The organism is Pseudomonas sp. P1.8, from assembly GCF_001269805.1.
GTDB lineage: Bacteria > Pseudomonadota > Gammaproteobacteria > Pseudomonadales > Pseudomonadaceae > Aquipseudomonas.
The window spans coordinates 517,962-633,304 of record NZ_LHVM01000013.1; the positions used below are offsets into that span (position 1 = coordinate 517,962).

98 protein-coding genes and 2 pseudogenes (2 of these 100 cut by a window edge) are annotated in these 115,343 nt (G+C 59.8%); 48 read left to right on the plus strand and 52 right to left on the minus strand.

The window, feature by feature from the left end; genetic code table 11:
- The 5 genes in view from AD668_RS13010 to AD668_RS13030 are tightly spaced (at most 49 nt apart) and all read right to left on the minus strand, a layout consistent with a single transcriptional unit that may run on beyond the window.
- Nucleotides 1–459: the start of an ABC transporter substrate-binding protein gene (locus AD668_RS13010; protein WP_053159291.1), read on the minus strand. Its footprint begins 690 nt before the window's first position; the window shows 459 of its 1,149 coding nt (coding positions 1–459); its start codon is at nt 457–459; its stop codon lies beyond the left edge, outside the window.
- 49 nt (nt 460–508) lie between these two features.
- On the minus strand, nt 509–1,072 hold the full coding sequence (locus tag AD668_RS13015; protein ID WP_053159293.1) for an NADPH-dependent FMN reductase: 564 nt from the start codon (nt 1,070–1,072) through the stop codon (nt 509–511).
- Between the two features lie 13 nt (nt 1,073–1,085).
- Nucleotides 1,086–2,279, minus strand: coding sequence for a CaiB/BaiF CoA-transferase family protein (locus tag AD668_RS13020; protein ID WP_053159295.1), 1,194 nt, complete (start codon nt 2,277–2,279; stop codon nt 1,086–1,088).
- A complete protein-coding gene (locus tag AD668_RS13025) occupies nt 2,276–3,445 on the minus strand; it encodes a S9 family peptidase (RefSeq protein ID WP_053159296.1) in 1,170 nt (389 codons plus the stop codon). Before AD668_RS13025 ends, AD668_RS13020 begins: the two co-directional genes overlap by 4 nt.
- Before the next feature lie 20 nt (nt 3,446–3,465).
- On the minus strand, nt 3,466–3,993 hold the full coding sequence (locus AD668_RS13030; RefSeq protein ID WP_053159299.1) for a VOC family protein: 528 nt from the start codon (nt 3,991–3,993) through the stop codon (nt 3,466–3,468).
- A gap of 118 nt (nt 3,994–4,111) precedes the next feature.
- Here AD668_RS13030 and AD668_RS13035 point away from each other — a divergent pair, with 118 nt between their 5' ends.
- Both AD668_RS13035 and AD668_RS13045 read left to right on the plus strand, forming a co-directional pair.
- On the plus strand, nt 4,112–4,915 hold the full coding sequence (locus tag AD668_RS13035) for an IclR family transcriptional regulator (protein ID WP_053159301.1): 804 nt from the start codon (nt 4,112–4,114) through the stop codon (nt 4,913–4,915).
- A 430-nt stretch (nt 4,916–5,345) separates the two neighbouring features.
- Entirely contained in the window at nt 5,346–6,251 is a 906-nt protein-coding gene (locus AD668_RS13045) for a LysR family transcriptional regulator (RefSeq protein WP_053159305.1), read from the plus strand.
- Here AD668_RS13045 and AD668_RS13050 read toward each other — a convergent pair.
- Nucleotides 6,241–7,017, minus strand: coding sequence for a substrate-binding domain-containing protein (locus tag AD668_RS13050; protein WP_053159308.1), 777 nt, complete (start codon nt 7,015–7,017; stop codon nt 6,241–6,243). The two genes, AD668_RS13045 and AD668_RS13050, sit on opposite strands and share 11 nt — an antisense overlap.
- 24 nt (nt 7,018–7,041) lie before the next feature.
- Nucleotides 7,042–8,334 (minus strand): MFS transporter, encoded by a 1,293-nt coding sequence (locus AD668_RS13055; protein ID WP_053159309.1) that lies wholly within the window; start codon nt 8,332–8,334, stop codon nt 7,042–7,044.
- 260 nt (nt 8,335–8,594) lie between these two features.
- On the opposite strand from AD668_RS13055, the gene AD668_RS13060 reads away from it, so the two are divergent.
- Nucleotides 8,595–9,311 (plus strand): class I SAM-dependent methyltransferase, encoded by a 717-nt coding sequence (locus tag AD668_RS13060; protein ID WP_053159311.1) that lies wholly within the window; start codon nt 8,595–8,597, stop codon nt 9,309–9,311.
- A 109-nt stretch (nt 9,312–9,420) separates the two neighbouring features.
- Here the strand turns inward: AD668_RS13060 and AD668_RS13065 are convergent, their stop codons facing one another.
- The 10 genes from AD668_RS13065 to AD668_RS13110 form a co-directional block, all read right to left on the minus strand.
- The gene (locus tag AD668_RS13065; RefSeq protein WP_053159313.1) at nt 9,421–10,038 is read right to left on the minus strand and encodes a recombinase family protein; all 618 of its coding nucleotides are present in this window, start codon (nt 10,036–10,038) and stop codon (nt 9,421–9,423) included.
- A 231-nt stretch (nt 10,039–10,269) separates the two neighbouring features.
- Nucleotides 10,270–11,673: a DUF1254 domain-containing protein gene (locus tag AD668_RS13070; protein WP_082344468.1), complete on the minus strand. Its 1,404-nt coding sequence runs from the start codon at nt 11,671–11,673 to the stop codon at nt 10,270–10,272.
- A gap of 101 nt (nt 11,674–11,774) precedes the next feature.
- On the minus strand, nt 11,775–13,142 hold the full coding sequence (locus AD668_RS13075) for a DUF1329 domain-containing protein (RefSeq protein ID WP_053159314.1): 1,368 nt from the start codon (nt 13,140–13,142) through the stop codon (nt 11,775–11,777).
- 24 nt (nt 13,143–13,166) lie between these two features.
- A complete protein-coding gene (locus AD668_RS13080; RefSeq protein WP_053159316.1) occupies nt 13,167–15,074 on the minus strand; it encodes a DUF1302 domain-containing protein in 1,908 nt (635 codons plus the stop codon).
- A 339-nt stretch (nt 15,075–15,413) separates the two neighbouring features.
- Nucleotides 15,414–16,514: a CaiB/BaiF CoA-transferase family protein gene (locus AD668_RS13085; RefSeq protein WP_053159318.1), complete on the minus strand. Its 1,101-nt coding sequence runs from the start codon at nt 16,512–16,514 to the stop codon at nt 15,414–15,416.
- Nucleotides 16,515–16,565: 51 nt separating this feature from the next.
- The gene (locus tag AD668_RS13090) at nt 16,566–17,708 is read right to left on the minus strand and encodes an acyl-CoA dehydrogenase family protein (RefSeq protein ID WP_053159320.1); all 1,143 of its coding nucleotides are present in this window, start codon (nt 17,706–17,708) and stop codon (nt 16,566–16,568) included.
- 14 nt (nt 17,709–17,722) lie between these two features.
- Complete coding sequence (locus AD668_RS13095; RefSeq protein ID WP_053159322.1) at nt 17,723–18,919, minus strand: acyl-CoA dehydrogenase family protein; 1,197 nt, start codon at nt 18,917–18,919, stop codon at nt 17,723–17,725.
- A gap of 73 nt (nt 18,920–18,992) precedes the next feature.
- Entirely contained in the window at nt 18,993–19,781 is a 789-nt protein-coding gene (locus tag AD668_RS13100) for an enoyl-CoA hydratase/isomerase family protein (RefSeq protein WP_053159324.1), read from the minus strand.
- 34 nt (nt 19,782–19,815) lie between these two features.
- The gene (locus tag AD668_RS13105) at nt 19,816–20,571 is read right to left on the minus strand and encodes an SDR family NAD(P)-dependent oxidoreductase (protein ID WP_053159326.1); all 756 of its coding nucleotides are present in this window, start codon (nt 20,569–20,571) and stop codon (nt 19,816–19,818) included.
- 59 nt (nt 20,572–20,630) lie between these two features.
- Nucleotides 20,631–21,386, minus strand: coding sequence for an SDR family NAD(P)-dependent oxidoreductase (locus AD668_RS13110; protein WP_053159328.1), 756 nt, complete (start codon nt 21,384–21,386; stop codon nt 20,631–20,633).
- A gap of 280 nt (nt 21,387–21,666) precedes the next feature.
- Here AD668_RS13110 and AD668_RS13115 point away from each other — a divergent pair, with 280 nt between their 5' ends.
- The 8 genes from AD668_RS13115 to AD668_RS13150 all read left to right on the plus strand — a co-directional run bounded on the left by AD668_RS13115 (nt 21,667) and on the right by AD668_RS13150 (nt 29,639).
- The gene (locus tag AD668_RS13115; RefSeq protein WP_053159330.1) at nt 21,667–22,854 is read left to right on the plus strand and encodes a lipid-transfer protein; all 1,188 of its coding nucleotides are present in this window, start codon (nt 21,667–21,669) and stop codon (nt 22,852–22,854) included.
- Nucleotides 22,855–22,912: 58 nt separating this feature from the next.
- Nucleotides 22,913–23,350 (plus strand): MaoC family dehydratase N-terminal domain-containing protein, encoded by a 438-nt coding sequence (locus tag AD668_RS13120; RefSeq protein ID WP_053159333.1) that lies wholly within the window; start codon nt 22,913–22,915, stop codon nt 23,348–23,350.
- A gap of 11 nt (nt 23,351–23,361) precedes the next feature.
- Nucleotides 23,362–23,778 carry a MaoC family dehydratase gene (locus tag AD668_RS13125; RefSeq protein ID WP_053159335.1) on the plus strand — a complete coding sequence of 139 codons (417 nt, stop codon included), beginning with the start codon at nt 23,362–23,364 and terminating at the stop codon, nt 23,776–23,778.
- Nucleotides 23,779–23,810: 32 nt separating this feature from the next.
- Nucleotides 23,811–24,641 carry an SDR family NAD(P)-dependent oxidoreductase gene (locus AD668_RS13130; protein ID WP_053159336.1) on the plus strand — a complete coding sequence of 277 codons (831 nt, stop codon included), beginning with the start codon at nt 23,811–23,813 and terminating at the stop codon, nt 24,639–24,641.
- A gap of 86 nt (nt 24,642–24,727) precedes the next feature.
- Nucleotides 24,728–25,873 carry an acyl-CoA dehydrogenase family protein gene (locus AD668_RS13135; RefSeq protein ID WP_053159338.1) on the plus strand — a complete coding sequence of 382 codons (1,146 nt, stop codon included), beginning with the start codon at nt 24,728–24,730 and terminating at the stop codon, nt 25,871–25,873.
- Between the two features lie 37 nt (nt 25,874–25,910).
- On the plus strand, nt 25,911–26,504 hold the full coding sequence (locus AD668_RS13140; RefSeq protein ID WP_053159340.1) for a DUF2889 domain-containing protein: 594 nt from the start codon (nt 25,911–25,913) through the stop codon (nt 26,502–26,504).
- 40 nt (nt 26,505–26,544) lie between these two features.
- Nucleotides 26,545–28,113, plus strand: a complete 1,569-nt coding sequence (locus AD668_RS13145; protein WP_053159341.1) for a long-chain fatty acid--CoA ligase — start codon at nt 26,545–26,547, stop codon at nt 28,111–28,113.
- A gap of 53 nt (nt 28,114–28,166) precedes the next feature.
- Nucleotides 28,167–29,639, plus strand: a complete 1,473-nt coding sequence (locus tag AD668_RS13150; RefSeq protein WP_053159343.1) for a DUF1254 domain-containing protein — start codon at nt 28,167–28,169, stop codon at nt 29,637–29,639.
- A 62-nt stretch (nt 29,640–29,701) separates the two neighbouring features.
- Here AD668_RS13150 and AD668_RS13155 read toward each other — a convergent pair whose 3' ends face one another.
- Nucleotides 29,702–30,790, minus strand: a complete 1,089-nt coding sequence (locus AD668_RS13155) for an acyl-CoA dehydrogenase family protein (RefSeq protein WP_053159345.1) — start codon at nt 30,788–30,790, stop codon at nt 29,702–29,704.
- Nucleotides 30,791–30,915: 125 nt separating this feature from the next.
- On the opposite strand from AD668_RS13155, the gene AD668_RS13160 reads away from it, so the two are divergent.
- Entirely contained in the window at nt 30,916–33,597 is a 2,682-nt protein-coding gene (locus AD668_RS13160; RefSeq protein ID WP_053159347.1) for a LuxR C-terminal-related transcriptional regulator, read from the plus strand.
- A 557-nt stretch (nt 33,598–34,154) separates the two neighbouring features.
- Here the strand turns inward: AD668_RS13160 and AD668_RS13165 are convergent.
- From AD668_RS13165 to tauA, 3 genes are read right to left on the minus strand one after another with little or no spacing between them, the layout of a single operon-like run.
- Complete coding sequence (locus AD668_RS13165) at nt 34,155–35,024, minus strand: ABC transporter permease subunit (protein ID WP_053159349.1); 870 nt, start codon at nt 35,022–35,024, stop codon at nt 34,155–34,157.
- Nucleotides 35,021–35,860 (minus strand): taurine ABC transporter ATP-binding protein, encoded by an 840-nt coding sequence (locus AD668_RS13170; RefSeq protein ID WP_082344471.1) that lies wholly within the window; start codon nt 35,858–35,860, stop codon nt 35,021–35,023. The genes AD668_RS13165 and AD668_RS13170 overlap by 4 nt, the downstream gene beginning before the upstream one ends.
- Nucleotides 35,861–35,906: 46 nt before the next feature.
- A complete protein-coding gene (gene tauA, locus AD668_RS13175; RefSeq protein WP_053159352.1) occupies nt 35,907–36,923 on the minus strand; it encodes a taurine ABC transporter substrate-binding protein in 1,017 nt (338 codons plus the stop codon).
- A 183-nt stretch (nt 36,924–37,106) separates the two neighbouring features.
- Between tauA and AD668_RS13180 the strand changes: the two genes are divergently transcribed.
- Nucleotides 37,107–38,600 carry a PLP-dependent aminotransferase family protein gene (locus AD668_RS13180; protein ID WP_053159354.1) on the plus strand — a complete coding sequence of 498 codons (1,494 nt, stop codon included), beginning with the start codon at nt 37,107–37,109 and terminating at the stop codon, nt 38,598–38,600.
- Here the strand turns inward: AD668_RS13180 and AD668_RS13185 are convergent.
- A complete protein-coding gene (locus tag AD668_RS13185) occupies nt 38,597–39,907 on the minus strand; it encodes an aminotransferase class III-fold pyridoxal phosphate-dependent enzyme (RefSeq protein ID WP_053159356.1) in 1,311 nt (436 codons plus the stop codon). The genes AD668_RS13180 and AD668_RS13185 overlap by 4 nt on opposite strands.
- A gap of 196 nt (nt 39,908–40,103) precedes the next feature.
- Here AD668_RS13185 and AD668_RS13190 point away from each other — a divergent pair, with 196 nt between their 5' ends.
- Both AD668_RS13190 and AD668_RS13195 read left to right on the plus strand, forming a co-directional pair.
- Nucleotides 40,104–40,841, plus strand: coding sequence for a sulfite exporter TauE/SafE family protein (locus AD668_RS13190; RefSeq protein ID WP_053159359.1), 738 nt, complete (start codon nt 40,104–40,106; stop codon nt 40,839–40,841).
- 16 nt (nt 40,842–40,857) lie between these two features.
- Nucleotides 40,858–41,625, plus strand: a complete 768-nt coding sequence (locus AD668_RS13195) for an SDR family oxidoreductase (protein WP_053159360.1) — start codon at nt 40,858–40,860, stop codon at nt 41,623–41,625.
- 414 nt (nt 41,626–42,039) lie between these two features.
- Here the strand turns inward: AD668_RS13195 and AD668_RS13200 are convergent, their stop codons facing one another.
- A complete protein-coding gene (locus AD668_RS13200) occupies nt 42,040–42,927 on the minus strand; it encodes a LysR substrate-binding domain-containing protein (RefSeq protein WP_053159362.1) in 888 nt (295 codons plus the stop codon).
- A 108-nt stretch (nt 42,928–43,035) separates the two neighbouring features.
- On the opposite strand from AD668_RS13200, the gene AD668_RS13205 reads away from it, so the two are divergent.
- Together AD668_RS13205 and AD668_RS13210 are read left to right on the plus strand one after the other, a co-directional pair.
- Entirely contained in the window at nt 43,036–43,371 is a 336-nt protein-coding gene (locus AD668_RS13205; protein ID WP_053159364.1) for a carboxymuconolactone decarboxylase family protein, read from the plus strand.
- A 6-nt stretch (nt 43,372–43,377) separates the two neighbouring features.
- A complete protein-coding gene (locus AD668_RS13210; RefSeq protein ID WP_053159367.1) occupies nt 43,378–43,752 on the plus strand; it encodes a tautomerase family protein in 375 nt (124 codons plus the stop codon).
- 141 nt (nt 43,753–43,893) lie between these two features.
- Here AD668_RS13210 and AD668_RS13215 read toward each other — a convergent pair whose 3' ends face one another.
- Entirely contained in the window at nt 43,894–45,027 is a 1,134-nt protein-coding gene (locus tag AD668_RS13215) for an aminotransferase class V-fold PLP-dependent enzyme (protein ID WP_053159369.1), read from the minus strand.
- Nucleotides 45,028–45,182: 155 nt separating this feature from the next.
- The gene (gene gabP, locus AD668_RS13220) at nt 45,183–46,583 is read right to left on the minus strand and encodes a GABA permease (RefSeq protein ID WP_053159371.1); all 1,401 of its coding nucleotides are present in this window, start codon (nt 46,581–46,583) and stop codon (nt 45,183–45,185) included.
- Nucleotides 46,584–47,050: 467 nt separating this feature from the next.
- On the opposite strand from gabP, the gene AD668_RS13225 reads away from it, so the two are divergent.
- Nucleotides 47,051–48,109, plus strand: a complete 1,059-nt coding sequence (locus AD668_RS13225) for an aromatic ring-hydroxylating dioxygenase subunit alpha (RefSeq protein ID WP_053159373.1) — start codon at nt 47,051–47,053, stop codon at nt 48,107–48,109.
- Nucleotides 48,110–48,196: 87 nt separating this feature from the next.
- Entirely contained in the window at nt 48,197–49,147 is a 951-nt protein-coding gene (locus AD668_RS13230) for a PDR/VanB family oxidoreductase (RefSeq protein WP_053159375.1), read from the plus strand.
- Nucleotides 49,148–49,155: 8 nt separating this feature from the next.
- Here the strand turns inward: AD668_RS13230 and AD668_RS13235 are convergent, their stop codons facing one another.
- From AD668_RS13235 to AD668_RS13305, 15 genes are all read right to left on the minus strand, one after another.
- Entirely contained in the window at nt 49,156–49,872 is a 717-nt protein-coding gene (locus tag AD668_RS13235) for a GntR family transcriptional regulator (protein WP_053159378.1), read from the minus strand.
- Nucleotides 49,873–49,958: 86 nt separating this feature from the next.
- The gene (locus AD668_RS13240) at nt 49,959–51,209 is read right to left on the minus strand and encodes an OprD family porin (RefSeq protein WP_053159380.1); all 1,251 of its coding nucleotides are present in this window, start codon (nt 51,207–51,209) and stop codon (nt 49,959–49,961) included.
- A 65-nt stretch (nt 51,210–51,274) separates the two neighbouring features.
- Nucleotides 51,275–52,609: an MFS transporter gene (locus tag AD668_RS13245; RefSeq protein ID WP_053159382.1), complete on the minus strand. Its 1,335-nt coding sequence runs from the start codon at nt 52,607–52,609 to the stop codon at nt 51,275–51,277.
- Between the two features lie 417 nt (nt 52,610–53,026).
- Complete coding sequence (locus AD668_RS13250) at nt 53,027–53,833, minus strand: lytic transglycosylase domain-containing protein (RefSeq protein WP_053159385.1); 807 nt, start codon at nt 53,831–53,833, stop codon at nt 53,027–53,029.
- A 179-nt stretch (nt 53,834–54,012) separates the two neighbouring features.
- Nucleotides 54,013–54,807: an ABC transporter ATP-binding protein gene (locus tag AD668_RS13255; protein WP_053159386.1), complete on the minus strand. Its 795-nt coding sequence runs from the start codon at nt 54,805–54,807 to the stop codon at nt 54,013–54,015.
- A gap of 11 nt (nt 54,808–54,818) precedes the next feature.
- The gene (locus AD668_RS13260; protein WP_053159388.1) at nt 54,819–55,580 is read right to left on the minus strand and encodes an ABC transporter permease; all 762 of its coding nucleotides are present in this window, start codon (nt 55,578–55,580) and stop codon (nt 54,819–54,821) included.
- A gap of 9 nt (nt 55,581–55,589) precedes the next feature.
- Nucleotides 55,590–56,351 (minus strand): ABC transporter permease, encoded by a 762-nt coding sequence (locus AD668_RS13265; RefSeq protein ID WP_053159390.1) that lies wholly within the window; start codon nt 56,349–56,351, stop codon nt 55,590–55,592.
- Nucleotides 56,352–56,608: 257 nt separating this feature from the next.
- Entirely contained in the window at nt 56,609–59,071 is a 2,463-nt protein-coding gene (locus tag AD668_RS13270) for a TonB-dependent siderophore receptor (protein ID WP_053159392.1), read from the minus strand.
- A gap of 396 nt (nt 59,072–59,467) precedes the next feature.
- Complete coding sequence (locus AD668_RS13275) at nt 59,468–61,738, minus strand: TonB-dependent receptor (protein ID WP_053159394.1); 2,271 nt, start codon at nt 61,736–61,738, stop codon at nt 59,468–59,470.
- A gap of 374 nt (nt 61,739–62,112) precedes the next feature.
- Entirely contained in the window at nt 62,113–63,171 is a 1,059-nt protein-coding gene (locus AD668_RS13280; protein WP_053159396.1) for an ABC transporter substrate-binding protein, read from the minus strand.
- A 36-nt stretch (nt 63,172–63,207) separates the two neighbouring features.
- Nucleotides 63,208–64,260, minus strand: a complete 1,053-nt coding sequence (locus tag AD668_RS13285) for an ABC transporter substrate-binding protein (protein ID WP_053159397.1) — start codon at nt 64,258–64,260, stop codon at nt 63,208–63,210.
- Nucleotides 64,261–64,280: 20 nt separating this feature from the next.
- Nucleotides 64,281–65,441 carry an LLM class flavin-dependent oxidoreductase gene (locus tag AD668_RS13290; RefSeq protein WP_053159399.1) on the minus strand — a complete coding sequence of 387 codons (1,161 nt, stop codon included), beginning with the start codon at nt 65,439–65,441 and terminating at the stop codon, nt 64,281–64,283.
- A 366-nt stretch (nt 65,442–65,807) separates the two neighbouring features.
- Nucleotides 65,808–67,676 (minus strand): ABC transporter ATP-binding protein, encoded by a 1,869-nt coding sequence (locus tag AD668_RS13295; RefSeq protein ID WP_053159401.1) that lies wholly within the window; start codon nt 67,674–67,676, stop codon nt 65,808–65,810.
- Nucleotides 67,669–69,450: an ABC transporter ATP-binding protein gene (locus tag AD668_RS13300; protein WP_053159403.1), complete on the minus strand. Its 1,782-nt coding sequence runs from the start codon at nt 69,448–69,450 to the stop codon at nt 67,669–67,671. The genes AD668_RS13295 and AD668_RS13300 overlap by 8 nt, the downstream gene beginning before the upstream one ends.
- Before the next feature lie 184 nt (nt 69,451–69,634).
- Nucleotides 69,635–70,903, minus strand: a complete 1,269-nt coding sequence (locus AD668_RS13305; RefSeq protein ID WP_053159405.1) for an acyl-CoA dehydrogenase family protein — start codon at nt 70,901–70,903, stop codon at nt 69,635–69,637.
- 503 nt (nt 70,904–71,406) lie between these two features.
- Between AD668_RS13305 and AD668_RS13310 the strand changes: the two genes are divergently transcribed.
- The 8 genes from AD668_RS13310 to AD668_RS13345 all read left to right on the plus strand — a co-directional run bounded on the left by AD668_RS13310 (nt 71,407) and on the right by AD668_RS13345 (nt 80,547).
- On the plus strand, nt 71,407–72,462 hold the full coding sequence (locus AD668_RS13310) for an ABC transporter substrate-binding protein (protein WP_053159407.1): 1,056 nt from the start codon (nt 71,407–71,409) through the stop codon (nt 72,460–72,462).
- A gap of 15 nt (nt 72,463–72,477) precedes the next feature.
- Nucleotides 72,478–73,209, plus strand: coding sequence for a class II aldolase/adducin family protein (locus tag AD668_RS13315; protein WP_053159409.1), 732 nt, complete (start codon nt 72,478–72,480; stop codon nt 73,207–73,209).
- Between the two features lie 211 nt (nt 73,210–73,420).
- Entirely contained in the window at nt 73,421–74,620 is a 1,200-nt protein-coding gene (locus AD668_RS13320) for an LLM class flavin-dependent oxidoreductase (protein WP_053159411.1), read from the plus strand.
- A 10-nt stretch (nt 74,621–74,630) separates the two neighbouring features.
- A complete protein-coding gene (locus AD668_RS13325) occupies nt 74,631–76,202 on the plus strand; it encodes an ABC transporter substrate-binding protein (RefSeq protein ID WP_053159413.1) in 1,572 nt (523 codons plus the stop codon).
- Entirely contained in the window at nt 76,195–77,256 is a 1,062-nt protein-coding gene (locus tag AD668_RS13330; RefSeq protein WP_053159415.1) for an ABC transporter permease, read from the plus strand. Before AD668_RS13325 ends, AD668_RS13330 begins: the two co-directional genes overlap by 8 nt.
- A 10-nt stretch (nt 77,257–77,266) precedes the next feature.
- Nucleotides 77,267–78,112: an ABC transporter permease gene (locus tag AD668_RS13335; RefSeq protein WP_053159417.1), complete on the plus strand. Its 846-nt coding sequence runs from the start codon at nt 77,267–77,269 to the stop codon at nt 78,110–78,112.
- Nucleotides 78,109–79,911 (plus strand): ABC transporter ATP-binding protein, encoded by a 1,803-nt coding sequence (locus AD668_RS13340; protein WP_053159419.1) that lies wholly within the window; start codon nt 78,109–78,111, stop codon nt 79,909–79,911. The genes AD668_RS13335 and AD668_RS13340 overlap by 4 nt, the downstream gene beginning before the upstream one ends.
- Nucleotides 79,912–80,088: 177 nt before the next feature.
- Nucleotides 80,089–80,547 (plus strand): transposase, encoded by a 459-nt coding sequence (locus AD668_RS13345; protein WP_053159421.1) that lies wholly within the window; start codon nt 80,089–80,091, stop codon nt 80,545–80,547.
- A gap of 172 nt (nt 80,548–80,719) precedes the next feature.
- Here AD668_RS13345 and AD668_RS13350 read toward each other — a convergent pair whose 3' ends face one another.
- The 6 genes from AD668_RS13350 to AD668_RS13375 form a co-directional block, all read right to left on the minus strand.
- The gene (locus tag AD668_RS13350; RefSeq protein ID WP_053159423.1) at nt 80,720–81,805 is read right to left on the minus strand and encodes an LLM class flavin-dependent oxidoreductase; all 1,086 of its coding nucleotides are present in this window, start codon (nt 81,803–81,805) and stop codon (nt 80,720–80,722) included.
- Between the two features lie 39 nt (nt 81,806–81,844).
- A complete protein-coding gene (locus AD668_RS13355; protein ID WP_053159424.1) occupies nt 81,845–84,427 on the minus strand; it encodes a TonB-dependent receptor plug domain-containing protein in 2,583 nt (860 codons plus the stop codon).
- 190 nt (nt 84,428–84,617) lie between these two features.
- Nucleotides 84,618–86,204, minus strand: coding sequence for an ABC transporter substrate-binding protein (locus AD668_RS13360; RefSeq protein WP_053159426.1), 1,587 nt, complete (start codon nt 86,202–86,204; stop codon nt 84,618–84,620).
- A gap of 4 nt (nt 86,205–86,208) precedes the next feature.
- Nucleotides 86,209–87,417 carry an LLM class flavin-dependent oxidoreductase gene (locus tag AD668_RS13365; RefSeq protein WP_053159428.1) on the minus strand — a complete coding sequence of 403 codons (1,209 nt, stop codon included), beginning with the start codon at nt 87,415–87,417 and terminating at the stop codon, nt 86,209–86,211.
- Nucleotides 87,418–87,432: 15 nt separating this feature from the next.
- The gene (locus AD668_RS13370) at nt 87,433–88,656 is read right to left on the minus strand and encodes a lipase family protein (protein WP_053159430.1); all 1,224 of its coding nucleotides are present in this window, start codon (nt 88,654–88,656) and stop codon (nt 87,433–87,435) included.
- A gap of 14 nt (nt 88,657–88,670) precedes the next feature.
- Complete coding sequence (locus AD668_RS13375; RefSeq protein ID WP_053159431.1) at nt 88,671–89,744, minus strand: ABC transporter substrate-binding protein; 1,074 nt, start codon at nt 89,742–89,744, stop codon at nt 88,671–88,673.
- Nucleotides 89,745–90,218: 474 nt separating this feature from the next.
- Between AD668_RS13375 and AD668_RS13380 the strand changes: the two genes are divergently transcribed.
- The gene (locus AD668_RS13380) at nt 90,219–91,298 is read left to right on the plus strand and encodes a sigma-54-dependent Fis family transcriptional regulator (RefSeq protein WP_053159433.1); all 1,080 of its coding nucleotides are present in this window, start codon (nt 90,219–90,221) and stop codon (nt 91,296–91,298) included.
- Between the two features lie 9 nt (nt 91,299–91,307).
- Here the strand turns inward: AD668_RS13380 and AD668_RS13385 are convergent, their stop codons facing one another.
- Nucleotides 91,308–91,757 (minus strand): sigma-70 family RNA polymerase sigma factor, encoded by a 450-nt coding sequence (locus AD668_RS13385; protein ID WP_256220660.1) that lies wholly within the window; start codon nt 91,755–91,757, stop codon nt 91,308–91,310.
- Here AD668_RS13385 and AD668_RS29940 point away from each other — a divergent pair.
- From AD668_RS29940 to AD668_RS13405, 5 genes are all read left to right on the plus strand, one after another.
- Nucleotides 91,698–91,850 carry a hypothetical protein gene (locus AD668_RS29940; protein ID WP_256220661.1) on the plus strand — a complete coding sequence of 51 codons (153 nt, stop codon included), beginning with the start codon at nt 91,698–91,700 and terminating at the stop codon, nt 91,848–91,850. The two genes, AD668_RS13385 and AD668_RS29940, sit on opposite strands and share 60 nt — an antisense overlap.
- Before the next feature lie 180 nt (nt 91,851–92,030).
- Nucleotides 92,031–92,996 (plus strand): FecR domain-containing protein, encoded by a 966-nt coding sequence (locus AD668_RS13390; protein ID WP_082344477.1) that lies wholly within the window; start codon nt 92,031–92,033, stop codon nt 92,994–92,996.
- 98 nt (nt 92,997–93,094) lie between these two features.
- Entirely contained in the window at nt 93,095–95,473 is a 2,379-nt protein-coding gene (locus AD668_RS13395; protein WP_053159436.1) for a TonB-dependent siderophore receptor, read from the plus strand.
- A gap of 93 nt (nt 95,474–95,566) precedes the next feature.
- Nucleotides 95,567–96,718 (plus strand): PepSY domain-containing protein, encoded by a 1,152-nt coding sequence (locus AD668_RS13400; protein ID WP_053159438.1) that lies wholly within the window; start codon nt 95,567–95,569, stop codon nt 96,716–96,718.
- A complete protein-coding gene (locus AD668_RS13405; protein ID WP_053159440.1) occupies nt 96,715–96,906 on the plus strand; it encodes a hypothetical protein in 192 nt (63 codons plus the stop codon). The genes AD668_RS13400 and AD668_RS13405 overlap by 4 nt, the downstream gene beginning before the upstream one ends.
- Nucleotides 96,907–96,937: 31 nt before the next feature.
- Here the strand turns inward: AD668_RS13405 and AD668_RS29945 are convergent, their stop codons facing one another.
- The 4 genes from AD668_RS29945 to AD668_RS13420 form a co-directional block, all read right to left on the minus strand.
- Nucleotides 96,938–97,468, minus strand: coding sequence for a GGDEF domain-containing protein (locus AD668_RS29945; RefSeq protein ID WP_256220643.1), 531 nt, complete (start codon nt 97,466–97,468; stop codon nt 96,938–96,940).
- A complete protein-coding gene (locus AD668_RS29950) occupies nt 97,465–97,971 on the minus strand; it encodes a GAF domain-containing protein (protein ID WP_256220644.1) in 507 nt (168 codons plus the stop codon). Before AD668_RS29950 ends, AD668_RS29945 begins: the two co-directional genes overlap by 4 nt.
- A gap of 154 nt (nt 97,972–98,125) precedes the next feature.
- Nucleotides 98,126–98,374, minus strand: a complete 249-nt coding sequence (locus AD668_RS13415) for a DUF2790 domain-containing protein (RefSeq protein WP_053159442.1) — start codon at nt 98,372–98,374, stop codon at nt 98,126–98,128.
- A gap of 135 nt (nt 98,375–98,509) precedes the next feature.
- Nucleotides 98,510–99,439, minus strand: coding sequence for a LysR family transcriptional regulator (locus AD668_RS13420; RefSeq protein ID WP_053159444.1), 930 nt, complete (start codon nt 99,437–99,439; stop codon nt 98,510–98,512).
- A gap of 108 nt (nt 99,440–99,547) precedes the next feature.
- Between AD668_RS13420 and AD668_RS13425 the strand changes: the two genes are divergently transcribed.
- The 4 genes from AD668_RS13425 (at nt 99,548) to AD668_RS13440 (ending at nt 104,315) form a co-directional block, all read left to right on the plus strand.
- The gene (locus AD668_RS13425; protein ID WP_053159446.1) at nt 99,548–100,372 is read left to right on the plus strand and encodes a gamma-glutamyl-gamma-aminobutyrate hydrolase family protein; all 825 of its coding nucleotides are present in this window, start codon (nt 99,548–99,550) and stop codon (nt 100,370–100,372) included.
- Nucleotides 100,369–101,442: a M14 family metallopeptidase gene (locus AD668_RS13430; RefSeq protein ID WP_053159448.1), complete on the plus strand. Its 1,074-nt coding sequence runs from the start codon at nt 100,369–100,371 to the stop codon at nt 101,440–101,442. Before AD668_RS13425 ends, AD668_RS13430 begins: the two co-directional genes overlap by 4 nt.
- A 65-nt stretch (nt 101,443–101,507) precedes the next feature.
- Nucleotides 101,508–102,830, plus strand: a complete 1,323-nt coding sequence (locus AD668_RS13435) for an MFS transporter (protein WP_053159450.1) — start codon at nt 101,508–101,510, stop codon at nt 102,828–102,830.
- 180 nt (nt 102,831–103,010) lie between these two features.
- Nucleotides 103,011–104,315, plus strand: a complete 1,305-nt coding sequence (locus tag AD668_RS13440; RefSeq protein ID WP_256220645.1) for an OprD family outer membrane porin — start codon at nt 103,011–103,013, stop codon at nt 104,313–104,315.
- Between the two features lie 124 nt (nt 104,316–104,439).
- Here AD668_RS13440 and AD668_RS13445 read toward each other — a convergent pair whose 3' ends face one another.
- Nucleotides 104,440–104,790: a hypothetical protein gene (locus AD668_RS13445; protein WP_053159454.1), complete on the minus strand. Its 351-nt coding sequence runs from the start codon at nt 104,788–104,790 to the stop codon at nt 104,440–104,442.
- Nucleotides 104,791–104,900: 110 nt separating this feature from the next.
- On the opposite strand from AD668_RS13445, the gene AD668_RS13450 reads away from it, so the two are divergent.
- The 11 genes and pseudogenes from AD668_RS13450 to arsJ form a co-directional block, all read left to right on the plus strand.
- A complete protein-coding gene (locus tag AD668_RS13450; RefSeq protein ID WP_256220646.1) occupies nt 104,901–105,296 on the plus strand; it encodes a hypothetical protein in 396 nt (131 codons plus the stop codon).
- A 1,920-nt stretch (nt 105,297–107,216) separates the two neighbouring features.
- Entirely contained in the window at nt 107,217–107,867 is a 651-nt protein-coding gene (locus AD668_RS30350) for a methyl-accepting chemotaxis protein (protein WP_371259803.1), read from the plus strand.
- A gap of 72 nt (nt 107,868–107,939) precedes the next feature.
- Nucleotides 107,940–108,068: pseudogene (locus tag AD668_RS30355) on the plus strand (thiamine pyrophosphate-binding protein); the annotation flags it as partial.
- A 213-nt stretch (nt 108,069–108,281) separates the two neighbouring features.
- Nucleotides 108,282–108,422, plus strand: a pseudogene (locus AD668_RS29960) (aldehyde dehydrogenase family protein); the annotation flags it as partial.
- A gap of 81 nt (nt 108,423–108,503) precedes the next feature.
- Nucleotides 108,504–110,363, plus strand: a complete 1,860-nt coding sequence (locus AD668_RS13465; RefSeq protein WP_053159461.1) for an ABC transporter ATP-binding protein — start codon at nt 108,504–108,506, stop codon at nt 110,361–110,363.
- Nucleotides 110,364–110,744: 381 nt separating this feature from the next.
- The gene (locus AD668_RS13470; RefSeq protein WP_053159464.1) at nt 110,745–111,101 is read left to right on the plus strand and encodes a metalloregulator ArsR/SmtB family transcription factor; all 357 of its coding nucleotides are present in this window, start codon (nt 110,745–110,747) and stop codon (nt 111,099–111,101) included.
- Between the two features lie 45 nt (nt 111,102–111,146).
- Nucleotides 111,147–111,617 (plus strand): arsenate reductase ArsC, encoded by a 471-nt coding sequence (locus AD668_RS13475; RefSeq protein WP_053159466.1) that lies wholly within the window; start codon nt 111,147–111,149, stop codon nt 111,615–111,617.
- Between the two features lie 16 nt (nt 111,618–111,633).
- On the plus strand, nt 111,634–112,695 hold the full coding sequence (arsB, locus tag AD668_RS13480) for an ACR3 family arsenite efflux transporter (protein ID WP_053159468.1): 1,062 nt from the start codon (nt 111,634–111,636) through the stop codon (nt 112,693–112,695).
- Nucleotides 112,696–112,699: 4 nt separating this feature from the next.
- Complete coding sequence (gene arsH, locus AD668_RS13485; protein WP_053159470.1) at nt 112,700–113,416, plus strand: arsenical resistance protein ArsH; 717 nt, start codon at nt 112,700–112,702, stop codon at nt 113,414–113,416.
- A 113-nt stretch (nt 113,417–113,529) separates the two neighbouring features.
- Nucleotides 113,530–114,534, plus strand: coding sequence for an ArsJ-associated glyceraldehyde-3-phosphate dehydrogenase (locus tag AD668_RS13490; protein ID WP_053159471.1), 1,005 nt, complete (start codon nt 113,530–113,532; stop codon nt 114,532–114,534).
- Nucleotides 114,535–114,546: 12 nt separating this feature from the next.
- On the plus strand, nt 114,547–115,343 hold the 5' portion of the coding sequence (gene arsJ, locus AD668_RS13495; protein ID WP_053159473.1) for an organoarsenical effux MFS transporter ArsJ. It continues 439 nt past the right edge of the window; only the first 797 of its 1,236 coding nucleotides appear in the window; its start codon is at nt 114,547–114,549; its stop codon lies off the right edge, out of view.

The window sequence follows — 115,343 nt, forward strand, 5'->3', positions numbered from 1 at the left end:
CGTGGCGATCTGGGTCGACCCCAGCGGGCCGGTTTGCCAGAAGTTGGGATTGCTGAGTTGGGTCGTCAAGGTGTCGCCGCTATTGCTCGGGGCCAACTGGGGGGTCTTCGTTTCCACCGTCACAGTCTGCACTTGTTGCGTCGCCGGAGTCAGCGAATTGGACAGGATGAACACCGCGCCAGCATCCACGAGCTTGCGCGCGGCGGTGGCGGAAATGTCCGGACGGCCCTGGTCGTCCTCCACCAGCAGTTCGATCTGGCGGCCGAGCAGGCCACCCTTGGCGTTGAGTTCCTTGACCGCGAAGGTGACGCCGGCCGAGACCGGCTCGGCATACGGTTTCGCCGGCCCGACCTTGTCGGTGATCATGCCGATTTTGATGGTGTCCTCTGCCATGGCCGGCAGCGCCACCAAGAGGGTGCAACCAAGGGCTGCTCGAATAGCTTTGCTGAATGTGTTCATGGTTTGTCCCGGATTGTTGTTATTGGGATCGCAGTTTTGGTAATCGCAGTTATCTATTGCGCGGGGTGACCTGTGTGATCCATTCGTTGAAGGCGTGCATTTGCGCGCCCAGTAGCCCGCGGGTCGTTTCATCCACGAGCCTGCCTTCGGCGTCGAACCTCTGGGCACAAAGACCGATGAAGATCTCCGGACGAGGCAGCACGATGGCTTCCAGGCAGCCCAGGACCTTGCGCAGTTCGTATTGCTGCCGCGCGCCGCCGACAGGACCGGGGGTAACCGACAGCAGCGCCACAGGCTTGTTCTTGAAGGGCTGGGGCGTCGTGCGGGACAGCCAGTCGATCGCGTTCTTGAGCGTGCCGCTGATCGAAAAGTTGTACTCGGGGCTGGCGATCAGCAGCGCGTCGGCGCACCGGATTTCTTCGGCCAGACGCAGGACTTCTGCCGGAATACCCTGCTCCTCGACATCGCCGTCATATACAGGAATGCCCCGCAGGCTGCCTTCGACCATTCGCATATGCGAGGGCATGTTTTCTGCCGCCGCGAGCAGGCCACTACGGTTGTAGGACTGATGCCGCAAGCTGCCGCAGATACCCAGGATTTGTAGATTCTTCATGTGGTTGTTTTCCTTAAGCAATCACTGCTGACTCGCGCAGCCGGTGGATGTCTTCTTCCGATACACCTGCAGCGCGCAGGACCTCGGTGGTGTGCTGACCGAGGTCAGGGCCCATGCTCGTGATCTGCCCCGGCGTGGCACTGAGCTTGGGGGTGATGCCGGGGACGCGCAAAGTGGACCCGTCGGCGAGGGAGACCTCAGGCACCATTTCGCGCGCCAGGAACTGCGGGTGGTCGATCATGTCGGCCACCGTGAACACTCGGCCGGCGGGGACCTTCGCATCTGCGAGCGCCTGCAGTGCATCGACCAGCGAACGCTGCCGGGTCCATGTTGCAATGGCTTCGTCGATCACGGTCATGGCCTTGACTCGTCCCGGATTGCTAGCGAGTTCCGGGGCAACGCCAAGATCATTGCGTCCAACCAGCGCCATGAGCCGGCGGTAGATGCTGTCGCCATTACCGGCGATCAGCACGAACTGCCCGTCTGCGCAGGGGTAGGCATTGGTGGGGGCCACACCAGGTAACGCGCTACCCGCCGGTTCCCTCATCATGCCGAAGCGATCGAATTCGGGAATGGCGCCCTCCATCATGTTGAACACCGATTCGTAGAGGGCGACGTCCACCATTTGGCCCTGGCCGCCGCGAACGTCGCGGTGGTAGAGCGCCATCAGCAGGCCGATCACGCCATGCAAGGCTGACAGCGAATCACCGATGCTGATGGCGGGCCGTATCGGTGCGCGGCCCGGCTCGCCGGTAATGTGGCGCAGGCCGCCCATCGCCTCTGCGATAACGCCGAAGCCGGGCTGGTCACGCATCGGACCAGTCTGTCCGTAGCCGGAGATGCGCAGCATGATCAGGCGTGGGTTGAGCCGCGAGAGGGTCTCGAAGTCCAGCCCCCAGCCCTCCAGCGTGCCTGGTCGAAAATTCTCGATCAACACATCGGCCTCCATGGCCAGGCGACGCACCAGGGCTTGCCCCTCGGGGTGCTTGAGGTCCAGAGCCAGCGAGCGCTTGTTGCGCGACTGCACATGCCACCACACCGAGGTCTCGCCCTCGGGCGTGCGCCATGTCCGCAAGGGATCTCCGCCTTCGGGCGGTTCGATCTTGATGACGTCGGCACCGAAATCCGCCAGTGTCTTGGCAGCAAAGGGACCCGCAATCAGGGTACCCATTTCAATCACGCGCAGACCGGAAAGTGGAGTTGTCATGGGAGTCTCCTCTCGTACTGTTCGGCCCAGCCGCCGATCAAGGCGACAGCCTTTTTCAGGTGTTCCGGCTGACCCTTGAAATAATGGTTGGCACCGGGCAGCAACTCGAAGCGCTTGTCGGTGCTCGCGCAGGCCTCGTAGAGCAGGCGCATGTCGGGCTGTGGGACGGCGTCGTCGCCACCATGCTCGATGGCCAGCAACGGCACAGTGATCGCTCGGGCGCAGGTTTCGCCATCGGCCTGCGAGTCATCCAGTGACCATTGCGATAACCAGGAGCGCAGCATCGAGAAGCGCGCCAGGCCGACCGGTCCGCTGTTAACGGTTTCCGGAACGCCCAGGTAGCAACCGGGGGCCCGATCGTTGGAATCGATGCGCATATCGAGGAAGCGAGGGTCGGCCATGGTGCGATGGGTCACGAAGCCGCGTTCCATTTCGGCCCCGCCGGCGCGGCGCAGTTCGTCCAGGGTTTCGCGCACGCGCACGGTGATGCGTCGAATCCGGGCAACCTGGGCCGCACGGTACTCGGCGAGCCAGTCCGCGGGGTAAGGAGCGCGCACCGGTTGGATTGACGAGTAGATGTCCAGACGCGGATCGCGGCGCGTGGGGTCGTCTTCGTCGAGTACCGAAGGATCGATCCAGTCGGCGAGGCAGCGTGCTCGCGAACGATGCGCTGCTTCCAGCACCAAACCGTCGGCCGGCCAGAGCTGGGCTGCCGTGAGGTCAACCGGATCGCCGGCAGGCGTGTGAGTGATGGTCGGTTGCTGGGCCTGCGACTGATAGAACAGGCTCAGCGATCCGCCGCCGGACCAGCCCAGCAGGATCACCTTCTTGTAGCCCATGACCTCTTTGGCATAACGCACGCAGGCGCCAAGGTCCAGCGCAACTTTTTCGTAGATCAGCGAGGTGTCGTTCTTGGCATAGCGGCTTCCCATGCACAGCACCGAGTGACCAGCTTGTGCCATGGCGCCCGGCAGCGGCAACAGTTGCAGCGTGGAGCTGGGGTGCATCATCAAGAAGACGGTGTGGCGCCCGCCCTCGCGCGGCCGGATCAGCACTCCCTCCAGGTTGACGACGCCTTGACTGCCGACGAAGCCGTAGCTCTCCGTGACCAGGCTGGACTCGGGGTAGCTCACATGCACCCACTGGTGTTCAATATCTTGAGTCATCCGACGTCTCCTTCAGCAACTCAGACTGTTATGGCGCGCCGGGCGGCCTTTTCGGACATCCACTTGCTCAGTTCCACATGAGCTGTTTCAATATCAGAATCAGAGACTGGCTCATCCGACATGTCGATCGTCAATTCCAGGCGAACGCCATTGGGGTCGAAGAAGTAGATAGAACGTACGAATCCGTGGTCGGTGATGCCGAGCACCTCGATGCCGGCACTTTCGAGTTTTTGTCGAACTCGCTCCATGGCACCCATCGAGTCGACCTTCAGCGCCAAATGGTTGACCCAGGCCGGAGTGTTGGGGGAGGGCTGCGCCGCCGTGTCGTCGCCAAGGTCAAAAAAGGCGATTGACGAACCATCGCAGAGATCGAAGAAAAGATGCGCGTAGGGGCAGTTCTCCCCCGTGCTGGGCACGCTGTCCGCAAGCACGACGTGGGTCAGCGGCAAGCCCAGGATGTCCTCGTAGAAGGCGCGGGTTTCCTCTGCGTCGCGGCAGCGCCAAGCAAAGTGGTGAAGACGCCGAATGGGTTCAAAAGTCTTGGGCATGGGGCAAAGCCTCTATGTTGTTGTTGTTGTTTTGGAGAATATGAGGAAACTAATGCAAAGTGTCAAATATTGAGATTTTACACACGACCAACGGCAATCACCCTGGAGTCCCCGCTTGATGAGCAAATTCGCCCGAATGACCGACGTGCTGGATCTCTTTTCCGAGAGCGATACCCTGCTGACAGCAGAGATGGTCGCTGCGCGCCTTCAACTGTCTCGCCCCACGGTTTTCCGTTACCTGCGCGAGTTGTCTACGGCCGGCTTCCTGGCCAATTACTCCGGCCACTACTCGCTCGGAGCGCGGATCATCATGCTGGACTACCGGATTCGTCAGTCGGACCCGCTGCTCAAAGCGGCACGCGAACCCCTGCAATGCCTTTCCGAGGAAACCGGATTCACCAGCTTCCTTTGCCGCATGTACAACGACGAAGTTGTTAATGTGTACCAGCAGGTCGGCCGCTACCCAGCGGGTGAGGCCTTCGCGCGGGGACATCCGATGCCAATGTTTCGCGGCGCGCCGTCGCAAGTCATGCTCGCCTTCCTGCCGCCGGCGCGCCTGCGCAAGATCTGTGAAAGGCATATGGACGACCCCGACCTGCAACGGCTGGGTACCGACTGGTCTGCGCAGAAGGCCCACTTCGCCGGTGTACGGAAGCGGGGGTACTACCTCTCAGAGCAAGAACTGGAGGCCGGAGCCATGGGCTTGGCCGTTCCCATCCTGATGCCACCTGTAGGCCTGGTGGGGTCCATCGCCCTGGTTTTCGACGTGGAACGGCTTGCATTGATCAATGTCGATGGCTGCGCGGCGCTCGCCCAGCGGCAGGCGATCGAGATTGCACAGCGACTCGCCGGGCTCGCTGCGGGAACCCGGAACGAGGGCACCGATTCAATCTTGACCCGTCCGGCGTCAACTAGGGCTTAGGTTGGTTTTTGTCGGGCAAAGCAGAATGACCACGCAGGATCAAAGGGGTTGGCCGCACTTCGTATTTTCACGTACCGAACGTTTGGAATCGTCGAAGCGCGAAAAAGCCACCGCCGCTGAAAACACCACCGACTTTGGTTTTCGCTGCAAATACCCAGCTTCGGTATCGGGATTCGGGGAGCAATGGAGCAGTAAACGTGCTTAAGCTCAGTACCTCCCCACAAACCCGCGCGCAGCCTGGGCGGTTTCATAAAATCACCGTTTTATGAAACCGCTCCGAGGATGGTCAAAGATGAATTTCTTGGTTCTTGCTGATCGTTGCCAGCCCATTTCGCACACTGTCTCCAACCTCACCGGAACCTGCATTGTGGAATAATTTTGTAGATTCATAGGATAAGCTGATCAATCTGTCTGATTCCGAGTGCGCACCATGGCCATCAACTTCGACCTCAACGACCTGCAAGCTTTTCGCGCCGTGGTCGAGCAGGGCAGTTTTCGCAAAGCCGCCGACACCGTGCGTATATCTCAGCCTGCGCTGAGCCGGCGCATCGAAAAACTTGAAGACGCCCTCGGGGTACGATTGTTCGAACGCACTACACGCAAGGTCAGCTTGACTCAGGCCGGGCGCGGTTTCATGCCCAGCGTCGAGCGCTTGCTGGACGATCTGGACGTGGCGCTGCTGGGCATCAGCGAAGTCGCCTCGACCCGGCTCGGCCATGTCACGGTGGCCTGCGTGCCCTCGGCAGCGTATTACTTCATGCCGCGCGTGATCGCGCATTACCACCGGCAGTTCCCGAAGATCAAAGTCAAAGTGCTCGACTCTAGCGCCCACGACGTACTCAGCGCCGTCGTCAATGGCGAAGCAGATTTCGGTCTGAGCTTCATGGGTACGCTGGAGACTGAAGTGGAGTTCGAGCCATTGGTGCAGGAAGGTTATGTACTGGCCTGTCGGCGCGATCATCCGTTGTCGGGGCGAACCAGCCTGACCTGGGAAGAGTTCTATCAGCAGGATTACATCTCGCTGGACAAGACCTCGGGCAATCGCTTTTTGCTGGATCAGGCGCTGACCGGAATCGTGCCGCAACGGCAGAGCATCTGTGAAACCCGGCATGTGACGACGATGGTCGGCTTGGTGGAAGCGGGGTTGGGGGTAGCGGCAGTGCCGCTGATGGCGATGCCGGCAACGGATCACCCGATTCTGACGCGGGTGCCGCTGACCGACCCGCAGGTGATGCGCAGTGTCGGCCTGATCAAGCGCCGGGGTCGCACGTTGACCCCGGCTGCGTTGGAACTGGAACGGCTGGTGGTGGAAATGAAAGTTCAGGTCAGCGACTGACCGAATCCAGCCCGGTTGCCTTCACATCCGGTTGAGCGGCCGAGGACGCCAGGTACTCCAGCAACGCCTTGGCTTCAGCCGGGTGTTGCGCGCCCACGGGAATGCCGGCAGCGAAGCGCGTTACCGATTGCACCGACTCTGGGATCTTCGCCACAAAACTTACGCCGGGCACGGGCAGCAATTCGCTGACCTGCTGGAATCCCAGTTGGTAGTCGCCTGTGGCAACCACCGAACCCACGGGGATTTTCGGGATCATCTTCGATTTGGGTTTGAGTTGATCCTCAATGCCCAGGCGCTTGAACAACTGATCCTCAATGTATACGCCGCTGGCGCTATCGGAATAGGCGATGGACTTCGCGTCGAGCAAGGTCTGCTTCAGTCCGTCAACGGAGCTGATGTCCGGCTTCGTCGCGCCCTCACGCACGACCAGCCCGATTCGGGAATCGGCCAGTTCAACCCGTGACGCCGGGTCAACCTTGCCTTGCTTGATCAAATCATCGAGGGCGTAGCCGACCATGATCACCACATCAGCTTTCTCACCACGGGCCAGGCGATTGGGGATCGCTTCTGGCGCCTTGCCCATCGAGGGGCCAAGGGCGGTGAACAGCGTGTTGTCGGTGGACGCGGCGAATTTCGGCCCGAGGACTTTGTAGGCAGCGGTGAAACCGCCGGAGGTCATCACGCGGATCTCTTCGGCCTGGGCAACGGTGCTCAGGCCGAGGCTGGCCACCAAGGCTAGGGCGGCAGCATTGAATAATTTTTTCATGGTCATTTTCTCTAAATTGCAGGTTCAAGACATCGCTGGTTGCAGGCGGCCAGTGGAGCGGCGATAGAGATACAGCGTCGCGCACAAGGCACAGAGTGCGGCGAAGCTCATCCAGTATCCGGGTGCGGCTTTGTCGCCGGTGTACTGGATCAGGAAGGTCGACATCGCCGGGGTGAAACCGCCAAACACTGCTGTGGCCAGGCTGTACGCCAGCGAGAAACCGGCGACACGGACTTCGACCGGCATGATCTCTGTGAGCGCCGCAATCATCGCGCCGTTGTACAAACCGTAAATGAACGACAACCACAGTAAGACCAACAGCATGTTGACGAAGCTCGGCGCGTTCACCAGGTACGTCAGCGCCGGATACGCGGTAGCGAGGGTCAGCAGTGCCATGGCGATGAGCACCGGACGCCGACCGATACGGTCAGATAATGCACCGCCAATGGGTAACCAGAAAAAGTTCGAAACACCCACCAACAGCGTCACTAATAACGCGTCGGATGTGCTCAGGTGCAGCACGGTTTTACCGAATGTTGGCGCGTACACGGTGATCAAATAGAACGCGGTGGTGGTCAGTGCGACCATCATCATCCCGGCAAATACGATTACCCAGTTTTGCGCAAGGGTACGGAACACATCGCCCATACTCGGCCGGTGCTTGCGTGCGGCGAACTCCTCGGTTTCTTCCAGATTGCGACGCAGGAAAAAGATGAACGGGACGATCATGCAGCCAACGAAAAACGGAATTCGCCAGCCCCAATCGGCAATCATCGCAGGCGCCATCCACTGGTTCAGTCCGTAGCCCAACGCTGCTGCAACGATGATCGCAACTTGTTGGCTGGCCGATTGCCAACTGGTGAAAAAGCCCTTGTTGCCGGGGGTGGCAATTTCCGCGAGGTACACCGAGACACCCCCCATTTCCGCACCGGCCGAGAAGCCTTGCAGCAAGCGACCGATCAACACGATGGCTGGGGCGAACAGTCCGATGGTTTCGTAACCTGGCACTAACACAATCAGGATCGTGCCGCTGGCCATGATCGACAGCGTCACGATCAAGCCTTTGCGCCGACCTACATCATCGATATAGGCACCCAGCACCACCGCGCCCAATGGACGCATCAGGAAGCCAGCACCGAACACTGCAAAGGTCATCATCAGGGAGGCAAATTCACTGCTGGCCGGGAAGAACACGGCGGCAATCTGCGTGGCATAAAAACCGAAAAGGAAGAAGTCGAACTGCTCAAGGAAATTACCCGAGGTGACCCGGAAAATCGCACTGGCGCGTGAGCGCCCGGAAGGAATTGATGCTGTCATTGGCTTGTACTCCACCGCTTTTATGACGTGCACCGCCTGGACGCGCTGCACGGTTCTTATTGGGGAGAATGGTGGAGCAGGATGATCGATATGATAAGTGCATTGTTGGAATGCATTAATGCATGAAACTGATCAATGCAAGCAGAGGCATCCACCGATGCATTCCATGCATTCCATGCAGGAATGCAGTACATAAAATTAATGAATTTTTATTATCGCCATAGATGACCTAACTTGATTCAAGGACATGGAGAACCGCCTTGAAATCATTACCTCTCAATCCCGCTGAAAAATTTGATACCACACGAGCCAATGAGTACGGACGACAGAGCCGTATTGCGTTGGCAGGCTATGACGCCTGTCACGACCTTGCTGCCTGCATGCTGGCAGCAAGCCTCAGCAGTACAGGCTCGGCGAAGATACTGGTCGTTGGCGCTGGTGGTACGGCGCAGGAAATCATTGCAATGGCGACCTTGGAGCCCAGTTGGCGCTTTACTGCGGTTGATCCATCCGAGCCGATGCTGGCGGCTGCGAAGCACCAGTTGAAAACGAACGATTTGCTTGAAAGAACGCAAATGCATCTTGGACATGTTGAAGATCTGGAAGCCAACCAGTCCTACGACGCAGCCACCTTGATCGGCGTCCTGCATCATCTCGAGGGTAATGATGCCAAGCGACAACTTCTGCGATCTGTTCGGGCTCATTTGAAGCCGGGTGCGCCGCTGATTGTCGCGGGAAATCACTACGCTTATTCCAGCCAACCGCTATTGCTGGCGGCTTGGGGTCAGCGGTGGCGGCAGCAAGGAGCGAGCCCGGATGAAGTGACCGTCAAGCTGGGGAAAATCCTCCAGGGCGCTGATCCGCCACATTCTGAGGCGGCGGTTCAAAAACTGTTGAACGAGGCCGGATTCGGGGACGCTACGCGCTTCTTCAGCAGCTTGTTCTGGGGGGGCTGGTTGACGACCAAAATGGTTTGACGCTGGACGCGACAGGCAGCTACTGGCCGATTTCTGTCTGTCACGAGGGGCGAAAGAACGACCCATAGCTGATAGGGGCGACAGGCAGAAATCGACCGTGGATTCGCATTCAGGCGCTGGCCAAGTCCCTGATCCTGAGGACTGTGGTGGTTGAGCAGTTGGCGTGCCTGGCTGTTGCGCGGATGCCAAGGCCTGCACCGAGCAGTTCCGTAACGCGTTTGTGCAGATCTTCATCGACCGGTCGGCCCTGATACTTACCCGCAGCTTTAGCCTTCTCGATACCCTGGGCCTGGCGCTCGCGGCGTTGCTCGTAATCCTTACGCGCAATGGCGGCCATCATTTCCACCAACATCGAGTTGATAGCACCCAGCATCCGCCCGGTGAACTCGTCGCCCTTCGTGTCCTTAATTCCCTGATGACTGGTCGGTAGATCGAGCGCGACGATGCGCAGGCCCTTGGAATCAATCGTGGCCTTGAGCTTCTGCCAGTCCTCCACCGGCAAGCGTGAGAGCCGGTCTATCGACTCCACCAGCAGCACATCCCCCTTGCGCGCATCCTTGAGCAGACGCAGCAACTCGGGTCGGTCTGCGGAGGCGCCGCTGGCATTCTCCAGATAAACGCTCGCGATGACCTTGTTATGGTCGCTGGCGAACTGCTCCAGCGAGGCCTGGGCGCGGCTAGCGTCTTGTTCTTCGGTGGATGCTCGGAGGTATGCGCGGATGAACATGATGGGTGCCTGTATCAGTTAGGGTGTCCTACTAATACTGTTGCGCTATGGGTGTTACTTATCAAGCGGAAAGCGAAAATAAATTCGAATCAGCGCGTATCAGCTCAGGCATACCCTTTGTTACGCAGGGAGGGGAGTGACGAAAATGGGTTCGGAATAAAGGGAGTCGGATTGCACCAACTCCACTTGACCTGCATGCAAGACACTGTGCGCTAGCGTTGGTATCTCTTTTCAGTCCACGCGCTTGATCGCAGGGAGGCGATAAGAGCCATCAAGCACGGATGATCCAGGTCCGTAGAAACGCAGGGTCAGGTTGAACGGCCCGGCCGGTGCCGGTAGCCAGTTTGACGTGTCGCTCGGGCGTTCCTGCTGGATTAGCAGGGTCAGCGAACCGTCTGCGGCCGGTTTGAGTCCCGCGGTCATGCTGCCAATGCTGTATCGGCCGAATGAGTTTTCGACAAACAGCATATCCGCGCCGTACATCGACAGATTCCAGAACAACGAGGCAGGCGGTTGCTGGCCCTTGGCGAATTGCATGACGTACTTGTGTTTGCCATCCAGAGCGCTTCCCTGGTCGTCCACCTGTGTGTTGGGATATAGCACTTGCTCCGATAGCTGTGCACCAATCACGTTTTTGGCCAGCGCAGCGCGCATCGCGTAATCATGACCAGCTCGGCCACCGACCATGAAGTAACGCCAGCCGTTGGTGACTTCGCCCAAATTCTTCCAGCGCTGATCGACGATCTGCTGGGCGGCCGCAACAGCACGGGTCAGCCCACGCAAGGTCGCCTCATCGAGTGAGCGCCAATCAAACCCCTTTTCTGGGCTCAAGCCAATCAGGCGCAATTGCGTCATGAACGCCTCATCCTGATCGCCACTCGCCGGCATGAACTGCTGCATGGCGTGCCCGAGCTGGTCAAAAAAACGCACGCCTTCCGGGGCCGTACCATTGAAGACAGGAATGTCTGCGGTACTCGGCTTGTATTGCAGACCATCGTGCAAATAAGCGGACAACGGCATGATCTGGAAACCTTTTTGCGCTTCGATGGCGGCGGCGACATCCTGCTCACCGTTGGCGAAAATACGTACCGCAATTACCCCCCACTTGGTGCGGCTCGGCACCTGGGTCATTTCACGAGGCACCGTGCCATGAAAGTCCGGACCGGTGATCAAGTAGTCGCCCGGTTGAGCGCCTTTGATACCACCAATGTTGCGGGTGACTTCATCGAAGGTGTTGCCAATCTGGGTCAAATACCAGCGTGGTTCAGTCAGCGCGGGGACATGCACAACCAGCGGTTCCTTGGACACGTCAAAGCGCGCGTAGGCATCGATCGTCACATTATTGGGTGTGACAACCGTGCGGTCCTTTGCTGTTTTCAATGCGCTGTACTTGCGCAGGGTGTTCATGCCCACGGCGCCGGCCTGAAGACTTTTCGGCCCCGTCACATCATAAAAATACAGGGGAAAGCCCCACAGGTAAGCCTGCACACCAAGGGTGTAAGCGTTTTCTTCGCGGGCCTGTTCGGCTGAAAGGATAGATGTTGCTGGCGCGTCGTTACTGGCCGATTGTGCGGGGAGGGGAAGAAGTAGCGAAAGACTCAGACCGATGGCCAGAGCGAGTCTTGTCATTATCATGTTCGGTTCCTTGACGAATGAAGATGCCTTTCACTTGGAAAGCTGCATCACGTGCTTCATCCGTCATCCAGATGAAGTACGTGATTAAGCACAACCGACGCTTAACGAATACCGGTGTTTCGCAGTGCAGCGGGGGTGAAGTCGGTCATGGTCGGACGGTAACTATAGTCCTGCCCGCGTTTGTTTTCGTTCTGCAGGTTGGAAACGACGTAGCGCCCGGCGATCAGGTCATACACCGTAATAGCAGCGTAGTTCGCGGTGCCCTGGACATAGTCGTTGACCAGAAGACCTTCCCCGACCCGCCACAGTTGACCGCGACCGTCGTAGTGGTCGATTTCCAGTACCGCCCAGGTGTCCTCGTCGAAGTACATGTGTCGCTTGGCATAAATATGCCGCTCGCCCGCCTTGAGTGTGCCTTCGACTTCCCAGACCCGGTGCAGTTCGTAGCGGGTAAGGTCCTGGTTGATGTGCCCGGGTTTGATGATGTCTTCGTACTTCACCTTCGGCGAAAACAACGTGTAGTTGTTGTATGGCACGTACATCTCTTTCTTGCCGATCAGTTTCCAGTCATAGCGGTCCGGAGCACCGTTGTACATGTCGTTCTGGTCGGCAACGCGCAGGCCATCGGCGGCGGTACCCGGGCCGTCGTACGCCACCTGCGGCGCACGACGCACACGACGTTGACCGGCACTGTAGGACCAGGCCATGCGCGGGTCTTTGAGCTGATCGATGGTCTCATGGACCAGCAACACGTTGCCCGCCATGCGCGCCGGCGACGTGACCTCCTGCTTGGCGTAAAACAGCACGTTGGCGCTTTGCTGCGGGTCGGTATCCTTCATCTGCCAGGGAAAACCGACGCTCTGCTGGACATTGACGAGGGTGTAGCTGCCATTGACCTGCGGCGTCGCCTGTACCAGGTTTTGCATGAAACTGGTGCCGCGGTAGCGGGTCAGGTGATTCCACACCACCTCAAGGCCAGACTTCGGAATCGGAAACGCGGTGTAGTGCGACTTCTCGAAGTTCTGCAAGCCATAACCATCGTTCACGGCGACGGTGTTCAGCGCGCTGGACTTCACCGCGGCATAGACATCCTGTGGCGAAGACGCGGTACGCTGAGTCTTGTACACCGGAATCTTGTACGTGTCGGGATAGCGCTGAAACATCGCCATCTGGCCCGGCGTCAACTTGTCCTTGTACTGAGCGGCGGTGGCGGCCGTAATGACGAATTGCGGTTTCTCGCCTTCGAACGGATTGCCGATAAAGTCGTTTTGCACCGGGGCGGCACTAGGCTTGAGGCCGCCGGCCCAGGCTGGAATGCTGCCATCGGCATTGCCTGCTTTCTCGCCACCCAGTGGCGTCAGGGTGGTGCCCAGTTTGTCGGCTTCCTGTGGCGAAACGGCTGCCATCACGCTACTGGCCAGCAGGGTCAGCGCCAAAGCACCGGCAGTCAAAATTGTGGTTTTTTTCATTTTTTATCCTCTGCCTGTCGGCTGTCAAAAGTTCACGCCGACGCTGAGCGCAACGTAGTCGCGGTCGCCGTTGGTGTTGAAATGGCCGCCGAAGAAATCCGTGTAGCTGAGACTGGCGGTGTAGAGGTTGGCGTAGTCGGCATCCAGACCCAGGCTGACGGCTTTGAGGCCTTCCTCGAAGTTCGGGCCGTTACCCTCGACGTCATGGGACCAGGCGATGTTCGGCGCCAGGTTCACGCCGGCGAACACGTTCGGGTAATCCAGACGGCCGCGCAGGCGATAACCCCAGGAATCGGTGGTATAGAAGCCGTGGCTGTTGCACTCCTGCTGGGGGTTACTCGGCCGGGTAACACCGGCTGCGGCGCCGGGAACCTGGCTTGCCGCACCCGCGCAAGTTTGCGGTCCGGTGGCGCCCGCGCCAGGTCCGGTTGCCAGTTCGCCCGCACCGAAAATCGTGCTACGGCCAAATCGCAGATCCGTGCCATCCGCCTCGCCCAGACCATTGATGCGGTTGTATCCGACTTCACCCACCACGGTCAGACGACTGGCGCCCATCACCTGGTCGAAGAATTGCGTGGCACTCAATTGCGTTTGCAGTACCGGCATCCGCTCATAGCCCTTGAGCGGCGCTCCGGCGACGTTTTGCGATGCGCCAGAGATGAACAGCGGCGAGTTTTTGTTGCCCGTCGCCGCCAGGTTCAGGTCGCCGCCATTGAGTTGCAGCGGCATGTTCGGGCGGAAGCTGATTTCGCCAGCCAGGGCGGTGCCATCGACGTTGGTCGAGAAGCTCAGGCCGTAAAGACGAATGTCCTCTGGGTAGACCACGTGGTAGCTGGCCGTGCGGATTGAGTTGATAGCACCAGGGACAGTGGCCGCACCAGCACCGGTATTGGCGATATTGGTGGCGCGGGTGAAATCCAGATTGGGGTTGCGGGCATGATAGTTGAGGAAGTAGGCACCGAACTCGGTGTCATTCAAGTCCGGCGCAAACCAGCGCAAGGCCACGCCAAACTGGCCGCTGTCCTTGGCGTCCTTGGTCTTGGTGCGCGTCACGTAAGCATCATCCACGCCACCGCCCTGTGCTGCAGTGCCCGCCACCTGCAAACCAGATCCGGTGTTGGTCGCTACACCTGGAGGCAGGTCAAGACCGGCGATCACTGCGCGGTCGTTGCAGCCTTCAGGCGTAACATCGTTACCGAAGAAGGTGCCGCAGTTGTCCAGGACCGAGGGTGCCCATTCAATCTGGTAAAAAGCCTCGGCGGTGACGTTCTCGGACAGGCCTTGCGAGACATACAACATGTTCACCGGAATCAAGCCTTCCTTGACCTCGGCACCGGGCCGCCGCAGAGCCGCCACGTCGATCGGGTTGATGCTGTTGATCGAGTTACCGATGAAGGTACTTTCGCCCCAGCTCACCACCTGCTTGCCCAGGCGCACGTTGCCCTGCAATTCGTCGAGTGTGTAGTTGTGATAGACGAAACTGTCGAGGAACATCGCTCCGGACGACTTCGCCGCACGTTGGCGGCCATTATCATCGATGTCGTAAAACGGCCGGCTCTCGTCCATCAATTCGAAATCGTACCAATACTTGCCGCGCACGAAAGCGCCGCTGTCACCGTACTTCAGTTCCAGGTCATGCACGCCTTTGAAGATCTTCGAGAATGTCTCGCCCTTCTTGAAGTTCAAGCGGTTGTCATCGCTGGTACGCGCAGATGCGTTGCCCCTGACCCCTTGGGAATTGAAGTTGGAGATAAAGTCCGGGTCTGGTGCGCGTACGGACCAACTGGACCCAAGCGACAACGAACTGTCGAAGCTGCCCTGAATCTCCCCAATGCTGAAGTTGACTGCGTAAGCCGGTGCATTGATGCCCAAAGCAACAGCCGTGGCCAGCAGTTGCGGCCGAAAAATTCCGCGCATTGTTGTTTTTCTCATGCGGTACTCCGAGTGGGGTGAAAAGTGTGTAAGCGCTGAACCCGCTTGCGGGTAATTGCCGACTGACTGGTCAGTTCTCAGTGCCGTCCCGATGCTACGGTCCACCGCGCCTGAGCAGCCCACTCGGGAGGAGGGGAAAAGGAGTGGGGAGAGTGGGGAGAGTGGGGAGGGGGTGGTTCGCTCAAGAATTTCGAGGCGAACGAAAAACCTGTAGGAGCGAGCTTGTTCGCGATAGCTTCAGCTCAGTCAACGTTGATGTTGAATGTGCCGTCCTCATCGCGAGCAGGCTCGCTCCCACAGGTTCCGGGTTTTATCTGATTGGCATCGGCCGTACGAGCGTCAAGAAGACTGCCAGACGGAACCTTTTGCCGGTGAGTTCAGGATGCCCATGATCTGCTCGGTATGTTCACCCGTTTTCGGCACGCTTGCAGGCTGTACCACCTCGCCATTGAAGCGCGGTGCGACGGCGGTTTGCAGCAACCCATCGCGCTCGAACCAGGTTTCACGAGCGGTGTTGTGCGGATGCAGCGCGGCTTCGCTGGGTGCCAATACCGGGGCAAAGCACACATCGCTACCTTCCAGCAGTTCGCACCAATGTGCGCGTGTCTTGCTGGAAAACAGCTCGGTGAAATGCTGGTGCTGTTCTTTCCAGAACCGGCGATCCCATTGCCAGACAAAGCGCGAGTCAGCCTGGAGGCCGAGTTTTTCCAGCAGCAGTGAATAGAACTGCGGCTCGATCGAACCCAGCGTAATGAATCCGCCATCAGCGCAGCGATAGGTTGCATAGAACGGCGAGCTGTCATGAATATTCTTGCCGCGTTCATCACCCATAAAGCCCAGGTTACGTGTCGAAAGCATGAGCTGGAGCATGTGTGCCGAACCGTCGACGATGGCCGCATCGACCACCGCCCCTTTGCCGGTGGCCCGTGCGTTGAGAATGCCGCTCAGTAAGCCGATGGTCAGGTATAGCGCGCCGCCACCGACATCGCCTAACGTGGCGAATGCGGAGGAGGGGGGAGCTTCGGACGCACCGTTGTGAAACAGCGCGCCGGACAGCGACGCATAGTTATTATCGTGCCCGGCGACCTTGGCCAGCGGTCCGGACTGACCCCAGCCGGTCATGCGGCCGTAGACCAGGCTCGGGTTACGGGCCTGGCAATCTTGCGGCCCAAGACCCAGGCGTTCCATCACGCCAGGGCGCATGCCTTCGATCAGCGCGTCTGCGTCTTCTATCAGGCGCAAGACCAGCTCCCTACCCACGGCACTTTTCAGATCGGCGATCACCGAACGCTTGCCTCGGTTGAGCACGTTGACCCTCGACGCGCCACTGGCATCGCGCTCAACCGCAATCACTTCAGCGCCCAGATCGGCCAAATGCATGGCCGAAAACGGGCCAGGACCGATACCGCAAATTTCCACAATCTTTATGCCTTGCAGCATGAAAACACCTCAACGGTTACACAGGTTGCAGCCGGGGAAAAAAGTACGGGCTCATGCGACATCCATCAGGCGGCTGTACGCCGCGAGGTGGTAGTCATCATCGCCAAACTGATGGCTGAACATCACCAGTCGCTTGGCGTGGTGAGAGAGGTTGTATTCCTCGGTCATGCCAATCCCTCCGTGCAGCTGGATGGCTTGCTCTGAGATGTGGCGCGCGGCGCGGGTGACAATGAACTTGGCCGCGGCCAGGGCACGGCTGCGTTCAAGGCTGTCGGGGTCGTCGGCCACGCAAGCGGCAAGAATGACCATTGACGCCGCCTGATCCAGTTCACTGCGCATGTCCACCATGCGGTGCTGAAGTACTTGGAACTTGCCGATGGGCTGACCAAACTGTTTGCGGGTCTTGAGGAAGTCCAGGGTCAGGTTGCAGGCCTCTTCCATGCTGCCCAGCGCTTCAGCGCATTGTGCCGCGATGGCGCGACCTTGTTGGTAACGCAGCGCCGGGAAGGCCTCGCCGGTTTCGCCCAGTTGCTGGGCGTCACTGACAAATACGCCATCCAGGTAGAGTTCGCTGGCCCGGCGACCGTCGATGGTTTGATAATCGCGGCGCAGAACATCCGCGTGGGCAGGGTCAATCACGAACAGGCCGATGCCGGATTCGTCATCCTCCTCACCCTCAACGCGGGCGGACACCAGAACCAGGCCAGCAAACTGAGCGCCGATGACCACCGATTTGCGACCGGACAGACGCCATCCTCCGGTGGCTGGCGTGGCGCGAGTTTGCACGGAGCTCAGTTGGTAATGACTGTCCAGTTCTTCGGTTGCCACGGCGACCTTCAATTCGCCGCTTGCAATGCGTGGTAATAGATCGTTTTGCTGTGCCGGGCTACCCAGTTGGCTAATAAGGCCGCCGGCCAGAATCACCGAATCCATATAGGGTTCAAGGCACAGTCCACGGCCGAGTTCGGTCATGATCAGCATGGTGTCCACGCTATCACCGCCAAAGCCACCCAGTTGCTCGGCGAACGGTACGGCGGTCAGGCCGAGTTCGCCGAGCTGAGCCCAGAACAGCGGGTTGAATCCGGCTTCGCTGAGACGAAAACGCTCGCGTTGCTCGAAGCTGTAGTGGTCGCGAACCAGACGCGCCACGGTGTCCTGCAGCATCTGCTGCTCTTCAGTCAATTTGAAATCCATGATCGGGCGGCCTTTTACAGTTCAAGAATCATCTTTGAGACGATGTTTTTCTGAATCTCGTTGGAACCACCGAAAATCGACAGCTTGCGCAGGTTGAAATACTGACCCGACACCGTGGAGCTGTATTCGGTGTGGAGCAGATTGTCGGTAGTCACTTGTTCTTGTTCCGCATCCAGGAACGGCAGCGCGTAAGGGCCGACAGCCTTGCGCATCAGGTGGCTCAAGGACTGGCGAATCTCGGAGCCTTTGACCTTGAGAAACGAGCTGGCGGCGCCGATGCCGCCGCCATCACGGGCGGCGGCGAGCATCCGCAGCGTGCTCATTTCGGCTGCGATCAGTTGCATTTCCACTTCGGCGATTTGTGCGCGAAACAGCGGGTCGTCGATCAATGGCCGGCGATTACGCTGTTCCCGGCCAGCAATGTGCTTTAGCTGGCGTAGCTGCGCTTTCGAGGTGCCGATGCCGGCGACGGTGGTGCGTTCGTGGGTCAGCAGGTACTTGGCGTAGGTCCAGCCGTGGTTTTCCTCACCCACCAGGTTGGCCACTGGCACGCGCACGTCGTCGAAGAAAACCTCGTTGACTTCATGGTCGCCGTCGAGGGTGATGATCGGCCGCACGCTGATCCCCGGACTTTTCATGTCGATCAGCAGGAATGAAATGCCACGTTGCGCCTGGGCTTCGCTATTGGTGCGCACCAGACAGAAAATCCAGTCGGCGAACTGAGCCTGGGTGGTCCAGGTTTTCTGACCAGTGACGACGTAGTGATCGCCGTCGCGCACAGCGCGGGTCTTCAGCGAGGCCAAGTCGGAACCGGCACCGGGTTCGGAATAACCCTGGCACCACCAGTCGGTGCCGTCGAGGATGCGGGGCAGGTAATGGGCTTTTTGCTCTTCGGTGCCGAACTTGATGATGACCGGGCCCACCATCACCACCCCGAACGGTAGTACCGGCGGCGCACCGAACGCGGCGCACTCGTCTTCGAAAATATGCTTCTGTACTTCGCTCCAGCCAGTGCCGCCCAGCTCCGCCGGCCACAGGGACGCGTACCAGCCGCGTTCGTTCAGCGCCGCCATCCAGCTCACGTAATCGTGCTTGGTCAGGCGTTTGCCCAACCGTCCTTTGGCGGCCAGCTCCGGGGGTAGCTTGTCATGCAGAAAAGCCCGCACTTCCTCACGGAAGGCCAGTTCGGCCGGCGTGTATTGGATGTCCATTGAAAGGTTCTCTAATGAGGAGAGGGTAGGCGGCGCGCGGGGCAGATCGAATAGGCCTGCGCACCGGCTCGCATCAGGCGCCGCGGTAGACCGGGGAGCGCTTCTCTTCGAAGGCCTTGATCGCCTCCTTGTGGTCGGCACTGAAGAAGTTTTCCTTCTCGAGGGCTAGCGAGGTATCGAGGACCAGGTTGACGGTGTCGCGCAGGATCTTGTTGACGACGGCCTTGCTGGCCTGGATCGCCAGGCGCGGACCGTCAGCCATGCGTCGGGCCATCGCGGTGGCGCTGGTCAACACTTCGCCATTGGCTACGACCTGATTGACTAGGCCGATGCGCTCGGCTTCGGTAGCGCTGAGCGTGTCGCCGGTAAACAGGTATTGTTTGGCGCGGGCAGGGCCGACCAGCAGGGGCCAAATAGCACCACCGCCATCACCGGCAGCAATGCCTACGCGTACATGAGGGTCGGAAATTTTCGCTGACTCGGCGACGAAAATCATGTCGCAGAACAACGCCAGGGTTGCTCCAAGACCGGCCGCGTGACCATTGACCGCCGCGATGATCGGCTGTGGCAGTTCAAGCATGTCGATAATGATCTTGCGTGCTTCACGGAACAGCTGATCGATGCCTTGCTGATCGATGTCACGCATCCAGGCGAGGTCGCCGCCACCGCAAAAACCGCGACCTTCACCCGTCAGGACCAGGGCATGCACGCTGCGGTCGGCGGCGATGTCGGCGAATACCCGGGAAAGCTCTTCGTGCAGTGCACCGTTCACCGCGTTGAAAGCTTCAGGGCGATTCAAACGTACGGTCAACACTCCGTTGTCTTTTTCGAAGGTGATGAAGTTGTACTGTTCGTAGTTCATAGAGGCTCCACTAAAAAATGTGCAACTGTCAGGTTTAAGCCGTGTAACCGCCGTCCACTACGAAGTGTCCGCCGGTGGCATATGAAGATCGGTCCGAGGCCAACCAGAGCACCATTTGTGCTTGTTCGGACGGCTCGCCCAGCCGGCGTTGGGGAATGGTCTTGAGCATCGTCGCCAGCGTATCGGGATCGAATTCGCTGCCGACTCCGACGATCATCGGTGTCTCTACGAAACCCGGGCACAGCGCGTTGATTCGCACGCCGTACTTGCCATATTCCAGCGCGGCACTGCGGGTCAGGCCGATCACGCCATGCTTGGACGCCGAGTAGGCGGATGCGCCAGCGGTGCCTTGCAGACCCATGATCGAGGCGGTGTTGATGATCGAACCGCCGCGCGCTTTCATGGCGCGCAGTTCATGCACCATGCAGTTGAAAACCCCGGTCAGGTTCACATCCAGCACGTTGCGCCAGTGCTCCAGGCTTTGGTTTTCGATCAGCCCGGTGGAACCGCTGATGCCGGCATTGTTGAAGGCGATGTCGAGCTGGCCGTATTGGCCCAGCGTTACCTCGACCAGCGCCGCGCAATCTTCCTCGCGGCGCACGTCGACCCGCTGGAAGAAGGCATCACCATCGGATTGGCGAATTTCGTCGACCACGGCTTGTCCTGCCGCGTCGTTCATGTCCGCCACGACCACCCGGGCACCCTCGCGGGCGAACAACAGGGCTGTCGCACGGCCGATACCGGATGAACCGCCGGTGACGATGGCCACCTTGTTTTGCAGAAGTTTCATATCAATGACTTCCATTGCATGTGTCAAAAAATGGGGGGGGGGCGAGCAGGCATCACGGCTCAAACCGATACACCGCCGTCGACCACGAAGTGCCCACCGGTGGCATAGGACGACCGGTCCGAGGCCAGCCACAGCGCCATTTCGGCCATTTCCTCAGGCGTGCCCTGGCGGCGCAAGGCAGAGCTTTTGACGCCCGCGTTGATCATTTTTTCGTTGAAACCGCTGTCCGGGCCGGCGGTCATGGGCGTCTCGATCAATCCGGGGCACAGGGCGTTGATGCGCACGCCGTACTTGCCGTATTCCAGAGCTGCGCTGCGGGTCAGGCCGATCACGCCATGCTTGGAGGCGCAATACGCCGCAGCCCCATAAGTGCCACTGATACCGGCGACCGAGGCGGTATTGATGATGGAACCGCCGCGGGATTTCATCGCGCGCAGCTCGTGAACCATGCAGTTGAAGACGCCCGTCAGATTGACATCGAGCATGCGTTGCCAGAGCGCCAGGCCCTGATCCTCAGTCAAGGTCGGTGCGGCAAAGACGCCGGCGTTGTTGAGGGCGATGTCGAGTTGGCCATATCGCTGCAACGTCGAATCGACCAGCGCCGCACAATTTTCCTCACTGCGTACATCGAGCATTTGAAAGAACGCTTGCGCGCCTTCCTGCTCAATCAACCGCACCACCTCCAGGCCCGCGGATTCATTCATGTCCGCCACGACCACTTTGGCGCCCTGACGCGCGAAGAGCAGGGCAGTGGCCCGCCCGATGCCGGACGCTGCGCCGGTCACGATCGCAACTTTGCCTTGTAGAACCGTCATGGAAACTCCTCTGTGCGTTTTCCGTGCATGGCCAGAGAAGCTAAGGCAGTGGCGAATGATCGGACCCACTCTCGAAGAGTGGCGGGCAGGGAGGGGGTAAAACGCCGTCAGTCAGGCGCGACACCGAACCAGTGGCGAGGAACCCACCCACCCCACCCACTCTTCGAGGGCGGGTCGTATCGCAAGCACGCTACGTATCTTGAAAGTGTGAGCCGGCCCAGCCGTCGCTTGATCTCGTGAACCTGGTGTCACGAGGCACAACCACACAATGGAGAAGACGATGTCGCAGAAAGTGTATGTAGCCGGCGTAGGTATGATTCCGTTTCTGAAACCAGGTGCCAGCGGCTCCTACATCGAAATGGGCGCCGAGGCGACCTGCCTGGCCCTCAAGGATTCTGGGCTGGATTACCGGCTGGTGCAGCAGGCCTATGTCGGGTACGTCTACGGCGATTCCACCTCTGGTCAGTCGGCCCTCTATGAAGTGGGGATGACCGGTATCCCGGTAGTCAACGTCAACAACAACTGCTCGACCGGCTCCAGCGCGCTGTACCTGGCACGCCAGGCCGTAGAAAGCGGTGCGGTGGAATGTGCCCTGGCGCTGGGCTTCGAGCAAATGCAACCCGGCGCGCTGAAAAACCAGTGGGAAGATCGCCCGGCCGCCATGGGCAAAAGCTCGGCAGTGGCGGACCTGCTGACCGCCGATGCCGAAGGCGTACCCATGGCGCTGAAGATGTTCGGTGGCGCCGGTCGTGAGCACATGCACAAATACGGCACGCAAATGAGCACCTTCGCGGCCATCCGCGCCAAGGCCAGCCGTCACGCGGCCAACAACCCGCTGGCGCTGTTCCGCAAGGTCGTGACTACCGAAGACGTGATGAACGATCAGGTCGTATGGCCCGGCGTGATGACCCGCCTGATGGCTTGCCCGCCAACCTGTGGTGCCGCGGCGGCAATCATCTGCACCGAGGCTTTCGCCCGCAAACACGGCTTGCGCACAGACGTGGTGATCCTCGCCCAGTCGATGACCACGGACATGCCAATCGCCTACGAGCCGCCATCGATGATCCAAATGGTCGGTTTCGACATGGCTCAGCGCGCCGCTCATGAAGTGTATGAGAAGGCTGGTGTAGGACCGCAGGACATCCGCGTCGCCGAAATGCACGACTGCTTCGCCCACAACGAACTGCTGACCTATGAATCGCTGGGTCTTTGTCCGGTCGGTGGCGCCGAGCGATTTGTGCTCGACGGCGACAACACCTATGGCGGCCAAGTCGTCACCAACCCGTCGGGCGGGCTGCTTTCCAAGGGGCACCCGCTGGGCGCCACTGGGCTGGCGCAGTGCTACGAACTGACCCATCAATTGCGCGGCACGGCTCAGGACCGTCAGGTACAGGGTGTGCGTCATGCGTTGCAGCACAACCTCGGACTGGGCGGCGCTTGCGTCGTGACGCTCTACGGCCGCGGCTGATCCATTGGACCCGCCTCCAAGGGCGCGGGTCTGAGAACCCTGATAGGAGAGTAGTGAAATGGCAGACAAGAGTCTGATCGGCCGCTCGCTCGGCGTCACCAGCGCCGAAGTGGAAAAAGGCCGCCTGCGTTTCTTCGCAAAGGCGATTGGTGAAACCGACCCGGTATACACCGACGAAGCTGCGGCTCAGGCCGCTGGCTATAAATCCCTGCCGGTACCACCAACGTTCCTCCTGTGCCTGCAAGGCGAGGGGCGCGACCTGGTGGAAATGTTGGACATCTACGGCTTTGACCTGGGGCGCATCCTGCACGCCGAGCAATCGTTCGTGTACCACGCCAGCGCCGTTGCCGGTGACACGCTGACTTTCGATTCCCGCGTAGTCGATGTCTACGAAAAGAAGGGTGGCGCCTTGCAGTTCGTGGTCAACGAAACCCGCGTGACCAATCAGGACGGCATCCACATCGCCGATGTCCGCGGCACCCTCGTTCAACGTTGAGGAACATACCCATGAATATTCAATACAGCGATATCCACGAAGGTGATGAACTGCCGGCGTTGAACCTGCCAGCCATCAACCGCACCACCCTGGCCCTCTACTGCGGCGCTTCGGGTGACCACAACCCGATCCATATCGACATCGACTTCGCCCGCAAGGCGCGCATGCCCGACGTATTTGCCCACGGCATGTTGTCCGCCGCCTACTTGGGACGCCTGCTGACCCAGTGGGTACCGCAGCAACAGGTGCGTTCGTTGTCGATGCGTTTTACCGGCATCACCCAGCTCGGCCACACGCCGACTTGCACAGGCAAAATCACCGAAAAATTTGAAGAAAATGGCGAGAAGCGTGTGCGCCTGGCGATCCACTGCGCCAACCAATATGGCGAGGACAAGCTTGTCGGCGAAGCCGTCGTAGCGCTGGTCTGAATCCTCCAACTCCCTATCCTTGGAAAACAATAATGAAAAAGCTCGAAGGCAAAGTCGCTCTGATCACCGGTTCCGGTCGTGGGATTGGTCGCAGTGTCGCCCTGCAACTGGCCGCCTATGGCGCCAAAATCGTGGTCAATGACCTGGACGCCGCGCCCGCCGAAGAAGTGGTCGCTGAGATCCGCGCCGCCGGCGGCGAAGCCGTGGCCTGTGTCGGCAGTGTCACTGCCGCCGATTTCGCTGAGCGCTTTGTGCAGACCGCCGTTCAAAGTTTTGGCGGCATCGACATCATCGTTAACAACGCCGGCTACACCTGGGACAATGTGATCCAGAAGATGACCGATGAGCAGTGGTACGCGATTCTCGACTGCCACCTGACCGCACCTTTCCGCATCCTGCGCGCCGCCCAGCCGGTCATCAGCGCTCAGGCCAAGAAAGAAGTCGCCGAAGGTCGGGAGGTTTTCCGCAAGGTGGTCAACATTTCTTCCGTTGCTGCCGGTGGCAACGCTGGTCAGGCTAACTACTCCTCGGCCAAGGCGGGCATCCTCGGCATGACCAAGACGCTGGCCCGCGAGTGGGGCCGCATGAAGGTGTGCGTCAACGCCGTAGCGTTCGGCTTCATCGATACGCGTCTGACTCAGGCACTGGCCGGCAACGAAAGCAAGACCGTCAACATCGAGGGCCGCGAGATCAAGGTCGGTGTACAGCAGGCCATGGTTGACGGCGCCAGCCAGATGATCCCGCTGGGCCGTCCGGGCACGCCGGAAGAAGCCGCAGGTTCGGTGGTGATGCTGTGCCTGCCGGAAGCCAACTACGTGTCCGGCCAGACCCTGGTCTGCGGTGGCGGTCACGGTGCTGTTTAAACACTGATCGTGAAAATCCCGGCGCCTCGCCATTCACCGCGGAGCGTTCGGGTCATGACAACAATAAGAATTTTGAGGTATTCGCCATGCTGGATAGCTACCGTTCCCCTTGGCTCGACGAAGACGTCGCGCCATTTGCCGACAGTGTTCGCCGTTTTGTCACCACCCAATTGGCACCCATGGAAGAGAAGTGGCGTGAGCAGCACCAGGCCGACCGCGCTTCATGGCTGGCGACGGGCGAAATGGGCATGATCCTGCCCGATATCGACGTGGAGTATGGCGGTTCGGGCGGCACACCGGCGCACCTGGCAGTGGTGGTCAGTGAACTGTTCTATGCCGGTGTATCCGGCATGGGCGTTGGAATCAACCACATCGTCGGTCACTACATCCTCGATGACGGCACTGAGACGCAAAAGCAGCACTGGCTGCCGAAGATTGCCTCGGGTGAAGTGATCTGCTCCGTCGCCATGACCGAGCCGGGCACCGGTTCCGATTTGCAGGCTGTCCGTACCCGCGCAGTCAAGCAAGGCGACAAGTATGTGATCAATGGCGCCAAGACGTTCATCACCAACGGCCAGACCAGCGACATGGTGGCCGTGGTCGCCAAGACCGACATGTCCGCCGGCTCCAAGGGTATTTCGATTTTCCTGGTTGACACCAAGCTGCCGGGCTTCCGTCGCGGCAAGTGCCTGGACAAGATCGGGCTGCTATCGTCGGATACTTCCGAAATGTTCTTCGACGATGTCGAAGTCCCGGCCGACTGCCTGCTTGGCGGTGTCGAAGGCAAAGGCCTGTACACGCTGATGAAGCAACTGCCGTTCGAACGGGCGCAGATCGCCATTGGCGCCGCCGCCACCATGGAACGCGCCCTCAAGCTAACCCTTGAGTACACCAAAGAGCGCCAGGTGTTCGGCAAGCCGGTACTGGATTTCCAGAACACCCGTTTCAGCCTCGCTGACGTCAAGGCCACCGTATTCGCTTCGCGCACGTTCTGCGATCACATCATCGCGCAATGGGTCGCGGGCAAACTCGACTCGACGCTGGCCTCGATGGGCAAGTTCTGGCTGACAGAACGCCAGAGCGAAGTGCTCGATACCTGCCTGCAGTTCTTCGGTGGCTACGGCTACATGAACGAATACCCGATCGCCCGGATGTGGGCTGATGCGCGCGTTGCACGTATTTACGGTGGCGCCAACGAAATCCAGCGCGAGCTGGTCGGTCGTTCGCTCTGAGTCCCGAGTTCATGTCCCCGGCGTCGAGATAAGTGCAATGAAGCAACCTGTATCGGGCGAAAAAGAACGCCAGCCGCTGCATACACGACAGGTGATCTGTACCGGATACCTGCGTAGCGATGGTCTGATCGATCTGGAAGGCACGCTGCTGGACAGCAAACATCACGACCATGATGCCTTCTACAAAGTCATCACTGCCGGTGCGCCCGTGCACCGGATGCGAATTGTCATCACCGCGGATCTGCAGTTCAACATTCGCAACGTCGAGGCGGTCATGGACGACTTCCCAACACCGTTTTGCCCGGAAATCGTTTCCGCTTACAAAAGCCTGATCGGTCTGAAGGTAGGTCCTGGCTTCAAGAAGCAGATGATCCAGCGCGTGGGCGGAGTTCAAGGCTGTACCCACCTGACCGAATTGCTTGGCCCGATGGCGACCACGTTGTACCAAAGCACCGTGGATCTGCTGCGCGAAGCCGAACGTGAGCGTGCGGCCCGCGAGCCGGGTTATGTCGTACCGAAGCCCTGGTTCCTCGGCACTTGCCACGCCCATCACCCCGACAGGGAAGAGGTGCGCAAGCGCTGGCCCGATACTGCGCTAGAACGGGTACGCCTGATTACCGATGGCCTCTAACAAGGCCATAGCCCCAGAACAATAAGAATGGGAGTTCCCGATGTACATCACCCAAGGTTTGCACCGTCACCTGCAACGCTGCCCGAACGCTACTGCCATTCGCTATCAGGGTCGCGGCATCACCTACGCCGAATTTGGCGATCGCGTTGCACGCCTCGCCGGTGCGTTAAAGGGCCTGAGCGTCACACGCGGTGATCGCGTGGCGATGCTGTCGCTCAACTCCCTGCGCTACATCGAGTACTACCAGGCAGTGCCTTGGGCCGATGCGGTGCTCAACCCGGTCAATACCCGTTGGAGTGTGACGGAAATCATCTACTCGCTTGACGATTCGGGTACGACGGTGCTGATCGTCGACGACAACTTTCTGGCCCATGCGAGCAAGATCATCGAAACAGCAAAAACCCTACGGGTGGTGATCTATGCGGGTGACGGTGAAACACCGTCCGGCATGCTTAATTACGAAGCGTTGATTGCCGAGTACGCGCCAGTCGAGGACGCACGTCGCGGCGGCGATGAGCTGCTGGGTATCTTTTATACCGGTGGCACCACCGGTTTTCCGAAAGGTGTGATGCTCAGCCACACGAACGTCTGCGTTTCATCGATGGCCATCGTTATGTCTGGCTCCTGCCGTCCACACGAACGTTTCCTGCATACGATGCCGATGTTCCATCTGGCTGACTTTGCGGCCATGACCGCACTGTTCATCAGCGGCGGTACCCACATCGTCCTGCCTTCTTTCCTGCCACAGACCGTGCTGGAAACCATTGCCACCGAGCGAGTCAGCGAAATCCTTCTGGCACCGACCATGATCCAGATGCTGCTGGACTGGCGGACCAACAATCCTGACACCGCCGGCCTTGACCTGTCGTCACTGCAAACCCTGGGCTACGGCGCATCACCCATCACACCAGTTTTGCTGGATCGTGCCCGTGATACGTTCCCCAGCGCCGGATTCCGCCAGGGTTACGGCATGACAGAACTGGCGCCCATCGCCACCTTGCTGTTACCCGAGTATCACAGCGCAGAACACCACCAAAGCGGCAAAATGCACTCGGCCGGGCAGCCGGCGGCGTGCGTGGAAGTGCGCGTCGTCGATACCGAAGACCTGGAAGTGCCGCGTGGCACCGTCGGGGAGATAGCCGTACGCGGGGCGAACGTCATGCTCGGTTACTGGAACAAACCTGAAGCCACCGCTGAAGTATTGCGCAATGGCTGGATGCACACCGGTGACGGCGGCTACATGGATGACGATGGATTCGTCCATGTGTGCGACCGCCTAAAGGACATGATCGTCAGCGGCGGCGAAAACATCTATTCCGCTGAAGTGGAGACCGCCATCGCCAGCCACCCGGCCGTGGCCCAGGTCGCGGTGATCGGCATCCCCTGCGACAAGTGGGGCGAAACGGTGCACGCGGTGATCATCCGCAAACCCGGCGCGATAGTCACTGACGAGCAAGTGGTCAGTCACTGCCGCGAACGCATCGCCGGCTACAAGTGCCCACGTAGTGTCGAGTTCCGCGACAGTTTGCCGGTTTCCAGCGTGGGCAAGGTGCTCAAGACCGACCTGCGAGCGCCGTTCTGGGAGGGCCGCAAGCGCGGTGTGGCCTGATTCATCCGTGGCACGGCAAACAATAAAAACAGTAAGTTGAGGACCCAGAAACTATGCAATCTCACTGCACAAATGTCGGGTCGCGTGGCCGCAAGACCTTGCTTGCAGCCTGCTTGATCAGCCTTGGGTTGGGGTTGGGACTGACCGGCGCTCCGCTGCCGTCATTCAGCCAGACCCAGACACTGTTGACCCCTGAAGTCCTACACACCCGCATGATTGAACGCCGTGCAGTTGAAGCGGCGGTCTGGGGCATGCCGTTGGTGAACTTCGATGCCATGCGCCAGGCCTATTTTCGCGATGCCGGCGCACGCTATAACGACGTCATGTACTGGTCGCGTCCGTCGGATTGGAAGAACCAGACCACCACCCCCAATCATTCCACCATTTACGTCATGACTTTCGTCAATCTGAAGGATGGCCCTGTTGTTCTGGATATTCCGGCAACCACTACGGCAGGTCTCTATGGCGCAGTGCTCGATGCCTGGACCATCCCGTTGCTCAATGTCGGCAGCCGCGGGCAGGATCAGGGCAAAGGTGGGCGCTACCTGATGTTGCCGCCGGGCTATAAGGGTGAAGTGCCGGCCGGTTTCATCCCCATCCAAAGCAACACCTACAACAACTACACCTTGTTGAGGGTCATCACCCAAACCACCAGCACTCAGGACTTGGCGAATGGCGTCGACTACCTGAAAACCTTGAAAGTTTACCCACTTGAGCAGGCGCAGACACCGGCCTCCAACCGCTACATAGACGTGGCCGACAAAGTCTTTGAAGCCATCGCCCGCTATGACGCCAGTTTCTACGACTCATTGGCGCGGATGGTCAGTGAAGAACCGGTGCAGGATCGCGACCTGAGCATGATGGGGCAATTGAATGCGCTGGGCATTGGTAAAGGTCTGGACTTCAAGGCAGACGCCCAGCGTCAGAAACTACTCGACGCGGCCATCGGTGAAGCACACGCCTACATGATGGACGGCTACGCCCGATCGGGTATCGAGGTTTGGGAAGGGCGACGCAAATGGCGCTCACTGGCCGGGCCAAAACAGGCGATTGGCACCAAACTGACGTTCATCGAGCCGGGGCAGGGTGTCTATCTGGACGAGCGGGCTTTTGCCTGGTTTGCCATGTTCGGCCCCATCGTGCCGCCGGGGCCACAGGTGTACATGAAAAGCTACGAAACCGGCAAAGGCGAGCCCCTTGATGGCAGCCAGAGCTACCGCTTGACCATCCCGGCCAACGCGCCGGCACGGGATTTCTGGGCGCTCGATGTGTACGACGCGCGTACTGCCGGGTTCATCCGCGAGGCGAGGGTAGTCGGGCTTGACTCCTACAACCAGCAGATGAAGAAGAACCCTGATGGCAGCGTCGATCTGTACTTCGGGCCGAAACCGCCGACCGGGCATGAAGCCAACTGGATCAGCACTCAGGCTGGCCAGCCGTTCTTCACCATGTTCCGGATCTATGGACCGCAACAGGCGATGGTCGACCGCAGTTGGGTGTTGAGTGACATCGAAAAACTCGACTGAGGAACCCTGATGGAACCGCGCGGTTCAGGTGCAGGCCTGGCCGCGCGTTGGCATATTCAGAGTCAGGGTAACTCGCCGATCAGGCCTACGGCGATTCGTTGCGCATCCTCGGCGATACTCTCGCTGAGAAGAGCCAGCGGTCCGCCGTTGTGTGGCCAATTCGGGTTGTTGTTCTGAGGGACGTTGCTGCTGTCGATCCGGCTGATACGCCGTTCGATACGTTGCGCGATCTCGGCCGTCAACAACCGTGCGCGGCTGGCGATATTGCCATCCAGGCGACCGGCATCGAGTTGCGCAAAACCCAACCCGCACATCAGCCGGGCAGCATCCAGTTGGGTGGCGAGTTCGGCGAACTGCATGGCCACGAGGTGCTGGGCGGCAATCGGGCGACCGAACTGCGTGTTGTGCCTGGCCCGGGACATCGATGCATCGAGCAACGCCTGACCACGGGCCAATTGGATCACCGCTTCATGCAATTTGAATGTATCCAGCACATGGCGTGTCATCAGCGAGGCAGGGGCTGCATCGCCGAGCCAGCGCTGTGTCGGGAGTCGGGCCTGAGTGATCTGCAGGCATATGTGCTTCTCACCTTCAACATCGTGGTAATGACGGATCTCGAAGCGGTCTTCCGAGCGATCCAGCAATATCCATGAGGAAGCCTTCGAGTGTTCGCGAACCGCACAAATGAGCAAGTCGGTCTGCAGGCTTGCGCTGATGTTGTCGCATCTGCCGTCAATGAGCCACTCGTCGCCTTTGCGTCGACCGTGCAGTGCACTGGTCGGGCCGTTCCGGGTGATTCCGACAAGTCTGCGGCCAGCGATCAACTCGGGGAGATAGCGCTCAGCCAGCGCCGGATGCTGCATCACCAGCGTCGTTGCGAGCGTATTGAGCAATACCTGACAGGCAAGTTCGACACTGCCTGCTGCCAACTCTTCGAACAGTCTGCCCTGGGTCACCCAGTCGACGCCGTGACCTCCGAGGGACCTGGTCACCACCATGCCAGGCAAGCCGAACTCGGCGACCGCCTGAGTGAGTTCCAGCAGCTGATCGCGCGGTGCTGCGGCGTGGCGCAATAGACTGGCGACGGGTGCAATTTCACGCTGCACAAAGGTGCGCATGCTGTCGATTGAAAGTCTTTGGGCATCTGTCATCGGTGGACATACCATCTCAAGTTCACTCATAGTCCGAATGCTTCCAAGTTAATGCATTGCCGATGATTTTCGCCCACCCCGCTGGAGTGGTGTCACCTTCATCGCCCTCGCTCGAGTTTTGCCTGATGAAACCCAACACCCTGCTTGTCAGCACCAAATTCGCTCCGCCGCGCCTCTCCAGCCAAGCTGTATTGCGTGAGGAACTGATGGCGCGTCTGAACGATGCGCGCCATAAAAAACTAATGGTCATCACCGGCAGCGCCGGGTTTGGAAAGACCACGTTGATGGCGCAATGGCGAATGGAATTGGTCAAGGAGGGGGCGCGCGTTGCTTGGCTTTCGCTGATTTCCGAGGATGCATCGAGGACGACGTTCTGCGCTGGGTTGATCGGTACCCTGCAAAAAATCGGACTGGTTCTGGAGGACGACCTGTGGCTGATAAGCGACGCGGGTAAGACTGGTTGGCAGCAGGCGATGTGCGCAGCCCTGGTCAATACGCTCGACCGGGATGGGGCCGAGCAATACCTGATGATCGACGATTTTCACCACATCACCGATCCCGCGATCTTGGCGCTGATACAGGCGCTGGTCGACGCGGCCCCAGGGAATTTGCACATTGTCTTGGCATCACGGGTGGCGACGCCGCTATTGCTCGGTCGCCTGCGGGCAATGGGCGAGCTTTGCGAGATTGACGGCACTGAACTGTCGTTCGCCTTTCGCGAGTCCTTCAGTTTTCTCAAGAATCATCTGGATGCCAATATCGATCTAGACGCCGCACATTCGATTCACGACTTGACCAACGGATGGCCGATCGGCCTGCAACTGGTGTCGATCTCGATGAAGGCCAAGCCTGGTAAGTCGCCGAAACCCGGCAGGCAGTTGCTCAACAGCGCGAGTCTTGGTGCGTACCTTTCCGAGGACGTCATTGGCGATCTACCCGATGAGTTGTTCCAGTTCATGCAGAAAATATCGGTTTTGCGTCGTTTCAGTTCTCCCTTGGCCGCCTATGTCACGGAAAACGAGCATGCCCCGCAGCTGATTGCATCCATTGAAGCACGAAACCTGTTTTTGCTGCCGGTGGACATGGAAGATCGTTTTGAGTGGTATCGGCTGCATCCAATGTTCGCTGAGTTCCTCAACCAGCGCCTGGAGCAGGGCGGGATCGACGTCAGTGGGCTGCACCTGCGTGCTGCTCAATGGTTCGCCAATGAGGAGCTCTTTACCGAAGCTGTTCGACACGCGGTGCTCAGCGGTGATTTTCAGACGGTAGTGGAGATCCTTGAACGGGCCATTCCTACTCTGGCCAATCTCAGTCATCTTGGCGTCTTCATGCGCTGGATCGAGCGCGTGCCGACAGAGCTTCTCGCCCAACATCCGCGATTGATGCTGATGGGGGCCTGGAGTGCGGTGATGGTCGGCCATCTGGACACGGCCAGGCATTGGAAAGACATCCTGACGTCGAGCCACCCGACACCAACCCAGGCGTTGCAAATCAAATTGCTGCAGGCGTTGATCGCAGAGATGGACGAGGACGTGGAAAGCGGCCTGGTCTATCTGAACGAGATTGGCGACGCGCCATTGGGGCATGCTTTTTTCGAGTACTTCCGCTGGGGGCTGACCGTGGCCGCGCTTGCCACCATCGGACAGTATGCTCAGGCGCGAAGCCGATTCAACGCCTTGGCTGACCACCTCATGCTCAGCAACACAAGCGAGGTGGCGCTGGTCAACCGCAGCACCCTGGGTGTCGTCGCGCTGTACGAAGGCAACGTGCTGGAAGCCGAACGCATCTGTTCGAGCGTCCTTGCAGACGCGGAAACCCATCATGGGCGTCGTTCGATAAGTGCGACCAGTACGGCGGCGATTCTGGCTGAGTTGTGGTACGAACTTGACCGCATCGACGACGCCCGAGAAACCCTCGCCAACCGCCTGGACATGCTGCATTTTTCTGCGCCTGAATACATGTACTGCGCCGCCCGTACTTATGCACGGCTGCAGTTCCTGCAGGAAGGCGTAAGGAGTGCGCTCGACTATGTCGCAAAAAAAGAAAGCCATTTCCGCGCGCTGGGGTTGAACCATGGCGTTGCCGTCATGCTTGCCGAGCAGGTCAACCTGGTGCTGAAAGCCGGTGACTGGCGACATGGAGAATCGTTGCAGGCATCCCTCGATGACCTAGTTTTACAGCCACAACGTTCCAAATCATGCCAAAGCGCAATTACCGCCGCGGCTAGTTTGTCACGGGCTCGCCTGGCGCTGGCCAGGCAGGAACCGGAGGCAGCACTGCTGGCGATCGAGGAAGTTCATGAAGTCGCGACCTTGCTCAACAGGGGGACGCTGTTGGTCAAAGCTGATCTTCTCAAAGCAATAGCATTGGATAGGCTCGGGAATGATGAGGCATCCCGCGACAGTCTAACAACAGCGCTCGCTTCAGGTTACCGATTGGGCTTGGTACGGACGTTTCTTGACGAAAGCGAAGCATTACGTGACTTGCTGGCCAGGCTGGACTGTCAGTCAGTGGAGACGCTTGTGCAGTATCAGCAGCAACTGCTGATCGGCATGAAGCAAATCACTTTACCAATCAGTGACAAGTCTACGGCACCGTTAACGGGGTCTTACGATGACACAGAGCCGCTGACCAAGCGCGAGCAGGAGATTCTCACGCTGCTGGAACAGTCCATGTCCAACAAACACATCGCACTGGCACTCAACATCAGCGTGCAGACCGTCAAATGGAACCTGAAGAACATGTTCATCAAACTCGGGGTGTCGAGTCGTTACGAAGCCATTATCGTTGCGCGCAAGCGCGGATGACGCACCCCCTCCAGTGGGGTGGGTCGTAACCCTGAATCAATGCATTAATGTGCGCCCCTTTGCATGCCTTGCGATGTTGTGAGGCACACGCATACACAGGGGTTGAACATTGTGATTCGTAGCATTTCCAATCTGGCAGGCCCGCGGCGTAAATTGGACGGCGGAATTCTGTTCGGGCATACGCCTCGTTTGAAGTGGGCTCAGTGGATGAGCAGGTAGGGGGCGTCTGCTTAGAGGACATATCTCGAATGACTGCTCCTGGCCGGTTTCTGCCTGTCGTGACCGGCAGAAGTCGACCGATTCTGTTGAAAAAGTCGGCCATGGTTTCCGCAGCTGAAAACTACGCGTCCCGGATCGAAATCTTTACTTTCAGCAGCTATTTTCCAGACGCACATTTCACACAGCAGCGTGTCAAAAAGGAATGTTTACCGGTTAATGATCAGGCCGCTTTAAATGACCGACTTTTTCAACAGAATCGCCCGTTTTCTGCCCATCACGCCGGGGGCAGCCGATGCCCGAACAACTACCGGGCGTTGCCTGCGAAACCGCAGGCATGCTCAGGCCTTGCCTTTCCAAGGTACCAGGCGCCGTTCCAGCCAACGCATGCCCAGGTCGAACAGCAAGGCCATGACGCCGATGACCAAGATACCCATGATCACCACGTCGGTGGCCATGAATTTTGAAGCGGTCAACACCATGAAGCCCAGACCAGCTGTGGCCGCAACCATCTCGGCGGCCACCAGGGTGGTCCAGCCGAAGCCAATTGCGATGCGCATGCCGGTCAGTACCTCCGGCAGCGCCGCTGGCATGATCACGTGACGCAGCACCTGGGCACGACTGGCGCCCATGGAGTAGGCGGCATGAATCTGTTCGATGGCCACCGACTTGACCCCGGCGCGTGCGCTGAGGGCCAGCGGGGCGAACATCGCCAGGTAGATCAGCAGCACCTTGGAGCCCTCACCGATGCCCATCCAGATCACCACCAATGGCAAATACGCCAGCGGCGGTAGTGGCCGGTAGAACTCCACCAGCGGGTCGAAAATCCCGCGGGCCACGCGATTGACACCCATCATGATCCCCACCGGGATCGCCGTGAGCACTGCCAGGACAAACGCCCCGAAGACACGCAGGGCACTCCAGCCGATGTGGTTGAGCAAGGTCGCGTCGGCGAACCCGTCGCGGGCCACGTCCAGAAATTGTGCCCAGACGGCCTCGGGCGATGGCAGGAACAGCGGTTTGATCCAACCGGCGTTGGTTGCGATGTACCAGGTGGCAAACGCCAGTGCCACGGTGACCAGGCTCAAGACCAGGCTCGAACCATTGCCCGGTGCACCATACTGTTCGCCCGGTCGGGCGGGCGCGGCACGTCGCAGTTCATTGAGGGTGCGCAGCACGGCGTTGCGTTGTTTTTCGTCCATCAGGCTCATGCGGCCTCCTCGTCACCGTGGATAATGCTCAACACCTGCTCGCGCAGGGCAATGAATTCGGCACTGGATTTCACCGTTCGGGCGTCCTGGCCGGCGAGAAAACGGCGGCCGAAGTCGATCGGGAACTCGTGAGTGATGCGGCCTGGACGTGGCGACATGATGATCAGCCGGGTGGCCATGAACAGGGCTTCTTCGACGTCATGGGTGATAAAAAACATCATTTTTTCGGTGCGTATCCAGATCTGCAGGATCAGTTCCTGCAAGCGTTCGCGGGTCAGTGCATCCAGTGCTCCGAGCGGCTCGTCAAGCAACAGCATCTGCGGATCATTGGTCAACGCCCGGGCGATTCCTACCCGTTGTTGCATACCGCCGGACAGCTGATACACCGCGTGGCCGGCGAAATCCGCCAGCCCCGTGAGCTCCAGGAAGTACCGTGCGCGCTCCTCGCGCTCCGCCCTGGCCACGCCGCGAAGTTTCAGGCCGAAGGCGACGTTGTCGAGCACATTCAACCAGGGCAGTAACGCATGCTTCTGGAAAACTACGCCGCGTTCGGACCCTGGCCCGGTGACCTGGTCGCGCAATTGTGCCACCGCCGAGGTCTGTTGCGGCACCTGGCCGTGGAAATCACCCAGGGTGATCAAACCACTGCTGGGCTGGATGAAGCCGGCCATCAGGTTGAGCAGGGTGGTCTTGCCGCAGCCCGACGCCCCCAGGGCGACGACGAAATCGCCGCTGGCGATGTCCAGGTTGACCCCGGCCAGGGCCGTTACCCGCAGGCCTTTCTGCTGACCGGGATAGTGTACCGACACGTCGTGGATTTTCAGGCTCAGGCCCATGGCTTTTTCCTCTTGGTGGGGTGACTCGCGCCGCCCGTTGCTGGGTTTACTCGGTGGCCTGGACGAAGCCCGGGTTGATCGCGACGCTGTAGTCGGGCAGCAGCGAGGGGATTTTTTTCTGTTCTTTGAGGAAGGCGGCAGTGGCCGCCAGCGCCTTGGCCGCGCCACCGTCCTTGCCCGCCCCCAGCCAGTTGGCACCGGCCTGTTCGGTGGCCAGAGGAAACTGGTAAAGGGCCAGCACGGGAGGCACTTCGTCAGGCTTGGCACCGGACTGGCGCGCCACGTTGATCACTTGCGGCGAGTCGGCGGTCCAACTGCCAGGCGCCTTCACGTAGTCGGCGGTGCTGGCCTGCAACACCTTGGTCAGGGCAAGCATGCCGGCGCCGTGCTCGGCGGCGAACTTGCGGTCGACCACGATGCCGTCGAAGGTGGCCTTGCCCCATTGGGTCAACTGCCCGGAGGTCAGCAACACCTGCCCGCTTTGCTTGAGGCGACCCAATGCCGGGTCCCAGATGAACGCCGCGTCGATGTCGCCGCGCTCCCACGCGGCCGGGATGTCCGAAGGCTGCAGGTTGATGACCTTGACCTTGCCGCTCAGGCCGAACTGTTCCAGGGCAAACAAGGCATGAAAGTGCGTGGTGGACACAAAAGGCACGGCCAGGGTTTTACCCGCCAGGTCTTGGGGCGCGACGATGCCGCTGCCATTGCGCACTACCAGGGCTTCGGCGTCATTGATGTTGTCCAGAATCCAGAACAACTGGGCGTCCACGCCACGGCTTACGGCGGCGGCAATCGGGCTGCTGCCGGCCACGCCGATCTGCACGTCACCGGAGGCCATAGCCAGCATCACATCGCCACCGCTGTCGAAGTTGCGCCATTGGATGTCCCAGCCAGTGGCCTTCTCGAATTGCTTCTCGGCGATGGCGTTCTTCCACGGCGCGAACATGCTTTGCACGCCGATAGTCACCGTCTGTGCCTGGGCAACAGTTGCAAGGCCCAGGGTCAGCGCGGCGGCGGGTAACAGCAGTGAGTGTCGAATCCATTGGTGCAGGGGCTTGAGCATGGTGTGGCTCCTAAGGTGGAAGGCATTGTTTTTCGCACAACTCGATCTTAGTGCCGGCCCGTTGCTTGCTTTAGATCCAGATGCGCCGGGCTTTGGTGCCAGCTATCCCGCCAGACCTTTGGGGGTAGGGCGTGCAGCACGACAGGTGCGCCATCGAGGTGCGCCATCAAGGGAGCAGGAACTATGTTGGAGCGTTATTTTCGTCCGTTCGAAGCCGGTCGCGGCTTGCAGGAGCAACTGCGCGAGAGCCTGCTCAACGCCATCCTCGATGGCGCGCTGCCGCCCAGTGACGCCATGCCCTCATCGCGTAAGCTGTGCCAGTTGCTCAAGGTATCGCGCAACACCGTGGTACTGGTCTACGAACAATTGGTGCAAGACGGCTACCTCACCCCCTCGGACCGGCGTGGCTATTTCATCAATGAAAAATTTCTGCGCCAGCAACTCAACGTCAGCCTGCGACCGAAATCCCCGGCACTCTTCGAGCGGCCTGATCATGCCCCGGACTGGGAACATCGGCTGCAGACCGGTTCGGCGCAGATGCGCGCCATCGTCAAGCCACGCAACTGGCGCGAGTACCGCTACCCGTTTATTTACGGGCAGATAGAGGATGACGAGCAGACCGCCGCGCGCTGGCGCGATTGCGCGCGGATCGCCGCCAGTGGCGCGCACATGCGCAGTTGGGTCGACGACCAGGTGATGCTCGACGATCCCTTGCTGGTGGAACAGATCATCCAGCGGGTGTTGCCAAAACGCGGTATTCAGGCGCGACCGGAACAGGTACTGGTAACCGTCGGCACGCAGAACTCGCTCTATATGATCGCGCGCCTGTTGGGTCGCCCTGGCCTCGAAATGGGCCTGGAAGAGCCCGGGTATGTCGATGCGCGGAACATTTTCAGCCTGATCGGATGCACGCTGCGTCCCCTGCGCATTGACCGGCAGGGACTGGTGGTGGACGAGCAATTGCAGGGGTGCGAAATGCTCTTCTGCACGCCCAGCCACCAATCGCCGACTGGGGTGACCATGCCGATGTACCGGCGCCTGGAGCTGTTGGCCAGTGCCCGCGAGAATGACTTTCTGATTATCGAGGACGACTATGAAAGCGAGCAGAACTTCCTCGGCAGCAACCACCCGGCGCTCAAGAGCTACGACGACAGTGGCCGGGTGATTTACCTGGGCAGCCTGACCAAGACCCTGTTGCCGGGCGTGCGGCTGGGCTTCGTTGCCGCCGATGCCGAGCTGATCCATGAGTTGCGCGCTTTGCGCCGGTACATGTACCGCCATCCGCCGTCGAACAACCAGCGCATTCTGGCGCTGTTCCTGGCCATGGGACATTACGATGCCCATGCCCGGCGCCAGCGTGATCGGCTGGCGCGAAAATGGCGGGTGATCAGCCGGGCCTTGGCCGAGCATTTGCCAGAGTGCCACGCCAGTGGCATGGCGGGCGGTTCATCGATCTGGGTCAGCGGCCCGCCGATGGTGGATGCCTGGGCCTTGCAACGTCGGGTAGCCCGGCTCGGCGTGTTGATCGAGCCGGGGGATATTCATTTTCTCGGAGAGGGACGCACGGGATGTTACTTCCGGCTGGGCTTCGGTGCGATCGCCACGGCGTTGATCGAGCCGGGCATCGAGGCACTGGGCAAGGCCTGGCGCGAGTTGCGCCAGGCCGAACCGGCCTAAAGGCTTTCCTCGGCCAGGGTGCTCTTGAGCACCTCGAACATCGCGTCCACGTCGCTGCGGCTGGCCACCAGCGCCGGGGCGAAGATGATCGCGTCGCCTGTCGTTTTCACGTGCAGGCCGGCGTCGTACAGCGCCCGCTGTACCTGCGCGCCCTTGGCCCCGGGCGAGCTCCCTGGGGTCAGTTGGATGCCGCTGAGCAGGCCGTAGCCGCGCAAGTCACTGACCTGGGGCAGTCCGCGCAGTCCGCCCAGTGACTCCATGAAGTAGGGCGCCAACTGTTGACCGCGTCCGAACAGGTCCTCATCACGGTAAATGTCCAACGATGCCAGAGCGGCGGCGCACGCTGCCGGGTGACCGGAGTAGGTATAGCCATGGAACAGCTCTGGCCCCTGGCCTTGGCTGGCACCGACCACGGCGTCGTAGATCGCTTCGTCGACGGCCACCGCGCCCATGGGAATCGCGCCGTTGGTCAAGGCCTTGGCCATGGTAATAATGTCCGGCTTGACCGCGAAGCTTTGCGCGGCAAACGCCTCTCCCGTCCGACCGAAACCGGTGATCACTTCGTCGAATACCAGCAGGATTCCGTGGCGGTCGCAGATGTCGCGCAGGCGCTGCAGGTAGCCGGCTGGCGGTACATAGACACCGATGGATCCGGCGATGGGCTCGACAAAGCACGCCGCAATGCTGTCGGCGCCATGGGTAGCGATGATGCGCTCAAGGTCGCTGGCCAGGTCCCCGCCCTGGGCGGGCTCGCCCAATTGATAGCGCTGGTCTTCCTGCCAGGTGTGGCGCATGTGACTGACGTGGGGCAGACCGCCGGCGGCGAAGGCCTGGCGATTGCGCATCATGCCCGACAGGGCCACACCGCCGAAATTGACCCCATGGTAGGCCCATTCACGCGACACGAAACGGGTGCGCTGAGCCTGGCCGTTGGCCCGGTGGTAAGCCAGGGCGATCTTCATTGCGCTGTCCACCGACTCGGAACCGGAGTTGGTGAAGAACAGCTTGTTCAAGCCCGCCGGCAGGAGGTGGCAAAGGCGCTCGGCAAGCTCGAAAGACAACGGCGAAGCACGCTGGAAATGCGGGGTGAAATCCAGGGTCAGCAGTTGCTTGCACACCGCCTCGGCGATTTCGGTGCGGCCATGCCCGGCCGCACAGCAGAACAGCCCCGAGCTGCCGTCGAGCAGCTCCCGACCTTCAGATGTCCAGTAGCGCACACCCTCGGCACGCACGAACAGTTGTGGGGCACGTTGAAACTCCCGGTTGTCGGTGAAGGGCATCCATTGATGGTTCAGGTTCGTTGCCATGGGGTTACTCCTGAGGGTGGGCACAGATCGGCCGGATACCCCGCAGCCTAGCCATGCGGTCGCGGCGTGCTTAGATCCAGTTGGGCATTTCGATGGAGCCAGAACGGCCAATACTGGACCCATTGAAAAGCCCATCTGGCTCTAAAGCGTGCACCGATGCCTGACTAGAGTGGCGTCATTGTCAAAGGAGCACGCCGTGAGCCCGGAATTGAATTGGACCTTGAGTGCCTTGTGCGTGCTGGTAGCCGCCGTTGTACGTGGTCTCACAGGATTTGGCTTCGCGGCCATCGCGGTCGTCGGACTGGCGATGCTCGGATCCCTGCGCGATGCCGTACCCCTGGTGTTGTGCCTGGAGGTGGCGTCGAGCCTGATGTTGTTGCGCGATGCATGGGCCGAGGCCGATTACCCGCTGTTGCGTCGGGTTCTGGTCGCGGCGGCGGTCGGCGTACCCTGCGGCATCTGGCTGCTGACCGGGATCGACAGCGAATGGTTGAGCCTTGGCGTGTACATGCTGGTGGCGACGCTGGCATTGCTCGGGTTGACGCGGGTGACGTTACCCATTGGCCGTGGACCTTGGGGGGCATGGCTGGTGGGCGGCGGCAGCGGGGCATTGATCGCCGCGTTTTCCATCGGCGGGCCTCTGGTGGTCGCCTGGCTCAGCCACAGCGGGCTGCGTGCCCGGCCGCTGCGGGCCACTCTGATCATGTTCTTTTTCGCCGTGGACCTGGCGGCCCTGGCCGGGCTGGCGTTGGCCCATTCCATCGGGCCGAAGGTCCCACAGCAGGCCCTGACACTACTCTTGCCACTGTTGTCCGGGCTGTGGATAGGGCAGAGGTTGTTCCTGCACATTCGCGCCGACCACGCGGCACGACTCACCCAATGGCTATTGCTGGCGTTGGCAGGCTTGGGCCTGCTGGGCCGGTCATGGTCCTGACATCTGGAGATTGATCATGCAACCTACTGTGTTTATCACCGGCGCCACCTCCGGTTTCGGCGAAGCCTGCGCGCGACGCTTCGCCCGGGCCGGCTGGTCGATGGTGCTCACCGGCCGCCGCGAAGAACGCTTGCTGCGCCTGGCCAACGAATTGGGCAGGCAGAGCGATGTATGGCCTTTGGTCCTGGACGTGCGCGAGCGCGATGCCATGGAAACGGCGATCGACCAATTGCCGGAGCACTTCAAGACCCTTCGCGGGCTGATCAACAACGCGGGCCTGGCGCTGGGTACCGAAGCGGCCCAGGCCTGCTCGCTGGATGACTGGGAAACCATGGTCGACACCAACATCAAGGGATTGCTTTACAGCACCCGACTGCTGCTGCCGCGTCTGATCGCTCACGGCACCGGGGCAAGCATCGTTAACCTCGGTTCCATTGCCGGAAACTGGCCGTACCCCGGTAGCCACGTGTACGGCGCCACCAAGGCCTTCGTGCGGCAGTTTTCGTTGAACCTGCGTTGCGACCTGCAAGGTACCGGGGTGCGGGTCACCAACCTGGAACCAGGCTTGTGCGAAAGCGAATTCTCGCTAGTGCGATTTGCCGGCGACACCCAGAAGTACAACGCCGTGTACGCCAACGCCCAGCCGCTGCAACCTGCGGACATCGCCGAGACTATCTTTTGGCTGATGAACCAGCCGGCGCATATCAACATCAACAGCCTGGAAGTGATGCCGGTAACCCAAGCCTGGAACAACTTTGCGATTGAGCGTGGCGCGGTGGCCTGAATCGCTGGGGATTCATACGCAATCGGCCTGTAGCAAGAGATTGTCTGGCTGCGATGCCGGCGGGTGAGTGCAGTTGGCTCACTTTGCGCCATGAGTCGGGAGGCCTGTCCGATATCTTTACTGGCAGACCTCCCGCGCATATTGAATGTTTTGCCACCTGCCCGAGGTCATCACAGAAGTGTGTTTGATATCGCTGGTACGCAGTTTCGATAATCTTTGGCGGTAACCGCGTTGCGTTGGTTACCTTGGCTCCTGCGAATGAAGCTCACCACCGCCGCGACTTCTTGATCGTCCAGGCGCCAGGCAAAAGTGGGCATCTGCACCGGAGAGGGCAAACAGCGCCGCTGGCGCGTTTGGCGCAAGGCGCATCTTGTAGGTGTTTGCACCCTCCAGGAACGTCCCGGGCACCTTCGATTATTTCGTCATCGTGAAACGCAATGCCTGTTCTTCCAGGCTCGTTTTGATCAATCCAGCCAAAACTCGGGTGGCAGGTGTCTGCTCGTCGCCTGCGCTGTGCAGCATATAGCCAAGGCTTGGCACGGGTGGCAGGCCAGAAACGACGGTGAGATGGCTCGGCAGTCCGATTCGGGTGCGCAGCGTCAGGCCCAATCCGGCGGCGACGGCCGCCCAGAGACCAGCGACGCTGGGGCTGGTCAGGGCAATTCGCCAGGGTATCTGCGCGGCATCCAGCGCCTGGGTGGCGACGCTGCGCAATACGCAAGGCGCGTCGAACATGATCAATGGCAGCGGTGAGTCATCAAGGGCAGTCAACAATGGCGTATCGCGGGCCCCGATCCAGTGCATCCGGGTTTCGCCCAAGCGCGTGGCATAGGGTGACATGTGCCCGGTGTCCCAGGTCAGCGCCAGGTCCAGATCTGCACTTTCGACCAGAGCAAGCAGTTCGGCGTTACGGGCGATTCGGACTTCGAGATTCACTCTTGGATAAGTCTGGACGAAGCGTCGCAGGATATCGCTCAGGAAATGTTCCCCGAAGTCCTCCTGTAGCCCGAGGCGTAGGGTCCCGGCGGTCTGGTTTTCGTGCAGCGTCTGGAAAATGCCGTCGTTCAGTTCCAGCAACCGGCGGGCATGGCTGAGCAGTGTTTCCCCCATGGGGGTCAAGACCAGCCCGCGACCGGATTTGGCCAGTACCGGCGTACCGACCTGCTCCTCGAGCTTCTTCAATTGGGCGCTCACGGCAGACGTCGACCGACCGAGCCGATCCGCCGCTTTGGCAAAACTGTTGTAGTCCACGCCGGTGACGAAGGTGCGCAATACGTCAAGATCGAAGGTAGGGCGGCGCATTCAATAGTCCACTAATCCAGGATGATTGATGCTATTAAATCTGATATTCGGAATGGTTTCGACTTGTTAGTTTTCCTCAGTCATTTGGATATCAGAGGGAAAAACAACATGAGTGAATCGACGGTCACGGGGCGAGAAAACCTCAGCAACTACCCGCAGAAGTTTGCCGAACTCACCGACAACATATTGTTTGGCGACATGTGGACCCGGACTCAATTGAAGCCCCGAGAACGCAGTCTGGCGACGGTGGCCGCGCTGGTGGCGATGTACCGTCTGGAGCAACTGCCCTTTCATTTGAAACGCGCACTGGATAACGGTTTGTGTGTCGATGAACTGGCTGAAGTCATTACCCATCTGGCGTTTTACTCAGGTTGGCCGACAGCCGCCTCGGCGCTGAATCTGCTCAGTGAGCTTCAGGCTTGCCCTTCAAATTGTCAGGAGTAATCGTTGATGCCATTTGCACGCATTTCACTGCACCGGGGGAAGTCGGCCGAGTATTTACAGGCATTGTCCGAGGGACTGCACGACGCCTTGGTCGAGAGCTTCGAAGTGCCGAAGACAGATCGTTTCCAGGCCTTTGACCAGCATGCGGTCGGCGAGCTGATATTTGATCCCCACTATCTGGGTGGGCCGCGTAGCCATGACTTTGTGCTGATCGCGATTACCGCTGGTCGCCCTCGAAGTGTTGAGACGAAACAGCTTTTTTACCGCGATCTGGTCGAGAGGTTGGGACGGGCGACGGGACTGAGCGCAGAGGATGTCATGGTGGTTATCACCACGACGGCCAGCGATGAGTGGTCGTTTGGAGGAGGGCGGGGCAACTAGCGGCCTACCGCCGCCGATCATCCGCCCGTGCAAGCCGTATTTGGGAATTCCTTCTTGAATGCGGCTAGGGTCGGCAGTGCCCGGGCAAGATACCTTCCGAGTATTCACCGGTTCGGTCTGTGCTGCGGGCACGCTGAGGGCTTAGTTAACCATCACTTCGTCGAGCGCCTGCTCTAGGGTGCTGACCGTGCGCTCGATATTGTGCAGCTTTTCGAGCCCGAACAGACCGATGCGGAACGTCTGGAAGTCGGCCGGCTCGTCGCATTGCAACGGCACTCCGGCGGCGATCTGCAGGCCGTGGTTGGCAAATTTCTTGCCGCTCTTGATGTCGGCATCATCGGTGTAGCTCACCACTACGCCAGGGGCCTGAAAGCCGGCTGCGGCCACGCTTTTAATGCCTTTGCCGGTCAACATTGCGCGCACCCGATCGCCCAGGGCCTGTTGTTCACCGCGGACCCTGTCGAAACCGTAGGCTTGCGTCTCTTTCATCACTTCGTTGAACCGCGCGAGGGAATCGCTGGGCATGGTCGCATGGTAGGCGTGTCCGCCCTGTTCGTAGGCCTGCATGATCTGAAGCCACTTTTTCAGGTCGCAGGCGAAGCTGCTGCTCTGCGTCTGCTCGATGCGCTCGAGGGCCAAAGAACTGAACATCACCAGGGCGCAGCAAGGGGAGGCGCTCCAGCCTTTCTGCGGTGCGCTGATCAGCAGGTCGACTGCGCATTTTTGCATATCAACCCAAAGCGTGCCTGAGGCGATGCAGTCCAGTACGAACAGGCCACCTACCGCATGCACGGCGTCGCCGACGGCCCGCAGGTAGTCGTCGGGCAGGATGATCCCTGATGAGGTTTCAACGTGGGGGGCGAAGACAATCTGCGGCCTCGAAGCCTCAATGGCTGCCAGCACGTCGTCCAGAGGCGGTGGGGCGTAGGCAGCTTGTCGACCCGTGTCGACCGGTCGGGCTTTGAGCACCGTAGTGGCCGCCGGGATATTGCCCATCTCCAGGATCTGGCTCCAGCGATAACTGAACCAGCCGTTGCGTATCACCAGACATTGCTGGTCGGTGGCAAACTGTCGTGCCACCGCCTCCATGCCAAATGTGCCGCTGCCCGGGACCACCGCGACAGCCTGGGCGTTGTAGACCTGTTTCAGGGTTGTGGAAATGTTCCTCATCACGGCTTGGAATGACTGCGACATGTGGTTGAGCGAGCGGTCGGTGTAGACCACTGAGTACTCGACCAGCCCCTCAGGATCGATACCGGGATATAGCTTTGACATGGAGTGACTCCTTTGGCAGAGATGTCAGTGGTATCGACCCTGCCCTAAGCCTTGGCAAATGACAAGATTGCTCGGGATTGAATTGCGACTTCTGTCGAGTGGCGGGCATCACCTGTGGGGGAGTTTCAGGTTCGACGCAAATACCTCCCTGGTTTTTATCCCACTGACGTAACCCTCGCCGCCTGGGCAGGGTGACGCGACGTCACAAGACCAATAAAGGAAATCGCCAGCGCCAATCCAATGGTCGTGCTCACTTCCGTACGGTGTTCCGGGGTGATCATCATGACCGCCAGCGCTGCGCAAATGAACACGATCACCAGCCATGTCAGCCATGGAAACAGCCACATGCGAAAGGTCAGCTCGACGTTCTGCCGACGTAATATCCGGCGCATGCGCAGCTGCGAAACCGCAATGGCCAGGTACACCAGCAAGGCAATCGCGCCGGAGCTGGCCAGCAGGAACTCAAACAGCCCGGCGGGCATGAAGTAGCTCCACACGGTGATCGCCGCGCCCAGCACCGTGCTGGCGATGACGGCCGCCCGTGGTACCCCTTCCGAGGAGGTCACCTTCAGCCCCTTCGGCGCATCGCCACGTCGGCCCAGTGAAAACAACATGCGCGAGGCAATGTAGATCGAGGAGTTCATGCAACTGGCCACGGCAATCAGAACGACTACGTCGACCATGAACTTGGCATGAGCAATGTTCATGATTTCCAGGGCCCGCTGATAAGAACCTACCGAGGCCAGCAATGGATCATTCCAGGGCACCACGGAGATGACCACGAAAATCGACAGCAGGTAAAACACCCCGATGCGCCAGATCACCGAGCGCGTTGCCTTTGCAATGTTCTGGGCGGGATTATTGGATTCGGCCGCCGCGATGGTGACCGCTTCCGTACCGATGAAGCTGAACATGATGGTGATGAAGGCGCCGACTACCGCTGACAGGCCGTTGGGAGCAAAGCCACCGTGCTCAGCCATCAGGCCGCTCAGTCCGCTGACTTCCCGGTCGGGAACCCAGCCCATCAGTACGGCAAAACCCACGCCGATGAAAGCTATGATCGCAACGACCTTGGCCATGGCGAACCAGAATTCGAATTCGCCGTACTTGGAGACACTGAACAGATTGGTGACCACCAACGCAATGATCGACACCAGGGCGAACAGCCAGGCATCGATCTGGGGAAACCATTGATTGAGCACATGGCCCGCCGCGAGCGCTTCGATAGGAATCACCAGGACCCAGAACCACCAATAGAGCCAACCGATGGTAAAACCGGCCCAGCGTCCTATGGCCTGGTCGGCATAGGTGGAGAACGAGCCCGTGTCCGGATTGGCTACCGCCATTTCACCGAGCATGCGCATGACCAGAACGACGAGCAAGCCTGAGAATAGATAGGCCAGGAGGACCGCTGGACCCGCCGCAGCAATGGCATGCCCTGAGCCAACGAACAAACCGGCGCCGATAATACCGGCGATTGACAGCATTGTTACGTGACGAGGCTTGAAGCCCTGCGCCAATTGGCCACTCGAATCCCTGGAGTTCGGGCTAATCATTGGTTTTTTTCTCTGCTGGTCGACATTTAAGCGGATTGACAGGGGCAACCGATCATCGTTGTTACCGCATTCTTCAACCGCTGCAGTTCTTGTCAAACCCATCATTTCGATGGGGGTATCTCGATGAAAAGATGCGCCACCTTACCCGGCTTCTCCGCAGATTCAGTTACCTGATCACGCCACCTCCGTGTCTGATATCGACACATCAATACATTGTGTTCTCGGTGAAAACCAGTCAGTCACCAAGTGGCCAGCGTCAATCCTCTCGGTTCTTTGAGCGTTGTTTAAATAAGGCCGCGTCGGTCCTGGAAACGGCTTCACTCAGGCGTGGTACTCGCAAGGTTGGATATGGCTGAGCCTCCATTAATGGATCCATAGATCGTCTGTAATCTACGATTAGCTTGACTTGATCCGGTAATATCCGCTCAAATGGATCCATAAAAACAAGCCTGACTTGGAGATCCCCCATGTATCCGAAGAACACCTGGTATGTTGCCTGCACCCCCGACGAGATCGCTGACAAGCCCCTTGGGCGGCAAATATGCGGTGAGAAAATCGTTTTCTATCGAGGCCATGAAGGGCGCGTTGCCGCCGTCGAGGATTTTTGCCCACACCGCGGCGCCCCCCTATCGCTTGGGTATGTCGAGAACGGCAACCTGGTCTGTGGCTACCACGGCCTGGTGATGGGCTGTGATGGCAAAACCGTCGAAATGCCAGGTCAGCGCGTACGGGGTTTTCCGTGCAACAAGACCTACGCGGTTGAAGAGCGTTACGGTTTTATCTGGGTCTGGCCTGGGGAACAGGACAAGGCTGACCCAACCCTGATCCATCATCTGGAATGGGCTGTGAGCGATGAGTGGGCCTACGGTGGTGGACTGTTCCACATCGGCTGCGACTATCGCCTGATGATCGATAACCTGATGGATCTCACCCACGAAACCTACGTGCACGCCTCGAGCATCGGCCAGAAAGAGATCGATGAAGCGCCACCGGTCACCACCGTTGAGGGTGACGAAGTGGTCACCGCGCGGCACATGGAAAACATCATGGCGCCGCCGTTCTGGCGCATGGCCCTGCGGGGTAACAACCTGGCCGATGACGTGCCGGTGGACCGTTGGCAGATCTGCCGCTTCAGCCCGCCCAGTCACGTATTGATCGAAGTGGGCGTGGCCCACGCGGGCAAGGGCGGTTACAACGCGCAGCCGCAGCACAAGGCCGCGAGCATCGTGGTCGACTTCATTACTCCGGAAACCGACACCTCGATCTGGTACTTCTGGGGTATGGCACGCAACTTCAATCCGCAAGACGAGGCACTGACCGCCAGCATTCGCGAGGGCCAGGGCAAGATCTTCAGCGAAGACCTGAACATGCTTGAGCAGCAGCAGAAAAACCTGCTGGCCAATCCTCAGCGCAACTTGCTCAAGCTCAACATCGATGCCGGTGGCGTGCAGTCCAGGCGAGTGCTGGAGCGCATCATCGCCCGTGAGCGGTCTGCGGCGGTCGAGCTGATTACCTCGGTCAAGTAGCGACGGCGAGCGCCCTCGAACGTACCCCGGTCCACTCCCATTCCCATTGTTCGCGGCCACTGCGGTGGCCGGTCTTGAAGGTGCGACATGATTGAAGTCGTCGTGACATCCCGCAACAACGAAGCGTTGGATATTTGCAGCTACGAATTGACCTGTGCCCAAGGGGGCACATTGCCCGCCTTCACTGCCGGGGCCCACATTGACGTGCACTTGCCCGGCGGACTGGTCCGTCAGTACTCACTGTGCAATCACCCCCGGGAGCGCAATCGCTACCAGATCGGCGTGCTCAAGGACGCCGCCTCTCGCGGAGGGTCGCAGTGCATGCATGAGCAGATCAACAATGGCGATCGCCTGCACATCAGCGAGCCGCGCAACCTCTTCCCTTTGGCGGGGGATGCCCGGCGCAGCCTGTTGTTTGCCGGCGGTATCGGCATCACCCCGATTCTCTGCATGGCCGAGCAACTGGCTGACAGCGGTGCCGATTTCGAACTGCATTACTGTGTGCGTGCCATTGACCGTGCGGCTTTTGTCGAGCGACTCAAAGGTTCTTCCTTTTCTGATCGCGTGCACCTGCATTTCGATGAAGACGCCGATTCGCGTCTGGATGCCGCTAAGGTGTTGTCCAATCCGGGGCCGGACTTGCACCTGTATGTCTGTGGCCCTTCGGGGTTTATGCAGTTTGTGCTCGATAGTGCCAAGGCCCAAGGTTGGAGCGATGGGCAGTTGCATCGTGAATACTTCGCTGCAGCGCCGGTGGATACCAGTAGCGATGGGTCGTTCCAGGTGAAGCTTGGCAGTAGCGGTCAGGTGTTCGACATTCCGGCCGACAAGACGGTGGTCCAGGTGCTGGAAAGCCACGGGGTCGAGATCGCCATTTCCTGTGAGCAGGGTGTTTGCGGAACCTGCCTGACCCGCGTGCTGGAAGGAGTGCCTGATCACCGCGACCTGTTTCTCACCGACGAGGAGCAAGCCGCCAATGATCAGTTCACGCCCTGCTGTTCGCGGGCCAAATCGGCACTCTTGGTGCTGGATATCTGAACCAACGCTTATTCGCCGCGCGCGATCACTTTCATCTGCACGCTACTGCTGCCGGTCGCGCCGAACACCTCGGCGTAACGCAGGGTCGCATTGGCGTGTTCGCGCATGATGGCTTCGGCGCGGGCGCCCTGGCGGTTGACCAGCGCGTCGAAGACCGAGTGATGTTGCATGTGGGCGAAGTTGAAGCGCCGGTACTCGCGCACCATGTCCTGGCGATCGATCGCCAGCGCTGAGACTGAAGCGAAGGGGCGATGGTCGTTGCGCGCCAGGGCTTCGGCGATGGCCGGGTTGGCGCTGCTTTCGACAATCACCTGATGAAAGCGCATGTTGAGGTCATGGAACACCTCCAGGTCTTCTTCCGTCACGTAGCCTTTGTCGAACAGTGCATCGCCTTGTACCAGGCATTCGTGCAGCGCTGTCTGCGCATGCGCGCTCAGTCCCCGCTCGGCGCTCTGCCGTGCCGCCAGCCCCTCCAGCACCCCGCGCACCTCCACGGCGCCGGCGATATCGTCGGCGCTTACCGAGCGCACCTGATAACCCCGTCCGCCATGGCGCACCAGCAAGCCTTCCTGCTCAAGGGTAACGAATGCCATGCGTACCGGCATGCGCGAGACGCCGAAGCGTTCGGCTGTCGGGATTTCCATCAGCCGTTCGCCGGCCGCCAACTCGCCCGAGGCAATCATTTTGCGCAGTGCAACCAGCACCATTTGACCGGGTTTACTCATGCAGGCGACTTCCAGAGAGGTGATTCGCCATAGTAACGCAAGGAAGGGGAGAGCTGCAGGGGCGACTGGCGCCCCTGGAGGGAAGATCAGAGTGACAGGGGGTAGTTGATGATGAGGCGGGTCTGATCGAAGTCACTGTTGAAGCTGCGACGGTTGGTGGCGTTGTTGAGGCGCACGCTGAGGTTCTTCAGCGGGCCACTTTGCAGGGTGTAGCTGACTTCGGTGTCGCGCTCCCACTCCTTGCCATCGCTGCCCGCCTTGGTGGTAGCGTTTTCGCCGTGACCGTAGCGCGTCATCAGCAGCAAACCGGGGATGCCGGCGGCAGCGAAGTCGTAGTCATAACGAGCCTGCCAGGAGCGTTCGTCGGCGTTGCTGAAATTACCGTTGAACATGTCGTTGCCCAGGGTTCGCCCGCTACTGCCATACACCGACATCCAGCCGGTATCGCCGCTGACCTTCTGCAGGCCCAGATACAAGGTATGGCCTCCCAGTTTGGCCGAGAACAACCCGTAGGCGGTGTGGCTTTGTACATTACCGATACGCGCGCTGCCGTCTTCCTTGTCGATGAAGTAACCCAGGTTGGCGCCAAGGGTCCAGTCAGCGAACTGCTGTTTGTGCAGCAGGTTCAGGTAGCCTTGCTGGTAGATGTCTTCAAGTTGCGAGTGCCAGGCGCCGACCAGGGTTTGTTGTTCGTTGAAGCGGTACTCGGCACCCATATAGTTGAAGCCGTCGGACGTGACGGTGGGCGCCGCCCAGGCGGAGAGGTCTTGCATGTCTGAGGAATTGCGCAGGCTCACGTCAGTGTATTGACCTGCCTGCAGGTTCAGCCCCGGGAACTCGCGGGACACCAGCATGGCGCCCTGAAAGGTCTGTGGCAGCAGGCGGCCGTCATCGTAGCGCAGCAACGGTATGTCCGGCATGAGCTCGCCGAGCATCAGTTCTGTAGCAGAAAGGCGCATTTTCGCGGCCACTCCAATGCGCCCGTAGTCGTCGGCGGAGCGACCGTCGTCGTGCACCGGCAGCAGCTCCGAACCGCTGCGTTGCGGGCCACTGTCGAGCTTGACGCCAAGCATCGCTATACCGTCCAGGCCAAAGCCGAGCACGCCAGGGGTATAGCCGGAATTGAACTTGAGAATAGCGCCCTGGGCCCATTCCTCTATCTTGCTCTTGCTGGCGCCCGGGTCATTGAAGTCACGATTGAAATAGTAATTTCGCAGGACCAGGCTGGTCTTGGAATCGTCGAAAAAACCACCGTTCTCAGCATGCGCTGAAGGGAAGACGGCGATAAGAATTGCACCGCCGAGCAGGGCCCGGGGAGGGAGGGGGAAGCGAGTCATTATTATTGTATTCCTTGGGGATGTAGTCAGCAGCGAGGATGGACCTCGCTGCTTTGTTGCATTGCTCAGGCCTGGCTGAGTCGCACTTCTGGCTGCTGTTGGGCGCCAGGCCTCAGTAACAGCAGTACGGCGGCGGCGATCACGAAAACCACGGCAAACACCCCATACAGGTGCAGTGGCTGCCAGCCGCTATCGAGCAGCAGGCCGGCTACGGTCGGCGAAAGAATCGCACCGATCCGTCCGATACCGATGCCCCAGCCGACCCCAGTTGCTCGTACGGAGGCGTCATAGACGATCGGCGACAGTGCGTACAAACCAGCCACGCAGCCGTTGGAAAACAGCCCGATCAATAGGCCCAGGCCGAGTGCCATTGATACCGATGAAGCCGAGTCAACGAACAGGACCAGCAAGCCTGCGGTAATCAGCATGAACAACGACAGCACTCGGGTCAGACGCCAGCGCGAAGCCATGGCGCCAATCAGCGCCGCGCCGAAAATGCCGCCGACGCTCAGCAACACACCACCGCTGATCCCTTGCTGGGCCGACAACCCTGCTGCTACCAACAGCTTCGGCGTCCAGCTCATGACGAAGTAGAAGCCGAACATCACCAGGAAGAACAGCAGCCAGATCAACAAGGTCGTGCGCCGTGAAGCCGGTGAGAGCAATTGCGCCAGGCGCCCGCGGCCTGAAGTCGGCGCCGCGGGGGCGGCGGGCAGTTCGCGCAGTGCCGGCTGACCGAGGCGGGCGGCCAGGCGATTGATGCGTGCCAGGGCGTTGTCGGGGCGGCGGGCGATCAGGAAATCCAGTGATTCGGGCAGGTACATCAGCACCAGCGGGATCACCGCCAGGGTCACAGCGCCACCGAAGACGAATACCGAGCGCCAGCCAAAGTGCGTCAGCAACCACACCGACAACAGACCGCCGAGGGTCGCGCCCAAGGCATAACCGGTGGACTGCAGGCTCACCGCCAGCCCACGCCAGCGTTTGTTGGCGTATTCACTGGCAATTACGTTGCTGCTGGCCAGGATCCCGCCAATACCCAGGCCGGTCACCCCGCGTAGCAGCGCCAGTTGCAGTGGCGTCTGGCTCAGTGCCGACAACAGCATGCCGGCCCCTGAAAGCAGCAGGCAAAACAGGATCAAGGGGCGACGACCAAAGCGATCCGCCCACGGTGCAATAAACAGAGAGCCTGCCGCCATGCCAAACAGCCCGGAACTTAACAACAGCCCGATCTGTGCGCCATTGAGACCCCATTCGGCAGACACCGAAGAGGCCGTGAAGGCCATCACCAGCACGTCGAAACCATCGATCATGTTCAGGACAATGCAGATACCCACGGCCAGCCACTGGAACGGCGCCATGGAACGCTCATCGACCACGCTCTTGAGATCGACGGTCATGGCTGTTGCCCCTCGAAACGAGGCTGAGTACAGGTAAAACGAGCAAGGCACACGAAGGTGGGTACAAGCCAAGGCTTGAGCCCGATTGAAAAGTCACTCATCACGACACCCTTGTTGTTTTTATGAGCGGGCAGGCGCAACACCTGACACCGTGCGGCGCCAGTCAATCAATTTATGGATCCATTGAAAAGTGTTGTTATGAGTGTTTTTTTAGATTTTTATCCAAGAAAACAATAAATATCATTAAAAACAACGAGTTAGGAGATAACTTAAACTGTTCGATTATCGGTCAAAGAAAATGGTCTTCACATTAAGGATCCATTAAAGTCCTCCATAGGCGTCTGTTCCCGTACAGCACACTGCTGGGCCATTCCCCGAATGGCGTATTACCTATTCCAGGTTATGCGCCCTGCGGTACTAGCGATGGTTGCGATAGCGTTCGGTCAAGGACTGCACGAGGGTGACGTAGGATTGCGTCTCGGCATAGGGAGGTACCCCGTTGTACTCGACCACGGACGCTTCTCCGGCGTTGTAACCTGCCAACGCCAGCATCTGGTTGCCGTTGAAGCGCTTGAGCAGCCAGGCCAGGTAGCGCACGCCGCCACGAATGTTCTGTCGTGCGTCGAACGGATCGTCCACGTCAAAGCGCTCGGCGGTGGCGGGCATCAACTGCATCAACCCCTGAGCGCCGGCTTCGGAAATGGCGTTGGGGCGAAACGCCGATTCGGCATGTATCACTGCGCGGACCAGCGCCCGGTCGACACCGTAATGACCCGAAGCGGCTTCGATCTCCTGTCGATAGGAGCGGGTGTCCAGGCGCAGTGAGGTGACCTTGAAATCCTTCGGCGCCCTGCACAGATAGCAACCCTTGATGACATAGAGCTCAAGGACATCGACCCGTGCGGAAATCCCGACGGGGCGGCGGCTCACATATTGACGAACACCTTTGTGGACGAAGGTGAACACCCTAATCCGCACCGCACCTGCGTCGTCGTCCCGCACCAACCGTGGCAGGGCCATTGTCTTGGCGCCGACACCGGCGCCCGCCGTGTCATTCTGGCGAGTGCAGCGGGCGCTGGCGACGGCTTGGCTGGTGTAGCTGATGGCTCCGTCCGTGGCTTGGCACTTGAACATGGCGCTGGCGCACAATGGAGCGACCAGCAAGGCCAGCTCGATGCAGCCAGGAAGGCTCTTGCGAGCCCATCGCCATGCTCTGGATCTCATCACATCGCTCCGCGCCTAAGGCGCCGATCCGGGCCTTAGGCGCCTGGCCCGGGCGCTGTCTTTAGAGGGCCTATTCTGTGTGGCCCGACTTTGTTCTGATAGTTATACCCCTTGTAACCGCCCTTGGAACTTGCATTGACGTACGGGCTGCCGGCGTTCCCGACGGATTGCGTCACGGTTCAATGCCCAACCAGTTCCTCCAGCAGCTGTTCCTTGTAACCTTGCAACACGGTCGAAGTACGCTCCCGGGGGTGGGGCAGGTCGACTTTGATCTCGTGTTTGATCCGTCCCGGATGGGCGTCCATGACGATCACCCGGTCCCCCAGGTACAGCGCCTCTTCAATGTCGTGAGTAACCATGATCACCGTGCAGCGCTGCTGTACCCAGATGCGCTGCAACTCGTGTTGCAGGCGGATCCGCGTCAGCGCATCCAGAGCGCCCAGAGGCTCGTCGAGCAACAACACTTTTGGTTTATTGATCAATGCGCGAGCGATGGCTGCTCGTTGTGCCATGCCACCAGACAGCTGATGCGGGTAGGCGTTTTCAAAGCCATCGAGGTTCACCAGAGCAATGTGCTCGGCCACCCACCGGTCTTTTTCCGCTGCAGACAGCGGGTGGTTCTTCAAGGCCAGAGCGATGTTCTGGCTCAGGGTCATCCACGGAAACAACCGATGGTCCTGAAACACGATCCCGCGCTCCAGGCTGGTGCCGACGACGCGTTTGCCGTCCAGCGAGATGTCCCCTTCATAATCGGCTTCCAACCCGACGATCAGCCGCAACAGGGTTGATTTGCCGCAGCCGCTGGCACCGACGATGCTGACGAACTCGCCGGGACGAACGTCGAGATTGATATTTTTCAGTACCGGCAGCGGTTGTCCTTCGATCCGAAAAGTCTTGCTCAGACCGCGAATATGCAGCGCACCCGACTGCAAGGGCGTGCTGTGTAGCAGGGTAGTTTGGGCAATTGCGTTCATGGAGTGGCCTTTCAACGAGTGTTGCGCCAGCGCAGCAAATGGCGGCTAAGAAGGGTGAAGAGCAGCGTCATCAGGTAGCCACAGAGGCCGATGCACAGCACGCTGAGGACAATGACCTCCATGCGTGAGCCGGCTTCGGCGTTCATCATCAGGTTGCCGAGGCCGGCGCCTGAGGAGAGAAACAGTTCGCTACCGATGGCGGTGACCCAGGCAAATGCCAGTGCGTGCAACACCCCGGTGGCGATGCTCGGTAGCGCCGCCGGCAGCAGTACATGGCGAAACCGTTGCCAAGGGCTCAGGACCAGCACCTGCCCAACCTCCCGATAGCGCTGTTCGACGTGGCTGAAGCCCTGCCAGGTATTGAGGACCATCGGATAAAACGCGGCGAGGCTGACGATCAGCACCTTGGAGAATTCTCCGTTGCCGAACCACATGGCGATCAGGGGAATCCAGCCCAGCATCGGGACCTGGCGAATGGAATGGAACAACGGCCCGATCAAGCGGTTGGCCACGGCTGAAAGCGCCATCAGCACCCCCAGCAGCACACCGAAAAGGATGCCCAGGGCCAGGCCGGCGCAGGTGCGGGCCAGGCTGGCCAGCAAATTCACCAAAAGTTCGCCATTGGCCAGCAGTTCCACCAAGGCCGAACCAATAGCTGACAACGGCACAAAGGCGTAAGCCCCGGCGGCGCCCTGGCGTGACAGGTACTCCCAGCCGCCGATCAACAATAGCGGCAGCAACAAGCCGCGGGATTTTGCAAATAGTCGAGACATCAGCGGCTCCTAGCGGGTCTGCCAGCGAAACATCCGCTGTTCCAGTTGGCGAAAACCAAAGTCGAGTACAAAGCCGATCACGCCCGTGACGACCACGCCGACCATCACCACATCAATGCGCAACATTTGCCGGCTCATTTCAATCATCTGACCCAGGCCGCTGTCGGCAGCCAGCAACTCGGTGGCGACCAGCACCACCCAGGCCCGGGTCAGGCTGATGCGAAATCCGGTGATGATCGGGGGCGTGGCAGCAGGCAGGGCGATCTCGCGGACGAAGGTCGGCCAGCGCAGCCGATACACGTCAGCCACTTCGAAGTAGCTGCGCGGAATGGCTTTGACGCCTTCGCTGGCGGCCAGTGCCACCGGGAAGAAGGCGGTTTTGGCGACGATGATGATCTTGAAGGTTTCATCGATACCGAACAGCAGCACGAACATCGGGATCAACGCGATGCTGGGGATCTGGCGCAGCGTATGAAATAGCGGCGAGCAGTAGTTCTCGACATTTTTCGACAAGGCCATGAGGATCCCGAACGCCAGGCCTGACAACGAGCCGACAGTGAATCCCAGCCCCAGGCGCGACAGGCTGTTGAGCAGGTGCTCTTGCAACTCGCCGCTGGCCGACAGCTCCCCGAAGGTTCGCCATACTTGTGCGGGTGGGACCAGCAGGTTACGCGGGAAAATTCCGGCCTCCGCTACCACCGCCCAGAGCAACAGCAGGGCAGCAGGAGAGATAAGCCAGGTCAGGGTATACAACAGTCGTTGGGGGCGCATGGCAGGTCTTATTTCGGCTAAGTACCGAGGGGGTATCGCAAGAGCTGTGCCAGCCGCGACGATGCATGCACCGCCCCCTCCCGGATCCGGCTTGCTGGCGATAACACCCCCTGTAGGAGCCGGCTTGCTGGCGATAGCTGCGGTGCAAACACCACAAATCGTGCTGTCCGCCATCGCCAGCAAGCCGGCTCCTACAAAGGCAATGGTGCTTCATCAACACTGGTTGCTGCTCCAGCAACACCAGAACAGCAGCCCCGTCAGAATTCGTAACTGACACTGGTGTAGTAGAACGCTCCCTGGGCGCCTTCAGGGCTGGTGATCGAGTATTTCGGTACACCGTACAACTGCGTGCCGTCAGCCTTGTCCGGGTGGGTATCGAACAGGTTGATCGCACCCAGCGAAACCTTCAGGGTTTTGTTGAAGGTGTAGGACAGGTCCAGGTCGGTCACCCATTGCGGACTGTACGTCTGGTCCAGGGTGGGGTTGGCGGCGTTGAGGCTTTTCCATTCGCCATACCGACGTTGAGCCACGGTGATGCCCCAATCGTCATACAGCCAGTTGGCACTCAAGATCAGCTTGGTTTCGGGGGTGCCGTCTTCGATCAAACCTTGGGTGGTTCGACCGATTATCTGCGAACCCTTGATATTGCCGACGTCACGCAGGGCGGTGATTTTGGTGTTGTTCTGGCTCACGCCGGCGTTCAGGTTCAGTTGTCCCCATTGCTGCAGGTCCAACTGATAGTTGCTCGCCAGCTCGACACCGTCGGTGCGGGTATCGGCGACGTTGCTGTAGAAGGCCGCACTTTGAATATTCGCGTACGGCGTGCCAGCGAAAATCGGCGAGACCACCGACGCGGGCAATTGGTCGGAGAGGGTGATGCGGTTATCGATATCGATGCGGTAGGCGTCCAGCGTCACCGATGCATTGGCCAGCGGGCGCCAGACCAGACCCAGAGAATAACTGGTCGACTCCTCCGGTTTCAGCGATGTGCCGCCCAGCAACGCGGCTTCCGGGCTGTCTGCGCGCAGGGTGCGTTGCTGCACTTCGACAAAATTGCCGCTGCCTGGCGGTTGCTCCACCACCTGCACGCTGAATGACGACAAGCCGCTCTGCACCAGTGACGGCGCGCGATAGCCAGTGCTGGCGGTAGCTCGGGCAGCGATCTGCGCAGTGAAGTCATAACGCAAGGACAGTTTGCCGTTGGTGGTGTCGCCGAAGTCCGAGTAGTGCTCGGTGCGCACCGCAACACCGGCCTGGAATTTCTCGGTGATCTGCCCTTCGACATCGACATAGGCTCCCAATACGTTGCGGTCCAGTGTGGCCGCATCGACTTGGGTAATGCCCGAGTAGTAACCCGGGATGCGCCGCTGCGTAATCGGGTCGACGCTATTGAAGAACGGACCGTTCTGCCATCCGGCGGCTTCTCCTTCGCTCAGCTCGTAGTTCTCCTGGCGCCAGGCCAGGCCAGCGGAGAGTGTCAGCGGCTTGAACAACAGGTCGGTGGGGAAATCCCGCACCCAGTCCAGCGTTACGTTGGTCTGGTCAGCCTCACGTTTGCCGGTGTAGATGTTTTCCGGGCTGTTGGCGCCCCAGCTCGGGTTGATCGCATGGTGGTCGGTGGAATCCAGGGTGTTGTCGCCATGGTTCACGGCGAAGTCGAATTTACCCAGTTGTTCGTCTTCGTAGCGCAGCCCCCCGGTCAATGCATAGTCTTCCAGCGAATAGCGGGTAATGGGCAGGCGTCCGTCCGGGAAGCGCTGCAACGCGGTGCTGCTGTAATTGTTGCGCAACGTCGTAGGCGGATCGAAAAAGCCTTCCGCATCGGTATTTTTGTGGGCGTACGTGGCAAAGCCGTAGGCGGTCAGACCTTCGCCAATGCCGACCTCGCTGTTTACGGCAACGTTGTATTGGTCCGATACATTGCCCGAGCCCCAACGCCAGGTGCGATAGCGATTGTTCTGTTCACGGGGGGTGTTGATGCTGGTAGAGCCCGGGTAAAAAATCCGGTTGTCCGGGTTGGTGTCGCTGGCCGGGTCCTGATTGCCGGCGTCGAAACTCATGGTCAGGAAGCCGTCGTTGGGCAGGGTGAAGCCTTTCCAGCCGCTGAGTTTGCGCTGGATGCCATCACCTTTGTCATAGCCGCCGAAGCGGTATCCGAGATTGCCTCCCTCGTCCTTTTCCTTGAGCACGATGTTGATCACGCCGGCAATGGCGTCTGAGCCGTATTGCGCTGCGGCGCCGTCGCGAAGGATTTCCACGCGCTGGATCGAGCTCAGGGGAATCAGGCTCAAATCGACGGCCGCCGCACCACGGCCATTGACCAGGCTTTGCCGGGTGACGTTGGCGCTGGTATGGCGGCGCTTGCCGTTGACCAGCACCAGCACCTGATCAGAGGCCAGGCCGCGTAGCGATGCGCCTTGGGCGATGGACCCGGCGAAGGCACCTTGGGGTGATTGCGGATAGGTGAACGAGGGTGACAGCGCGGTGAGGGCGCCGGACAGGTCACTGGCGCCGGTCTGTTCCAGTTGCTCGCCAGACAGCACGTCAATCGGCGCGGCGCTTTCCAGTGCCGTGACATCGCTTCGACGGGTGCCGAGCACGACCACGGTGTCCAGGTGATCGCCGGTTGCACCGGGTTGGGTAGGGGCAGCAACGACAGGCAGGGCAAGGCTGCCAATGACCAGCGCAATAGCGCCGGCCAACGGGGTGTGATGGAACATGGGTTAAATTCCTTCCATGCTGTAGGCGCCGGCTTGCCGGCAATGGCGGCCTTCAAAGCGATACAAGACTTGCGGGCCTCATCGCCAGCAAGCTGGCTCCTACAGGGTTTTGTGTGGTTCCGGAGGACCGGAAATCGATTGTTTGAATGGATACCGGCAGACCGGAAATCGATGGGTGTTGCGTGGATACCGGCGGCCCGGAAATCGTTGGGTATTGCATGGAAACCGGTGGCCCGGAAATCGGTGGGTATTACTGGGAAACCGGTGGCCCGGAAATCGAGGTTTTCTGTAGGAGCCGGCTTGCTGGCGATGGCGGCCTTCAGGGCGATGCAAGGCTTGCGGGCCTCATCGCCAGCAAGCCGGCTCCTACAGGGGGTTATGTGCCTCCTGCAAGGGTCAGAAGCGGCTGGTCACGCTCAGGCCAACGGTGCGTGGGTCGCCGTAGGTAATGACGTATTGGCCCAGCGTGCCGTTCGGACGGCCGTGAACCTGGTAGCGACGGTCGGTGACGTTGTTCACAAAACCAGTGACGCTGAGCTTTTCATCCGGGCTGAACCAGGTCAGGCGAGTGTTCGCCAGGGTGTAGTGCGGTTGGCTGAGGGTCTTGTCGGCGCTGCTCTGGCGGTCGGCGAGGAAGTATTCCTTGTCGCGATAGCTGACATCGCCACCGGCGACCAACTTGCCACCGATTTCCAGCGGGAACGTGTAATCGGCACCCAGCGCCACCACGTTGCGCGGCGAACGCACGAAGCTGTTGCCACTGTAATCACCCGTGACGACGCCGGTGTTGGGGTTGGTGTTCTTGAAGTCGGTGTATTCGGTGTCGAGGAACGATACCGCAGCACGCAGGTGCAGGTAGTCGGTCGGTTGGGCTTCGAGTTCCAGCTCGGCGCCCTTGACCGTACCCTTGGCGCCGTTGGTCAACGCCGTGGTGAGCACCCCGTTGTTGACCGTCAGCAGGTTCACCTGGATGTCCGAATAGTCGTAATAGAAGATATTGGCGTTGGCCGTCAGGCGATGGTCGAACCACTCGGACTTGAGGCCGATTTCGTAGGCGTCGAGTTGTTCCGGGTCCACCGTGGTCAGCTGCGAAAGGCTGGTGGACAGGCCGGTGTTGAATCCGCCGGAACGGAAGCCGTGGGCATAGCGGAAAAACACTCGCAGGTTGTCGTTGATCCGGTATTCCGGCGTCAGGTCATAGGTCCAGGCTTCCCAGGTCTTGTCTTCCTGACGGTTGCCATTGGTGCCGACACCGGCCAGGGGCACCAATGGACCGTTGGCGGTGATGCGGGTCAGTTGGGTCAGGTCGAGGTCGATGTCTTTCTTTTCCTGGGTCCAGCGCAGGCCGCTGGTCACGGAGAACTTATCGGTGAAGTCATAGGTCAGGTTGCCGAACAGCGCGTAACTGTCCGTGGCGTGGTCGTAGCTCAAGTCACGAAAGTCGGTGGCGCCGCCGATCTGGTTCGAGCCGGTGCCGTTAGGCGTGGGGCCGGGTGTGATGATGCGCTGTGCGGAGCTGTCGAGATCTTCGTGGAAGTAGTGCGCTCCCAACAACCAGCGCAAGGTTTCCTGCTGCGGCGAGGCCAGGCGCAGTTCCTGGGAATACTGCGAATATTTGTTGTCGGCAATCGCTGCGCCGTTGACCTCATAAGGCGTGTAGTCGGCGTCGCTGGTGGATTGCCCGCGAATGTAGTCATAGGCACTGATGGAGGTCAGGGTGTAGTCACCCAGATGCCAGTTCAGGGTCAGCGAAGTGCCGTCGTGATTGAGCTTGGAGTCTTCATTGACATTGATATCGATATCGCGCCCGCTGGGACGTTCATAACCCACGTTGTAGTAGCGCCCGACGGTGAGTGAGCCGTTGCTGCCGTCGCCTTTGTATTCGCGACTGTGAACCTTCAGCAATGCCTCAAGATCATCATTGACCTGAGCCAGAAACTGCAGGCGCACGGCTTTCTTGTTGACGTCGCCGTAGGTGTTGTCGTCCACCAGGTTGTCCTGAAAGCCGTCACGCTCTTCGGAATACAGCGCGATCCGCGCCGCGAGTTTCTCATCCACCAGCGCTCCCCCCAGAGCGCCACTGACGATGCGTTCGTTTTTGGTGCCAAACCCGATCGTGCCGAAACCATCGGTGTCGAAGGTTGGTTTTTTGGAGATGACATTCACCGCGCCTGCGGTGGTGTTCTTGCCGTACAGCGTGCCTTGCGGCCCTCGCAGGATTTCGATGCGCTCCAGGTCGAACAACGGCCCGCCGCCGGCGATAGGTGCGTTCAAGTAGACGTCATCGGCGTAGATTCCCACCGGAAAAACCGTTGCCGCGCCGGTGTCCCCGGTGCCGAGACCACGGATGTACCAACGCGGCCGGCCATCGCCGTCCGGGTTTTTTGCCGAGGTGTTGGGCACGAACGTGGTGATGTCACCCATGTTGCGCACACCATCGACGACGAGGCTGTTGCCCTGTATCGCCGACACCGCGACCGGAATCTCTTGCAGGGTTTCTTCCCGGTGTTGAGCGGTCACGGTCACGGTCTTGAGTGAAGGCTCCGTGGCGGTTTTGCTGCTATCGGCTTCTGTGGCTTCTGCTGCCAGCAATCCCTCGCTGACGCCGCCCCCGGCCAGCAACAAGGTTAGCCAGATACTCTTGGTGATTGGATTAAGTTTATGCATTTAAGTCTCCCCCAAAAAAGTTTCACTAGTGGGGGTAGAGCAGAGATCGTGCCAAGAGGTTTTGCGAGCGCTTTAGTTTTGTTAAGTGCCTGTATTTAAAGGGTTATGTTGTTATTGAAAGTTGTGTTTGTGGGGTTTTTCCAGCGTTTTTTTAGTTAGGCTGCATGCGAGTTAAAGAGCCTGTCAGGTATTCAGCACAAAGTTGTTTGGTGGGTGTTGCTGGAGCAGCAGGCGTCGGGGGGAAGAGTGTTGCCTGGCCAGCAATTCATTGGCCTTGCGGACGCCATCGCCAGCAAGCCAGCTCCTACAGGTCGTGCGCAAACCTTGTAGGAGCCGGCTTGCCGGCGATGGCGGTATTACAGGCGATGAGGCACTCAAACCGCCAGGCGGGAAGTGGAGCCAATGACATTTTCAAGCACGCTGAAATCGATCCAGTCGCGCACATCGAATCGTCGCGGGATGAAATCCCAGCGATGCAGGAAATCGGTGAAATCCTGCAACGCTTCGATCGAGCGGGTATCGAGCGTGGTGCGCAAGCGCCGATGGGCGTCTTCACCGTAGGCGGCGGCTACCCAATACTCACTGGTGTTCAGTTCACGGGCCAGAAAACGCCGGGTTTCATCCGGATTGGCCCAGGCCCATTGCTCGGTGCGCAGCACGGTATCGACGATTTTCACGCTGGCGTCGAAGTGCTCGTGCAGCAAATGGGTGTCCACGGTCAGGGTTCGGGGCGTGCCGTTGTTCGAGCGAATCAGCGGGTCCGGATGGGAGCCGGTATCGACCACCACCTGCAAGCCGAACTCATGGGCCAGGTGCACCGCATGCGCGCCCTTGAGAAAAATCGCGTCGATGTCACCGCGCAGCAAGCCGATCAGCTCATTGTTGCGCTTGCTGATGCGGGTGACTTCCAGGCTGACTTCCGAACCATAGACATGCTGCTTCTGATCGTCGCTGTAGGTCCCGCCATAGGGGTAGTCCACCAACTCGACGTCGGCCACTGTCAGGCCTTCGAGCTTCAGGGCGTTTTCCAGGCCGCGCAGGGCTTGGGCACGGGTGAAGTCAATCTGCACGTTGGCCCATTTCGGCAGGCCGAAACGACGGTTTTTCAGGTCGCGAATGCTCTTGATGCCGCTTTCCTCGGTGGTCAGGATCAACTGCACCTCGTCGCTCCAGGACAGCCCCAGTACCCGGGTTTGTACGCCGCTGGCATAGGCCCAGATGGCCGGGATATTGCCGCCATGACGCACCGAGTTTTTCAGGTGATGGTCGTAATGGGCTTCGCGTACCTCCCGCTCGCTGGACTCGCGCAGGGATTGGATGTTGGTGCCGAACGGCAGAAAGGCTTCGGCCAGTCGACCGGACTGCACGGCGATGCCAAGCCCCGTGGGAACAGGGCTATGGGTGTACCAAAGCGTATCGAGTGGTTTGCTCATGTTGGCCTTCAGTTCGAGTCCATGAAACCTGGCGGGTTACCCGGCCAGCGCGGTGGGCGATTGCAGCAACGCGTCCAGCGGTCGTCGATCGATCCAATCGCGCACGTCGAAACTTTTCGGGATGAAACGCCAGCGATGCAGAAAGTGGGTGAAGTCCTGCAGGGCGCCAATGGCCTGCTCGTCCAGTTCGGTGTTCAGGCGCAGGTGGGCGTCGTTGCCATAAGCGGCGCTGACCCAGTACTCGCTGCTGTTGGTTTCGCGGGCCAGGTAGCGGTGCGCGTCTTGGGGATGGGTGTGCGCCCAAAATTCGGCGCGTCGTACAGAATCGAGAATGCCGGTGGCGACCTCGAAGTGGTTGTCCAGCAGGTTCAGGTCCACCGCCAGTGTGCGAGGCGTGCCGTTGTTGCTGCGAATCAGCGGCTCGGGGTGCGAGCCGGTGTCGATGACCGTGTGCAGGCCAAACTCATGGGCCTGGCGGGCGGCGCTGGCGCCTTTGAGGAAAATCGCATCGACTTCACCACGCAGCAGGCCCACCAGTTCCAGATTGCGCCCTTCGACCCGCTGCGTACTGACCGGCGTGCCGTTGACAGTACTGACCTGAGGATCGCTGAACGTGCCCTCGTAGCGGTAGTTCACCAGCTGCACATCGCCGACTTGCAGGCCTTCGAGTATCAGGGCGTTTTCCAGACCGCGCAGGGCCTGGGCGCGGGTAAAATCGATCTGCGCACCAGCCCAGTCGGGCAGGCCGAAACGGCGTCCCTTCAGGTCCTTGACGGTTTTGATACCGCTGTCTGGAAGGGTCAGGATCAGTTGCACTTCATCGGCCCACGACAGCCCGATGACGCGTGTCTCCCGGCCTTGGGCCCTGGCCCAGATCGCCGGGATATTGCCGCCATGGCGTACCGAGTTGCGCAGAGTGTGATCGAAATGCGACTCGCGCACAGCCTTGTCGGCGGACTCGCGCAATGACTGTACTTGCGTGCCCAGTGCGCCAACGGTGTCTTGCAGCCAGCCTTTTTGCACGGCGATGCCCAGTCCGGTGGGGACCGGGCAACGGGTGTACCAGAGGGTGTCGAGGGGTTGAGTCATCAAAAATTCTCCCGCAGCGTTCAGGCGCTGGCTTTCAAATGAGAGGTCGCCTGGGTGGCTGGACGTTGGTGCACCAGTGGCAGGACTTCCTGACCGATACGCAGGGCTTCTTCCAGGTGTGGGTTACCGGCGAGGATGAAGGTCGAGAAACCGGCGTCGCGGTATTCCACCAGGCGTTCGGCGATGTTCTCGTGACTGCCCACCAGACCCACGGTCGGCCCCGGCTTTGCCTTGGCGAAGCCGGCCCAGAGGTTCGGGCCGATGATCAGGTCGTCGAAGCGGTCGATGTGCTGGTGGTAGGCGGTCTGGCGCGCGCCACCGACCGAATCGGAGCCACTGGTGAAGCCCTTGGCGACCACGCTGCTCTTGCCTTCGAGCTTGTCGAACTGACGACGCAGATCTTTCCACGCCAACTCTTCGGTTTCCCGGGCGAACAAATCGACCCGCAGACCGAAGCGCACGCTGCGGCCCTGCTTGTCTGCCAGTTCGCGCACCCGTTCGATGTGCGGCTTGAGCTTGTCGATGGGCTCGGCCCAGTTCAGGTAAACGTCTGCGTGTTTGGCTGCAACATCCAGGGCCGCATCGGAAAAACCGGAAAAGTACACGCCGGGTTTGCGCTCGTTCTGCAGGCCGTGGGGTAACGCGCCGTTCTCCAGTTGATAAATATCGCCGTCATAGGAGAAACGCTCGTTCTGCCAAAGGCCCTGGATAATGTCGAGAAATTCGCCGGTGCGCTTGTAACGCAGGTCATGTTCCAGGAAGTCACCGTTGGCCCGCTGACTGGCCGGGTTGCCACCGGTGATGATGTTCCACTCCAGGCGACCGCGACTGAGGTTTTGAAGGATCGCCGCTTGTTGCGCGGCGTAGGCCGGAAGTGTCCAGGTCGCTTGGAATGCGATCAAAAATTTGATCCGGCGGGTTTCCCGTGCGAGGGCCGCTGCGGCAATCCACGGCTCCGGGCCGGTGGGCAGCAAGGCGCCTTCGAAACCTGCCAGTTCGGCGGCTTTTGCGACTTGGGCAATGTAGTCGATGTAGGTGAAGTCATCCGGTTCACCATTGGGCAGACGCCCGGGTGCGATATTGCCTGGACGATAGTGCGGATTTCCGCGGTTATGTTTGTCGGTGGTCAGTTGCGGACCATCGGTGCCCAGCGGCAGGCGCCAGAAAAACTCAGTGCTCATGGGATGCTCCTGATTCAATTACGCGTTGCGTCGCGCAGGTGCGAGGACGTCTTGAGGGGATGATTGCAACGGACATGCCATGGTCGATAAGCCGGGTTCTGACCAGCAGGGCCGGGGGATTGGCGGGCAAACGGGGAGGGGTGGCAGGCGAGGGTGCTGCTGTAGCAACAGCCGGCCAGCAATGGGTGTTCAGGGTGCAACAAGGAGTGTTCATTGCACGTGCATCTGTAGGCGCAGGCTTGCTGGCGATCAGGCCGGTGGATTTTGCGCGACTTTGAGCGCGCCATCGCTGGCAAGCCAGCGCCTACAGGTCCGTGTGTGAACGCGAGTTTGTAGGAGCCGGCTTGCTGGCGATGGCGGTCGCATTCACGCCGATGCGGTGGCGACGATCTCGTCAATGGACGAACCGGCTTCGGCGCTGCGCAGGTACGTCTGGTACAACGCCGCATATGCGCCACCCTTATCGATCAACTGGCTGTGGGGGCCTTGTTCCACTACGCGACCATGACGGATGACCGCGATGCGGTCGGCATCGCGAATGGTTGCCAGGCGATGGGCGATGATGATGGCGGTGCGGCCTTCGCAGAGTCGGCGAAACGCTCGCTGAATTCGGCGCTCGGTATGGATGTCGACAGCTGAGGTCGCCTCGTCCAGCACCAGCACCGCCGGGTCTGCGAGGTAGGCACGTACCAGGCAGACCAACTGCCGTTGGCCATGACTCAGATGCCCGCCCAAAGGACCGACTTCGGTCTGGTATTGGTGCGGCAGGCGCTCCAGCACTTCGTCCGCGCCCAGCTCCCGGGCTGCTGCAATCAGGCTCGCGTCGTCGGCGTGGGGAGATGCCAGACGCAGGTTGTCCAGGATGCTGCCGCTGAACAACACATTGTCTTGCAGGACCACGCCGACATTACGCCTCAGTTCATGCTGGGCCAGGTTACGAACATCAATGCCATCGAGTCTGACCGCACCCGACTGAACCTCGTAGAAGCGCGTCAGCAGCTGCACCAGCGTGCTCTTGCCGTGACCCGAAGGGCCGACAATCGCCATTACCTCACCGGCAGGGATGTGCAGGTCAAGGTCGTTGATCACCGGCGAGGGGCTATTGGCATCGTAGCTGAAACGCGCTCGCTCGAAACTCACTTCGCCCCGGGCTTTGCCCACGGTTTGCGGTGTGGCGTCGTCGTTGATCTGCGCAGGCGTATCGAGCAACAAAAAGATCCTCTGCGCCGAGGCCGAACCCGTGGCGTAGCGCTCGAACAGGTCCGACAGTTCCTGCAGTGGCCCGAGGAACAGGAACACATAAAACAGACTCTCCGCGATCTGGCCAACGGTCACATCCGCCTGTGCCATGCCATAAGCGCCTACCAGTAACAACACGGCCATCCCGGCCGAGCTGAGCAGGGCGGTAAAGGGTGCGAACCAGCCGGATCGCAGGCTGCCGTGGATCAGCGCCCGATTGAAGTCATCCAGCAGGCCGCGGTAGCGCCGCAGGTTCGGGGCTTGCTGCGCACACTGTTGCAACATGCGCGCGCCGCTCACGCTTTCCACCAGATGCGCGGTGAAACGGCTGCGGTTCTCCGCGACCCTGGCCCAGTTGCGCTGGGAAATGCGTTTGAAACTCCAGGTCGCCAGCACCAACACTGGCACCGTAGCGGCGAGACTGAGAAAAAACCGCGGGTCGATTCGCCACAGCATCACCGAGGCCAGTGCGCAGCGCAGCAAGGCGCCAAGCAACTCGGGTGGCCCCTGGATCAACAACGGTTCAAGGGCATCGACATCACGGTCGACACGCGAAATGATTCGCCCGGCCTTGGTGCGGTCGAAATAGCTGACGCTCAGGCTCTGTACATGCGCGAATACCCGTACTCGCAAGTCATTCAACACCCGGATCGCCGCACTGCCGGCGATGAACTGCGAGACCCCTGCGAGCAGGAAACGCCCGAGCCAGCTGACCGCCAGTCCCAGTCCGAGCCACAGCACAAGGCGCTCATCGAGCAACCAGTGATCGTTCTGTTGAATCAGCCCACGATCGAGCAATTCACGGACAAACCAGGGGCGCAGGAACACCGTGAATACCAGCAGCAATTCAATGCCGATGACCCCGGCAATATGTCGGCGAATCGGTTTGAGCAGCGGCAACAGTCGACCGAACATGCTGCGGTCGAGGGCTTTTTTGGCCAGCATTTCTTCAATTTCGATATCGCTCAAGGCTTTGCCGGCGATTGGGTTAGCCATGGTCGATCCCTAGCAGGTCGCGGTAGTCCGGATGGGTTTTCAAGAGTTCAGCATGGGTACCGCTGGCGGCGATCCGACCGTCCTGGAGCATCAGCACGCGGTCCGCCAGGAGGATGGTCGACAGCTTGCTGGAGATCACCAGCAAGGTGGTGGCACGCCCCTGATCACGGCGCAGCTGGCGAATGTTGTTCAATACCTGACGCTCGCTGATCGCATCCAGCGCGCTGGTGGCATCGTCCAGGCACAGGATGTCCGGCTCGCCGAGCAGCGCACGGGCCAGACTCAAGCGTTGGCGCTGACCGCCAGAAAGCGTCACGCCCCGATCACCGAGCGGCGTAGCCAAACCTTGTGGCAGGCGCTCAAGCACGTCCTGCGCGGCAGCCAGGCACAAGCCATGATGCAACTGTTGATCGCTGGCGTGCGGCGCAGTCAGGCGCAGGTTGGCCGCGAGCGTGTCGGAGAACAAAAAACTTTCTTGCGGCACCACATGCACCCGGCGCCTCAGTTCGTCCAGGTTCAACTGACGAATGTCCTGCCAACCCGCACTGTCGGAGCCGATCAGTAAACGACCGGAGGAGAAGTCGCTCAGACGTGGCAACAGACTGGCGAGCAGGCTTTTCCCGGTACCGGTCGCGCCCACCAGAGCGACGATTTCGCCCGGCTGCAACGTCAGTGAACAGTTCTGCAAAATCTCTCGACCACCGCCGGGAGCGCCGACACTCACGTGCTCCAGCTTCAACCCCAGCGGCGATTCGGGCAGGCTGCGGTTGCCGCTGCGAATCGCCGCTGGCTCGTCCAGCAGTTGCCAGATGCGCTCAGCGCTGGAGCGGGCATCGGCGAAAGTCTGCATGACGCGGCCAATACCTTCGATGCGAAACACCAGAGTGGTGGCAATGAGCAGCGAAGTGACCAATTCACCGATGCCCAGTCGGTCGGTTGCTACCAGATGAGCGCCGTAAACCAGAATCCATACATGCCCCAAGGCAACGACGGCCTGGGGCAAGGGTATCCGCGAACTGGAGTAGGCGAGGGCAAGCCGGGCGTGGTCGGCAAACACCCCCACTTGTGAGGCGAAGCGCTGAATGCGACTGTGTTCCAGACCAAAGGACTTGATTACCCGCACGCCGCTGATGCCTTCGCTGAGGTCCTGATTGACCCGGTCATAGGCTTCGCCAACCGCTCGATCGAGACTGACCAGGCGCTCGGTCTGGCGCACGAATATCCATAGGCCGAACACGGTCAACAGCAACGGAACCAGGCCCAGTAGCGGGTTGTACCAACCCAGCAGGCCGACAGTTGCCAAGACCACCAGTGGCGTCTCCACGACTTGCCGCCAGAAGCTGATGAGTGCATCGCGCACCTTGTCGGCATCGCGGGTGGTGCGAGTGATCATCTCACCCATGCCGTGTTGCCAGTGATAACCCAAATGCAGGGTTTGGACCTGTTGCAGGATGCGCTCGCGCAGACGCGTCAGCAGTTCCTGACTGAGCACCAGCGACAACACGCTGGCGGCGTATTGCAACGCGCCACGGCCTACGGCCACGGCGAGCATCAGCCACAGCCAGTACCATCCAAGGCTGGCATCGAGGCTGCCATCGGCTTGGCGGATCACTGCGCGACCCGCGCTGACATCGTTCACCGCGTGCCCGATCAGCCATTGCTGCCAGACCAGCCCAAGGTTCACGGCAATGAACAACGCCGCTACGAGGGCGAAGCGCCAGGGCATTTCCCGGTAAATCGCAAGGCTGCGCAATAGAGGGTGTTTTTCGATCATGTAATTGCTCTGTGATAAGTGCCGCACCGTAAGCACCTGTAGGAGCCGGTTTGCTGGTGATGGCGTCTTTGATTGTGGCGCAAACTTCGAAGGCCTCATCGCTGGCAAGCCAGCTCCTACAGGTTTGTCGCTGTTTTCAAATTTCCCTTGTAGGCGCCGGCTTGCTGGCGATGGTGTGGTCAGATCATCGCCCGGGGCTGGTGGCGCCCTGTTTTTCCTTGGCATTGAGGATTGCGGTGTACTCGCCCGGATCGACACCATTGAGGTAGTAGTTGCCGACGTGATGCAGGCGCCAGCGGATCGGGTCGTGGGTGGTGTGAACCCGGGCGTTGCGCCAGAAGCGATCGAGGTTCCATTTGGTCAGTGATGAGCTGGCGCCGAGCAGGGAGAAGATGTCGCTGGAGATCTTCAGCGAGGCCGAATCGGAGTGGGCTCGGGCGGTGGCCACCGAGAGAATCAGTTCGTCCTGCAGTTCCTTGTTGTCCGGGTCCAGTTCATGTTGGTCGAACACCCGTGCAGCATCCCGCAGCAAGGATTGCGCGCCACGCAAGGCGACGGCGTATTCGCCGATCTGTTTGATGATGTGCGGTTCTTGATTGGCCTGATCGACGCCGCTTTCTACCCAAGGGCGGGCGTTGTGGTTGAGGTATTGCACGGCGGCCGACAGCGCGCCCTCGGCAATGCCGGTGTCGATGGCCGCATGGAGAATCTGCGGGAAGGTCAGGCCTGTGCGTTTCATCGGGCCTTTGCGCTGCGAGACGAAGCCTTCGTCGAGTTCGATGTTGTCGAAGATTACCGTGCCGCTGACCGAGTTTTTCTGGCCGAAGGCTTCCCAGTCATCCACCAGCGTCAGTCCTTTGGTATTGCGATTGAGCAGCACCCCGGCGCCACCATCGTCGCTGGCGGCGGTCAGGGAGATCCATTCGGCGAGGTAGGAGCCGGTGGAGTAGAACTTGCTGCCGTTGAGTATCAGCTTGCCGTCGGAGCGACGTTCGACCCGGGTCTTGAGCGCGAATTTGTTCTTGCCACCTACCTCGGCCAAGGCATTGCCGAAACGTTTGCCGGCCAGTACATCCCGGATCAGCCGGTCGCGAATCTCATCTGAATACCCGGTGAATATCCCCCGCAGCATGACGTTGTGGATTTGCAGCAACTGACCGACGCCACCGTCGGCGACTGAAATGAGGCGCACGGTTTCGACAATGGTTTCGACCGAGGCACCGAGCCCGCCAAAAGCCTTGGGAACGCCAATCGCGGTCAAGCCGCTTTCGGACAACAGTTGCGCCTGACGCCAGGGCAGTTGGCCGTTCTGGCTGGAGTCGGCGGCGATTTCGGCGATCTCCAGGGCGATTTCCCTGGCCACGGCGATGGCTTGGGTTTCGCTTTGCAACACGCGGATGGGGGCCTGTTCCTGGGTCAGTGGGCCGCCAGGATGGTGTTCGACATTGCTCATTGCTGTACCTCTGATAATTGATCTGATGCCCATGTAAAAAATCCTCGCGGGCGCCGGCTCGCTGGCGATGGCGCCCTTGATTACGACGCAAGGTTCGAAGGCCAATCGCTGGCAAGGCAGCTCCTACAGTTCAGCCGCGTGAACCCGATGCACCCTTGCGAACCCGATCCGTGTAGGAGCCAGCTTGCTGGCGATGGCGTCCCAGGGTGTTGCAGGGGCTTGAGCAAGTTCTGCGCCAAAGGCTTGAAAGCGGGTTCTGCGCAGGGTCTGGCGCGGTGGAGGGATGGCGGGTGTTGCTGGAGAAACAACAAGATTGCGCCGATTGCTCGAACAGCAGCAGTCACCATGCAGTGTTGCTTGCAGGCCAGCAGTTGAAGGCGGCTGATTTGCGGCGACTGGTCTGAGCGCCTTTAAAAACGGGGCTTTCAGCTTTTGGCACGGGCACTGCAATGGCACTGGCAACAGTCACCGCGACTGACTTGCCCAACCCGATGGAGTTGCCCATGACGCTTGCTGCCAAACAACACCGACCCGATACCCAGACCGAGCTGGATCAAATCTGGTTCACCCGTTGCCCGGTGCCGACGGCCTCCGGGATCGCTTACAAACTCGGTTGGCTCAGCGATGAATTCGCCGCTGATGGCCTGCCGGTTTCGACCTTGCAGGAGGCCCGTCAACTGGGTCACCACCACTACGATCACGAACTGCCGGGGCTGTTTCGCGAAGGCGGAAACGTACCGGCATTGGCGGCGCGGGCAGCCGGTGCGCCGAGTCGCTTGATCGGCCTGACCTGGATCGAAGAATGGCAAACCATCCTGGTTCGCCCGGACTCCGGCATCAGCCGGCCGCAGGATCTCAAAGGCAAGCGACTGGCGCTTCCCGCCTGGGGTGAAACCCGTCCTGGGAGCATCGCTCGGGCCATGAGCCTGCATGGCTACAAGGGCGCGCTGAGTCTGGCTGGGCTGGGGTTCGATGATGTCGAACTGGTGGAAGTCGCCCTTCAGGATCAAGAGCGGGCGGCGAGCCCACAGGAAGGTTTGCAACGATTGTGGTCGGGCCTCGATTACCTGGTTCGCGGTGAGGTGGACGCGGTCTACGTCAAAGGCGCTTCCGCTGCCGACGCCGCACGGCGTCTCGGGCTGGTGGTGGGCATCGACCTGGACCTGATCGCCGAGCCGCGCTATCGCATCAACAACGGCACGCCGCGGCCCATCACCGTTCACCAGAGCCTGCTGGACAACAATTTCGACCTGGTGGTGCGTTTTCTCGCGCAAACCCTCAACGCCGCTGACTGGGCTGCCAATAACCGGGAGGCACTCAACGCCATTCTCGAGGAGGAAACCCGCGCCGGCAGCGCCGGGGTTGCTGAGGCCTATCGCGGCGAGTTCCACACCACGCTGGCGCCTGACCTGTCTTCGCAGCGCCTTGAGTTCCTCGATACGCAAAAAGACTTTCTTTATCTGCACGGCTTCCTGGAACGCGATTTTTCCATCGCCGACTGGGTCGATCCGCGCCCGTTGCAAGCCGCCCATGAACTGCTGGCCAAGCGCCGCGCCTGAATCCGGAGATCTGCCATGACCATTCTCGTCAATGAACAATTGATCAGCGAAGAACTGAAGAACTTTATCGACAAGGTGCTGATCGAGGCTGAAGAAGCCTTCACTGTGTTCCGTGAAACCAACACCATCACTGCCAATGGCACGGTCGGTTTCATCGAGCGTGTGCCGGGCCAGGAGCTGCTGGTGTCGGTCAACTACGGCGGCCCATGGAACTACCGCAAACCGCTGCAAGCGACGGTCACCGATTTTGAAGGCAAGGTGATCTACGGCAAAGGCAAGGGCGGTTTTGGCCGCTACACCAAACTGTTCCAACAGCATGCCGACATCACCACGGTGTCCCATGTGCATTCGCCGTACCTGGGCGCCTGGGCGCAGACCCATCGCACCCTGCCATTTCACTACGTGCCGGTGCAGCGTTACCAGCTGGCCCGGGAGCTGCCGGTGTACATCGACCGACGCCAGCCGGAGGTCGATTTCATCCTCGACAGGATTGCCGAGAACCCCTTCAACCTGGCGATTCTGGAGGCCAACGGCGGCTCGACCGTGTGGGGCAAGCAAGGCTTGCGCGCCACCGCCGAATTCATCCTGTTGCTGGAGGAGGGGGCGCAATTGCAATTGCTCGCCGATGCCTTGGGTGGTTCCCGTGCCTATGGCCCGGGCGTTCTTACCCAACAATGGAAAATGAGCGGTCTGTACGAACAAGCCACCGAACTGGGCCTGGTGCCCGCCATCGACCGCCGCACCTGATCGCCCGACCACCACGCACCCTGTAGGTGCTGGCTTGCCGGCGATCGCGGCCGCAAGAGCGGCGCAATGTTGGAGGACCCCATCGCCAGCAAGCCGGCTCCTACATGGATCGGGTTCGCAAGGGTGCATCGGGTTCACGCGGTTGAACTGTAGGAGCCGGCTTGCCGGCGAAGGCGGCCGAATGGTCGACACATAAACAAGGAGCACGCCCATGGCTGTAAAAATTCTCTGGTACCTCACCACCCCTGACGGACCTTATCCGTGGGAACCGCAAGGTCGCTGGAAAACCGATTTCGAACATTTGAAGCAACTGGCCGTGGCCAGTGATCGCTTGGGGTATTACGGGTCGCTGCTGGGCTCCAGTCCCAACGAAAGCCTGGCCGTTTCGGCTGCGTTGATCGATGCCACCCACCGCCTGCGTTTCCTGGTGGCGCAGCACCCCGGCGAGTTATCGCCAGCGGTGTTGGCCAAGTGGGCGCTGACTTTCGATCAATTCTCCAACGGCCGTCTGTTGTTCAACGTGGTCAACGGCAATGACGCCGGCCTGGCTACCCTCGGCGTGCATTACCCCCACGATGAGCGCTATGACTTCAGTCTCGAATACTGGCGCGCTTTCCAGAGCTTTTACGCCGGCGACACCTCAGGCTATGACGGTCAATACGTCAAACTCGCCCCTCGCTCGCCGGCGGCTGCCAGTCATCCGCTGGGCGGGTGGCATCCGCCGAAACAGAAACCCGGCATTCCGTTGTGGGGCGCTGGCACCTCGGGCCCCGGCGTTGCCCATTCGGTGCAGTTGCTCGACGTCTACCTGAGTTTCGCCAACACCCCACCAAAGCTTGGCGAGAAGTTTCGCAAAGTGGCGGCGGAGGCGGCCAGGATCGGCCGTGAGCTGACCTTCGGCACGCGTCTGCAAATCATCGTCCGTGAGACCGAAGAAGAAGCCTGGGCTCACGCCGAAAAACTTTTACAGCGCACCTCACTGCAAACTGCACGTACGGCGATCGAGCGGCAATTGCCTCCCGGCGAAACCCTGGACAGCTTTAACAGCGACGACCCGCAAATCCAGCGCAACGTCGAAGCCATTCGTGCGGGTCGCCTGCCCAAGGCAAGGGACCTGGAGATCTACCCCAACATCTGGCTCGGCCCGAGCCTGTTCGGCTTCAACATCCTCGGTCCGGCCGCTGGCACTTACCTGGTGGGCAGCGCCGAGCAGGTCGCCGAGCGCATTCGTGAATACGAAGCGCAAGGCACGTCGGCGTTCATTCTCTCAGGCTTCCCGTTGATCGATGAGGCGCACCGCGTGGCCGACCTGTTGTTCCCGTTGCTCGACCTGGATCACGGTTTCGAGGTGCCGCGCCTGCGGGCTGAGACGCCAGTTCTGCAACGCGCCAACGTAGTAGAGCAGGCCTGAGGAGTCAGTCATGAGAGAAGGATTTTCCCGTCGCAGGTTTCTCGGTAACGGCCTGGCGGTCGGCGGTGGCCTGATACTCGGCAGCAGCCTGCTCAGTGGTTGCGACAGTGGCGCGGCCGTCAGTGGCGCAGCAGCGTTGTCCAGCACCCCGGTGCACGGCGGTCGTTTGCGGGTCGGCATTATCGATGGCGACCAGTCGGGCAACCTTGACGCGCACAAACCGGTGGGCGGCGGGATCATTCGCGGCTGGGCGTTGTACAGCAAGTTCTGGGAATGGAACACCGATGTCAGCACGCGTCTGGCCTTGGCCGAATTTGCCGAGCCCAACGCAGATGCCAGCGCCTGGACCATTCGCATCAAGCCAGGGTTGGAATTTCACCACGGCAAGAGCATTGGTGCCGACGATATGCTGTTCTCGATCCTGCGCCTGACCGACCCGAAACTGGCTTCGCCCTTTGCCGGCCTGGTGGGGGCGATCGACCGCAATGCTTTGCGCAAACTGGACGAGCGCACCATTGAAATTCGTTTCAAGGAAGGACAAAGCTTCTATCCGCTGGATGAAACCCTGATCAGTTTTGGTGGCATCGTCCCCACCGATTACGACCCGATCAGCAATCCGGTGGGTGCCGGGCCATACAAACTCAAGAGTTTCATCCCCGGTCAGCGCTCGCTCTACCAGCGTTTCGAAAACTACTACAAACCCGGTCAACCCTATGCCGATGAGCTGGAAATCATCGAGTTCAAGGATCAGGTGTCCCGCGCTGCGGCTTTGCGTGCCGGGCAAATCGATGTCGCCAGCGGCGTGCAGGCCGAACACAGCGCGCTGCTCAAGGCCGATTCGCGACTCAAGCTGTACGCGTCGCCGAGCACGTCGTTTACCGGTTTCAACTTGAATCTGGCCAAGGCGCCGTTTCAGGATCTGCGCGTGCGTCAGGCCTTTCGGCTGCTCGCCGACCGTCGCGAACTGGTCGAGCGCGGGCTCAATGGTTTCGGGCGGATTGCCAACGATCTGTATTCGCCCCACGACCCGACGTACAACCACAGCATTGCCCAGCGCCCGTACGATCTGGAACAGGCGCGATCACTCTTGCGTCAGGCCGGGCAGGATGACCTGCGAGTGGAGCTGACAACCACGCCGGGGCCGGGTGTCAATGCAGCGCTGGTGTTCGCCCAACAGGCGAAGAAAGCCGGAGTTGAAATCAAGGTCACTCAGGTCGATGGCTCGGTGTTCAACGGCCCGCAACGGGAAAACTGGTTGTTATCGCCGGGCTCGACACCGGCTCGGGGATTCCTTGCTTCGGCGCTGCACAACGACGCGCCGCAGGCCATTTACAACCGCAGCAATTTCCACGATGAGCGCTTCAGTTCGTTGTACCAGCAGGCGCTGGCTCAGCCTGAACTGCAACAGCGCAAAACGCTGGTACATGAGGCACAAAGTATTCAACACGAACGCGGCGGTTTGCTGATCTGGGGCTTCAATGACGTGCTGGATGCGGCCTCTGTTCGGGTTGGAGGGCTCGCGCCTGAACAGACGACGTTCGCCTCCTGGCGTTTCGATGAGATGTGGGTGAACCATGCCTGAGCCATCCTGCAAAACCCCGCGCACGCCCGCCTGGTTGTCCTGGTTCATTGGGCGATTGGGCTATGGCCTGCTGACCGCGTGGGTCATCAGCCTTGTGGTGTTCATTGCCACTCAGGCACTGCCTTCGGATCCGGCGCGGGTAATCCTGGGCCCGGACGCGCCGCTGGAAAGTATCCTCACACTGCAAAGGCAATTAGGCCTGGACCGTCCGATTCTGGAGCAATACCTGCGCTGGCTCGGGCACGCGCTCAGTGGCGAGTTGGGTGTTTCACTCGACTCGAACGCGCCGGTCGGCAGCATCCTGTTCGGCCGTTTTGGCTACACGTTGGCGTTGTTGGCGGGCGTGATTGCAGTGGTGGTGCCGGCGGCGTTACTGCTCGGCGTGTCGCTGGCCTTGCGGCGTGACAGCCGCCTGGATCGCTGGAGCTTGTCGCTATTGATTTTCCTCAAGGCCACCCCGGGGTTTCTCCTGGCCATCGGACTGGTGTTGCTGTTTTCCATGCCGCATATGGACGTGCTGCCGGCGGTATCGATTCTCGATCCCGACAAATCACTGCTGCGCCAATTGCAGTTTCTGGTGCTGCCAGTGCTGGCCCTGAGTCTTTCTGCTTTGCCCTACCTGACACGCATGGTGCGAGCGTCGATGATCGAAGCGCTGGAGTCCGACTATGTCGTCGCTGCCAGGCTGCGGGGCATTCCCGAGTGGCGGATCGTCTGGCGGCACACGTTACCCAATGCATTGATTCCGGCGATTCAGGGCGTGGCCCTGACCTTGCGCACGCTGATCGGCGGGGCGCTGCTGGCCGAGGTGATTTTCAGTTATCCGGGGATCGGCACCTCGTTGAACGCAGCGATTCAGATGCGCGACTTGCCGATGGTCCAGGCCATCGTGTTGGTGATTACCCTGGGCGTGGTGCTGATCAACCTGTTCGCGGATTTGCTGACGGTGCTGTTGACCCCGAAACTGCGGACCGCCCGCCGGGTGTCCATGATCCAGCGTAACCGTCGGGGCATCCAGCCCTGGTGGCGTCGCTCCCCATCCAAGGCACCTTGAGAGGTGATGCATGACTGACTCCCGACGTTCGCGCTGGCAGCTGTGGCTGGCGGAACCGCAAAGCCGCAAAGGCGGGTTGATTACCCTGGCCGTGGTTGCGTTGGCGTTGTTTGGCCCGTTTCTGGCGCCCCACAGCCCGACGGAAATGGTCGGTTCGGTGTATGGCGCGCCCGTGGGCAAGGCGTTGCTGGGCTATGACTTTCTCGGGCATGACGTGTTGTCGCGCTTGCTCAGTGGCGGCGTGTCGGTGCTGTGGATGTCGGTGGCCGCGGCCTCGATTGCATTGTTGACCGGTAGCACGCTGGGCCTGTTGTCGGGGTTATCCCGGCGGCGTCTGGATCAATTGATCACCTGGCTGGCGGACGTGTCGCTGGCTTTTCCCGACCTCATTCTGGTGCTGTTGATCGTCTCCATGCTGGGGCGCGCGCCTTGGCTGATCGTACTGACCGTGTCCATCGCCTTCACACCGGGGGTGATTCGTCTGGCCCGTGGCAGCACGGTGTCTGTAGCAGGGCAGGAATTCGTCGAGGCTGCGCAGATGATGGGCTATTCGCGGTGGCGGATTCTGTTCAAGGAAATCCTGCCGAACATCCTCACTCCCTTGCTGGTGCACTTCGGCAACATGCTGACCTGGGGCGTGGGCATGCTCTCGGGGTTGAGTTTTCTCGGTTATGGCGTAGCGCCGCCCACCGCTGACTGGGGGTTGATGATCAACGAAAACCAGGCGGGGTTGCTGGTGCAGCCTTGGGCGGTATTGGCCCCGGCGATCTTGATCGGCATCTTCGCCTATGGCACCAACATTCTGGCCGAAGGCATCGGCCGCAGCAGTTCAAGGATCGGGGAGAAACAGCCATGAACGCCATTGCCGGAATCGAGTCCCGCTCCCCTGTGCTCAATGCGCAGGTATTACAGGTTGAGGCTTTGCGCGTCGAGTTGCCTGGACAGGTCGATGTGCTCAGCGGTGTGACATTCAGTCTTGCGCGCGGAGAAATTCTGGGATTGGTCGGGGAGTCCGGCTCCGGCAAGACAACCCTGGCCACTGCCTTGCTGGCTCATGCCCGAAGGGGAGCACGGATTGTCAGCGGAAAAGTCGAAGTGTCCGGCCAATCGCTGTTGACGCTGGAGGGTGAAGACCTGCGGCGGGCTCGGGGTAGCCTGATAGGTTACGTGGCACAGGACCCGGCGACAGCCTTGAATCCGGTACTGCGTATCGGCAGTTTGCTGCGTGAAACGCTGGGGGCTCATCAGGTTGATCTGGATCGCGCCGGGCAACGGCAACGCATCGTCGAGACCTTGCGCGATGTCGGTCTGCCCGATGACGCGCAGTTCCTGCGACGCTTTCCCCATCAGCTCTCTGGCGGGCAGCAGCAACGGGTGATGTTGGCGTTGGCCTTTGTCTTGCGCCCGGCCTTGATCGTCCTCGATGAGCCGACGACAGCGCTGGACGTCACCACCCAGGCCCACATCCTCGCGACGTTGCGCCGGTTGTGTAAAAGCCTGGGTGTCGCGGCGGTGTATGTGTCCCATGACCTGGCGGTGATCAAGGATCTGGTGGACCGGGTGATGGTGATGTACGCCGGGCGCATCGTCGAGGTTGCACAGCGCGAATTGCTATTCTTGCAGCCGGCTCATCCCTATACCCGGGGGTTGCTGGCGGCGATTCCCGATGTGTCGCAACGCCGCGACTTGCTGGCGATTGCCGGGCATGCTCCGGCACCGGGTCAGCGACCACAGGGATGTGCCTTCGCACCTCGATGCACCCGTCGCGTCGCGGCGTGTTCGCTGGTCGAGCCGTCATTGCAGGACCTGTCGCCACAGCAGCAGGTGGCCTGTCTGGTGCCGCATCTTCAGGCTTTGCAACCGATTGCCCGAGCGCCTGCGCCTCCCGCTGTCGAGGCGCTGGAGCGCAGGCCACTGCTGGAGGTCAAGGACCTGAACGTGGCCTACGACCGCCAGGTTCTGTTCGATGTGTCTGTGCGGGTGGCTGCCGGTGAATGCCTGGCAGTGGTGGGCGAGTCCGGTTCAGGCAAGACCAGTCTGGCTCGTGCCATTGCCGGGCTGGGAGAAAACGCAGAGGGCGCGGTGCATTACGCGGGCGAGTTGTTGAGCCTGTCGGGGCGGCAGCGTGTACGGGCGCAACGGCATCAGATCCAGTACATTTTCCAGAATCCATACCGCGCACTGAATCCGCGGCAAACGGTTTACCAGACGTTGAGTGCGCCACTGGAGCATTTCTTCGGCATCAAGGGCGCAGCAGCGCGACAAAGGGTGGATGCGGTGCTCACGCGGGTTTCGCTGCCGGCCTCGGTGGCGGATCAGTATCCCCACAGCCTGTCCGGTGGAGAACGTCAGCGCGTGGCGATTGCACGGGCGTTGGTCTGTGAGCCAAGGCTTTTGATCTGCGATGAGATCACCTCGGCACTGGACGTCTCGGTACAGGCGTCGATTCTGGCGCTGTTGCGGCAACTGCAAGGCGAAGGACTGACGCTGCTGTTCGTCACCCATGACCTGGGTGTGGTTCGCGCCATTGCCGACCGGGTGTTGGTGTTGAAATTGGGTCGTGTGGTGGAGCAGGGGCAGGTGGATGCGGTGCTGGACCAGCCGCAAGCGGCGTATACGCGCACATTGCTGGAGAACTCGCCGACGTTGGGGTGACGTCCATCGCCAGCAAGCCGGCTCCTACAATGCTGAAATATAATGCGACACACCCTTGTAGGAGCCGGCTTGCTGGCGATAGCGGTCGACCAGAAAATCCAGAACCAGACCTTGACGACGATCTTTCGCCTGCCTACTAGCCTGTTGTTTTTGTCTCAAACACAGGAGGGCAATGGAATGCCTGATCTTCCCCACGCCAATCGCTTGCACGCTGGGCGCTATTCCCAATCCGGGCAAATCTACCTGCTCACCGCCGTCACCTATCACCGTGATCCAGTATTTGCCAATTGGCGTACGGGGCGTCTGGTGGCGGATCAATTTCGCCAAACCCAGGCAGAAGAATGGGCTGACTCACTCGCGTGGGTGGTCATGCCCGACCATTTTCATTGGTTGGTGGAGCTGAAGAACAGCACGTTGCCGGCGTTGATGCTGGCCACCAAATCGCGCAGTGCACGAACCATCAATGCCCACCTGGGACGCAGTGGCCGCCTATGGCAAAAAGGCTTTCACGACCGGGCAATTCGACGTGAAGAAGATTTGCTGGCGGTGGCACGTTACGTCATTGCCAACCCCATACGAGCAGGCCTTGTCAGGCGAGTACATGATTACCCGTTGTGGGACGCGAAATGGCTTTAGGCGCAGGTTTGCCAGCTCCTACAAGGGATGGTTGTGAACACGACTCTGTAGGAGCCGGCTTGCTGGCGATTGCGATGGTGGATGTGCCGACATCATCGCCGGCAAGCCAGCTCCTACAAGGGATGGTTGTGAACACGGTTCTGTAGGAGCCGGCTTGCTGGCGATTGCATCGTTATGCCACCCGCGCCTTGCGGCGGCGCGCTTCTTCGCGCACGGCCGGGATGATCCAGCGTCCATAATCCACGGTGTCGTACAACGGGTCGTAGCCACGGTTGAGGAAGGTGGTCACTCCCAGATCGACGTAATCGAGCAGGGCCTGGGCCACGGTTTCCGGGGTGCCGACCAGGGCGGTGGTGTCACCGTAGGCGCCAACGGCAGTGGCGGTTGGCATCCACAGCGCACGGTCATGACGATCACCCAGGGCTGCGGCGGCGAGCAATCGTTCGGAGCCGGTGCCCTTGATGCGTTTTTGCCAGGGGCTGCCCGCCGCAAACTGCGGGTTGGCCTTGATCTGTTCGAGAATCTGCTGCGCCCGTTGCCACGCCAATTCTTCGGTGGCCCCCAGAATCAAACGTACCGACAGGCTGACCCGTGGCGCCTCGACGCCCGCCGCGCTGGCGGCCGCACGCAGTTTGCCGATCTGCTCGGCCACACCGCTCAAAGGCTCGCCCCACAACGCATACAGGTCCGCGTGTTTCACCGCGATCTGATAGGCGATATCCGAAGATCCGCCGAAGGAAATCGGAATGTGTGGCTGCTGCAACGGTTTGACCGGCGAGAACGCCCCCTTGATGTTGAAGTACTGCCCTTCGAAGTCGAAAGGCTCCTCGGCCGTCCAGGTCCGGCGAACGATTTCCAGGTATTCATCGGTGCGTTTGTAGCGTTCGGTCTTGTCCAGCAGGAAGTCGCCCTCCTGAGGCTCGGCGGTGATCCCGGTGATGGCATGCAGGCGAATCCGGCCGCCACCCGTGGTGTGATCGAGCGTGGCGAAAGCCCGGGCTGCGACCGTCGGGGCGGTGAGGCCCGGACGGTGAGCGATCATGAACCCCAGGTGCTCGGTGTGAGCGGCGGCGTAGGCTGCGATCTGCAGACTGTCGGCGCTGCCTGGACCGCTGGCGATCAGCACCCGGTCAAAGCCTGCATGCTCATGGGCACGGGCGTGGTGGCGGATAAACTCCAGATCGAAATCCGGGCTGCGCACGCCGCGGGTCTCGGACCACTGGCGGGGGAAAATCATGCCGACAAATTCAATGGACATTGGAACACTCCTGATGGCGGAAAGCGGTTTGGTCGCGACTTAGAACTGGTAATCCACCTGGGCGAGCACGGTGCGACCAGGCATGGGTTGCAGGAAGGTATTGGTGGACCCGGCCAGGCCGCTGACGAAGTTCAATTCATCGGTCAGGTTGAGCACGCGCAAGGTGGTGCTCCACTGCGGCTGGCGGTAGTACACAGCCAGGTCGAGGTTGTATTCGTCGGGGATTTTCACGGTCTTGCTCAGGTTCAGGTACCAGCTGCTGGTCCACCAGCCGGACAGTTCGGCACCGAAGCCTGAGTCGAAGCGATAGTCGAAGTAACCGCTGGCGGTGTATTCGGGAATCTGTACCGCATCGAAGCGCCCGGACGGCCGCTGGTTAAGGCTGTTGTTATCGCCAAACACTGTGCCGTTGTCGGGAATGAACCCCGCCGAGGCGAAACCGGCCTGGGAGGCAAACTCGTTGTAGGCGGTGAGCTTTGAAAGGTTCAACGCCGTGCGCAGGTGATCGTCTGGCTGATAACGAACGGTCGATTCCACGCCCTTGATCACCAGTCGCGCAATGTTGTTGTTGCTGTCGGGGGACTGATCACGTTCCTGCTTGAACGCTGCCAGGGTCATGAACAGTTCGTTGGGCACGGCTTCGACTTTCAATCCGACTTCGTGCAGCACGCTCAGGCTTTCGAACGCCAGTGGGTTAAGAAGATTGGCCCCGGCGCCACTGCCCCAGCCCAGGCCGTTGGAGAAGAACCCGGTGTTGACCGCCAACGAGCGATCAAAGGTGTAGTACAGCGTGCTGTTTTCGGTGGGTTTCACGTACGGACTGACCTGAAAGGCAAACAGTCGGTAGTTGTCACTGTCCTTGCGCGGATTGCCGCCGGCGAGCACGAAGGGGTTTTCGATTTCAGCGTCGATCCAGCTGCGGCTGGCACCGATGTTCAGACCGACACGCTCACCCAATCGCAGGTTGTGCTGGGTGAACAGCGTTTGCGTGGTCCAGGTACTTTCTGCGGTGTAGGGCGCGACGGATTCGGCGTACAGGCCATGCCCGGCCGGGTACATCGCTGGCAGATTCAACCACCCGTAATAGTTGGAGAATTGCGGCACGCCGGGCTGGCCGATCCAGGCACCATTGCCGCCGGCCGGATTGGAACCAGTGAGCCCCAACAGATCGCCCGGGTTCTTGCCCGACGGGTCCTGCGTCAGATCGTAGGCGTTGATGGTCGAGCCGAAATTGTTGTTGGCGGCAATCGACTGGTTGAACTCGCGGCGGTAGATCAGCCCGGTATTGCTGTCATCGCGCAGGGTAAAGCCGCCCAGCTGAGCTTCGTTGCGTGAGCGAAACTCGAAGCGGTTATCGAAAATATTGTCTTTGGACTGGACCTGGAAAGAGCCGACGGCGTCAGTCATGTCTTTTGAGCGCTGGTAAAACGTGCTGTTGGCCAGGGTGATGGTCGGCGTCAGATCGGCTTCTGCACGCAACTGTGTGGTGAAGCGCCGCGAGGTGTTTTCATCCTCGTCGCGCTGGCCGGTTTGCGAGGACAGTGAGGTCAGACCATTGCCGGCCAGCGAGGGGTCATACACCCAGCCGCGCAGACTGCCAGGGTTGCTTCGCGTGTTGGGGGAGGCCGTCTGGAAACTGCCGTTGACCACACTGTATTGCCCCTGGGCGTTGCGTTGACGCTGAACCCAGCCCAGGGTCGGCGCATCCGCCGCGCCGGAAGCCAGGACCGGCGACCACAGGGTGTTGCCGTTCTGGATGATCGGCGTCGCGCGCCCGGCGTAGTATTTTCCGCTGTCCACCAACTCCTGGTTGGCGCGGTTCCAGCCGTGGGTGATGTTGTAGTCGTAGTAGTCGTCGTAACTGGCATTCCAGTCCACGCGCACGTTGTCGTTGCGCCAGGCCAGGGCGCCGTAGAACGCGTCGAAGTTGTTGTCGACGTTGTCGTAGAAATCCTCCTGGCGCTGCTTGGTGATGCTGATCCGGTAGGCCAGGCTGTCGCTGAGCGGGCCTGTGTTGTCGACGCTGAATTTACTGGAATCACGGGATTCGCCGTCGGGTACCCAGGTGCCCAATTCACCGCTGAGTCTGGTTTTGAATTCGTTGAAATTCGGTTTTTTACTCAGGTAATTGACGTAGCCACCGCTACCGGACACCGAACCGTAGGTCACCGAGGAGGGGCCGGCAACGATATCGGCGCCTTCATAGGCGTTGAAGTTAGCCGGATGCCGCACGCCATAAGCCCGCTGACCGTCCTGAAAGACCTCAGAACCCTGGGCGCGGAATTGCGGTGCGATCCCGGCGTTCTGGCCGCCACCCCGGGTGATGCCCGGCGCATATTTGACCAGGTCGTCGGCGCTGCGGATCGGGTCGTTCGCCAGCTGTTCGGCATTGACCTGAGTGATTGAGCGCGGGGTGTCGAGCACCTTGGTTTCGATGCCTCCGTAGATGGAAGACTCTGGCCGGGTGGGCAGGGCGTCATCGTCGGAATCGGCGGCGCTGGCTTGAACAGTGACGGTTTGCAGTTGAGTGTCGGCGGCGAAGGTCGCGGTCGACAGGGTAGAAACGATGACCAATGCCAGAGCGTGGCCAGAAGCGGGACGAACGAAGCCGATAGAGGGCATGAAAATGTGCCTCGATAGATAAATTCATTGAATGGCGCAAACGTCATAACGGCCACCACCACCCTGTAGGAGCCGGCTTGTTGCGGGCGGCGTTCCGACGATGGCGGCCGTGATGGCGCCATTGCCGGCAAGCCGGCTCCTACAGGTCGGTGGTGTAGGGTCGACCGTGGGGTGTCAGCGCCCGTGCGGGTTATGCCGTGTCTTTCAACCAGAGTTTTTCAAAGCGCCAGGTGCTGAACAGCGACTCCTCGGCCGCAGCCCCGCCCACGCGGTTGGCCACGCTGTCGAGCAAGTCGGCGTATCCCCAGATCAACATGCCACCGCGTTCGTACTGGATCTGCTGGACCTGGTGCACCAGCGCCTTGCGTTTCGCAAGGTCGGGTTGGGCCATGGCCGCCAGAAACAGCTCGCTGAACTGCGGATCGTTGAAATGGGTTTTGTTCGACACGGCAAAAGGCGCGTCGGTGTGGATCGCGCTGGCCAGGAATGGCGCACCGATGCTGCCGCCGGTACTCAGTGTCCAGTCGTTGCGCAGCGGCCCCTGGAACGTGGCCAGGTCGACCTGCTTGACCTTGAGCGTGACACCGATGCGTTTGGCCTGTTCGGCCAGCACCAGCGCTGAGGTCAGTCCCGGACCAGGTGTCGTCACCAGTTCCAGTTCAAGGTTTTCATGCCCGGCTTCCTTGAGCAGTTGCGCCGCACGTTGTGGGTCGTGAGGGCGCGGCCCAAGTGTGTGGTTGAAGGTTGGATCGCTCGGCGCATAGAGGTCGTTGGCCACTCGGCCCTGACCGTTGAGCGCCCGGCGCACCAGTTCTTCCCGGTCAGCCAGCAGGCGAAATGCCTCCCGTACCCGCGGGTCGTTGAACGGAGGTTTGTCGAGGTTCATGTCGAACGACAACCAGTTGCCGCTCACCGATTTGAGTACCGTAAGCCGTGGATCGCGCTGCAGCACTTGCAACTGTTCGGTGGGCATCACGTTGGCCATGTCGATTTGCCCGGAGCGCAGGGCCGCCAGGCGCGATACCTGATCCTTGAAGTCGATGATTTCCAATTCGTCGGCGTAAGGTTTGCCGTCCTTGTAGTAGTTCTCGAACCGCGTGAACAGCGAGCGCTGGCCGGGGGTGAAGCTTTTCAGTTTGTAGGGGCCGGCGCCTACCGGGTTGGTCACCGGGTGATAGTCCACGGGCACGATCCCGCCAAAGTTGACCCAGGTTTCCGCCAGCGGCATGTAACTGCGGCCTTCACGAAAGTTCAGGCGTACGGTGCGGGCGTCGAGTTTGACCAGGTTATCGCGGTCTACCCAGTGCAGCAGCGCGGCGTAGGGCGAGGCCAGTTGTGGGTCGGTGAGACGGCGGATGGAGAAGATCAGGTCATCGGCATCGATGGTTTTGCCATGGTGAAATTCCAGGTCCGGGCGCAGGCGAAGCGTCCAGCTGCTGGCATCGGCATTCGGCTCGGCGAATTCGGCCAGGGCCAGGCGCGGCTGCATTTGCTCGTCCCATTCCCACAGCTTGCTGTATAGCGCGAAGCCGCGAACAATGCCGCTGCCGATGGGTTTGTGCGCATCGAGGTTGCCGCTCTGGTTGCCGTCGAGAATGCCCAGGCGCAGGCGTCCGCCATAGCGCGGCTGATGGTCGGCCATGGCGCTGGCGGATGATTTTTCGCTGCTCGGGCCGCAGCCGGCGAGCAGGCCGCCACCGAGCAGCAAGCCACCGCCAAGCAGCGCACTGTGGCCGAGAAAGTCCCGGCGGCTGAATAATGAGTGATCGTCGCTCATGGCATCAGGCTCCGGCCGGGCCGTTGGCGGAGCGCAGCTCCAACGGCGCTTCTGACGGGCGACTCAGTTCGACGCGCTCACTGCGAAAGTGCGGCAGGATGTGCTCACCCAGGCGGTAGGCTTCTTCCAGGTGCGGGTAGCCGGCGAGGAAGAACAGGTCGATGCCGATGTCGTTGTACTCGCGAATCCGCGCCACGACATTTTCATAGCTGCCCACCAGCGCGCAACCTGGCGGAATGCCGATATAACCGAAACCGGTCCAGACGTTGGGGTGAATGAAAAAGTCGTCGAAGCTTTGGGTTTCGGTCTTTTGCGCGAACCCGCTCTCGTAGCTGAGCTTGCGTGCGGTGCGCAGCCCGGCATGGGCCGCCACGGCCTTGACTGCGCCTTTGGCAATGCCTTCGTCGAAGAAACGCTTGGCTTCGGTGCGGGCCAGTTCCTCGGTTTCCCGGGTAATGACATCGATCGACAAACCGAAACGAATGTCGCTGCGTCCGTACTTCAATGCACGCTCGCGTATATCGGCAATCAGCGCGGCAATTTCCTCCGGATGCTCGGCACGCATCAGGTAGAAGTCGGCGTGTTTGGCCGCGAACTCGCGAGCCGGGATTGACGAACCGGCGGTGCAGATCAGTGGCAGTTCGGCTTTCTTCAAAGGTCCGCGCAAACCTCCGCCTTCGGCTTTGTAGAATTTGCCCTCGTAGTGGAAGTTCTCGCTGTGCCAATAGCCCTTGACCACGTCCATGAACTCGATGGCCCGTTCATAGCGCTCGTCGTGATCGCTGAAATCGCCGACCTGACGCTGAATCGCATCCGAGCCGCCATTGATGATGTTCCACACCAACCGGTTGCCCGTGGCGCGCTGATAGGTGGCGGCTTGTTGCACCGCTACCCACGGCGTGTAGTGATAGGGCTGGAACGCCGTGACGAATTTCAGCGTGCGGGTTTCCCGGGCCAGCAGTGAGCAGACGGTCCAGGGCTCTTCGCCTGAGGGGGCGTTGACCATCAGCGCACCGCCGAAACCGTTGATTTCTGCGGCCTTGGCGATCTGCCCCAGGTAGTCGATGTAGGTGAAGTGGTCGCCCACGCTGAACGCCGAGACGGCGCCAGTGCTCGGGCCACCGCGATGCCAGTCACCACGGTTGCGCGGGTCGCCAGGGAGGAATTGGGTTTCGCCATGGAGGGGCAGGCGGGTAAAGAATTCAATGCTCATGTCGAAGGCTCCGTCTCACTGCACGTTGGGGCTGCAAATCGGGGTGATGGGCTGGTCGTTGATGACCTTGTGGGCGAAAGGCACCGAGTCCTTGAGGGACGCGTTGACCGTTTCGCTATGGCCCAGTCCTTTGTAGAGATGGCCCTCAACCACGGAGCCGGTTTTGCAGGCGTCTTGCATCAGCGCGACCTGGGTCGAGGCCGCCGGGGTTTTGTCTTCGGCGCCGGTGCCGATGAAAATCGGTTGGGCCAGTTTCAGCGTCGGGTAGGACACTTGTTTCTGCCACGCCGCGAGCTGGTCACCCTGGTAGTCTTTTTTGGCATTGGCCGGCGTCAGGCCGACGCCGACCACATCGCTGACCAGGGCCGCCAGGCAGCTGGTGCGGGCTTGCTCGAACAGTGGCAGCGCCTTGTCGGTGTAGAAATCCTTGGGGTTGATGCTCGAGTCGTACTGCTGAGCCGCGAGCAAGGTATAGAAGCCGTAGGCGAGGGACGCGTCGACCTTGTTGACGTCCTGTTCACCGACGTTTTTCGCACCCGCGGTGTAAATCACGCCGGTGCCGATGCTGCCTTTTACCCCCAGGTCCGGCGCATAAGTCGGTGCGTAGGCGGCGGAGGCAAAGGCGCCTGCGCCCCCTTGGGACTGACCGACGATCAGCACTTTGTTGGCCAGCCCCGGAACCCCGGCGACCACGGCTTTGGCCGCATCGAGAATGCCGTAGGCCGCCATGCGATTGTTCAGCAACGGGTGGCCGCCGGGTACGCCAAGGCCCTGATAATCGGTAGCGACAATCGCATACCCTTCGTCCAGCCAGCGGCTGAGGTACTGCACGTCGCGGTAGGAGCGGCCTTGCCAGGACGGCGCGCAAACATCCGCTATACCGACCGTGCCATGGCCCCAACTGGCAACCGGCCAGCCACCGGCTGGCGCCTTGCCCTTGGGCAGGAACAGCGTGCCCGAGACCACGATCGGGGTTTTGTTGTCGATGCCGTCGGTGGAGGTGTAGAGAATCCGTTGCGCGCTGGCGGCGTTGGGCAGGCTCAAGGTCTTTTCCAACGGCTCGCTGCGCAGCAGCTTGCCCGGCGTGGACGGAATGACTTCTTGCCAGGTGTAAAACGCCGAGACACGGCCGTCGCCTTGCTGCGGATCGGGTTTTGGTGCGTGTGTACCGGCAGCCATGGCAGTGATGGACAGCGTCAGGACACTCAAACCGAAGACGAATTTTTGCGGCAGTTTCATGGTGATTTCCCTATTCATGGATTGTTGCTGACCTGGCCACGCAGGGCCGGCCAATAGTCGGTGAGTTGCAGATCGATCAGCGCCTGGTTGGTGAAACCGGTGGCCAGCGAAGGGGTGATGTCGTAGTTGTCGCGAATCAGGTGATTGGCCAGGGCGTAAGCTGTCAGGGCCTGGTAATGTGCTTTGAGTTGTTGGTCGCTCTTCGGCGCCCAGCGCTCCTTCCAGGCCACCGGGTCGTTCTGATCGTCGCGACGCAGCACGCTTTCCGCTGTGCCGGCGCGGGAGGAGAGTTGGTAGTAGGCATCCTGGTTCTGCTCCTGGGAAATCCACCAGGCGGCCTTGACCCAGGCCGTCGCCAGCAACTGCGTGATGTCGGGGTGCTGGGTGACGAAGTTATCGGTGCCCCAGAGGTCGGAGATCAGGCGCCAGTCGTTGGCGCCTTCCTTGGTCGACCAGAGAATCTTGCCCACGCCTTTGTCCTCCAGTGCGTAGGCCTCGCTGAGCAGTACCGCCGCATCGACTTTGCCGGCGGACACGGCTGCGGCACCGACTTGCGGGTTGAGGTTGGCGATCTTGAAGTCGTCGAGCTTCAGGCCTTTGCTGGCGAGAAAGTTGCTGAATGCGAACTCCCAGGGACGACCTCGGTGCAGGGCCAGGCGTTTGCCTTTCAAATCTTCGATGCTCTTGGCCTCGGAACCTGCCGGTACCACCAGATAAATGTTGTTGCCGCTGCCTCCGGGTACGATCAATTTACCCGGCACGCCACCGGCGCCAGCGATCACCGAGGGCAGATCGCCGCGCACGGCGAAGTCGATGCTGTTGTTGCTGAAGCCTTCGTTGATCTGCGGACCGGCGCCAGCGTGGGGCAGGGCAATCCACTCAAGTTTCACGCCGCGCTGGCTCAGTTGCTGTTCTAGCCAACCGTCTTCGATAACCCGCCCGGCGATGCCACCGAACACCGGTTTTCCGCCCTGGGTGTAGGCGACGATGGCGATCTTCACCGACGTCGGTACCTGTTCGGCCAGTGCGGTGGCACTGAGCAGAAAACCGGTCAATGCGACCAGGCTGTTGCGCCAGAAACGTTTCATTGAAATCTCCCTAAATGGCAATTGGCGAAAACCTTGCGTCGTCCTTGCGGACGCCATCGCTGGCAAGCCAGCTCCTACACAATTCACGTGGTGCACCCATCTCCTGTAGGAGCCGGCTCGCTGGCGATATGCCCTTGAGCCTTGCGGCGCCGTTGCGGGCGCCATCGACGGCAAGCCAGTGCCTACAGGTGGAACGCTGTCGGGAGGGAGAGAGCAGATTGCATGCCACAGCGCGAAAATCCGCCTGCAGGCCTTGCGCGGCGGGACTTCAGGGTTGGGTAGCGAGTGTGATGTCGAGGGTAGGGTGCTGATCTGCAAACAGGGGAATGCTTGGCAGTTGCTGCTCCAGCAACAAGGCACGAACAATTGATCGATATATTCGATCTGGGTATATGCAAATACTAATTAATAATTTTTTAGTCTAAACAACTTCGTGCAATATTGATCACGCGCTTTTACTGCCAGGAATGCACCATGTCGCTGATCACTCATCCAAACGCCCGCGAATTGACCAAATCGGTAAGGGCCACCGTTCTGGTTTTCAAGGACCCGCGCTCCCAGGAGTTGCTCAGCCGAATAGAGCGCCTGGCGCCCAGTGAAGCCAATACCCTGATCATCGGCGAAACCGGAACCGGCAAGGAGCTGGTTGCCCGTCACATCCACCACTTGAGTCGCAGGGGGCGCGAACCTTTCGTCGCAGTGAACTGCGGTGCGTTTGCCGAAACCCTGGTGGAAAGTGAGTTGTTCGGCCACGAAAAAGGCGCGTTCACCGGCGCCACTTCCAGCAAGGCCGGCTGGTTCGAAGCGGCCAACGGCGGCACGTTGTTTCTGGATGAGATCGGTGATCTTCCGCTGAACATGCAGGTCAAATTGCTGCGGGTCTTGCAGGAGCGCGAAGTCGTGCGTCTGGGGTCGCGCACGCCGATTCCGATCAATGTGCGCCTGGTGGCCGCGACCAACGTCAATCTGGCGGATGCGGTCGTCGCCGGGCATTTTCGCGAGGATCTTTTCTACCGCTTGCACGTCGCGACGATTCGCCTGCCACCCCTGCGGGAACGACCGGGAGACATCCTGCCGCTGGCTGAGTTTTTCCTCGAAGAGCACTGCCAGCGCCTGGGTTACAACCGTGCGTCACTGAGTGTCGAAGCCGAACGAAAACTGTTGGAGCACAGCTGGCCGGGCAACATCCGCGAACTGGAAAACTCCATTCACCATGCCTTGCTGGTGTGCCGCAATCAGCGGGTCGCACCCGCGGATCTGCATTTGGTGGACATGCGCTCCTCAGGCATCCGTCACGAGCAGGAACAAGCGGTTCATGCAAGTCTGGGGATCGCCGGACCGGTGGATCTGGAAGCGGCACTTAACGCACTGTTCGAACAGAACATTCCCGATCTTTATGAGCACATTGAAGAAACCATTTTTCGCGCCGCTTACCGGTTTTGCCATGGCAACCAATTGCAGACCGGACGATTACTGAATATCAGCCGCAACATCGTTCGGGCGCGATTGGAAAAGATCGGGGAGTTGAACAAGCCGGTGTCGGTGGAGAATTGACAGGGTGCCCTAAAGCGCTTTTTGCCGGCAGTGGAGCAGGGCCTCACTGATCATGGCGTGGACCAGTGATGGAGAAACACCAAGTTTTTTCGCGATTTCGTTCTGTTTCATGCCGTGAATTCGGCACATTTCGAACGCATAGCGCGTGCGTTCGGGCAAATCGGACAATGCTCCGCAAACCCTTTCCAGCACCTGTTGATCCGACACCAGTGCTTCCGGCGTTTCCGCCTGTGGGCCGGACACCTCGCTGCTGTCATCTTCCTGGACGATCAAGCGTTCTTCAAACTGGCGGCGACGGTAATGGTCGATCGACAGATTGCGCACTATACGCGTGAGGTACGAGGCTTGAGACCGGATCGGCCCACTCGCGTCAGCCTCGCCCATTTTCAGGAAGGCTTCATGGACAATGTCCTCGGCATGGCTGCGGCATCCGGTGATTCGCGCCGCGAGCCCAATCAAGCGCTGACGCCGCTCAAAGAACACTTCAAGCAATTGGGAGCCGCTCCCCGCCGTATTAGGCTTTTGCATGATGCACCTGAATTGTTTTTATGAATCTGCCAGCGAGGGTCGTGAATTTATTCTTATTAAGAATTATTTGCAATAAATCCTCTGTCGCATTTCACCCAAAGTGCCATCAACCATGCCGAAGGCGATTTCAACGGTGTGCTGGAACTGAACCAAAACCGCCGGACATGGAGTAAGCTTGCGGAAATTTTCCTTCTACCAGCCATGATGACCAATCCTTCCTGCCCGCAGAAATCTACTGGTGAAATTGCTGCCGACTGGTGTGTGCGACTGCACTTCGGCGAGTGCACGGATGCCGATCGCGCGCAGTTCCGGCGCTGGCATGATGCGGATCCGTCCCATGGGGTGGAATACACCAAAATTTGTCGAATCTGGCAGGTAAGCGAGCAGTTGCCAGCCAGCCTGGATGTCGACCGTTCAGGACGCTCGCGCTGGAGCGAGCGTTTACCCTGGATGGCGCGCGCGGCGGTGTTCGTGGTCGCCGTGGGTGCCGTCTGGGGTACAGGTTGGTCAGTGGGCATGCTGCCTGGCAGTGTCCGCTACTTCATGGCGCAGGAAGTCCGTCGACAGGTGCTACTGCCGGATCACAGTCAGGTGCAACTCAATCAGCGAACTGGACTTGTCTACCTCGGTTTTCGCGATCAGCGCCAGGTACTGCTGCGTAATGGCGAAGCTTTTTTCGATGTTCAGCACGACCTTGAAAAGCCATTCGTGATACGTGCCGACAACGCCAATATCAGAGTCACCGGTACTCATTTCAATGTCTGGACCGGACAGGAAATCACCACGGTAACCGTCACCCAGGGTTCGGTACTGGCTTCGCGCAATGACGGCAGCGATGACAACAATCAGGGCGCAGTGCTCACAGCGGGGATGCAAGCGGCATTCGGCCCTGATCGAATGGTGCAATTGGCCCGCATCGATCCCTCCCGGGCTGCTGCCTGGCGCAACGGCAAGCTGATGCTTGATGATGTCAGCCTGCGCGAAGCGCTGCCCCTGATCAACCGCTACCTTGACGTACCGTTGAAGCTGGCGGACAGCGGGGTGGGCGACCTGCGTTTCGGTGGCACCTATGACACCGCTGAACTTGGCCAGCTGGTTAGCGCGCTGCCGAAGATACTGCCGGTCAAATTGCGCCACAGCGATCAAGCGACTTTGCTATTGAGGCGCTGAACCCCACCTTCTGGATTTCTTTCTTGTGATTTTCTGAACAAATCACACGCTCATTCGTCGATCCGGCATGCCCTTACATTCAAGCTACCGGAAGCATTATGAGCGCCTATCCACTGAATCGACCCGCCCTGAGCCTGCGCCGCTGCATCGCCGCCACCATTCTGGGCCTCACACTGGTGACAGCCGTACCGGCGATGGCCGACCCGGTCCAGGTCAACATTCCTTCGCAGGCGCTGTCCTCTGCGCTTTCCGATCTGGCGAGGCAGGCCAATCTGCAGATCATCTACAGTCAAGACACCGTGTCCGGCATTCGTAGTCGTGACGTCGCCGGAAAGATGGAGCCGGAGGCCGCACTGCGTCAGTTGTTGGGAGGGGCCAGGATCGTCTACCAGATCGAAGGCAACCATGTGACATTGCAGGGCGGCACTGACGACTCGGCGATGGCCTTGCCTGTCACCAGCATCGTTGGTCAGGCCTACAGCTCCGTGAGTCCCAATGACGGCTATGTGGCCAAGCACGCTTCTGCCGGGACCAAGACCGACACGCCACTGGTTGAAACGCCATACTCGGTTTCGGTGGTCACCCGAGAGCAAATTGAGGCCCAGCAACCCAAGACCGTCTCACAAGCTCTGCGCTATACGCCGGGCGTCAATGCCGAAATTGCCGGGCCTCAGTTTGTGACCGACCAGTTGACTATTCGCGGTTTTCAGCAGGGCACCGGGCGCATGTTGCGTGATGGTACGCGCACCTTCCTGCCCGACTTTCTCGGCTGGGACGCCCCTGAACCCTATGGTCTGGAACGTATTGAGGTGCTGCGCGGTGCCAGCTCGGTTCTCTACGGAGCCTCCGACCCGGGCGGCCAGATCAATCTGGTGACCAAGCGGCCGACGATCGAGCCACTGCATGAAGTGCAGTTGCAAATGGGCAACGAGAACTACCATCAGGGCGCCTTTGATCTGGGGGATGCGCTGGACGAGGAGGGGATCTGGAGTTACCGGCTGACTGGCCTGTTCCGGGAAGCCGATGCCCAGACCGACCACATTACCAACCGTCGCCAGTACATTGCTCCAGCCATCAGCTACCGTCCCAGCGACAACACCGAGCTGACGTTTTTGGGTGAGTATCAGAAACAGACCGGCAACTTCGCCAATCCGTTACCGGCCGAGGGCACAGTGTTTCGAGACCCGCGTGGACGTCTGGACCGCGACACCTACGTGGGAGACACCGCCACGGACTTCATGACCAACGAAAAGACATCGTTGGGTTATGTGTTCGAGCATCAGTTCGACGAAATCTGGACTGCGCGCCAAAACGTACGTTACAGCGACTATCGTCAAGCCAGTTCCGAGATTGCCCTGTTCGGGCCGGTTGGCGACCAGTACTCGCGCTATAACGATCAACGCAAGGGCGACGGCCATCTGTTCACCATGGATAACCAGATCCAGGCCAACTTCGCTACGGGCCCACTCGAACACACGCTGTTGACCGGCATTGATTACAACAACGGCAAGTTCGATCAGGACCAGTCGCTGAACTTCATCCTGGAAAGCTTCGACGTGTTCAATCCGGTCAACGGGCAGCCACTGACTTTCATTCCGTTCAGTGCCAATAGCTACGAACAGAAAATGTCGCAAACCGGTGTCTACCTGCAGGACCAGTTGAAAGTCGACAAGTGGGTGTTCCTCCTGGGTGGCCGGTACGATTGGGCCACCAACCAGAAGGATGACCGCGCTCCGCAGACCCAGAAGGATGAGAAGTTCAGCGGTCGCGCCGGTATTGTCTACCTCTTCGACAATGGCCTGGCTCCCTATGCCAGCTACAGCGAATCGTTTTTGCCAGTGATGGGCGTTACTGCTGACAACTCGCAACTTGATCCGGAAACCGGCAAACAATACGAAGTGGGCCTCAAGTACGAGCCGCCGGGCTCCAACAGCCTCTACACCATTGCCTGGTTCGACCTCACCAAGCAAAACGCCACGGAGAACGTTAACGGCTTCTCCAGGCAGGAGGGTGAGGTTCGTTCCCAGGGCGTGGAGCTCGAAGCCAAGACTGAAATCACCCAGGGTTTCAACCTGATCGGCAGTTACACCTGGAACGATGTCGAAGTCACTCAATCGGAAACCGGCAACAAGGGCAATACTCCGTTCCGGGTACCAGAGCACATGGCGTCGCTGTGGGGTGATTACATTGTCCAGAGTGGCTCGCTGGCTGGCTTGCGCCTGGGGGCTGGTACCCGTTACGTGGGCAGCACATTCGGCGATTCGGCCAACAGTTTCAAAGTGGACAGCTATACCGTGGTCGACGCGCTGGTCAGCTATCAACTCGGCAAGGTCTCCGCTTCGCTGGATGGGGTAGAGGTGTCGCTCAATGCCACTAACCTGTTCGACGAAGAGTATGTGGCCGGTTGCTTCAGTACCGTTGGCTGCCAGTACGGACAGCAACGCACGGTCTACGGCACTGTGGGATATAACTGGTAACCCCGAGCTGCCCAGGTACTTTTTTTGTACCTGGGCGCCGACCGTACCCTGCAACGTTCGGCAAGCGTTAATTTATAAGGAATAGCACCGGACATGACCGCCCGAGCCTTGCGCAACTGGTATCTGGTCCACAAATGGACCAGCCTGATCGCCACCCTCTTTTTGTTGTTGCTGTGCATCACGGGGTTACCGCTGATCTTTCATGAAGAGATCGAGCACTACTTCGAACCCCACCCGCCGCTGCGTCCGCTGACTGCTCAAGCGCCACGAATCGACTACGACAAGGTGATTGCCAGTGCTTTGGCAGCACGACCAGGTGAAGTCGTGCGCTTCGTCGGTTTCGACCCGCAAGACCCGCGAGGCGTGGTGATCACTGCCGCGAGTCTGGGGCCAGCGCCGCTGGACGATCACGCTCAGCCGTTCGATACGCGCACCGCAGAGTTGTTCCCGCCGGAGCCACCGGATGATGGTTTCATGAACCTGATGCTGCGCCTGCATACCGATTTGTTCCTCGGACTGCCCGGTTATCTGTTCCTCGGTTTCATGGGGCTATTGCTGGTAGCGTCGCTGGTTTGCGGCGTGGTGGTGTACACGCCGTTCATGCGCAAGCTGGACTTCGCCACCGTGCGTAGCGGACGCAGCCAACGACTGAAATGGCTGGATCTGCATAATGTGCTTGGCATTGTCACCCTGGCCTGGGTATTGGTGGTTGGCATTACCGGCGTGATCAATACCCTGGCGCTGCCCATACAGGGTCTGTGGCAGACGGGCCAGTTGGCGCAGATGACCGCCCCCTACAAAGACGCACCGCCGCTGGAGCGCCTCGGTTCATTGCACAAGGCATTGGAGGCCGCCCGAAATGCGGCGCCGGACATGCAGCCGAGCTTCGTTGCGTTTCCCGGTACTCAACTCAGCAGCCAGCATCATTACGCGGTGTTCATGCGCGGTACCACGCCACTGACCGCGCGCCTGCTCAAGCCAGCCCTGGTGGACGCACGAACCAGCGAGCTGACTGACATGCGCGAGATGCCCTTGTATGTGAAAACCTTGCTGATCTCGCAACCCTTGCACTTTGGCGACTATGGTGGCTTGCCATTGAAGATCATCTGGGCCGCCCTCGACCTGATTACCATCGTCGTCCTGGGGAGTGGTTTGTACCTCTGGTTGGGCCGACGCAAAGTCCCGCTGGAAAAGCGCCTTGGCGAGCTGAATGCCAATAGCCTGGGAACGGGGAGCAGGGTATGAGACGCGGTCTCTGGATGATCTTTCGTTGGCCGCTACTGCTGGCGGTGCTGAGCTTTCTCGGGCTGCTGTCGGCACTGATCGGCGATGGGTTCTATGACCTGCTGTCGTGGCTCAGCCTGGCCGTGCCTTTGCTGCTGGTAGCGGTGGTCTGGATTCGCTTGCGTGGAGGAAGCCGGCCGCGTTCGTGAGCGTACTCGGCGTTGCTGACGCTCGGCTTTCCTACAACCGTTGGCGGTTTCGCTGCTGTTTCACCTTATACATCTCGCGGTCCGCCAGCTTCGTGGCCTCGTCCACAGTGATGCTGCCCGGTATCACTGCCACGACCCCGACACTCGCGCCGGTATATTGAATATCACCCAGACCGTGACCCAGCTCATATTGCCCTATTGTCGCTTGGGACAGTCGATCCTGAAGTAGTTCGGCGGCATGTTGCATGTCTTTTGCCAGGTCCGAGTGTTCCGATGGTGTGCCCAAGGCGATCACGATGAACTCATCACCGCCACTACGGCCGATGATGTCGCTGGTTCTAAGACCCTGCTGCAATTGAGCGGCTACGCCGCGCAGTAGCTGGTCTCCGGCCTGGTGGCCGTGGGTGTCGTTGATGAGCTTGAACCCATCCAGATCGAGGACTCCCAGCAGTATGTACTTGCCTTCCCGCTGGGCCAGGGCGAACAGGCGAGCGGCATCGTTCAGGATGGCACGCCGATTGGACAGCCCGGTCAGTGGATCTGTCAGGGCCAGCTTGGTCAACTCGGCGTTGGCAGCCCGAAGTCGCTCAACAAGCAGCTCACGTTCAGGGAGTATCCCAGCAACCCGGACAGCAACATCAGCAAGGGTTCCACTTCAGGAGTGCGGGCCACCTGAGCCGAGCTGGCGGCACATACCGTCCCCAGCACGTGCCCAGCCTGGGATCGAATCGGCGCGCTCACGTAAGTTCTGATGCCCAGGGCGGCGGCAGCCTCCGAGTCGCCCCAGCATTGGGCAACGTTATCCGAGTACATGCGATTTTCGTCCAGCGCCCGCTTGCACAGAGTATCTGTCCAGGGCACCACCAGCCCTTCGGGAATCACCATGTCACCGACGTTGCGTGCGAACTCGATACGCTGGACACCCTCGTCGGTATCAATGGTCGTCAGGTAGGTCGACTCCATACCGGTCACCTGGCTAAGCAGGGTCAGCAAAGGACGGGTCAGTTGCTCCAGGGTTTGGGCTTTTGGAAGGGTATCGGAGAGAAGAGAAAGAATCTGATCCATTTGGGCGTGCCGATAGCTGAGTGGTGTTTCAATTATCGGCTGATCGGCGCGGCACTGAACAGTACTGGGCTTCACCCGGCTGAATGGGGCGGCCGCGACCTTGCCGATCAACTCCACACACCCGCAACAATCGCGACGCGCGCCCTGGGCAGAACTAATTACCGCCCCAGGTGGTGTCTATCACAAGGTACGCAAGTCGTCGCGTCTTGCCTTGATGGTCGATGTACTCCATGGTCGCCGGATAAACCTCATTCTCGATAGGCGTTGCCGTCACCGAGACGACCTCGGCGATATCCAGGTGCATGCCATAGGTGTACTGAGTGTCGGCGACAGGTGACGGGCCGGCGGCCAGCACGGGACCTGAAATCAGTCCCAGCATGACGAAACACAATGGTTTTTTCATTTTCGCTTCCTCTATGTATCTGTAGCGCTTCGCATTCCCTGTCCGGTTGATCGAGTAACTGTCTGAGTCACGTTAGTGGTCGATGCAATCAACCAGTATGGACCCGTGCCGAGTAATGCGCCCCGTCCGGCGCGACTATAGATAAGGCGCAATTTCGTGCTCCGCCTCCTGGAAGTACGAACGGATGATAGTGAACGACTGCTTCGCGGCGGGCGTCAGCGTCCGATGCCGGATCGTTACGATGCCCAGGGTCAGGTCCAGCTCAAAGGGTGGCTGGACATCAAGGATCGCGACGGACTTTTCCCTGAGCAGTTTGATCATGGCGAGGAAGGTGGTGGGAAAAAGCGCGTTGGTACTGAGAATGAGGTCGTGCGCCGTCTCGATATTATTGATGCTCGCGGCAAAGTTGGTCTCGATGGGCATCTGCATGCCATAGAGATGGGCCATCTTCAGGGCCAGCATCTCATTGATATATCCCGAGCCGATCAACGGGTGCTCTTTCAGGTCATCCATGGTCAGGCCTTGGCGCGTGGCCAGTGGATGCCCGGCCCGGGCGAACCAGCCAAAACTGCAGGTGTACAAAGGCTCGACCATTAGCTCTGGGTAGCGGGCTGCTGCCCCCACGTCACCAATGAAGAAGTCGAGCCTTTCGTTTTGCAGGGCATCGAGCAGTACATCGGTACTGTGCACCTGAGCCTGGATCTTCAAACCGGGTCCAGCCGCTAGCAGTTGCCGGATCAGCGAGGCCAGGAAGTCATGGGCAACCGAGGAGCCCAGCCCGAATGCAAGCGGGCCATAGGCCCCGTTTTTCATCAGGTTCAGCGTTCGCGCCCCTTCACGCTCTTCAAAAATGATGCGCTTCGCCCGCTCGAGGTATTCCATCGCGAAGGGCGTGGGGTGCAAGCGACGATTGGTCCGGTCAAAGAGCGACACCCGCAATTCGTCCTCCAGCGCCTTGATGCTTCTGGAGAGCGCCGGTTGGCTCAGGTGCACCGCATCAGCGGCGGCGCTGAGCGATCCGGTGTTCATCAGCGCGAGAAAGTGCTGTAACTGTCGGGTATTCATGGGCTTTCCACTTGCAGATAATGCATGAAATCAGAATTTATTATGCAATTTACCATGGTTTAACGATCTCATAGACTGGGTCCTCGTTTACCCCTACGGGACTTGACCATGACCAGATCGCCACTATTCGCGGACGGCGCCAGACCCCTTGTTGCCATCGCCACCGATCGCGTTGATCGCTATGGCCATCCTGCGCATACCTTGCTGCATGGTTACGTGGACGCAGTGGCCAGCACGGCCCGTGCTCTGCCCTTGGCGCTACCAGCTGATCCCGATGCCATTGACTTCGAGAGCCTGCTGGCCAATATCGATGGCCTTGTGCTCACCGGCAGCCCGTCAAATATTTCGCCTCTGCGTTATGGCGGCACCGCCACGCCGGACGTGTCGACGCTGGACCTGGCCAGAGATGCAACGGTTCTACGGCTCGTCAGAAGGCTGGTGGATGCGGGAGTCCCGGTATTGGGGATATGCCGCGGTTTCCAGGAAATGAACGTTGCCTGGGGTGGCACGCTGGACAGTGCCGTTCATCAGCGCCCCGGTGCCATTGACCACCGCGAAGGTGATCATTCACGCCCGATCGTCGAGTGGTACCAGTACAGCCACAGCATCAAGGTGGCTGCGGGTGGGCTGCTGTCACGTCTGCGAGGCACGGATCATGCGCAAGTCAACTCCCTGCATCATCAAGGCATCGCGCAGCTTGGGACCGGCCTGACTGTCGAGGCGACCGCACCGGACGGGCTGATTGAGGCGTTTTCGGTTACTGACGCCAGCAGCTTCGCCCTGGCGGTGCAGTGGCATCCGGAGATGCGCGTGCACGATGACCGGCTGTCCCGCGACATATTCGAGGCATTTGGTGATGCCTGCCGACGCCGCCGCGAAACCCGCCTGCGTTCGATCGTACACGCAGCACGCGCCGAGGCTTTGATTCCATGACGAGCGCAGAACACATCGACGATCTTTTCAGTGATTCGTATGCACAAGCACGCGAAAAATTTTTTACGGCGGCCAACCAGCGAGGCCTTTCGATCGACAGCTATGAGCTGAACCTCAAGGGTGCCCGTGACGAAACGCTGGCAACGGATGTCGTGTTCGACGGTCCGAGGGATGCTTCCAAGGTGCTGATCCTGCTCAGCGGCGTCCATGGCGTGGAAGGATTCCCTGGTTCGGCGGTGCAGACGGGGGCGCTGCGGCTCGATACACCCAAGCCGGACGACACGGCGATTCTCTATGTTCACGCGATCAACCCGCACGGTTTTTCCCACCTGCGCCGAGTGACCCAGGAAAACGTCGACCTGAACCGTAACTTTATTCAGTTCGACGGTCCGCTTCCGCAAAACGAGGGTTACCACGACATTCACGAGGCCCTGCTGCCTGCGCAATGGCCCCCCGAGGATGATCAGGTGTTGCAGCAGTACCGTCTGACCCATGGTGACAAGAAGTTCCAGTGCGCTATCTCCCTGGGCCAATACCATTATCCGGACGGCATGTTCTTTGGTGGACTGACACCGACATGGAGCAACTCCACCTTCCGGCAGATCCTGCGCACCTACGCCGCCAACGCCACGGTCATCGCTTCCGTGGACGTCCATACCGGACTCGGCCCCTACGGCTATGGGGAAAAAATCTTCGCCACCCGCGACACCTGCACCCTGGAGAAAGCCAGGCACTGGTGGGGTGAGATCACCGACGTACATGCCGGCAGCTCTACCAGCGTGCCGATGAGCGGGCCCATTCAGGTGGCCATTTCGCAGGAATGCCCAGCGGCCAGGCACATCGGCATTTGCCTTGAGTTCGGCACCTACCCGATCGAGAAAATAATCACGACGCTTCGGGCCGATCACTGGGTTTTCCGCCACGGCAAGCAGAATACGGCGCAAAGCAGCGAGATCACCCAACGGCTCAAGGATTTGTTCTACCCCAACCACGCGGACTGGAAAACACCCGTTTGGACGCAAGCCAGCCATGTCGTGAATCAGGCGTTGCAAGGGCTGGAAAACTGGTAACGGCATACAGCGAAAAACAGGGACCTGTTTAAGATTTATTCTAATAAGTACAGAGATCTTGATCCATGAACCATTCGACATTATCGATCACTGAAAGCCCGAGTGAGGAAAGCCCTGAAGTGGCTATTCCACACGCCACCCTCAACAAAAAATCAGTCGCCGCCGCGGTGGCTGGTAATGCGCTCGAGTTCTATGACTTTGTCATCTATGCGTATTTCGCGGTCTATATCGGCAAAGCCTTTTTCCCGGTGTCAGGCGAGTACGGCAGTCTGATGGCAGCGGCAGCGACCTTTGGCGTCGGTTTTCTCGCACGGCCACTGGGCGGTGTACTGATCGGCACGTTTGCCGACAAGGCCGGGCGCAAACCGGCAATGATCCTGACGGCGGCCTTGATCACTCTTGGCACGCTGGGCGTGGCCATCACCCCGAGCTACGAAGTGATCGGTATCGCAGCCCCCATCTTCGTGGTTTTTTGCCGCCTGCTGCAGGGCCTGGCCCTGGGGGGTGAGCTGGGTCCTGCCACCTCACTGCTGATTGAAGCAGCCCCCCCCGGTCGCCGTGGCTTCTACGCCAGTTGGCAAGTCGCCAGCCAAGGCTTGGCCGTTGCCGTGGGCGGCATGCTCGGGGTGGCGCTGTCCCTGAGCCTGAGCACTGAGCAGTTGGCCAGTTGGGGTTGGCGGATTCCGTTCCTGCTGAGTCTGGTGCTGATTCCTCTGGTGGTGTACATGCGCAAGTCCCTGCCCGAGACCCACGAGGGCTCGCAAGAACGCAGCGGCAGCGCGATAGTCGGCGAGGTGCTGCGTAATCACAAAAAAATTCTGATCCTCGGTGTGATGTTGTTCGCCTCGATCGCGGTCGCATCGCAGATCGGTAACTACATGGTGAGCTACGCGGTACAGGTCCTGAAACTGCCGGCAGCAGTCGCGCAAGGCAGTGTACTGATCGGCGGGATCGTAACCTTTGCCTTTTCCCTTCTGGGTGGCCACCTGAGTGATCGTTACGGTCGGCGCCTGACCAACATTTTCCCCCGGGTCGCGCTGGCCTTGGTGATCGTCCCGCTGTTCCTGTGGCTCACGGGTTCACCAAGCCTGATCACGCTGCTGACCGTCAATGCGGTCATTGCAGCCCTTACGGCGATGTTTGGTGCGGCGGGTATCGTCCAGGTGCCGGAGCTGTTGCCAATTGCTGTGCGCAGCACCGGCCTGTCAATTACCTATGCCATCGGTGCCGCAATTTTTGGTGGCAGTACCCAGTTTCTCGTCACCTGGTTGATTGCTGTAACCGGCAGCCCCATGGCGCCCGCCTGGTACCTGGTCGGTATCAGCCTGGTCAGCCTTGTTGCCATGCGGATGCTGCCTGAATCACGCGACACCAACGTTCAGGAATAAGCGCTGGCACCCCGTGCAAGATTGCATTTATGCGAAGCAGAAGGTTGAAGTGCGTTCAAAAGGCGCCTTCGACCTCGCGATAAAACAACAACAATAATTTCAGACGTTCGTCTGCCAACAACTGCGCTATAGGCAAAGTCAATGTACCGCACAGAGAAGCTTCCAGTATGGTCGGCGGGAATGCTCGTGGCCGCTATTTCAGCATCGCCGGTTTATGCTGAGGATCACGGGTTTGTCGAAGACAGCACGCTGACGCTCAATACCCGTCAGTGGTATTCCCATGAAATCGGCAGCAAGGCGGTGCACTTCCGCGCACAGACCAATGAAGGCCCCCGCGCGGTGCGAGATCGTACTGCCTGGGTTCAGGGGTTCAAGCTCGATTACATATCCGGTTTCACTCAAGGCCCCCTGGGTTTCGGTCTCGACGTTTCAACCTATTCGGCAGTGGCGCTGGAGCGCAGCCAGCTGACAACGGCTGGTGGCAGCAACCGCGTGCTGGTGGACAAGGACGGCAATGTGGTCGACGACTGGAGCAAAATCGGCGTGGCGGCGTTGAAGGTAAGGCTCGCGCAGACAACGCTGAAAGTGGGTCGGCAGCAGATGTCCAGAACGCCGGTCATGGGTTACGCAGACACCCGGACGCTGCCGGCTTCCTTCGACGGTGTTTCGCTGGAAAGCCATGATATCGACGGCCTGACGATCAAATCCGGGTACTTCGACAGAGCATCCCCCAGGACCGGCGCGGGCACTCAGGATCTGACCCCGACCTATACGTACCGGCACGTCACCGGCGACTTCATCGCCTACGGTGGTGCAGATTTCGTGACCAAAAGCGGATGGCGCGCCAGTGCCTACCTGTCGCGCTTCGACGATATCTGGGACCGTGAATACGTCGGCCTGGGCAAGAAATACCAGTGGGGCCCGATCAGTACCGACATGCAGTTGGATGTCTACAACACTCAGTCCAGTGGTGCCGAGAAGGGCGGCTATATCGATCAGCAGGCCTACGGACTGAGCGTCGCACCGACCTGGAAAAACCATACGCTGAAGTTTGGCGTGCAGAAGATCGATGGCGACGAATTCTTCGACTTTGTCGGCGAGTCGAATGCGATCAACCTGCCCAACGTCGGGCTTTCGAACTATAACGGGCCAAACGAAAAGTCGTTCCAGATCAATTACATGACCGACTTTGCCGCTTACGGTCTGCCAGGCTTGAAGTCCTCTGTCTGGTACATCAAGGGCTGGGGTATCGATGCCACTCACTACAAGGGTGGCTCGAACGGCATGTATGCCGACTTTAAAAATCAGGACGACGAAAACGAGTATGAAGTCGGCACGCTGGCCAGCTACACCTTGCAGTCCGGCAATTTCAAGGGGGCGAGTGTGATGAGCGGCTATGTCTGGCACCGGTCCAGCCCACTCCAACTGGAAAACAATATTGAAGAGTTCCGCTTGATTATCAACGTTCCCTTCAAGATCCTGTAACCCGAGCAAAGAGGGCAGCAATCGTTTCAAAAGCACTGAGCGCTTCTGAACCGATTGCTGCCTTTGCCGAGAGGCCGCTGTTCGCCAACAGGCGGCATTTATTGTTTGCGAGATCAGGGTCGATTCAGAGACAACTTTGTAACGCGGCCAGATGTTTTTTTGATATCCAGCGATACGTCGCAGCGTAATACTTAGCCACCGAGCCGGATTTTTCTGGCTGGATGTCGACAAAATACGCGGAACCACTCGTTGCTACGGTGTAGCCACCGTTGCTGCCGGATTCCTGAGTTGCCCCATCCCGTCCTTCAAAAACGAACAGGCTTTTCCACTCGCGCTGAACGCAATCAGCGATGACCTTGTCGGCTTTTTTTGAGTGCAGAACTTCGCGTGGTGCTTCCTGGCGCATCTCGTTCATGGTTGGCGTCGCACATCCTGTCAATGACAGTAAAGCCAACACCCCTATGGCAAATTTCATATTTTCCGTCCATGTTGAAAATAATCGAGAAATGCAATTCTGCAGGATACTTTACGTCAGGGCGAACACTCGCTCCACGACCGACATCAATTTCCGTAGGAATTAACGTCATGGCCAAGTACCTGATCTCCTTTCCCAGCGCTGCGATGATTGTGCCCGAAGGCGAGTTGGAGGCGGTGGGTCGCGACGCGCACGCCGTGATCGACGAGGCGAAAGCCGCCGGCGTCTACGTCTTCGGCGGCGGCATCGACGAAGGCGTGCCGCCCGTTCTCGTCGCAGCTGACGGGCTGTCGCCGAGGGCGGCTACCCGTGGGCGCCCCCGCTTGATGGCGGCTTCACCGTGCTCGAACTTCCCTCACGCGAGGAGGCCGTCGCGTGGGCCGCGCGCATCGCGAAGGCCTGTCGTTGTGACCAGGAGCTACGCGTCTTCGGGTTCGACACGCAGTCCTGAGGGCCGCAGGGAAGTGACGCAGAAAGTGCGGCCTGACCCTTCTTTCAAGCGTTGAGTCACGCGGGAATTGGTTTATCCAGTGCCTGGCAATTTGCTCGCACCGGCAGATCCATCGCGGCAGGGTTGTTCTCTGGGACATCGAGAACAGTGGCTTACCACGGCAAGTACATTGGCTTGGGCTATCCACCCATGCCAATGCTCGCGCCTGGGCGCAGGCGGGCGAGGAGTCGCTCGCGGCATGTGTGCCAGAGGGTATTGCCCAGGCCCGATATCAGCGCTTTATCAGGGCATGTGGCACTTGGCGCACTGAGTTGTAGCAGGCGCTCTGGAGGGCTGGAGCAAATTGAATGCGGTCGACCGCAGAAAACGCTTTTGCGGGCAGGCAATGGTTAGCCTGCTTACGACTTGGCGTGGTATTTGCTGTCAATTCGCCATCCGAATGTCGCGGTTGGAGAGGCAAATGTCGCTTTCAAGTAAGGTCATGCAATTATCCTCTAGCGAGAAACACTGGTTACCCTGGTTCGGCAAGACCGGAAAAATCACGATGGGTTGGTCATGCCGACTCAATCGATCGGCTTATCCGGTGATCGAACAAACCTTTGAAGCCATCGCACAAACCCGTGCGCAGTTGCTGCACAACTGGACGCGCGAGCAGTGGGAACACCTCGCTGAACTGGCAGAACATCTCGGTCGGGATTTTGCCCATATCGACAGTCATTCACTGTTGGAAAAGCTCAACCAGGCGGAAGATTTTTCCGAGCTATTTGTCCTAAGTATCGATGGCGCCGTCATCGCCTCTACCTGGAGCGGACGCGGTAAAAGTCAGCCTCAGAAAACCCGCGCCCTGGCCGAAGGGCTGAAGGCGCCGTTTCTTCACGGCCCTTACAGCGATCCATTGACCTTGCAGATCGGTCCATCGACTTCACGCTTTCACGATGAAGTCACGTTGATGTTCTATCAGCCTTTGAAGGCCGATGGAAAAGTCCTGGGCTGCCTCTGCGGTCGCGTGCCAAACGATGTATTGGGCGATCTTATCCAGCGCGAGGCCGGGCACATCTATGCCGAGTCGGGCGACAATTACCTGTTCATGGCGCAATCACGCTTTGATCCGGCGATTGCACCGGGCACCGCGTTGTCGCGCTCACGTTTCGAGGACGGTACGTTCACCCACGGCGAAAACCTGAAAAGCGGCGTGCATACGCCCTGGAAGACCGTGCAGATTCAACGGCACACGGAGCTGGAGTTGCGCTTCACTGACCCGGCGACCCAGGCGTTGCACCCTGGTGTGCGCGAAACCATACGCATGGGCTCCAATCTGTTCGTGACTTATCCCGGTTACTCGGACTATCGGCACATTCCGGTGGTCGGCAAGGGGGTCACGTTCCAATTGCCAGGATCACCTGATCGCTGGGGAATGATGTGTGAAGCCGATCTGGAGGAGGTTTACCGCCGACGATCACTCAGCTATGGCCTGATGAAACCTTATCTGGCCACCATGGCAGGGCTGTTTGCCTGCAACTACACGGTCCAGCATTACAGCGGATTGGCACAAGGGATGATCGATGCCGTCGAGGTGTTGGGTATGGTCTGCGCCACTGTGCTGTTCAGCCTGTTGGGGCCTGGACGGCTTGCACAAAGGTTGGGCGAGATGACAGGCGTGATCAGGACCATCGCCGAGGGCGAGGGTAACCTTCGCCAGCGTCTGGACACCACACGAATGGCCAATGACGAGACCGGCGACATGGGGCGCTGGATCAACAGCTTCATCGATAATCTGGACTCGGTTGTCGGGCAAGTGGTCAAAGCCAGTCGCACCGTCGGTGCCACCAACCAGCTGATGTTGGGGCGTAGCCAGGAAGCCGGCGTCACTTCAGTGGAGGTGGCCGAAGCGGTGCATCACATGATGATTATCGTTGAAGACCAATTGGGCGAGATCCAGCAAGCCTCTGCCAGCGCCGAGCAAATGAAGCAGGCAATGGACGAAGTCGTCGCCCGCGCCCGTGAGCAGTTTCTCGCGGTGCAGGCAGGCACCCAGTCGATTCGGGATGTGGTCGAGCGCTCTTCTTCAAGCGTGCAGTTGCTCGACAGCCGCATGACGCAAATCGGCAACATTACCGGCCTGATCAGTGACATTACCAACCAGACCAATCTGCTGGCACTCAATGCCGCCATCGAGGCCGCGCGCGCGGGCGAACATGGGCGAGGTTTTGCGGTGGTCGCCGATGAGGTACGCAGTCTCGCCTCACGCACCTCTCGAGCCGCCGACGACATTCGGCAGATGGTCGAAGGCTTGCAGAACGAAACGCAAACCGCCGTCAGCTTCATGAAGGAGGGCGTCACGGACGTCGATAACAGCCTGCGCCTGGCCGAAGATGCCTCCTCGGAAAACGTGCAGTTGCATCAAGCGGTGGAGAGTATGTTTGCGATCATTCAACAGCTCAACAAACGCAGCCTTGACTACGGCAAGACGATCAGACAGGTCGACCAGTCCTCGGCAGAAATGCGTCAGACGGTGGTGGTGTTGCAAGGCAGTGCCGAGACGGTGAGGCTCAATGCCAACAAACTGCAAAAACTGGTGGGGCAGTTTGAGGTGAGCAGCAACCACGGACGGGTGGCGGCTGCTTGAGAAGGCGGGCGAGGGCGGGCTGATCATGGCGGCAGCCCGCCATTTAGAAAAGGCCGTCAGGGGTGTGAGAGCATGGTGACTCGTGGCCCGGGTGCGGCCAATGCGATGGTCGCGTTGCACACCGCATGGCAGGACAGCGTGCCGTTGGTGCTGTTCGTTGGACTCATTCCCCGTACCGAAACCTATCGCGCCTCTTTTCAGGAGTTCGATCTCAATGGCTGGTTCCGTACGACCAGCAAAGGCGTATTCCAGATCGAACACGCCGAGCGAATACCCGAAATTGTCTCGCGGGCGTTTGCCTTGGCGCGAACCGGACGCCCGGGACCGGTAGTGATCGGCCTGCCGGAGGACATGCTGCGTGATCGGGTGCAGGCCCAGGCGGTTGCCCCTATCCAAATCCTGCAAAGTGTTCCGAACATGAAGCGCGTCTGGCTCGAGGCGGGTGGCAAGAGTCCCCACATCGTCTGCGCTGACGCACCGGATCTTGACGCGGCAGCGCAAGCCGCCGCGGCAGCGATTGCGTTCAACCAGGGTGAAGTGTGTACCGCAGGCTCGGCGTTCCAATAATTTCGCAAAACCCTCAAAGCAACCTTTCAATGGCAGAATCTGCGTAACTTGATTGTTTTGGAGACCACCATGCTTCGTGCATTTGAACGAAGGCTCGACCCTTTTCCTCCTGACGAGGTGCCACCGCCACCCGAGGGCCTGTTTCGATTCCTGTGGGCATGCACGCGGGGAGCCCGCGGCTACATCCTGGCGCTTGCGCTGCTCAGTGCCAGCGTGTCGATTTACGAAGCCTGGCTGTTTTCCTTCCTCGGGCAGGTCGTGGACTTGCTCTCGACCTGGCAGGCGGGCGGTGATGCGGCTTTGCAGGAAAGTCGCGTGTTGTGGGGGATGGGCATCGTGATGGTTACCAGCGTCGGTCTAGTGGCGTTGCGCACTACGGTGCAGCACCAGATATTGGCGATCAATCTGCCGTTGCGATTGCGCTGGGATTTCCATCGACTGATGCTGCGGCAAAGCCTTTCGTTTTTTTCCGATGAGTTTTCCGGCCGGGTCACTACCAAGGTCATGCAGACTGCGCTGGCCGTGCGCGACGTGCTATTCACCTTGATCGAGATCGCACCCGGGATTGGCGTGTATTTCATCGCGATCATTGCCCTGGCCGGCGGCTTCGCACTGAAACTGATGCTGCCTTTCGTTGCCTGGGTCGTGTTGTTCGGGGTGGCCATGCTGTACTTCGTGCCCCGCCTGGGGAAAGTCGGGCAGGAGCAAGCCAACGCCCGGTCGATGATGACCGGACGTATCTCGGACGCCTATACCAACATCACTACAGTGAAGCTGTTCTCCCACTCCAATCGTGAAGCGCACTTCGCGCGTGCAGCAATGGAGGATTTCAAGCAAACCGGCTTTCGCCAGATGCGCCTGGTCAGCCAATTCGAGATTGTTAACCAGGCATTGGTGGTGGCGCTGATCATGGCAGCCGGTGGTTATGCCCTGTGGCTATGGCACCAGGGTGAGGTCGGTGCGGGTGCGGTGGCGGCAATCACCGCCATGGCGTTGCGTATCAATGGCATGTCGCACTGGATCATGTGGCAAATGACCTCGCTGTTCGAGAGCATTGGTACCGTACAGGATGGCATGACAACGTTTACCCGCGGCCCCAAGGTGCAGGATGCGCCGGACGCGGGCGTACTGCTGACCTCCGGCGGGGCGGTCACCTTCGACAAGGTGAGCTTCAACTACAATGGCGAACGCCAAGTGCTTGATGGCCTGAGCCTGAATATCCGAGCGGGCGAAAAAATCGGCCTGGTTGGCCGCTCTGGCGCCGGCAAATCCACGCTTATCAACCTGCTGCTGCGCTTCTATGACGTCGACAGCGGGGAGATTCGCATCGACGGCCAAAACATCGCGAAGGTGACACAGGACAGCCTGCGCGGCTCCATCGGCATGGTCACGCAGGATACCTCCCTGCTGCATCGTTCCATTCGCGACAACATCGCCTACGGCCGTCCCGATGCGACCGATGCGCAAATTCGTGGCGCCGCGGCCAATGCCCAAGCCGATGAGTTCATAAGTCAACTGAGTGACCGGCAAGGCAATACCGGCTACGACACCCTTGTGGGTGAACGGGGCATCAAGCTGTCCGGCGGCCAGCGTCAACGCGTCGCGATTGCCCGGGTGATGCTCAAGAACGCTCCGATCCTGCTGCTTGACGAGGCCACCAGCGCGCTGGACTCGGAAGTCGAAGTGGCCATTCAGGAAAGCCTCGATGAAATGATGCAGGGCAAGACAGTGATCGCCATCGCCCATCGGCTGTCCACAATTGCGGCCATGGACCGGCTCATCGTCATGGATGACGGACGCATCATCGAACAGGGTACCCACACCGAACTGCTCGGGAAAAACGGCGTCTATGCGCGGCTGTGGCAGCATCAAAGCGGTGGGTTCCTGGGTGAGGATCAGGGAGTGGTCGAGGTTATGGATCAGGCGTGAAGGTGAAGGGGGCGAGAGCCCCGATTGCTACTCGGCAAGGGCTGATCTGCCCCTCTTCGCGTGCATGCCGTGTCTTTTGTTCATTCTGCTCATCACGACTCCTGCCTGGGATTGAGATGCTGGACAGCCTAAAGCCACGGTGGTGACGGAATAATTACCTATATACGCTCGTTCGTATGTATTGCGGCTGAAGGTGTGCTCGTTTTCCGAAATCCGGCTTCGAGTCATGAGCGTACAGGCCAGAATACGGGCATGTGTGCGTAATACGCCTTTGCAGCTTTACTGGATATACGGAAATACGTATATTCGAATAACCATATCCAATCCGGTATTTGGCGATGACCGATAAGGCCCGCGTGCTTTTTAAACGTTGAGACCCCTATGGCTGACCATCTGACACCGACCACCGTATTCAAATGCCTGGCTGACGAAACTCGTGTTCGGCTGATGTTGCTCATCACCCGTGAGCAAGAGCTGTGCGTCTGTGAACTGACCTGCGCACTCGATGAGAGCCAACCGAAAATCTCCCGGCACCTGGCGCAACTGCGCAGCTGCGGCTTGCTGGAGGATCGTCGGCAAGGTCAATGGGTGTATTACCGCCTGCATCCCAGTCTGCCGGATTGGGTGATTGCCGTACTGAAAACCACGCTGGACGCCAACCAGCACTGGCTCAGTCCAGACGCCAAACGCCTCGACGTGATGGGTGATCGCCCACAACGCTTGGCTGCTTGTTGCTGAGTTAACGTCGGCCCAAGAAACGCAGGGCCTTTACGAGATAGCCTGATGAAGATTCTGTTTCTTTGCACCGCCAACAGTTGCCGCAGCATTCTTTGCGAATCCATGTTCAATCACTTGGCTCCGACTGAGATGCAAGCCTACAGCGCCGGTAGCCAGCCAAAGGGCGAAGTCCATCCACTGAGCCTGAAAACGTTAGATATGGCTGGAATCTCTACCGCAGGGCTCTACAGCAAGTCCAGCGATGTCCATGTAAACCTGGTCCCTGATTTCGTTATCACGGTTTGCGACAAGGCTGCCGGCGAAGCCTGCCCGGTCTTTTTTGGCCCGGCCACCAAGGCCCACTGGGGGCTGGCAGATCCTTCTGAGTATCAAGGGACTCAAGAAGAGATCGAGGCGGCTTTCGAAGCCACTCTGGAGCAGATCAGAACCCGAATCGAAGCCTTCCTGGCTTTACCGCTCAAGCAGTTAAGTGCCGAACAACTCAAGGCCGAGCTGGCCCTGATTGGCACCCTCTGACACTGGAGACATGACGATGAGTACAAGCCGTCTTTCTTTTTTGGATCGCTATCTGACGGTCTGGATCTTTCTCGCCATGGCGATTGGTGTCAGCTTGGGCAGTCTGTTCGCAGGGCTACCGGCCTGGCTTAACAGCCTTTCGGTGGGTTCGACCAATATCCCGATTGCCATCGGCCTGATCGTGATGATGTATCCACCGCTGGCCAAGGTCAGGTACGAAGAGCTGCCGGAGGTGTTCAAGGACAAGCGAATTCTGGCCCTTTCGCTGATTCAGAACTGGGTGATCGGCCCCGTGCTGATGTTCGTACTGGCCATCGTGTTTCTCGCTGACAAGCCGGAGTACATGACCGGCCTGATCCTTATAGGTCTGGCGCGCTGCATCGCTATGGTGCTGGTGTGGAATCAGATCGCGGGCGGCAATAACCAATATGTCGCCGGTCTGGTGGCCTTCAACAGCATCTTCCAGATCCTGTTCTTCAGCGTGTATGCATGGGTCTTCTTAGGCCTACTGCCGCCATTGTTCGGATTACAGGGCAGTGTGATTGATACCAACTTTGTCAGCATCGCCGAGTCCGTGCTGATCTACCTGGGCATCCCATTCCTGGCTGGTTTCCTTACACGCAAAATCCTCATCAGCCGCAAAGGCGAAACCTGGTACAGCCAGCGCTTCATTCCGCGCATCAGCCCTCTGACCCTGGTCGCGCTGTTGCTGACCATCGTGGCGATGTTCAGCCTCAAGGGCGACATGGTGTTGCAGCTTCCGCTGGATGTGCTGCGTATCGCTATCCCGTTGACCATCTACTTCGTGGTGATGTTTTTCATCAGCTTTTGGATGGGCAAGCTGCTCCGCGCGGATTATCCACGCACCACTGCACTGGCCTTTACCGCTGCCAGCAACAACTTCGAACTGGCCATCGCTGTGGCCATTGCCACATTCGGCCTCGCTTCGCCGGTAGCCTTTGCCACGGTGATTGGCCCGCTGGTGGAAGTGCCGGTACTGATCTCCCTGGTTGGCGTGGCCCTCTGGCTCAAGCGCCGCTGGTTCGATCATCCGAAGGGCGCCATCGCTCAGGAGTAAACGTATGACTGAAGAACTGATCCCCAACCTCGATGCCGAACTGGTCGACCTGCCGACCCTCGATAAACTCGGCAGCACGCTGTCGGCTACCCACAAACCGCGAATCCTGCTGCTCTACGGCTCGACCCGCGAGCGTTCGTTCAGCCGCCTGCTGACTGAAGAGGCTGCGCGCCTGTTGCAACATTTCGGCGCAGAAACTCGCATCTTCAATCCATCTGAGCTGCCGTTGCCAGATGATGTGCCGGACAGCCACCCCAAAGTGCAGGAGCTACGCGAGCTGGTGCTCTGGTCAGAAGGTCAGGTCTGGTGCTCCCCCGAACGCCACGGCTCGATGAGCGCAGTGTTCAAGGCGCAGATCGACTGGATTCCGTTGACCATGGGCGCAGTGCGCCCAACTCAGGGCAAGACGCTGGCGGTGATGCAGGTTTGTGGTGGCTCGCAATCTTTCAACGTGGTCAACCAGCTACGTGTATTGGGTCGCTGGATGCGTATGGTCACCATTCCCAACCAGTCCTCGGTGCCGAAGGCCTACCTGGAGTTCGACGAGGCGGGGCGCATGAAGCCCTCGGCATTCTACGACCGTGTCGTGGACGTAATGGAAGAGCTGGTGAAGTTCACATTGTTACTGCGCGAGCGGCAGGACTATCTGGTCGACCGCTATTCCGAGCGTAAGGAGTCGGCGGAAGAACTCTCCAGGCGCGTTAATCAACGCTCTATCTGAAGGACGCTGCGCCCGCGTGCGATTCAGCACCCTGCGCCTATCAACTACGCCAGCCAATTCGACATCGCCAAGTCGTAATTGCCCCCAGTCAGCAGCCCCAAGAGAACAACAGCATGAGCATCAAAGTAGGTATCAACGGTTTCGGTCGCATCGGTCGTCTCGCCCTGCGTGCAGCCTGGGGCTGGCCAGAGTTCGAGTTCGTGCAAATCAACGACCCGGCAGGCGATGCAGTAACCCATGCGCACCTGATCAACTTCGACTCTGTGCATGGTCGTTGGAACAACGAAGCCTGCGCAGAAGGCGATCATGTAGTGATTGGCGGCAAGCGCATCAAGGTCACCGCGAACAAAGCGATTGCCGACACCGACTGGTCGGGTTGCGATCTGGTGATCGAGGCCAGCGGCAAGATGAAGACTGTGGCGGTGTTGCAGGCCTACCTGGATCAAGGCGTTAAGCGTGTGGTGGTCTGTGCGCCGGTCAAGGAGCAAGGTGCCTTGAACGTGGTGATGGGCGTTAACCAGCACCTGTTCGACCCGGCGCAGCACCGCATTGTGACCGCTGCTTCCTGCACCACCAATTGCCTGGCCCCGGTCGTCAAAGTGATCCACGAGAACCTGGGCATTCGCCACGGTTCGATCACCACCATTCACGACCTGACCAACACCCAGAGCATCCTCGATCAGCCGCACAAGGATCTGCGCCGCGCCCGCGCTTCAGGCATGAGTCTCATCCCGACCAGCACTGGCTCGGCCACCGCCATTGCGCAAATCTTCCCCGAACTGCGTGGCCGCCTGAATGGTCACGCGGTTCGCGTACCGTTGGCGAATGCCTCGCTCACCGATTGTGTGTTCGAAGTGGAGCGCGCCACCTCGGTGGATGAGGTTAATGCGTTGCTTAAAGCGGCGGCAGAAGGCCCGCTGAAAAACATTCTCGGCTATGAGACGCGCCCACTGGTGTCCATCGACTACCGCACCGACCCGCGCTCATCGATCATCGATGCGCTGTCGACGATGGTGATCAATGGCACTCAAGTGAAGATTTATGCCTGGTACGACAACGAATGGGGTTATGCCAATCGTGCTGTTGAGCTGGCCAAACTGGTCGGCATGGCCGATTAACAGGGAGAGATCATGAACGCGTTGTCAGCCCTTTCCCCGCAAGTGCGCCAGTACCTGTTAGTGACCGGCAATTACTGGGCTTTTACTCTCACCGACGGCGCCTTGCGCATGTTGGTGGTGTTGCACTTCCATGCGTTGGGCTACAGCCCGTTGCAGATTGCGTTCTTGTTTCTGTTCTATGAAATCTTCGGAGTCATTACCAATCTGGTCGGCGGTTACCTGGGTGCCCGTCTAGGTCTCAATCGCACCATGAACATTGGTTTGGGGCTCCAGGTGGCAGCCTTGTTGATGCTGACTGTGCCCGCCGCCTGGCTGACCATCCCTTGGGTGATGGGCGCTCAGGCGTTGTCGGGCATTGCCAAAGACCTCAACAAAATGAGCGCCAAGAGTTCCATCAAACTCCTGGTGCCCGACAACCAACAAGGCACCCTCTATCAATGGGTGGCAATTCTCACTGGCTCGAAGAACGCGCTCAAAGGCGTGGGTTTCTTCCTGGGCAGTGCGCTGCTGGCATTGCTGGGCTTTACGGTTGCCGTGCTAGCAATGGCCGCGACTCTGGCGTTGATCTGGATAGTCAGCCTGTTCCTGTTGAAGAAGGATCTGGGCAAAGCCAAGGCCAAACCGAAGTTTCGCGACATTCTCTCCAAGAGCCGGGCGATCAATATCCTCTCGGCTGCGCGAATGTTCCTCTTTGGTGCCCGCGATGTCTGGTTCGTGGTGGCGTTGCCGGTCTACCTGAGTAGCGTATTCGGCTGGGACTTCTGGAAGGTTGGTGGCTTTCTTGCGGCCTGGGTCATCGGCTACGGCAT

Bases quoted from the DNA above. Each gene is read 5' to 3' on its own strand.
- AD668_RS13390 (WP_082344477.1), top strand. From the start codon at position 92,031: ATGACCAATCCTTCCTGCCCGCAGAAATCTACTGGTGAAATTGCTGCC.
- AD668_RS13235 (WP_053159378.1), bottom strand. From the start codon at position 49,872: ATGAGTAAACCCGGTCAAATGGTGCTGGTTGCACTGCGCAAAATGATT.
- arsB (WP_053159468.1), top strand. From the start codon at position 111,634: ATGAGTACAAGCCGTCTTTCTTTTTTGGATCGCTATCTGACGGTCTGG.
- AD668_RS13195 (WP_053159360.1), top strand. From the start codon at position 40,858: ATGCAACCTACTGTGTTTATCACCGGCGCCACCTCCGGTTTCGGCGAA.
- AD668_RS13400 (WP_053159438.1), top strand. From the start codon at position 95,567: ATGACCGCCCGAGCCTTGCGCAACTGGTATCTGGTCCACAAATGGACC.
- AD668_RS13405 (WP_053159440.1), top strand. From the start codon at position 96,715: ATGAGACGCGGTCTCTGGATGATCTTTCGTTGGCCGCTACTGCTGGCG.
- AD668_RS13415 (WP_053159442.1), bottom strand. From the start codon at position 98,374: ATGAAAAAACCATTGTGTTTCGTCATGCTGGGACTGATTTCAGGTCCC.
- AD668_RS13350 (WP_053159423.1), bottom strand. From the start codon at position 81,805: ATGTCCATTGAATTTGTCGGCATGATTTTCCCCCGCCAGTGGTCCGAG.
- AD668_RS13225 (WP_053159373.1), top strand. From the start codon at position 47,051: ATGTATCCGAAGAACACCTGGTATGTTGCCTGCACCCCCGACGAGATC.
- AD668_RS13440 (WP_256220645.1), top strand. From the start codon at position 103,011: ATGCTCGTGGCCGCTATTTCAGCATCGCCGGTTTATGCTGAGGATCAC.
- AD668_RS13340 (WP_053159419.1), top strand. From the start codon at position 78,109: ATGAACGCCATTGCCGGAATCGAGTCCCGCTCCCCTGTGCTCAATGCG.
- AD668_RS13065 (WP_053159313.1), bottom strand. From the start codon at position 10,038: ATGTTCATCCGCGCATACCTCCGAGCATCCACCGAAGAACAAGACGCT.
- AD668_RS13150 (WP_053159343.1), top strand. From the start codon at position 28,167: ATGCAATCTCACTGCACAAATGTCGGGTCGCGTGGCCGCAAGACCTTG.
- AD668_RS13075 (WP_053159314.1), bottom strand. From the start codon at position 13,142: ATGAAAAAAACCACAATTTTGACTGCCGGTGCTTTGGCGCTGACCCTG.
- AD668_RS29950 (WP_256220644.1), bottom strand. From the start codon at position 97,971: ATGGATCAGATTCTTTCTCTTCTCTCCGATACCCTTCCAAAAGCCCAA.
- AD668_RS13180 (WP_053159354.1), top strand. From the start codon at position 37,107: ATGTTGGAGCGTTATTTTCGTCCGTTCGAAGCCGGTCGCGGCTTGCAG.
- AD668_RS13280 (WP_053159396.1), bottom strand. From the start codon at position 63,171: ATGAGCAAACCACTCGATACGCTTTGGTACACCCATAGCCCTGTTCCC.
- AD668_RS13330 (WP_053159415.1), top strand. From the start codon at position 76,195: ATGCCTGAGCCATCCTGCAAAACCCCGCGCACGCCCGCCTGGTTGTCC.
- arsH (WP_053159470.1), top strand. From the start codon at position 112,700: ATGACTGAAGAACTGATCCCCAACCTCGATGCCGAACTGGTCGACCTG.
- AD668_RS13375 (WP_053159431.1), bottom strand. From the start codon at position 89,744: ATGAAACGTTTCTGGCGCAACAGCCTGGTCGCATTGACCGGTTTTCTG.
- AD668_RS13140 (WP_053159340.1), top strand. From the start codon at position 25,911: ATGAAGCAACCTGTATCGGGCGAAAAAGAACGCCAGCCGCTGCATACA.
- AD668_RS13365 (WP_053159428.1), bottom strand. From the start codon at position 87,417: ATGAGCATTGAATTCTTTACCCGCCTGCCCCTCCATGGCGAAACCCAA.
- AD668_RS13420 (WP_053159444.1), bottom strand. From the start codon at position 99,439: ATGAATACCCGACAGTTACAGCACTTTCTCGCGCTGATGAACACCGGA.
- AD668_RS13020 (WP_053159295.1), bottom strand. From the start codon at position 2,279: ATGACAACTCCACTTTCCGGTCTGCGCGTGATTGAAATGGGTACCCTG.
- AD668_RS13295 (WP_053159401.1), bottom strand. From the start codon at position 67,676: ATGGCTAACCCAATCGCCGGCAAAGCCTTGAGCGATATCGAAATTGAA.
- AD668_RS13155 (WP_053159345.1), bottom strand. From the start codon at position 30,790: ATGACAGATGCCCAAAGACTTTCAATCGACAGCATGCGCACCTTTGTG.
- AD668_RS13345 (WP_053159421.1), top strand. From the start codon at position 80,089: ATGCCTGATCTTCCCCACGCCAATCGCTTGCACGCTGGGCGCTATTCC.
- AD668_RS13210 (WP_053159367.1), top strand. From the start codon at position 43,378: ATGCCATTTGCACGCATTTCACTGCACCGGGGGAAGTCGGCCGAGTAT.
- AD668_RS13285 (WP_053159397.1), bottom strand. From the start codon at position 64,260: ATGACTCAACCCCTCGACACCCTCTGGTACACCCGTTGCCCGGTCCCC.
- AD668_RS13030 (WP_053159299.1), bottom strand. From the start codon at position 3,993: ATGCCCAAGACTTTTGAACCCATTCGGCGTCTTCACCACTTTGCTTGG.
- AD668_RS13260 (WP_053159388.1), bottom strand. From the start codon at position 55,580: ATGTCTCGACTATTTGCAAAATCCCGCGGCTTGTTGCTGCCGCTATTG.
- AD668_RS13165 (WP_053159349.1), bottom strand. From the start codon at position 35,024: ATGAGCCTGATGGACGAAAAACAACGCAACGCCGTGCTGCGCACCCTC.
- AD668_RS13245 (WP_053159382.1), bottom strand. From the start codon at position 52,609: ATGACCGTCGATCTCAAGAGCGTGGTCGATGAGCGTTCCATGGCGCCG.
- AD668_RS13070 (WP_082344468.1), bottom strand. From the start codon at position 11,673: ATGATAATGACAAGACTCGCTCTGGCCATCGGTCTGAGTCTTTCGCTA.
- AD668_RS30350 (WP_371259803.1), top strand. From the start codon at position 107,217: ATGGACGAAGTCGTCGCCCGCGCCCGTGAGCAGTTTCTCGCGGTGCAG.
- AD668_RS29940 (WP_256220661.1), top strand. From the start codon at position 91,698: ATGGACAATGTCCTCGGCATGGCTGCGGCATCCGGTGATTCGCGCCGC.
- AD668_RS13185 (WP_053159356.1), bottom strand. From the start codon at position 39,907: ATGGCAACGAACCTGAACCATCAATGGATGCCCTTCACCGACAACCGG.
- AD668_RS13090 (WP_053159320.1), bottom strand. From the start codon at position 17,708: ATGGATTTCAAATTGACTGAAGAGCAGCAGATGCTGCAGGACACCGTG.
- AD668_RS13425 (WP_053159446.1), top strand. From the start codon at position 99,548: ATGACCAGATCGCCACTATTCGCGGACGGCGCCAGACCCCTTGTTGCC.
- AD668_RS13230 (WP_053159375.1), top strand. From the start codon at position 48,197: ATGATTGAAGTCGTCGTGACATCCCGCAACAACGAAGCGTTGGATATT.
- AD668_RS13355 (WP_053159424.1), bottom strand. From the start codon at position 84,427: ATGCCCTCTATCGGCTTCGTTCGTCCCGCTTCTGGCCACGCTCTGGCA.
- AD668_RS13110 (WP_053159328.1), bottom strand. From the start codon at position 21,386: ATGACGGTTCTACAAGGCAAAGTTGCGATCGTGACCGGCGCAGCGTCC.
- AD668_RS13215 (WP_053159369.1), bottom strand. From the start codon at position 45,027: ATGTCAAAGCTATATCCCGGTATCGATCCTGAGGGGCTGGTCGAGTAC.
- AD668_RS13290 (WP_053159399.1), bottom strand. From the start codon at position 65,441: ATGAGCACTGAGTTTTTCTGGCGCCTGCCGCTGGGCACCGATGGTCCG.
- AD668_RS13055 (WP_053159309.1), bottom strand. From the start codon at position 8,334: ATGACAGCATCAATTCCTTCCGGGCGCTCACGCGCCAGTGCGATTTTC.
- AD668_RS13035 (WP_053159301.1), top strand. From the start codon at position 4,112: ATGAGCAAATTCGCCCGAATGACCGACGTGCTGGATCTCTTTTCCGAG.
- AD668_RS13025 (WP_053159296.1), bottom strand. From the start codon at position 3,445: ATGACTCAAGATATTGAACACCAGTGGGTGCATGTGAGCTACCCCGAG.
- AD668_RS13370 (WP_053159430.1), bottom strand. From the start codon at position 88,656: ATGAAACTGCCGCAAAAATTCGTCTTCGGTTTGAGTGTCCTGACGCTG.
- AD668_RS13470 (WP_053159464.1), top strand. From the start codon at position 110,745: ATGGCTGACCATCTGACACCGACCACCGTATTCAAATGCCTGGCTGAC.
- AD668_RS13305 (WP_053159405.1), bottom strand. From the start codon at position 70,903: ATGAGCAATGTCGAACACCATCCTGGCGGCCCACTGACCCAGGAACAG.
- AD668_RS13430 (WP_053159448.1), top strand. From the start codon at position 100,369: ATGACGAGCGCAGAACACATCGACGATCTTTTCAGTGATTCGTATGCA.
- AD668_RS13115 (WP_053159330.1), top strand. From the start codon at position 21,667: ATGTCGCAGAAAGTGTATGTAGCCGGCGTAGGTATGATTCCGTTTCTG.
- AD668_RS13240 (WP_053159380.1), bottom strand. From the start codon at position 51,209: ATGACTCGCTTCCCCCTCCCTCCCCGGGCCCTGCTCGGCGGTGCAATT.
- AD668_RS13435 (WP_053159450.1), top strand. From the start codon at position 101,508: ATGAACCATTCGACATTATCGATCACTGAAAGCCCGAGTGAGGAAAGC.
- AD668_RS13160 (WP_053159347.1), top strand. From the start codon at position 30,916: ATGAAACCCAACACCCTGCTTGTCAGCACCAAATTCGCTCCGCCGCGC.
- AD668_RS13080 (WP_053159316.1), bottom strand. From the start codon at position 15,074: ATGAGAAAAACAACAATGCGCGGAATTTTTCGGCCGCAACTGCTGGCC.
- AD668_RS13335 (WP_053159417.1), top strand. From the start codon at position 77,267: ATGACTGACTCCCGACGTTCGCGCTGGCAGCTGTGGCTGGCGGAACCG.
- AD668_RS13170 (WP_082344471.1), bottom strand. From the start codon at position 35,860: ATGGGCCTGAGCCTGAAAATCCACGACGTGTCGGTACACTATCCCGGT.
- AD668_RS13300 (WP_053159403.1), bottom strand. From the start codon at position 69,450: ATGATCGAAAAACACCCTCTATTGCGCAGCCTTGCGATTTACCGGGAA.
- AD668_RS13135 (WP_053159338.1), top strand. From the start codon at position 24,728: ATGCTGGATAGCTACCGTTCCCCTTGGCTCGACGAAGACGTCGCGCCA.
- AD668_RS13100 (WP_053159324.1), bottom strand. From the start codon at position 19,781: ATGAACTACGAACAGTACAACTTCATCACCTTCGAAAAAGACAACGGA.
- AD668_RS13395 (WP_053159436.1), top strand. From the start codon at position 93,095: ATGAGCGCCTATCCACTGAATCGACCCGCCCTGAGCCTGCGCCGCTGC.
- AD668_RS13450 (WP_256220646.1), top strand. From the start codon at position 104,901: ATGGCCAAGTACCTGATCTCCTTTCCCAGCGCTGCGATGATTGTGCCC.
- AD668_RS13275 (WP_053159394.1), bottom strand. From the start codon at position 61,738: ATGCATAAACTTAATCCAATCACCAAGAGTATCTGGCTAACCTTGTTG.
- AD668_RS13205 (WP_053159364.1), top strand. From the start codon at position 43,036: ATGAGTGAATCGACGGTCACGGGGCGAGAAAACCTCAGCAACTACCCG.
- AD668_RS13045 (WP_053159305.1), top strand. From the start codon at position 5,346: ATGGCCATCAACTTCGACCTCAACGACCTGCAAGCTTTTCGCGCCGTG.
- AD668_RS13015 (WP_053159293.1), bottom strand. From the start codon at position 1,072: ATGAAGAATCTACAAATCCTGGGTATCTGCGGCAGCTTGCGGCATCAG.
- AD668_RS13320 (WP_053159411.1), top strand. From the start codon at position 73,421: ATGGCTGTAAAAATTCTCTGGTACCTCACCACCCCTGACGGACCTTAT.
- AD668_RS13095 (WP_053159322.1), bottom strand. From the start codon at position 18,919: ATGGACATCCAATACACGCCGGCCGAACTGGCCTTCCGTGAGGAAGTG.
- AD668_RS13310 (WP_053159407.1), top strand. From the start codon at position 71,407: ATGACGCTTGCTGCCAAACAACACCGACCCGATACCCAGACCGAGCTG.
- AD668_RS13125 (WP_053159335.1), top strand. From the start codon at position 23,362: ATGAATATTCAATACAGCGATATCCACGAAGGTGATGAACTGCCGGCG.
- tauA (WP_053159352.1), bottom strand. From the start codon at position 36,923: ATGCTCAAGCCCCTGCACCAATGGATTCGACACTCACTGCTGTTACCC.
- AD668_RS13465 (WP_053159461.1), top strand. From the start codon at position 108,504: ATGCTTCGTGCATTTGAACGAAGGCTCGACCCTTTTCCTCCTGACGAG.
- AD668_RS13265 (WP_053159390.1), bottom strand. From the start codon at position 56,351: ATGCGCCCCCAACGACTGTTGTATACCCTGACCTGGCTTATCTCTCCT.
- AD668_RS13445 (WP_053159454.1), bottom strand. From the start codon at position 104,790: ATGAAATTTGCCATAGGGGTGTTGGCTTTACTGTCATTGACAGGATGT.
- gabP (WP_053159371.1), bottom strand. From the start codon at position 46,583: ATGATTAGCCCGAACTCCAGGGATTCGAGTGGCCAATTGGCGCAGGGC.
- AD668_RS13145 (WP_053159341.1), top strand. From the start codon at position 26,545: ATGTACATCACCCAAGGTTTGCACCGTCACCTGCAACGCTGCCCGAAC.
- AD668_RS13255 (WP_053159386.1), bottom strand. From the start codon at position 54,807: ATGAACGCAATTGCCCAAACTACCCTGCTACACAGCACGCCCTTGCAG.
- AD668_RS13105 (WP_053159326.1), bottom strand. From the start codon at position 20,571: ATGAAACTTCTGCAAAACAAGGTGGCCATCGTCACCGGCGGTTCATCC.
- AD668_RS13380 (WP_053159433.1), top strand. From the start codon at position 90,219: ATGTCGCTGATCACTCATCCAAACGCCCGCGAATTGACCAAATCGGTA.
- AD668_RS13200 (WP_053159362.1), bottom strand. From the start codon at position 42,927: ATGCGCCGCCCTACCTTCGATCTTGACGTATTGCGCACCTTCGTCACC.
- AD668_RS13475 (WP_053159466.1), top strand. From the start codon at position 111,147: ATGAAGATTCTGTTTCTTTGCACCGCCAACAGTTGCCGCAGCATTCTT.
- AD668_RS13130 (WP_053159336.1), top strand. From the start codon at position 23,811: ATGAAAAAGCTCGAAGGCAAAGTCGCTCTGATCACCGGTTCCGGTCGT.
- AD668_RS13050 (WP_053159308.1), bottom strand. From the start codon at position 7,017: ATGAAAAAATTATTCAATGCTGCCGCCCTAGCCTTGGTGGCCAGCCTC.
- AD668_RS13120 (WP_053159333.1), top strand. From the start codon at position 22,913: ATGGCAGACAAGAGTCTGATCGGCCGCTCGCTCGGCGTCACCAGCGCC.
- AD668_RS13360 (WP_053159426.1), bottom strand. From the start codon at position 86,204: ATGAGCGACGATCACTCATTATTCAGCCGCCGGGACTTTCTCGGCCAC.
- AD668_RS13085 (WP_053159318.1), bottom strand. From the start codon at position 16,514: ATGCTGCAAGGCATAAAGATTGTGGAAATTTGCGGTATCGGTCCTGGC.
- AD668_RS13250 (WP_053159385.1), bottom strand. From the start codon at position 53,833: ATGAGATCCAGAGCATGGCGATGGGCTCGCAAGAGCCTTCCTGGCTGC.
- AD668_RS13315 (WP_053159409.1), top strand. From the start codon at position 72,478: ATGACCATTCTCGTCAATGAACAATTGATCAGCGAAGAACTGAAGAAC.
- AD668_RS13490 (WP_053159471.1), top strand. From the start codon at position 113,530: ATGAGCATCAAAGTAGGTATCAACGGTTTCGGTCGCATCGGTCGTCTC.
- AD668_RS13270 (WP_053159392.1), bottom strand. From the start codon at position 59,071: ATGTTCCATCACACCCCGTTGGCCGGCGCTATTGCGCTGGTCATTGGC.
- AD668_RS13325 (WP_053159413.1), top strand. From the start codon at position 74,631: ATGAGAGAAGGATTTTCCCGTCGCAGGTTTCTCGGTAACGGCCTGGCG.